The organism is Altererythrobacter sp. B11 (genome assembly GCF_003569745.1).
Taxonomy (GTDB): Bacteria; Pseudomonadota; Alphaproteobacteria; order Sphingomonadales; family Sphingomonadaceae; genus Croceibacterium_C.
Map to the genome: position 1 here is coordinate 1,383,110 of NZ_AP018498.1, position 110,987 is coordinate 1,494,096.

The 110,987-nt window shown below is 66.8% G+C and carries 108 protein-coding genes and 1 tRNA gene (1 of these 109 cut by a window edge); 51 read left to right on the forward strand and 58 right to left on the reverse strand.

Translation table 11 applies throughout. From position 1 onward, the window contains the following. The 11 genes from AEB_RS06600 to AEB_RS18520 all read right to left on the reverse strand — a co-directional run. Positions 1 to 154 carry the beginning of an efflux transporter outer membrane subunit gene (locus AEB_RS06600; RefSeq protein ID WP_119082471.1) on the reverse strand. It extends 1,244 nt beyond the left edge of the window, so only the first 154 of its 1,398 coding nucleotides appear in the window; the start codon lies at positions 152 to 154; its stop codon lies beyond the left edge, outside the window. A 3-nt stretch (positions 155 to 157) separates the two neighbouring features. After that, positions 158 to 1,252 carry an ABC transporter permease gene (locus AEB_RS06605; protein ID WP_119082472.1) on the reverse strand — a complete coding sequence of 365 codons (1,095 nt, stop codon included), beginning with the start codon at positions 1,250 to 1,252 and terminating at the stop codon, positions 158 to 160. Further along, entirely contained in the window at positions 1,252 to 2,382 is a 1,131-nt protein-coding gene (locus AEB_RS06610) for an ABC transporter permease (RefSeq protein ID WP_119082473.1), read from the reverse strand. The genes AEB_RS06605 and AEB_RS06610 overlap by 1 nt, the downstream gene beginning before the upstream one ends. Beyond that, positions 2,379 to 4,118 carry an ATP-binding cassette domain-containing protein gene (locus AEB_RS06615; RefSeq protein WP_119082474.1) on the reverse strand — a complete coding sequence of 580 codons (1,740 nt, stop codon included), beginning with the start codon at positions 4,116 to 4,118 and terminating at the stop codon, positions 2,379 to 2,381. The genes AEB_RS06610 and AEB_RS06615 overlap by 4 nt, the downstream gene beginning before the upstream one ends. A gap of 11 nt (positions 4,119 to 4,129) precedes the next feature. Next, complete coding sequence (locus tag AEB_RS06620; RefSeq protein WP_119082475.1) at positions 4,130 to 5,137, reverse strand: HlyD family efflux transporter periplasmic adaptor subunit; 1,008 nt, start codon at positions 5,135 to 5,137, stop codon at positions 4,130 to 4,132. Further along, on the reverse strand, positions 5,134 to 5,757 hold the full coding sequence (locus tag AEB_RS06625) for a CerR family C-terminal domain-containing protein (RefSeq protein ID WP_119082476.1): 624 nt from the start codon (positions 5,755 to 5,757) through the stop codon (positions 5,134 to 5,136). The genes AEB_RS06620 and AEB_RS06625 overlap by 4 nt, the downstream gene beginning before the upstream one ends. Positions 5,758 to 5,798: 41 nt before the next feature. Next, the gene (locus AEB_RS06630) at positions 5,799 to 7,001 is read right to left on the reverse strand and encodes an ABC transporter permease (protein ID WP_119084503.1); all 1,203 of its coding nucleotides are present in this window, start codon (positions 6,999 to 7,001) and stop codon (positions 5,799 to 5,801) included. Between the two features lie 8 nt (positions 7,002 to 7,009). Beyond that, on the reverse strand, positions 7,010 to 7,726 hold the full coding sequence (locus AEB_RS06635; RefSeq protein WP_119082477.1) for an ABC transporter ATP-binding protein: 717 nt from the start codon (positions 7,724 to 7,726) through the stop codon (positions 7,010 to 7,012). Continuing rightward, positions 7,723 to 9,033 (reverse strand): efflux RND transporter periplasmic adaptor subunit, encoded by a 1,311-nt coding sequence (locus AEB_RS06640; RefSeq protein ID WP_119082478.1) that lies wholly within the window; start codon positions 9,031 to 9,033, stop codon positions 7,723 to 7,725. The genes AEB_RS06635 and AEB_RS06640 overlap by 4 nt, the downstream gene beginning before the upstream one ends. Further along, entirely contained in the window at positions 9,030 to 10,460 is a 1,431-nt protein-coding gene (locus AEB_RS06645; protein WP_119082479.1) for an efflux transporter outer membrane subunit, read from the reverse strand. Before AEB_RS06645 ends, AEB_RS06640 begins: the two co-directional genes overlap by 4 nt. A gap of 139 nt (positions 10,461 to 10,599) precedes the next feature. Next, positions 10,600 to 11,097: a MarR family winged helix-turn-helix transcriptional regulator gene (locus AEB_RS18520; RefSeq protein ID WP_119082480.1), complete on the reverse strand. Its 498-nt coding sequence runs from the start codon at positions 11,095 to 11,097 to the stop codon at positions 10,600 to 10,602. Positions 11,098 to 11,307: 210 nt separating this feature from the next. On the opposite strand from AEB_RS18520, the gene AEB_RS06655 reads away from it, so the two are divergent. From AEB_RS06655 to AEB_RS06670, 4 genes are all read left to right on the forward strand, one after another. Beyond that, positions 11,308 to 11,781 carry a (2Fe-2S)-binding protein gene (locus tag AEB_RS06655; RefSeq protein ID WP_119084504.1) on the forward strand — a complete coding sequence of 158 codons (474 nt, stop codon included), beginning with the start codon at positions 11,308 to 11,310 and terminating at the stop codon, positions 11,779 to 11,781. Next, positions 11,774 to 14,005, forward strand: a complete 2,232-nt coding sequence (locus AEB_RS06660; RefSeq protein WP_231958944.1) for a xanthine dehydrogenase family protein molybdopterin-binding subunit — start codon at positions 11,774 to 11,776, stop codon at positions 14,003 to 14,005. The genes AEB_RS06655 and AEB_RS06660 overlap by 8 nt, the downstream gene beginning before the upstream one ends. Before the next feature lie 79 nt (positions 14,006 to 14,084). After that, a complete protein-coding gene (locus tag AEB_RS06665; RefSeq protein WP_119082481.1) occupies positions 14,085 to 14,960 on the forward strand; it encodes an XdhC family protein in 876 nt (291 codons plus the stop codon). Beyond that, positions 14,953 to 15,528 carry a nucleotidyltransferase family protein gene (locus tag AEB_RS06670; protein WP_172593019.1) on the forward strand — a complete coding sequence of 192 codons (576 nt, stop codon included), beginning with the start codon at positions 14,953 to 14,955 and terminating at the stop codon, positions 15,526 to 15,528. Before AEB_RS06665 ends, AEB_RS06670 begins: the two co-directional genes overlap by 8 nt. 16 nt (positions 15,529 to 15,544) lie before the next feature. Here the strand turns inward: AEB_RS06670 and AEB_RS06675 are convergent, their stop codons facing one another. From AEB_RS06675 to mce, 6 genes are all read right to left on the reverse strand, one after another. Then, on the reverse strand, positions 15,545 to 17,566 hold the full coding sequence (locus AEB_RS06675) for an acetyl-CoA carboxylase biotin carboxylase subunit (protein WP_119082483.1): 2,022 nt from the start codon (positions 17,564 to 17,566) through the stop codon (positions 15,545 to 15,547). After that, the gene (locus tag AEB_RS06680) at positions 17,566 to 17,964 is read right to left on the reverse strand and encodes a lysozyme inhibitor LprI family protein (protein WP_119082484.1); all 399 of its coding nucleotides are present in this window, start codon (positions 17,962 to 17,964) and stop codon (positions 17,566 to 17,568) included. The genes AEB_RS06675 and AEB_RS06680 overlap by 1 nt, the downstream gene beginning before the upstream one ends. A gap of 225 nt (positions 17,965 to 18,189) precedes the next feature. Continuing rightward, a complete protein-coding gene (gene bioB, locus AEB_RS06685; protein ID WP_119082485.1) occupies positions 18,190 to 19,200 on the reverse strand; it encodes a biotin synthase BioB in 1,011 nt (336 codons plus the stop codon). After that, positions 19,197 to 20,009, reverse strand: a complete 813-nt coding sequence (locus AEB_RS06690) for a heme-dependent oxidative N-demethylase family protein (protein WP_119082486.1) — start codon at positions 20,007 to 20,009, stop codon at positions 19,197 to 19,199. The genes bioB and AEB_RS06690 overlap by 4 nt, the downstream gene beginning before the upstream one ends. A 99-nt stretch (positions 20,010 to 20,108) precedes the next feature. After that, a complete protein-coding gene (scpA, locus tag AEB_RS06695) occupies positions 20,109 to 22,373 on the reverse strand; it encodes a methylmalonyl-CoA mutase (protein ID WP_119082487.1) in 2,265 nt (754 codons plus the stop codon). Next, positions 22,366 to 22,788, reverse strand: a complete 423-nt coding sequence (gene mce, locus AEB_RS06700; protein ID WP_119082488.1) for a methylmalonyl-CoA epimerase — start codon at positions 22,786 to 22,788, stop codon at positions 22,366 to 22,368. The genes scpA and mce overlap by 8 nt, the downstream gene beginning before the upstream one ends. Positions 22,789 to 22,976: 188 nt before the next feature. On the opposite strand from mce, the gene AEB_RS06705 reads away from it, so the two are divergent. Next, the gene (locus AEB_RS06705) at positions 22,977 to 25,283 is read left to right on the forward strand and encodes an FdhF/YdeP family oxidoreductase (protein WP_119082489.1); all 2,307 of its coding nucleotides are present in this window, start codon (positions 22,977 to 22,979) and stop codon (positions 25,281 to 25,283) included. 626 nt (positions 25,284 to 25,909) lie between these two features. Here AEB_RS06705 and AEB_RS06710 read toward each other — a convergent pair. The 7 genes from AEB_RS06710 to AEB_RS06740 form a co-directional block, all read right to left on the reverse strand. After that, positions 25,910 to 26,740: an HAD-IIA family hydrolase gene (locus tag AEB_RS06710; RefSeq protein ID WP_119082490.1), complete on the reverse strand. Its 831-nt coding sequence runs from the start codon at positions 26,738 to 26,740 to the stop codon at positions 25,910 to 25,912. Further along, positions 26,740 to 28,206, reverse strand: a complete 1,467-nt coding sequence (locus AEB_RS06715; protein ID WP_119082491.1) for a biotin carboxyl carrier protein — start codon at positions 28,204 to 28,206, stop codon at positions 26,740 to 26,742. Before AEB_RS06715 ends, AEB_RS06710 begins: the two co-directional genes overlap by 1 nt. After that, positions 28,206 to 29,558, reverse strand: a complete 1,353-nt coding sequence (locus tag AEB_RS06720) for an acetyl-CoA carboxylase biotin carboxylase subunit (RefSeq protein ID WP_119082492.1) — start codon at positions 29,556 to 29,558, stop codon at positions 28,206 to 28,208. The genes AEB_RS06715 and AEB_RS06720 overlap by 1 nt, the downstream gene beginning before the upstream one ends. Positions 29,559 to 29,560: 2 nt before the next feature. Then, entirely contained in the window at positions 29,561 to 30,049 is a 489-nt protein-coding gene (locus AEB_RS06725) for an acetyl-CoA carboxylase (RefSeq protein ID WP_119082493.1), read from the reverse strand. Beyond that, positions 30,046 to 31,083: a PEP/pyruvate-binding domain-containing protein gene (locus AEB_RS06730; protein WP_119082494.1), complete on the reverse strand. Its 1,038-nt coding sequence runs from the start codon at positions 31,081 to 31,083 to the stop codon at positions 30,046 to 30,048. Before AEB_RS06730 ends, AEB_RS06725 begins: the two co-directional genes overlap by 4 nt. A 118-nt stretch (positions 31,084 to 31,201) precedes the next feature. Next, the gene (locus tag AEB_RS06735; protein WP_119082495.1) at positions 31,202 to 33,040 is read right to left on the reverse strand and encodes a PEP-utilizing enzyme; all 1,839 of its coding nucleotides are present in this window, start codon (positions 33,038 to 33,040) and stop codon (positions 31,202 to 31,204) included. Between the two features lie 205 nt (positions 33,041 to 33,245). After that, positions 33,246 to 34,217 carry a helix-turn-helix domain-containing protein gene (locus AEB_RS06740; RefSeq protein WP_119082496.1) on the reverse strand — a complete coding sequence of 324 codons (972 nt, stop codon included), beginning with the start codon at positions 34,215 to 34,217 and terminating at the stop codon, positions 33,246 to 33,248. Between the two features lie 109 nt (positions 34,218 to 34,326). On the opposite strand from AEB_RS06740, the gene AEB_RS06745 reads away from it, so the two are divergent. Next, entirely contained in the window at positions 34,327 to 35,355 is a 1,029-nt protein-coding gene (locus AEB_RS06745; RefSeq protein WP_119082497.1) for an amidohydrolase family protein, read from the forward strand. Further along, positions 35,318 to 36,481 carry a CaiB/BaiF CoA transferase family protein gene (locus tag AEB_RS06750; RefSeq protein ID WP_119082498.1) on the forward strand — a complete coding sequence of 388 codons (1,164 nt, stop codon included), beginning with the start codon at positions 35,318 to 35,320 and terminating at the stop codon, positions 36,479 to 36,481. The genes AEB_RS06745 and AEB_RS06750 overlap by 38 nt, the downstream gene beginning before the upstream one ends. On the opposite strand, the gene AEB_RS06755 is transcribed toward AEB_RS06750, so the two are convergent. The 5 genes from AEB_RS06755 to AEB_RS06775 form a co-directional block, all read right to left on the reverse strand. Next, positions 36,478 to 37,356 carry a class III extradiol dioxygenase subunit beta gene (locus AEB_RS06755; protein ID WP_119082499.1) on the reverse strand — a complete coding sequence of 293 codons (879 nt, stop codon included), beginning with the start codon at positions 37,354 to 37,356 and terminating at the stop codon, positions 36,478 to 36,480. The genes AEB_RS06750 and AEB_RS06755 overlap by 4 nt on opposite strands. Position 37,357: 1 nt before the next feature. Continuing rightward, positions 37,358 to 37,759 carry a protocatechuate 4,5-dioxygenase subunit alpha gene (ligA, locus tag AEB_RS06760; protein WP_119082500.1) on the reverse strand — a complete coding sequence of 134 codons (402 nt, stop codon included), beginning with the start codon at positions 37,757 to 37,759 and terminating at the stop codon, positions 37,358 to 37,360. Positions 37,760 to 37,876: 117 nt separating this feature from the next. Then, positions 37,877 to 38,551 (reverse strand): hypothetical protein, encoded by a 675-nt coding sequence (locus AEB_RS06765; protein WP_119082501.1) that lies wholly within the window; start codon positions 38,549 to 38,551, stop codon positions 37,877 to 37,879. A 21-nt stretch (positions 38,552 to 38,572) separates the two neighbouring features. Then, positions 38,573 to 40,516, reverse strand: coding sequence for an acetate--CoA ligase (gene acs / locus AEB_RS06770; RefSeq protein ID WP_119082502.1), 1,944 nt, complete (start codon positions 40,514 to 40,516; stop codon positions 38,573 to 38,575). Positions 40,517 to 40,598: 82 nt separating this feature from the next. Continuing rightward, the gene (locus AEB_RS06775) at positions 40,599 to 41,009 is read right to left on the reverse strand and encodes a MarR family winged helix-turn-helix transcriptional regulator (RefSeq protein ID WP_119082503.1); all 411 of its coding nucleotides are present in this window, start codon (positions 41,007 to 41,009) and stop codon (positions 40,599 to 40,601) included. A gap of 102 nt (positions 41,010 to 41,111) precedes the next feature. Between AEB_RS06775 and AEB_RS06780 the strand changes: the two genes are divergently transcribed. Continuing rightward, positions 41,112 to 41,972, forward strand: a complete 861-nt coding sequence (locus AEB_RS06780; protein WP_119082504.1) for a p-hydroxycinnamoyl CoA hydratase/lyase — start codon at positions 41,112 to 41,114, stop codon at positions 41,970 to 41,972. A 105-nt stretch (positions 41,973 to 42,077) separates the two neighbouring features. Then, on the forward strand, positions 42,078 to 44,198 hold the full coding sequence (locus tag AEB_RS06785; protein WP_119082505.1) for an acetate--CoA ligase family protein: 2,121 nt from the start codon (positions 42,078 to 42,080) through the stop codon (positions 44,196 to 44,198). 4 nt (positions 44,199 to 44,202) lie between these two features. Here AEB_RS06785 and AEB_RS18150 read toward each other — a convergent pair whose 3' ends face one another. The 9 genes from AEB_RS18150 to tsaD form a co-directional block, all read right to left on the reverse strand. After that, positions 44,203 to 45,003, reverse strand: a complete 801-nt coding sequence (locus tag AEB_RS18150) for a hypothetical protein (RefSeq protein WP_172593020.1) — start codon at positions 45,001 to 45,003, stop codon at positions 44,203 to 44,205. A 137-nt stretch (positions 45,004 to 45,140) separates the two neighbouring features. Further along, positions 45,141 to 46,325, reverse strand: a complete 1,185-nt coding sequence (locus AEB_RS06795; RefSeq protein WP_231958945.1) for an acyl-CoA dehydrogenase — start codon at positions 46,323 to 46,325, stop codon at positions 45,141 to 45,143. 58 nt (positions 46,326 to 46,383) lie between these two features. Then, the gene (locus AEB_RS06800; protein WP_119082506.1) at positions 46,384 to 46,779 is read right to left on the reverse strand and encodes a response regulator; all 396 of its coding nucleotides are present in this window, start codon (positions 46,777 to 46,779) and stop codon (positions 46,384 to 46,386) included. Between the two features lie 83 nt (positions 46,780 to 46,862). Beyond that, positions 46,863 to 47,438 (reverse strand): hypothetical protein, encoded by a 576-nt coding sequence (locus AEB_RS06805; RefSeq protein WP_119082507.1) that lies wholly within the window; start codon positions 47,436 to 47,438, stop codon positions 46,863 to 46,865. Beyond that, on the reverse strand, positions 47,431 to 47,556 hold the full coding sequence (locus tag AEB_RS18525; RefSeq protein WP_269461556.1) for a hypothetical protein: 126 nt from the start codon (positions 47,554 to 47,556) through the stop codon (positions 47,431 to 47,433). The genes AEB_RS06805 and AEB_RS18525 overlap by 8 nt, the downstream gene beginning before the upstream one ends. A gap of 47 nt (positions 47,557 to 47,603) precedes the next feature. Then, on the reverse strand, positions 47,604 to 48,350 hold the full coding sequence (locus AEB_RS06810) for an OmpA family protein (protein ID WP_119082508.1): 747 nt from the start codon (positions 48,348 to 48,350) through the stop codon (positions 47,604 to 47,606). A 70-nt stretch (positions 48,351 to 48,420) separates the two neighbouring features. Beyond that, positions 48,421 to 49,968, reverse strand: a complete 1,548-nt coding sequence (locus AEB_RS06815) for a lipopolysaccharide biosynthesis protein (RefSeq protein ID WP_231958946.1) — start codon at positions 49,966 to 49,968, stop codon at positions 48,421 to 48,423. Between the two features lie 5 nt (positions 49,969 to 49,973). Beyond that, positions 49,974 to 50,960, reverse strand: a complete 987-nt coding sequence (locus AEB_RS06820) for an NAD(P)H-dependent glycerol-3-phosphate dehydrogenase (protein WP_119082509.1) — start codon at positions 50,958 to 50,960, stop codon at positions 49,974 to 49,976. Then, positions 50,957 to 51,994, reverse strand: a complete 1,038-nt coding sequence (tsaD, locus tag AEB_RS06825) for a tRNA (adenosine(37)-N6)-threonylcarbamoyltransferase complex transferase subunit TsaD (RefSeq protein WP_119082510.1) — start codon at positions 51,992 to 51,994, stop codon at positions 50,957 to 50,959. Before tsaD ends, AEB_RS06820 begins: the two co-directional genes overlap by 4 nt. A 46-nt stretch (positions 51,995 to 52,040) precedes the next feature. On the opposite strand from tsaD, the gene hemC reads away from it, so the two are divergent. From hemC to AEB_RS06840, 3 genes are read left to right on the forward strand one after another with little or no spacing between them, the layout of a single operon-like run. Next, complete coding sequence (gene hemC, locus AEB_RS06830) at positions 52,041 to 52,967, forward strand: hydroxymethylbilane synthase (RefSeq protein WP_119082511.1); 927 nt, start codon at positions 52,041 to 52,043, stop codon at positions 52,965 to 52,967. Further along, positions 52,964 to 53,656: a uroporphyrinogen-III synthase gene (locus AEB_RS06835; RefSeq protein ID WP_119082512.1), complete on the forward strand. Its 693-nt coding sequence runs from the start codon at positions 52,964 to 52,966 to the stop codon at positions 53,654 to 53,656. The genes hemC and AEB_RS06835 overlap by 4 nt, the downstream gene beginning before the upstream one ends. Before the next feature lie 58 nt (positions 53,657 to 53,714). Beyond that, positions 53,715 to 54,638: a hypothetical protein gene (locus AEB_RS06840; protein ID WP_119082513.1), complete on the forward strand. Its 924-nt coding sequence runs from the start codon at positions 53,715 to 53,717 to the stop codon at positions 54,636 to 54,638. A 15-nt stretch (positions 54,639 to 54,653) separates the two neighbouring features. Here the strand turns inward: AEB_RS06840 and AEB_RS06845 are convergent, their stop codons facing one another. Next, positions 54,654 to 55,868, reverse strand: coding sequence for an FAD-dependent monooxygenase (locus tag AEB_RS06845; RefSeq protein WP_119084508.1), 1,215 nt, complete (start codon positions 55,866 to 55,868; stop codon positions 54,654 to 54,656). A gap of 40 nt (positions 55,869 to 55,908) precedes the next feature. Here AEB_RS06845 and AEB_RS06850 point away from each other — a divergent pair, with 40 nt between their 5' ends. Beyond that, positions 55,909 to 57,957 (forward strand): protein-disulfide reductase DsbD family protein, encoded by a 2,049-nt coding sequence (locus AEB_RS06850; RefSeq protein ID WP_231958947.1) that lies wholly within the window; start codon positions 55,909 to 55,911, stop codon positions 57,955 to 57,957. 1 nt (position 57,958) lies between these two features. Here AEB_RS06850 and AEB_RS06855 read toward each other — a convergent pair whose 3' ends face one another. Together AEB_RS06855 and uvrB are read right to left on the reverse strand one after the other, a co-directional pair. Next, positions 57,959 to 58,531 carry a hypothetical protein gene (locus AEB_RS06855; RefSeq protein WP_119082515.1) on the reverse strand — a complete coding sequence of 191 codons (573 nt, stop codon included), beginning with the start codon at positions 58,529 to 58,531 and terminating at the stop codon, positions 57,959 to 57,961. 43 nt (positions 58,532 to 58,574) lie between these two features. Then, positions 58,575 to 60,761, reverse strand: coding sequence for an excinuclease ABC subunit UvrB (uvrB, locus tag AEB_RS06860; protein WP_119082516.1), 2,187 nt, complete (start codon positions 60,759 to 60,761; stop codon positions 58,575 to 58,577). A 132-nt stretch (positions 60,762 to 60,893) separates the two neighbouring features. Here uvrB and AEB_RS06865 point away from each other — a divergent pair, with 132 nt between their 5' ends. The 7 genes from AEB_RS06865 (at position 60,894) to AEB_RS06895 (ending at position 67,312) form a co-directional block, all read left to right on the forward strand. Then, positions 60,894 to 61,442, forward strand: coding sequence for a DUF3617 domain-containing protein (locus AEB_RS06865; protein WP_119082517.1), 549 nt, complete (start codon positions 60,894 to 60,896; stop codon positions 61,440 to 61,442). Positions 61,443 to 61,534: 92 nt separating this feature from the next. After that, positions 61,535 to 62,329 carry an esterase/lipase family protein gene (locus AEB_RS06870; protein WP_119082518.1) on the forward strand — a complete coding sequence of 265 codons (795 nt, stop codon included), beginning with the start codon at positions 61,535 to 61,537 and terminating at the stop codon, positions 62,327 to 62,329. A 68-nt stretch (positions 62,330 to 62,397) separates the two neighbouring features. Further along, complete coding sequence (locus AEB_RS06875; RefSeq protein WP_119082519.1) at positions 62,398 to 63,828, forward strand: circularly permuted type 2 ATP-grasp protein; 1,431 nt, start codon at positions 62,398 to 62,400, stop codon at positions 63,826 to 63,828. A gap of 16 nt (positions 63,829 to 63,844) precedes the next feature. Next, entirely contained in the window at positions 63,845 to 64,792 is a 948-nt protein-coding gene (locus AEB_RS06880; protein WP_119082520.1) for an alpha-E domain-containing protein, read from the forward strand. 17 nt (positions 64,793 to 64,809) lie between these two features. Next, positions 64,810 to 65,625, forward strand: a complete 816-nt coding sequence (locus AEB_RS06885; protein WP_119082521.1) for a transglutaminase family protein — start codon at positions 64,810 to 64,812, stop codon at positions 65,623 to 65,625. Between the two features lie 34 nt (positions 65,626 to 65,659). After that, positions 65,660 to 66,421: a proteasome-type protease gene (locus AEB_RS06890; protein WP_119082522.1), complete on the forward strand. Its 762-nt coding sequence runs from the start codon at positions 65,660 to 65,662 to the stop codon at positions 66,419 to 66,421. 174 nt (positions 66,422 to 66,595) lie between these two features. Further along, positions 66,596 to 67,312, forward strand: coding sequence for a response regulator transcription factor (locus AEB_RS06895; protein WP_119082523.1), 717 nt, complete (start codon positions 66,596 to 66,598; stop codon positions 67,310 to 67,312). On the opposite strand, the gene AEB_RS06900 is transcribed toward AEB_RS06895, so the two are convergent. Beyond that, positions 67,300 to 67,983 (reverse strand): extensin-like domain-containing protein, encoded by a 684-nt coding sequence (locus AEB_RS06900; protein ID WP_119082524.1) that lies wholly within the window; start codon positions 67,981 to 67,983, stop codon positions 67,300 to 67,302. The genes AEB_RS06895 and AEB_RS06900 overlap by 13 nt on opposite strands. A 167-nt stretch (positions 67,984 to 68,150) precedes the next feature. Here AEB_RS06900 and AEB_RS06905 point away from each other — a divergent pair, with 167 nt between their 5' ends. From AEB_RS06905 to AEB_RS06915, 3 genes are all read left to right on the forward strand, one after another. Continuing rightward, positions 68,151 to 69,284 carry a phosphoserine transaminase gene (locus tag AEB_RS06905; protein ID WP_119082525.1) on the forward strand — a complete coding sequence of 378 codons (1,134 nt, stop codon included), beginning with the start codon at positions 68,151 to 68,153 and terminating at the stop codon, positions 69,282 to 69,284. A gap of 114 nt (positions 69,285 to 69,398) precedes the next feature. Then, positions 69,399 to 70,982 carry a phosphoglycerate dehydrogenase gene (gene serA / locus AEB_RS06910; RefSeq protein WP_119082526.1) on the forward strand — a complete coding sequence of 528 codons (1,584 nt, stop codon included), beginning with the start codon at positions 69,399 to 69,401 and terminating at the stop codon, positions 70,980 to 70,982. 55 nt (positions 70,983 to 71,037) lie between these two features. Then, positions 71,038 to 72,150: an ATP phosphoribosyltransferase regulatory subunit gene (locus AEB_RS06915; protein ID WP_119082527.1), complete on the forward strand. Its 1,113-nt coding sequence runs from the start codon at positions 71,038 to 71,040 to the stop codon at positions 72,148 to 72,150. Here the strand turns inward: AEB_RS06915 and AEB_RS06920 are convergent. Both AEB_RS06920 and AEB_RS06925 read right to left on the reverse strand, forming a co-directional pair. Beyond that, positions 72,147 to 73,037: an alpha/beta hydrolase gene (locus tag AEB_RS06920; protein ID WP_119082528.1), complete on the reverse strand. Its 891-nt coding sequence runs from the start codon at positions 73,035 to 73,037 to the stop codon at positions 72,147 to 72,149. The two genes, AEB_RS06915 and AEB_RS06920, sit on opposite strands and share 4 nt — an antisense overlap. 39 nt (positions 73,038 to 73,076) lie before the next feature. After that, positions 73,077 to 73,568, reverse strand: a complete 492-nt coding sequence (locus AEB_RS06925; protein WP_119082529.1) for a PilZ domain-containing protein — start codon at positions 73,566 to 73,568, stop codon at positions 73,077 to 73,079. Between the two features lie 417 nt (positions 73,569 to 73,985). Between AEB_RS06925 and AEB_RS06930 the strand changes: the two genes are divergently transcribed. The 3 genes from AEB_RS06930 to AEB_RS06940 all read left to right on the forward strand — a co-directional run bounded on the left by AEB_RS06930 (position 73,986) and on the right by AEB_RS06940 (position 76,491). After that, a complete protein-coding gene (locus AEB_RS06930; protein ID WP_119082530.1) occupies positions 73,986 to 75,275 on the forward strand; it encodes an adenylosuccinate synthase in 1,290 nt (429 codons plus the stop codon). A gap of 86 nt (positions 75,276 to 75,361) precedes the next feature. Then, positions 75,362 to 76,372: a winged helix DNA-binding protein gene (locus AEB_RS06935; protein WP_119082531.1), complete on the forward strand. Its 1,011-nt coding sequence runs from the start codon at positions 75,362 to 75,364 to the stop codon at positions 76,370 to 76,372. 43 nt (positions 76,373 to 76,415) lie between these two features. After that, a tRNA-Val gene (locus tag AEB_RS06940) sits at positions 76,416 to 76,491 on the forward strand. A gap of 76 nt (positions 76,492 to 76,567) precedes the next feature. Here the strand turns inward: AEB_RS06940 and AEB_RS06945 are convergent. Continuing rightward, complete coding sequence (locus AEB_RS06945; RefSeq protein WP_119082532.1) at positions 76,568 to 77,140, reverse strand: TlpA family protein disulfide reductase; 573 nt, start codon at positions 77,138 to 77,140, stop codon at positions 76,568 to 76,570. A 16-nt stretch (positions 77,141 to 77,156) separates the two neighbouring features. Here AEB_RS06945 and argH point away from each other — a divergent pair, with 16 nt between their 5' ends. Genes argH through AEB_RS06965 form a run of 4 tightly spaced genes read left to right on the forward strand, consistent with a single transcriptional unit; the run spans position 77,157 to position 80,836 of the window. Further along, complete coding sequence (argH, locus tag AEB_RS06950; protein WP_119082533.1) at positions 77,157 to 78,533, forward strand: argininosuccinate lyase; 1,377 nt, start codon at positions 77,157 to 77,159, stop codon at positions 78,531 to 78,533. Next, positions 78,530 to 78,772, forward strand: coding sequence for a hypothetical protein (locus AEB_RS06955; RefSeq protein WP_119082534.1), 243 nt, complete (start codon positions 78,530 to 78,532; stop codon positions 78,770 to 78,772). The genes argH and AEB_RS06955 overlap by 4 nt, the downstream gene beginning before the upstream one ends. Before the next feature lie 3 nt (positions 78,773 to 78,775). After that, positions 78,776 to 80,038: a diaminopimelate decarboxylase gene (lysA, locus tag AEB_RS06960; RefSeq protein WP_119082535.1), complete on the forward strand. Its 1,263-nt coding sequence runs from the start codon at positions 78,776 to 78,778 to the stop codon at positions 80,036 to 80,038. 6 nt (positions 80,039 to 80,044) lie between these two features. After that, complete coding sequence (locus AEB_RS06965) at positions 80,045 to 80,836, forward strand: precorrin-2 dehydrogenase/sirohydrochlorin ferrochelatase family protein (RefSeq protein WP_119082536.1); 792 nt, start codon at positions 80,045 to 80,047, stop codon at positions 80,834 to 80,836. Here AEB_RS06965 and ruvX read toward each other — a convergent pair. From ruvX to pyrE, 7 genes are read right to left on the reverse strand one after another with little or no spacing between them, the layout of a single operon-like run. Then, complete coding sequence (gene ruvX, locus AEB_RS06970; protein ID WP_119082537.1) at positions 80,833 to 81,315, reverse strand: Holliday junction resolvase RuvX; 483 nt, start codon at positions 81,313 to 81,315, stop codon at positions 80,833 to 80,835. The genes AEB_RS06965 and ruvX overlap by 4 nt on opposite strands. After that, positions 81,297 to 82,487 (reverse strand): DUF3089 domain-containing protein, encoded by a 1,191-nt coding sequence (locus tag AEB_RS06975; RefSeq protein WP_119082538.1) that lies wholly within the window; start codon positions 82,485 to 82,487, stop codon positions 81,297 to 81,299. The genes ruvX and AEB_RS06975 overlap by 19 nt, the downstream gene beginning before the upstream one ends. Then, entirely contained in the window at positions 82,477 to 83,574 is a 1,098-nt protein-coding gene (locus AEB_RS06980) for an AI-2E family transporter (protein ID WP_119082539.1), read from the reverse strand. The genes AEB_RS06975 and AEB_RS06980 overlap by 11 nt, the downstream gene beginning before the upstream one ends. Further along, positions 83,561 to 84,469, reverse strand: a complete 909-nt coding sequence (gene lepB / locus AEB_RS06985; protein ID WP_119084510.1) for a signal peptidase I — start codon at positions 84,467 to 84,469, stop codon at positions 83,561 to 83,563. The genes AEB_RS06980 and lepB overlap by 14 nt, the downstream gene beginning before the upstream one ends. A 23-nt stretch (positions 84,470 to 84,492) precedes the next feature. Then, the gene (acpS, locus tag AEB_RS06990; RefSeq protein WP_119084509.1) at positions 84,493 to 84,894 is read right to left on the reverse strand and encodes a holo-ACP synthase; all 402 of its coding nucleotides are present in this window, start codon (positions 84,892 to 84,894) and stop codon (positions 84,493 to 84,495) included. Between the two features lie 7 nt (positions 84,895 to 84,901). After that, the gene (locus AEB_RS06995) at positions 84,902 to 85,642 is read right to left on the reverse strand and encodes a pyridoxine 5'-phosphate synthase (RefSeq protein ID WP_119082540.1); all 741 of its coding nucleotides are present in this window, start codon (positions 85,640 to 85,642) and stop codon (positions 84,902 to 84,904) included. Further along, on the reverse strand, positions 85,639 to 86,220 hold the full coding sequence (gene pyrE / locus AEB_RS07000) for an orotate phosphoribosyltransferase (protein WP_119082541.1): 582 nt from the start codon (positions 86,218 to 86,220) through the stop codon (positions 85,639 to 85,641). The genes AEB_RS06995 and pyrE overlap by 4 nt, the downstream gene beginning before the upstream one ends. Positions 86,221 to 86,417: 197 nt before the next feature. Between pyrE and coxB the strand changes: the two genes are divergently transcribed. The 14 genes from coxB (at position 86,418) to AEB_RS07065 (ending at position 98,065) form a co-directional block, all read left to right on the forward strand. After that, complete coding sequence (gene coxB / locus AEB_RS07005; RefSeq protein WP_119082542.1) at positions 86,418 to 87,497, forward strand: cytochrome c oxidase subunit II; 1,080 nt, start codon at positions 86,418 to 86,420, stop codon at positions 87,495 to 87,497. A gap of 38 nt (positions 87,498 to 87,535) precedes the next feature. Next, the gene (ctaD, locus tag AEB_RS07010; protein ID WP_119082543.1) at positions 87,536 to 89,257 is read left to right on the forward strand and encodes a cytochrome c oxidase subunit I; all 1,722 of its coding nucleotides are present in this window, start codon (positions 87,536 to 87,538) and stop codon (positions 89,255 to 89,257) included. A 128-nt stretch (positions 89,258 to 89,385) separates the two neighbouring features. Beyond that, complete coding sequence (locus tag AEB_RS07015; protein WP_231958948.1) at positions 89,386 to 90,312, forward strand: heme o synthase; 927 nt, start codon at positions 89,386 to 89,388, stop codon at positions 90,310 to 90,312. Continuing rightward, a complete protein-coding gene (locus tag AEB_RS18530) occupies positions 90,309 to 90,440 on the forward strand; it encodes a hypothetical protein (protein ID WP_269461559.1) in 132 nt (43 codons plus the stop codon). Before AEB_RS07015 ends, AEB_RS18530 begins: the two co-directional genes overlap by 4 nt. Beyond that, the gene (locus AEB_RS07020) at positions 90,440 to 91,012 is read left to right on the forward strand and encodes a cytochrome c oxidase assembly protein (protein ID WP_119082544.1); all 573 of its coding nucleotides are present in this window, start codon (positions 90,440 to 90,442) and stop codon (positions 91,010 to 91,012) included. The genes AEB_RS18530 and AEB_RS07020 overlap by 1 nt, the downstream gene beginning before the upstream one ends. Positions 91,013 to 91,076: 64 nt before the next feature. Next, the gene (locus AEB_RS07025; protein ID WP_119082545.1) at positions 91,077 to 91,898 is read left to right on the forward strand and encodes a cytochrome c oxidase subunit 3; all 822 of its coding nucleotides are present in this window, start codon (positions 91,077 to 91,079) and stop codon (positions 91,896 to 91,898) included. Positions 91,899 to 92,000: 102 nt separating this feature from the next. After that, entirely contained in the window at positions 92,001 to 92,579 is a 579-nt protein-coding gene (locus AEB_RS07030; protein ID WP_172593021.1) for an SURF1 family protein, read from the forward strand. Positions 92,580 to 92,674: 95 nt separating this feature from the next. Next, positions 92,675 to 94,075 carry a threonine synthase gene (gene thrC / locus AEB_RS07035; protein WP_119082546.1) on the forward strand — a complete coding sequence of 467 codons (1,401 nt, stop codon included), beginning with the start codon at positions 92,675 to 92,677 and terminating at the stop codon, positions 94,073 to 94,075. Between the two features lie 201 nt (positions 94,076 to 94,276). Next, a complete protein-coding gene (locus tag AEB_RS07040; RefSeq protein ID WP_119082547.1) occupies positions 94,277 to 95,182 on the forward strand; it encodes a class I SAM-dependent methyltransferase in 906 nt (301 codons plus the stop codon). Between the two features lie 468 nt (positions 95,183 to 95,650). Beyond that, positions 95,651 to 96,022, forward strand: coding sequence for a dihydroneopterin aldolase (locus AEB_RS07045; protein ID WP_119082548.1), 372 nt, complete (start codon positions 95,651 to 95,653; stop codon positions 96,020 to 96,022). A 2-nt stretch (positions 96,023 to 96,024) separates the two neighbouring features. Continuing rightward, complete coding sequence (locus tag AEB_RS07050) at positions 96,025 to 96,345, forward strand: Rossmann fold domain-containing protein (protein ID WP_119082549.1); 321 nt, start codon at positions 96,025 to 96,027, stop codon at positions 96,343 to 96,345. Positions 96,346 to 96,364: 19 nt separating this feature from the next. Beyond that, positions 96,365 to 97,369, forward strand: a complete 1,005-nt coding sequence (gene moaA / locus AEB_RS07055; RefSeq protein ID WP_119082550.1) for a GTP 3',8-cyclase MoaA — start codon at positions 96,365 to 96,367, stop codon at positions 97,367 to 97,369. A gap of 4 nt (positions 97,370 to 97,373) precedes the next feature. Next, complete coding sequence (locus tag AEB_RS07060) at positions 97,374 to 97,616, forward strand: MoaD/ThiS family protein (protein WP_119082551.1); 243 nt, start codon at positions 97,374 to 97,376, stop codon at positions 97,614 to 97,616. 2 nt (positions 97,617 to 97,618) lie between these two features. Then, positions 97,619 to 98,065 (forward strand): molybdenum cofactor biosynthesis protein MoaE, encoded by a 447-nt coding sequence (locus AEB_RS07065; RefSeq protein WP_119082552.1) that lies wholly within the window; start codon positions 97,619 to 97,621, stop codon positions 98,063 to 98,065. 312 nt (positions 98,066 to 98,377) lie between these two features. Here AEB_RS07065 and AEB_RS07070 read toward each other — a convergent pair whose 3' ends face one another. Continuing rightward, positions 98,378 to 98,887: a hypothetical protein gene (locus AEB_RS07070; RefSeq protein ID WP_119082553.1), complete on the reverse strand. Its 510-nt coding sequence runs from the start codon at positions 98,885 to 98,887 to the stop codon at positions 98,378 to 98,380. Between the two features lie 197 nt (positions 98,888 to 99,084). Between AEB_RS07070 and rplU the strand changes: the two genes are divergently transcribed. From rplU to AEB_RS07085, 3 genes are all read left to right on the forward strand, one after another. Beyond that, positions 99,085 to 99,522, forward strand: coding sequence for a 50S ribosomal protein L21 (gene rplU / locus AEB_RS07075; RefSeq protein ID WP_119084513.1), 438 nt, complete (start codon positions 99,085 to 99,087; stop codon positions 99,520 to 99,522). Positions 99,523 to 99,541: 19 nt separating this feature from the next. Continuing rightward, entirely contained in the window at positions 99,542 to 99,811 is a 270-nt protein-coding gene (gene rpmA, locus AEB_RS07080; RefSeq protein WP_119082554.1) for a 50S ribosomal protein L27, read from the forward strand. A gap of 178 nt (positions 99,812 to 99,989) precedes the next feature. After that, positions 99,990 to 100,541: a GNAT family N-acetyltransferase gene (locus AEB_RS07085; protein ID WP_172593022.1), complete on the forward strand. Its 552-nt coding sequence runs from the start codon at positions 99,990 to 99,992 to the stop codon at positions 100,539 to 100,541. A 48-nt stretch (positions 100,542 to 100,589) separates the two neighbouring features. Here the strand turns inward: AEB_RS07085 and ygfZ are convergent, their stop codons facing one another. After that, positions 100,590 to 101,336, reverse strand: coding sequence for a CAF17-like 4Fe-4S cluster assembly/insertion protein YgfZ (gene ygfZ, locus AEB_RS07090; RefSeq protein ID WP_119082555.1), 747 nt, complete (start codon positions 101,334 to 101,336; stop codon positions 100,590 to 100,592). A 44-nt stretch (positions 101,337 to 101,380) separates the two neighbouring features. Next, the gene (locus AEB_RS07095; RefSeq protein WP_172593023.1) at positions 101,381 to 103,447 is read right to left on the reverse strand and encodes a putative bifunctional diguanylate cyclase/phosphodiesterase; all 2,067 of its coding nucleotides are present in this window, start codon (positions 103,445 to 103,447) and stop codon (positions 101,381 to 101,383) included. Positions 103,448 to 103,641: 194 nt separating this feature from the next. Here AEB_RS07095 and AEB_RS07100 point away from each other — a divergent pair, with 194 nt between their 5' ends. Together AEB_RS07100 and pyrC are read left to right on the forward strand one after the other, a co-directional pair. Next, positions 103,642 to 104,529: a DMT family transporter gene (locus AEB_RS07100; RefSeq protein WP_119082556.1), complete on the forward strand. Its 888-nt coding sequence runs from the start codon at positions 103,642 to 103,644 to the stop codon at positions 104,527 to 104,529. A gap of 40 nt (positions 104,530 to 104,569) precedes the next feature. Next, the gene (pyrC, locus tag AEB_RS07105) at positions 104,570 to 105,610 is read left to right on the forward strand and encodes a dihydroorotase (RefSeq protein ID WP_119084516.1); all 1,041 of its coding nucleotides are present in this window, start codon (positions 104,570 to 104,572) and stop codon (positions 105,608 to 105,610) included. Here the strand turns inward: pyrC and rarD are convergent. Continuing rightward, positions 105,607 to 106,533: an EamA family transporter RarD gene (gene rarD / locus AEB_RS07110; protein WP_331851756.1), complete on the reverse strand. Its 927-nt coding sequence runs from the start codon at positions 106,531 to 106,533 to the stop codon at positions 105,607 to 105,609. The two genes, pyrC and rarD, sit on opposite strands and share 4 nt — an antisense overlap. Before the next feature lie 140 nt (positions 106,534 to 106,673). Here rarD and AEB_RS07115 point away from each other — a divergent pair, with 140 nt between their 5' ends. Both AEB_RS07115 and AEB_RS07120 read left to right on the forward strand, forming a co-directional pair. Next, complete coding sequence (locus AEB_RS07115; RefSeq protein WP_119082557.1) at positions 106,674 to 107,114, forward strand: glycine zipper 2TM domain-containing protein; 441 nt, start codon at positions 106,674 to 106,676, stop codon at positions 107,112 to 107,114. Between the two features lie 194 nt (positions 107,115 to 107,308). Beyond that, positions 107,309 to 108,055 (forward strand): hypothetical protein, encoded by a 747-nt coding sequence (locus tag AEB_RS07120; RefSeq protein ID WP_231958949.1) that lies wholly within the window; start codon positions 107,309 to 107,311, stop codon positions 108,053 to 108,055. 12 nt (positions 108,056 to 108,067) lie between these two features. Here the strand turns inward: AEB_RS07120 and astD are convergent, their stop codons facing one another. After that, complete coding sequence (astD, locus tag AEB_RS07125; protein WP_119082558.1) at positions 108,068 to 109,477, reverse strand: succinylglutamate-semialdehyde dehydrogenase; 1,410 nt, start codon at positions 109,475 to 109,477, stop codon at positions 108,068 to 108,070. Positions 109,478 to 109,569: 92 nt separating this feature from the next. Continuing rightward, entirely contained in the window at positions 109,570 to 110,967 is a 1,398-nt protein-coding gene (locus tag AEB_RS07130) for a protein adenylyltransferase SelO family protein (RefSeq protein WP_119082559.1), read from the reverse strand. Between the last annotated feature and the right edge of the window lie 20 nt (positions 110,968 to 110,987).

Genomic DNA, 110,987 nt, shown 5'->3' on the forward strand with positions numbered 1-110,987 from the left:
CAAACCGCTCCCACCATTGCGGATCGACGTCCCCCGGTGCCGCCGCTTCGAGCCAGTCCGCGGACATGGCGGCTTGGGGGCGCTGGTAGTCCGGCCCGACGGTGCAGCCGGTGAGCAGGACCAGAAGAAGGGGCGGGGCGAAGCGGATACGCATGTCTTACTCCATTCGCGCGCGAAACAGCCGGCCGGCAGCCGTGAGGGTGGCAACAGCGATCAGCGCCAATGGCCACAACTGCCGGAACACCGCGCCGGCGGGCAGATCCTTGAGGAACAGGCCCTGCACAACCGTGAGGAAGTAGCGCGCCGGATCGAGATAGGTGATCGGCTGAAGCCAGTGCGGCATGTTCTCGATCGGGCTGGCGTAGCCAGACAGCAGCATCAGCGGCACGGTGACGGCAAAGGCGCCGAGGAAGCTCTGCTGCTGCGTCATCGACAGGGACGAAACGAACAGGCCGATCCCCACCAGCGAGAACATGTACAGCACCAGCGAGGGGAAGAAGAGCAGCAGCGAACCGGTGTAGGGTACGCCGAACACCAGCTGCGCCAGGATGAGGAACAGCGTGCCGTTGAACATGCCCACCAGCACCGGCGGCACCACCTTCCCGGCCAGGATCTCATGCGCGCGCAGGGGCGACACCAGCAATTGATCGAAAGTGCCCAGCTCCCGCTCCCGCGAAACCGTCTGGCTGGTGATGGCGATGCCCGCGATCGAGGTGATGATCACGATCAGCCCCGGCAGGGTGAACCATTTGAAGTCGAGCGCCGGATTGAACCAGTTGGTCACTTCCACCCCGCCGCCGGATAGCTGCGCCACGGCTTCGCGGTTCATCTGCCCGGCGATCTGCGCGATATAGCCGTTGACGATCTGCGCGGCGTTGGACCGCCGCCCGTCCAGCACCAGCCCCACCTGCGCGGGTTCCCCCCGGTCGAGCCGGGCATCGAAATCGGGTTCGATCACCAGCGCCGCAATTACCGCCTGCCGGTCGATCGCGCGCTCCACCTCCGCCGTGGAATGGAGATAGGCCACCTGCCGGAAGTTCGGGCTGCCTTCGATTCGCTGCACCAGTTCCGCCGCATGCGCGCCCTGCGACTGATCGAACACCGCGACCTGCACATTGCTGACATCCAGCGTCGTCGCGAAGGTGAAGACGAACAATTGCATCAGCGGTGGAAACACCAGCACGATGCGCGCCTTGGGATCGCGCAGCAGCGACCAGATTTCCTTCACGATCATCGCCTGCAGCCGCCGCATCAGTCGAGGCTCCGGCGGGTTACGCGGAAGGAGAGCGCGAAGAACAGCGCGCCGAAGCCCAGCATGGCAGCCATGTTGGGCAGGAATTGCGACCAGATGTCCCCCGTCAGGAAGATCGTCTGCAGCGAGGGGATCAGGTAGCGTGCCGGCACGATATAGGTCAGCGCCTGGATCGGCGGCGGCATGGAGGAAATCTCGTACACGAAACCGGATAGGAGGAAGGTCGGCAGGAAGCTGGTGAGCAGCGCCACCTGGCTGGCGACGAACTGGTTCTTCGTGGCCGAGGAAATCAGCAGCCCCATGCCCAGTGCGGGCATCAGGAATGTGGCGGCCACGACATAGAGCGCCAGGATCGATCCGCGGAACGGCAGGCCGAAGATCGTGACGCCGATCACGGTGCAGAGCGTCATCGAGGCGAGCGCGAGGAGGAAGTAGGGCAGGATCTTGCTGGCGATGAACTCCGTCATGGAGACCGGCGTCGCCATGATCGCCTCCATCGTTCCCCGTTCCCATTCGCGCGCGACCACGAGCGCGGTCAGCAGCGTTCCGATCATCGTCATCACTGTGGCGATGGAGCCCGGCACGAGAAAATAGCGGCTCTTGAGCCCGGGGTTGAACCAGTAGCGCGAGCTTATCTCCACCTGCGGAGTGGGCGGCGCGCCGGCCAGCGGATCGTCGTCCAGCCAGGTCTGGAAGACGCCCTGCGCATGGGAGGAGACGAAGGTCGCCATATTGGGCTGCGATCCATCGGTGATCACCTGCATGGACGGCAGGCGGCCGCGGGCCAGATCGCGCCCGAACTCCTGCGGGATGACGATGATCCCGCGAATTGCGCCTTCGACCATGGCGCGGCGCGCCGGTTGCCGGCTGCGCATGATCTGCGGCGCGAAATAGGGGGAGGCGGCGAAACTGCCCGCCAGCGACTGGGCGGCAGGGCTGTCATCCTCCAGCACCAGCGCCACCTTGGTTTCCGACGTATCCAGCGAGACGGCATAGCCGAACAGGAACAGCAGCAGCAGCGGCATGGCGAGCGCGATCAGGAAGGTGGAGGGATCGCGCCTGATCTGGGCGAATTCCTTGCGCACCATCGCAGCAAGGCGGCGCTTGCTGAAGCGGTCCGGCCCGCTCATGCCGCTTCGCGTCCTTGCGGATCGCCCTCCTGCTCGCTCGCCTCGATCAGGGCGATGAAGGCGTCTTCCATGGTTGGGTCAGCCTTGCCGGAGATTTCGGCTGCATGTTCCTTAAGCTCGTCGGGGGTGCCGGTGGCGATCTGTTCGCCGCGGTAGATCAGCGAGACACCGTCGCAATATTCCGCCTCGTCCATGAAATGGGTGGTGACGAGAACGGTCACCCCCTTTTCGACCAGCCCGTTGATATGCGTCCAGAACTCGCGCCGCGTCACCGGGTCCACGCCTGAGGTCGGCTCGTCGAGGAATAGCACGGGCGGTTCGTGCATCACCGCGCAGGCGAGGGCGAGCCGCTGCTTGAAGCCCAGGGGCAGGGCGGCAGCGTTCTGGTCCAGCCTGTCACCCAGGGCGAAGATCTCGATCATGGCCTGCTTGGCGCGGCGCGCGTCGGCGCGCGAGAGGTTGTAGGCGCCGGCGAAGAAGTCGAGGTTCTGCGCAACGCTGAGTTCGCCATAGAGCGAGAACTTCTGCGCCATGTAACCCAGCGAACCGCGTGCTTCGGCGGCCGACTTGCGCAGGTCGTTGCCCGCCACGGAGCCGGTGCCGTCCGTGGGGCTGAGCAGGCCGCACAGCATCTTGAAGGTGGTCGATTTGCCCGCCCCATTCGGACCGAGCAGGCCGTAGATCTGCCCCTGCGGAATGGCGAAGCGCATATCGCGGGCGGCTGTAAAGCTGCCGAAGCGCTTGGTGAGGCCGTTGGCCTCGATCGCCGGCCGCCCTTCATCGGGGATGGTGCGATAATGTTCGGCCAGCGGGCTCGATCCGCCGGGGCCGCCGCCAAGGATTTCGATGAAGCCGTCCTCGAAACGCGCCGGAAGTCGTGAGGCCTGCGTATCCGGCCCGGCCTCGAAATCACCCGCCGCGGGGAGCGGGCGATCGTCGGCTGCCAGCAGGCGGACCGAGCGGCCGTGGATCGAGCCGTCGATAATGTCGTCGCGGTCGAGCACCCGGCGCAGGAAGTCGCGTCGGCGCCCTTCGAAGCCGGTCACCTGGATGATCCGGCCTTCCACCCGGCCGGTCAGTTCGCCCGGCGCGCCTTCGAACAGCAGCTTGCCTTCGTTGAGGAGATAGACCTTGTCGCATTTCTCCGCCTCGTCGAGATAGGCGGTGGACCACAGGATCGCGATGTCCTGCTGGGTCAGGTCCTGCACCATCGCCCAAAGCTCGCGCCGCGAGATCGGATCGACGCCAACCCCCGGCTCGTCCAGCAGCATCAGCCGCGGCGTGCGCACGAGCGTGCAGGCGAGGCCGAGCTTCTGCTTCATCCCGCCTGAGAGATTACCAGCCAGCCGGTCCTGAAAGCGCGCGAGATCGGTGAAATCCAGCAGCCTCTTGAAGGTCTCTTCGTGTTCCTCCTTCGGCAGCGCGCGCAGTTCGGCATAAAGATCGAGATTTTCGCGCACCGTCAGGTCTTCATAGAGGCCGAAGCGTTGCGGCATGTAGCCCAGCTGATCGAGCTGCTGCGCGGGCGGGCTCCCCAGAATGCTCACCTCGCCCGCATCCGGCGCCATCAGCCCGGCAAGCAGGCGGATCAGCGTGGTCTTGCCGGCGCCATCGGGGCCCACGAGGCCGGTGATCCGCCCCGGCTCAACGGCGAGGGAAACGCTGTCGAGCGCCGGCGCGGCGGCGCCGGGAAAGCGCTTCACCAGATCGCTGGCAGTGGCGACGGGATCGGCCATGGCCCCGGCTTTCAGCGTCGCGGAGCCGCGGCGTTCGGCTTGGGAACGAGGATGGTGACGGGCTGCCCCTGCCGCAGCGCATTGTCCGGATCGTCCACTACGATGCGCAGCCGATAGACGAGATCGGTGCGCAGATCCTCGGTCTGCACCGTCTTGGGCGTGAACTCCGCCTGAGGCGAGATATAGCCGATCCGCCCATGATAGACCTTGGGATTGCCATCGGCCGTCACATTGACCTTCATGCCCGGTGCGATGCGCGAAAGATCGTCTTCCGCCACATAGGCGCGGACGCGCAGCGGGCGGGTGATGGACAGGGTGAGCACGGTCTGTCCCGCGGCCACAATGGCGCCGGGCTCTTCCGCACGGGTCATGATCGTGCCGGGCAGCGGCGCCGTCAGCTTCGTATCGTCGAGATTGATTTCCACGCTGCGGCGGGCGGCCAGGGCCGATTGCAGCTGCGCCTCCGCCGCCTCGATCTCCTCCGGGCGGGCGCCGGTGGCGAGCTTGGAATAGGTCTCGCGCGCCTCCCGCAACTGCGCCTGGGCCTGATCGCGTGCGGCCAATGTCGCCTGCCACACCTCGCGGCTGATCGCGCCCGGCGCCACCAGCGGTTCACGCCGGTCGACATCCTGCTGCGTCTTGCGGAACGCGGCCTCCGCAGCCGTGACGGCCGCCCGGGCGCTCGCCACGTCCTGCGCGCGGCTGCCGTTGCGCAACTGGGCCAGCTGGGCGCGGGCACCGGCGACAGCGGCATCGGCTTCCGCCGCGCGGGCGCCGGTGGGGGCGGGATCGAGCGAGGCGAGCGGCTGGCCCTGTGCGACCTCGTCGCCTTCCTCCACCGCGATTGCGGCGATCCGCCCGCCCGTGCGGAACGCGAGATCGACCTTGCGAATGTCCACATTGCCATAGAGCTGCAGCGGCCCGTTGGGATCGGGCGCGAGCAGACCGAAGCCGCTGGTCGCATAGGCCGCGATGGCCAGCGCTGCCACGGCCACGCCGGCGATCACACGCTTTTTCATTCCGGTTTCTCCGCATCGAGAATGGCGATCGTGTTGGCACGCAGGCGCTGCCGCAGAAGCGCGGCTTCGGCCTCGCCGATGTCCCTCACTTCCAGCGCCTTGCACAGCGAGGCGCGGCCAGCGCGCATGATCATCGCCTGCCCGAAGATCAGCAGCGCCATCATGCGCAGTTCGCGGCCCGGTCGGGCGGTGCAGACGCGGGCGAGCAGCGCTTCGGCGCCGCGCACCAGCGGTTCCATCCCGCCGCGCCACAGGCGTTCAAAGGCTTCGGTCGGCTCAAGCTGCTCGCGCACGATGAAGCGCGCCCAATTGGCGGTGCTGGGGTGCAGCAGCATGGCTGCCAGACCGTCGATGATCAGCAGCAGCCGGTCGCGCGCGTCTTCGCGGGAGAGGGCGGCGGCATCGTGGAAGAGGACGAAGGCGTGCGATTGCCGCTCGCGGATCTGTTCCGCAATATATTCCGCGCAGGCGAGATACAGCCCCTCCTTGCCGCCGAAATGATAGGTGATGGAGGACATGGCCGTGCCCGCCGCCGCCGCGATGTCGCGCGTGCTGGCGCCGTCGAATCCCCGCCGGCCGAAGAGGTCTATCGCCATATCCAGCAGAGTCTCGCGAGCCATTCGGAAGAACTAGTTCGTTCGAACGAACAAGGCAAGCGCCTCTACTCGTGCCGCAAGGCCTCGATCGGATCCAGCCGCGAGGCGCGGCGGGCGGGATAATAGCCGAAGGCGACCCCCATCAGCGCGGAGAACAGGAAGCTGATCACATTCACCACCGGATCGAAGACATAGGGAATCTCGAACGCGGTGGAGAGCGAAAGCGACAACACGAAGGCGAGGCCGATGCCCACCAGTCCGCCGAAGCAGCAGAGCACCACCGCTTCGGTCAGGAACTGCAATTGTACTTCCCTTGCAAGGGCGCCAATGGCCAGTCGTATACCGATTTCACGGGTGCGTTCGGTCACCGAAACCAGCATGATGTTCATGATGCCGATGCCGCCCACCAGCAGGCTGATGGCCGCGATGGCGGCCACCATGGCGGTGAGCGTACCGGTGACCGAGGAAATCGCATCGTTGACCTGCGCGGTGTCGATGATGTTGAAATCGTTCTCCTGCCCCGGCTGCAGCAAACGCCGTTCACGCAGCAGATCGACCAGCGAGCTCTGGATCCCCGCGCTGGAATAGGCGCTGTCATACTTCACGATGAAATATTGCAGGTCCGAATTGCCGGTGAAGCGCCGCTGCACCGTCTTCAGCGGCATGATCACCACATCGTCGGAATCCTGATTGTTCATCGCAGCGCCCTGGCCCCGCTCCGCCAGCACACCGATCACGGTGCAGGAAACGTTGTCCAGCCGCAGATCCTCCCCGATCGGGTCCCATGCGGGCGGGAAGATCGCATCGCGCACCTTGATGCCGATCAGGCACACGCTCTTGCCGGCGGCCTCCTCCAGCTCCGAGAAGGAGCGGCCTTCCTCCACCTTGATCGATTGCCCGCGCAGGAAGGCGTTGTTCGCCCCCTGCACGGAAGTGGACCAGTTCTGCCCGTTGTGGATCGCGGTGGCGCTGGCATTCACGCTGCCGGCGGCCTCCTCCACCCCGGCGATCTGGGTCGCCACTGCCCGCACATCAGTGTCATCGAAGGGGCGGCCGGGGCCGCGATCTGTCCGCACGGGGAAGACGATGAACACGTTGGAGCCGAGCGAGGAGATGTCGTCCTGCACCGAGGCCGTCACCCCGTTGCCGAGCGTCACCATGGTGATGACCGCAGCGACGCCGATCACGATGCCCACGGTGGTGAGGAAGGAGCGCATCAGGTGGCGCCGTATCTCGCGCAGGGCGAGGAGGAAGGTGGCGCCCATCATGCCGAGCATCAGGCCGTCTCCCCTGCGCCGGCGCGCGATCCCTGCTCGATGCTTTCCACCAGCCCGTCGCGGAAATGCACGATGGTCTTCGCATATTCCGCCATTTCGTATTCATGGGTGACCATGAGCACGGTGATGCCGTCGCGATTGAGATCGGCCAGCAGCTTCATGATCTCGATCGACCGTTCGGTATCGAGATTGCCGGTGGGTTCGTCCGCCAGCAGCACGTCGGGCCCCGTCACCAGCGCGCGGGCGATCGCCACGCGCTGCTGCTGGCCGCCGGAAAGCTCCGCCGGGGTATGATCCGCCCAGGGGGCCAGGCCGACGAGATCGAGCGCCTTCATCGCCGCATCCCTGCGCACCGCTTTCCGCTCCCCGCGATAGAGCAGCGGCAGCTCCACATTCTCCAGCGCGCTGGTGCGGGCCAGCAGGTTGAAGCCCTGGAACACGAAGCCCAGATAGCGCCGCCGCAGCAGCGAGCGCTGGTCCCGATCGAGCGACTGCACCTCTATCCCGCGGAAGCGGAACACGCCGGAAGTGGGCGTGTCGAGGCAGCCGAGAATGTTCATCGTGGTCGATTTGCCGGAGCCGGACGGCCCCATCACGGCCACGAAATCCCCCCGCTGGATGGTGAGGTCCACGCCCTTCAGCGCCTGGAAGGCGGCGGCGCCGCGGCCGAACACCTTGGTGATCCCGGACAGCTCGATGAGGGGGGGCTCGCTCACTTCGCCTTCGCCCTGACCCCCGTGACCACCTTCATGCCGGGCTTCAGCCTGTCGGACGTCACCACCGTGTAGCGTCCGTCACTTTCGCCGGTGACCACCGGGATCGCCTCCAGCTTGCCCTGCGCCGTCAGCACATGCACCGATTGCCGGCTGCCGACGCCGATGGTGGCCTGCTGATCTTCCTTGCCGAGGCCGATCTCGGGATTGAGCATCCCGCCGCCCTCGCTTTCCTTCGCCTCGTCGGGGTTGAAGCGCAGCGCGCCGTTGGGGACGAGCAATTGCGGGCCGGTCTGCTCGGTGGCGATCGTCGCCGTGGCGGTCATGCCCGGGCGCAGCAGCCCGTCGGCATTGTTCACCGCCAGCCGTGCCTCGTAATTGACGACAGAATCGGTGGTGGCCGCAGTGCCCGTGCCCGAAGTGGCCGAAGTGGCCGTGTTGCTGGAGGCGAGATCGATGCGGGTGACTTCGGCCGGGAAGCGGCGGCTGGGATAGGCATCGACCACGAAGGTCGCCTCCTGCCCTTCCTTCACCTGGCCCACATCGGCCTCGTCGATCTTCACGCGCAGCTGCATCGTGGAAAGATCTTCCGCCAGCACGAACAGCGTCGGCGTGTTGAAACTGGCCACCACTGTCTGGCCCGGCTCGATCTGGCGGGCGAGCACCACGCCCGAAACCGGCGAGCGGATCGCCGCGCGGTCGCGATTGGTCTCGCTGGAAGAGAGCTGGGCCTGCGCCGATGCAACGCTGGCGCGCGCTGATGCCAGCGCCGCCTTGTCCCGCATCACCAGACCCTCCGCGGCCTGCAGCTCCGTCTTGGAAGGCACCTTGCCGCCCGAGAGCTTCAGCACATCCTGCAGGCGCGCGAGTTGCGCCCTATCCACTTCCAGCGTCGCTTTCGCCTGCTCCACCGATGCGCGGGCGGATTCCAGGCTGGCGCGCGCCTGGGTGATCTGGTCATTGATGACATCAGTGTTGATCCGCGCCAGCAGTTGCCCGCGCGTGACGCGATCGTTCACATCGACATACACATCGTCGATCCGCCCGGAGACTTCGGAGCCCACTTCCACCTGGTTCGTCGGGCGCAGATTGCCGGTGGCCGTCACCGTCAGGTCAAGCGAGCGGCGCGCCACGTCTTCAGTGATGTATTGCGTCTTGTCGCCGCCACCCAGGCCGCGGAGGACCAGCAGCAGGATGATCAGCACCACCACTGCCGGGACCCAGTATTTGGCCCAGCGTCGCCAGCGCGGCCTGGGCGTGGTGCCGAGGAATTCGTCCACGGTTCCCGGCTGTTGTTCCTCGTCTGTCATGGTGCGGCCCCGTCGATATTCGGCATCGGGAAGTCCTCTGGCGACCAGCCGCCCCCCAGCGCCTGGGTCAGGCGGATGAAGGCATTGGCGCGATCGGCCTCTGCGCTCACCAGCGAATTGCGCGCGGAGAGCAGTTGGCTCTCCGCGGTGAGCAGCGTCTGGAAATCGGTGAGCCCGGACTGATACTGGCTGCGCGCCAGGATGGCGGAATTGTTTGCGGCATCCAGAGCCTCGCTGAAAATCGCCACCCGCTCGCGCGCGGCCCTAAGATCCACGGCGGCACTCTCCACATCTTCCAGCGCGGCAAGTATCGAAAGGCGCCATGCGGCCAGCGCACCGCGGGCAACGGCGCGGGCGCTGTCCACCTGCGCAGCGGCGCGGCCGCCATCGAACAGCAACTGGCTGATTCCGCCGAACAGGCTGCCGGTCACCACATCGAACAAATTGCCGACATCTGTCGCGCGCGTATCCACCGTGCCGGTCAGGCGGACGAGCGGCAGCAATTGCGCCTGCGCCACGCCGATCCGCGCGGAAGCAGCGACCAGCGAGGCTTCACTACCCCGCACATCGGGGCGCCGCCGCAGCATCTCCGCCGGCGGGGCGAAGCCGGCCAGTTCCGGCGGCAGCGGGACGGGCGCAGTCTCCTGCAGCAGTTCCAGCACCCGGCCCGGCGGTTCTCCGATCAGGGTCGAAATGGCGTTCGCTGTGGCGGCAAGGCTGCTTTCCAGCAGCGGGATAGTGGCCGCCGTCTGGGCCCGCTGCGTGCGCGCCTGCTCCACATCCAGGCTGGAGACCAGCCCCGCCTGGTTGCGCCAGCGGGCGATCTGCAAGTTCTCGTCCTGATTGCCCAGCGTGTCGCGCGCGATCGCCAGTTGCTGTGCGGTGGCGCGGGCGCTGACGGTAGCTTGCGCGACCTGCCCCACGATGGCGCGCTGCAGGTCTGCCAGTGAATAGCCGGCGGCAAGATAATCGGCATTGGCCGCAGCGGCCGCGCCGCTGATCTGGCCGAACAGATCCAGTTCCCAGCTGGCGTCGCCGCCGATGCTGAACAGGGGATCGTCCTGCGCCAGATCGCCCACGTCCTTGCTGACGCCGCCGCTGGCGGTGATGGTCGGCAGCCAGCCTGCGCGCGCCTGCCGCACCGCGGCCCGTGCCTGGTCCAGCCTGGCGGCACCCTGCGCCAGATCGAGATTGTTGGCGATAGCTGCCTGCACGAAGCGCGTGAGCAGCGGATCGTCCAGCATGCGCCAGTAGCCGGTCAGGTCGAGGCTTGCGGGGGCCGCATCGGCTTCGGCCCAGCGGGCCGGCACTTCCACGCCCGCTTCCGGCGGCCGAACATAGGGCGCGGCGCAGGCGGTGAGAGCCAGCGCTCCCGACGCGACTGCGGCGACAGAAGCGGCCTTCCAGGCCGTTCGTCGTGCCGACATGTACCCCCCTGGCGACTGTCTTTGGATGCCTGACGTTATGCCCTTCGGCGTGGCACGCAAAGCGCCTTGTTGCACCTGATACAATTCGTTGCAGATGATGGCCTTCGCGCCACAGGGGGCGCTCAGGCCGGAACCGGTGTCAGCTGCCGGGTGGCGGCAGCCCCGCGTCCAGCCTGTGCGACAGGTCCTGCAGCGCATCGTTCAGCAATCCGATGGTTTCGGGCGGCAGACCGTGCAGCAGGCGGTGGCGCAGGGCATCGGCAATGTCGAAGATGTCGGCCAGCGCGGCCCGCCCGGCGTCGGTCAGGCGCAACTGCTTGCTGCGCCGGTCGGCGGGATCGGGCAGCCGCTCCACCAGCCCGTCCTTCTCCAGCGTGTCGAGCATCCGGGTCATCGTCGGCCCTTCGATCCGCAGCCGCTTGGCGATTTCCACCTGCGCGCTGAGATCGGGCGAGTTCATGATCGCCGCCATGGCTTCCATGCGCGCCGCGCTCTGGCCGATCGTGCGGAGCCGTTCGTCCAGCAGCGAACGCCACCGCCGCGCAACGATCACGATCTGGATGGTCAGCCTGATTTCTTCGGTCGTTCCGCCCTTTTCGTAAATCTCGAAGCTGGACGTCGTCCCTGTCTCGCTCACCCGCTGGGTCCCCGTATTCCACTGTGTGCGGCCCCCTGATCGGCCGTCGCACCTCAATCCCGCCCGAAGCGGTATAGCGTATTGCAGCGCGGCGCCAGTCGGGTAAACTCTCCCCCTGTGATGTCGGGCGGAATCCGCCCGGCATTGAAGTGGGGATCGGGCGCGCGGCGCCGCCGCCCGTTCGGCGGGAACATCAAAATGGAGGTGCAGATGGCCTATCGGCTTTCGATCAATGGCGTCGAGCGCGAAGTGGACGTGCCCGGCGATATGCCGCTGCTGTGGGTTCTGCGCAACGAACTGGGCATGGTCGGCACGAAGTTCGGCTGCGGCGTGGGCCTGTGCGGCGCCTGCACCGTGCATCTCGACGGCGTGGCGCAGCGGTCCTGCTCCGTGCCGGTGAGCGCGGTGGGCGAAAAGAAGGTCGCCACGATCGAGGCGCTGGCCGAAAGCGAAACGGGCCGCGCGCTGCAGCAGGCCTGGCTGGACGAGGACGTGATGCAGTGCGGCTATTGCCAGGCTGGTCAGCTGATGAATGCCACGGCGCTGCTGGCCCGCAACCCGCAGCCCAGCGCGCGCCAGATCGATGCGGCGATGAGCGGCAATATCTGCCGCTGCGCCTGCTACACCCGCATTCGCGAAGCGATCGCCCAGGTCGCCGGCAAGGAGGATACGGCCAATGTCTGACCTGATGGAACGGGCCGGCTCGGCCCAGCTCAGCCGGCGTACCCTGCTGAAGGCGGGCGCGCTCGCCGGCGGCGGGCTGGCGCTCACCGCCAGCATGCCGATGGTCGCGCGGGCCGCCACCACCGCTGCGTCCGATAACGCGATGCTGAATGCGTTCATCACGATCGCGCCGGACAACACGATCACCATCGTCGGCAAGAATCCGGAAATCGGGCAGGGCATCAAGACGATGCTGCCGATGCTGATCGCCGATGAACTCGATGCCGACTGGGCGCAGGTGCGCATCGTGCAGGGCGATACCGATGCGGCGAAATACGGACCGCAGCTCGCCGGGGGCAGCTTCGCCACGCCGATGAACTGGATGCCCATGCGCCAGGTCGGCGCGGCGGGCCGCCAGATGATGCTGGCGGCGGCTTCGCGCCGCTGGGGCATCGACAGCGCCAAGCTGCAGACCAAGCTCGGCACCGTGGTCGATCCGGCATCGGGCCGCACGCTGACCTATGGCGAACTGGCGAGCGATGCCGCAGGCGGCGCCGTGCCGGATCCGGCGAAAGTGCCGCTGAAGGATCCCAAGGATTTCCACATCATCGGCCGCGCGATCGGCGGGATCGACAGCCCCAGGATCGTCAAGGGTGAACCGATCTTCGGCGTGGATACGAAGCTGCCGGGGATGGTCTATGCCGCCTTCGAACGCTCGCCGGTGTTCGGTGCCAAGCTGAAATCGGCGCAGCTGGACGCGGCCAAAGCCGTGCCCGGCGTGATCGACGCTTTCGTGATCGAGGGCAATGGCAGCGCGGACGAGCTGGTTGACGGCGTGGCGATCATTGCCGGCAATTGGTGGATCGCCAACAAGGCGCGCGAAAAGCTGGCGATCGAATGGGACAATGGCGAATGGGGCAGCCACTCCACCGCCGGTTATGACAAGGCGGCGCGCGAGCTGATGGCAGCAGGCAAGCCGCAGGACGTGTTCTCCACCAATGGTGATGTCGATGCGGCCTTCGCCGGCGCGGCGAAGGTGCTGGATGCGGAATATTCCTATCCCTTCCTGGCGCATGTGCCCATGGAGCCGCAGAATTGCACCGCGCTGTGCCATGCCGACGGGGCGATGGAGATGTGGGCGCCCTCGCAGACGCCGCAGGGCGGCCAGCAGGGCGTGGCCAAGATGCTGGGCGTCCCGCCGGAGAAGGTGACGGTCCACATCACCCGCATGGGGGGTGGCTTCGGCCGGCGGCTCACTAACGACTACATGCACCAGGCGGCCGCCATCGCCAGCAAGATGCCGGGCAAGCCCGTGCAGCTGATCTGGAGCCGCGAGGATGATGTGCGCAGCGATTTCTACCGGCCGGCCGGCTGGCATCGCCTGCGTGCGGCACTGGATGCGGATGGCAAGCTGATCGGCTTCGACGATCACTTCGTCACCTTCGCGCCGCCGGTGGAAGGCGGCTACAACCCCGCTGCCATGTCGCCGGATGTCTTCCCGGCGAAGTTCGTGCCCAATCTGCGCTATGCGCAGAGCAAGCTGGATACCCGCGTGCCCATGGGCGCGCTGCGGGCGCCTTCGTCCAATGCGCTGAGCTTCGTGATGCAGTCCTTCCTCGACGAAGTGGCGCAGGAGCAGGGGAGCGATCTTCCCACGCTGATGCTGGCGCTGCTGGCTTCGGGCAGCAAGCTGCCGGACGGGAAGGCCTTCGGCTCCAGTCAGCCGGGCTTCGATCCCGCCCGGGCCACTGCGGTCATCAACAAGGCCCTCGCCATGTCCGCCTGGAAGGGTGGCGCGGCCGAGGGACGCGGGAAGGGCTTCGGCTTCTATTTCAGCCATCTGGGCTATTTCGCCGAAGTGGTTGAAGCGAGCCTGTCCGATCGCGGGCAGATCAATGTCCACAATGTCTGGGCGGCCGGCGACGTGGGCAGCCACATCATCAATCCGCTGGGGGCGATGAACCAGGCGGAGGGTGCGATCATCGACGGGCTGGGGCAGGCCATCGCGCTGGCAGTGCAGATCGAGAACGGCGCCGCCGTGCAGTCGAACTTCCACGATTACCCGGTGCCGCGCATGCCGATGACGCCGAAGATCGAGGTGGAGTTCGTGAAGTCGGACAACGCCCCCACTGGCCTTGGCGAGCCGGCCCTGCCGCCGGTGATCCCGGCGTTGACGAACGCGCTGTTTGCCCTCACCGGCAAGCGTATCCGCAGCCTGCCGATCGACACGAAGCAGCTTGTCTGAGCGAGGGGCGGATCATCTCCGCCCCTTTCTTTTCACGCTGCGCGCTAGCGTTCGGCGCATTCAGGGCTAGATAGGCGGCGTGGCCGCATTGCTTGAGCATCCCTCCGCAAGTCTGGCACAGGGGGATCGCTCCGCCCTGCTGGCCGCGTGCAGCCCCGATGTGGGGCTGTGCACGATCGTGGGCATCGAAGGCAGCTTCTCCCGCAGGCTCGGCGCGCAGCTCGCCGTCTTCCCGGATGGCCGGATAGCCGGCAGCCTCGCCGATGGCTGCCTGGAACGGCAGCTGGCGAGCGAGATTGCCGCCGCGCAAGGACGCGCGCCGGAGGTGAAGCGCTTCGGTGCCGGTTCGCCGCTGATCGACTTCCGCCTGCCCTGCGGCAGCGGGCTGGACATATTGATCGACCCCGCGCCGGACCGCGCAGCGTGTCGCCGCGCGGCGGACCAGCTCGAAGCGCGGCAGGAAGCCACACTGCCGCTGCCGGCTCCCAGCCCGTGGTTGCAGGAGCGGCGCTATATCCCGCCGCTGCGCCTCGCCCTGTTCGGGGAGGGGCCGGAACTGCAGGCGCTCGCCACTCTCGCGGGTGCCGCGGGAATCGCCGTGGACAGCTTCAGCAAGGACGATCCGGCCGCCCTCTCGCTGGGCCGCCGGCCGCAGGGGATCGAGGTGGATCGGTGGACCGCCATCGTCCTGCTGTTCCACGATCACGAATGGGAACAGGCGCTGCTCGAATGGGCGCTAGAAACGCCCGCGTTCCATATCGGCGCGCAGGGCGGCGCGGAGGCGCGGGGCCGCCGGCTGGAAAGCCTCGCGCGGGCGGGTGCAGGCGAGGCGGCGCGGGCGCGGATCAGCAGCCCGATCGGACTCATCCCCCGCAGCCGGGAGCCGGGCGTCCTGGGGCTTTCCGTCCTCGCCCAGATCGTCGGCGAATATGAGGCACTGCATCCGCATGGCTGAGCTGCCCTGCGTCGCGCTGCTGGCGGCGGGCACGGCGACGCGGTTCGGCGGCGGCAAGCTGGATGCCCCCTGCGCGGGCAAGCCGCTGGGGCAATGGGCGCTCGACCGCGTCGCAGAGGCGGGATTGCCGCCGGGCCTGATCGTGACTGGGCCGGAGGCGCCGCGCTTCGTAGCTTCTGCCGAGGGGTGGGAGCTGATCGTGAATCCGCAGCCGGCGCGCGGGCTGGGCACCTCCGTCGCACTGGCGGCACAGGCGGCGATCCGGCGCCGCGCCCCGGCGCTGCTCGTGCTGTTGGCGGACATGCCGCTGGTCCCGGCGGAGCTGCTGCGCCGCCTCGCTTCCACCGCGCCACCCGCTGCCGTTTCGCACGGCGGGCGGCCGGGCGTGCCGGCGCTGTTCGGGGCTGAGCTGCTGCCACGCCTTGCCGCGCTGTCATCCGACCGGGGCGCGGGGGAACTGCTCGCCGGCCTTGCCTCCACCACGCTGATCCCGCCGCCGGGGGCGCTGCTGGACGTCGATACTCAGGACGATCTGGCCGAGGCCGAAGCGGCCCTTCGCGCGGGGTAGCGCCGCCGCGCCGCGGTCAGTCCAGCTCCATGATCACGGCGTCGGCCGCCAGGCTGTCCCCCTCCGCCGCGAGGATCGCGGCGATCTGCCCGGCCTTGCCCGCGCGCAGGATGTTTTCCATTTTCATCGCCTCGATCGTGGCAAGCGGCTGGCCGAGCTCGACCTGATCGCCTTCCGCCACATGCAGGCGGACCAGCAGCCCCGGCATCGGGCAGATCACCAGCCGCGAAAGATCGGGCGGCTCCTTCTCGATCATATGCGTCGCCAGCGGCGCCAGCGATGCGGGAAGGACGCGTGCCCTGTGGCGCCGACCATGCGTGGTGATGTGCCAGTGCAGCCCTTCGCGCGTCACCTGCAGGCCCAGCCGCAGCCCCTCGCCAGTGGCCTGCGCGCGGCGCACGCCGGGCTGCCAGTCGCAATGGCCCTCCAACCGCGCGCCGTCGACCATCGCGTGGCCTTCGCCCAGCGTCACGGCAAAGTCGCGCCCGTCGATCCGCACTGACCAGTCGCTGGTGACGGGAGGGCTGCCGTTGATCTGTCCGGAGATGCGCTGTGCGCGGGCGCGGCGGGTGAATTCCATGCCGGCGGCGCAGGCGGCGATGGCGCGCAGAGTGCTCTCATCCGCCGGGGCGCCGGTGAACCCCTCGGGATATTCCTCGGCGATGAAACCCGTCGTCAGCCGCCCTTCGCGAAAGCGCGGATGCTGCATGATCGCGGAGAGGAAATCGAGATTGTGCCCCGGCCCTTCGATCACGAAATCGTCCAGCGCGCGGATCTGCAGATCGGCCGCCTCGTCGCGCGTGCGCCCCCAGGTGACCAGCTTGGCGATCATCGGATCGTAGAAGATCGACACCTCGCCGCCTTCCGCCACACCGTCGTCCAGCCGCACATAGGGCTGCTCTCCCGTCCCGTCGCTGGCGGGGGACTGGTGCAGCGCCGCCTCGGGCGGATCGTAGCGGACCAGCCGCCCGATGCTCGGCAGGAAACCGCGATAGGGATCTTCGGCATAGACGCGGCTTTCGATGGCCCAGCCGTGCATGGCGATGTCCAGCTGCGCGAAGGGCAGGGGCTCCCCCGCCGCCACGCGGATCATCTCCTCCACCAGATCGACGCCGGTGATCGCCTCCGTCACCGGATGTTCCACCTGCAGCCGGGTGTTCATTTCGAGGAAGTAGAAGCTCTCCCCCGTGGGGTCGGCGCCGCTGACGATCAGTTCCACCGTCCCCGCCGAATGATAGCCCACCGCCCGCGCCAGCGCGACGGCCTGCTCGCCCATGCGCCGGCGCATATCGGGCGAGACGAAGGGGGAGGGGGCTTCCTCCACCACCTTCTGATGGCGCCGCTGGATCGAACATTCCCGCTCGTGCAGGTAGAGGATGTTGCCCTGCCGGTCGCCCAGGATCTGGATTTCGATATGACGCGGGCTCTCGATGAACTTCTCGATGAACACGCGGTCGTCGCCGAAGCTGTTCAGCCCTTCGCGCTGCGTGGCTTCGAAGCCTTCGCGCACGTCGCGGTCGTTCCAGGCAAGGCGCATCCCCTTGCCGCCGCCGCCCGCACTCGCCTTCATCATCACGGGATAACCGATCCGGTTCGCTTCGATCAGCGCCTGATCCGTATCGGCGATGGCGCCTTCGGAGCCGGGGACGATGTTCACTCCGGCGGCGGCCGCCAGCTTCTTGCTTTCGATCTTATCGCCCATGGCGGCGATGGCATTGGCTGGCGGACCGATGAAGGCGATGCCTTCCGCTTCCAGTGCCTCCACGAAGCTCGCCCGTTCGGACAGGAAGCCATAGCCGGGATGCACCGCATCCGCCCCGGTTTCCTTGCAGGCGGCGATGATGCGTTCGGGCAGCAGATAGCTTTCCGCCGCCGGTGCCGGGCCGATCCGCACAGCCTCATCCGCCAGCGCCACATGCGGGCTGCGCGCATCCGCATCGGAATAGACCGCCACGGTGGCGATCCCCATGCGGCCCGCGGTGCGGATCACGCGGCAGGCGATTTCCCCGCGATTGGCGATCAGGATCTTGCGAAACATTACTCCGGCCACACTTCGATGTCGTGCAGCTGGATCGTGCGCTCCTGCGTCAGCGCCGTCTTGCAATTGGCCACCAGCAGCGGCTCCAGCGATCCCCCGCGCGCCAGAAAGCCTGCCGAAACGCAATGCTCGTCGCGATATTTCAGCCAGGCCCGCTGGGCGGCCAGCAATTGGGCGAAATAGCCGGGCCGGCCGTCATGGCTGGTGTCCACCACCATGTCCCGCTGCTTCATCCGCGCGGCGGTCGCCTTCCATTGCGCATTCAGCGCCTCGTCCGCCGCGCGATATTCCTGCCCGGCACACCAGTTCATCTCCTGCTGCTGCACGGGATCGTCGCAATTCCATGCGGGGTTGGGCGGCGCGGACGCGGCGGCGGCGGCCAGCAGGAGCAGGATCATAGCGTAGCTTCCTTCTTCTCGGTGGCGGGGATTTTCGCAAACACCCTGCGGCCCGCCGACTCGTCACCCTGAACTCGTTTCAGGGTCCATCGTGCCCCCCGCGCGGACGGTGCAGGCGGAGGAATGGATGCTGAAACAAGTTCAGCATGACGAAGGGGGCGGGCGAGCGTGGTTCCGGGGATCATTGCCCAGGCCAGCGCCCGAACGAGGCGAAAGGACGCAGCTTCACTCTGCCGCCTCCGCCCGTGCACAGGCCAGCATCGGCTCATCGCCCTCCATCGCGCGCATACCGAGACGAGCGAGCAGGGCGGCATCTTCGTCGTCGCCGGCATTGGGCGCGGTGAGCAGCTTGTCACCGGTGAAGATGCTGTTCGCCCCGGCGAGGAAGCACAGCGCCTGTGTCGCCTCGCTCATGCTCTCCCGCCCGGCGGACAGGCGCACCATGCTCATCGGCATGGTGATCCGCGCGGTGGCCACGGTGCGCACGAATTCGATGTCGTCGATCTTTGCCAGCGGCGTGTCGGCCAGCATGTCGCCCAGCACGGTGCCCTTCACCGGCACCAGCGCGTTCACCGGCACGCTTTCCGGATGGCGGGGCAGCGTGGCCAGCGTGTGGATGAAGCCCACGCGATCCTCCCGCGTTTCGCCCATGCCCACGATCCCGCCGGAACAGACATTGATCCCGGCGGCACGGACATGGCCCAGCGTATCCAGCCGGTCACCCATGCTGCGGGTGGAGATCACGCGCTCGTAATATTCCGGGCTGCTGTCGATATTGTGGTTGTAGTAATCCAGCCCCGCCTCGGCGAGCATATCGGCCTGGGCGGGCGTGAGCATGCCCAGCGTCATGCAGGTTTCCAGCCCCATGGCGCGCACGCCCTTCACGATCTCCACGATCGCCGGCATGTCCCGATCCTTGGGATTGCGCCAGGCGGCACCCATGCAGAAGCGCTGGCTGCCGGCGTCCTTCGCCTGCGCCGCGCGCTGCAGCACTTCCTGCACGCCCATCAGCTTCGTCGCCTTCACGCCACTGTCGGCGCTGGCGCTTTGCGAGCAATAGCCGCAATCTTCCGGGCAGCCGCCGGTCTTGATGCTCAGCAGCGTGCACAGCTGCACCTCGTCCGCCCGGTGGTGCGCGCGGTGGACCGTGGCGGCACGGAACAGCAGATCGGTGAAGGGGAGGGCGAAGATCTCCGCGATCTCGTCGCGGGTCCAGTCGTTGCGTATTTCGGTCATGCTGCTTCCTCGATAGCGCCACCCCGGCGCGCGGCATAGGCCTCCAGCGCCGGGGCGAAATGCGGCGCACCGCGGCGCTCGGCTTCTTCCGCCGGAATGCTCGCCAGCGACTGTGCAAGGCGTGCGGCATTGGCGGGCGAGAGGCTGGCGAGCGGGGCGACATAAACGCCGATGGTGAACACCACCGCGCCGCTGCGCGGCAATTTGCGCAGGGTCTGGCGTTCGCTGCGGATGAACAGCGTTTCGCCGGCATTCTCTGCGGTGACATGGGCGAAGGCCTCCGCCGGCGGCGCATCGGCGATCCAGCGCAGGGCGGGCGTCGGGCTGACGAACCAGTTGCAGCGACCGAAGATGCGGCCGGGTCGGAGGCCGGCCATGAAGCGATCGACCCCGCTGGCGAGCTGCTGCTGATAGCCGTGGATCGGCGCATGCAGCGCGGCCAGCGGCAGGCCCAGCTTGTCGGCCGGGCGCCAGTCGGTGGGGAAGGCCACGGCGGCGCCGATCAGGTGGAACGGCGCATCGGGGGCGGGCTGGGTGAGCAGGCACATATCCTCCCACGCGCTGCGGGCGGCGCCTTCCAGCCCGCCGGTGGTGCCGAGCAGGGCCGCCAGTTCCGCCCCCGGAGCCTCCGCATCGGGCGTAAGCTGCACGCTGTCGGGATGCGCGTCGAAGGCCGCTGCGCGGGCCGCAAGATCGGGCTCGGGCTGCAGCCAGTCGGCCTTGTCGAGCGCGCTCAGACCCATGCGCAGCGCCCCGCCGCCGCGGGCGCGGGGGAGCAGTTCCTCCACCGAGAAGCCGAGCGCCGCCATCTTATTTCGTCATTCCCGCGCAGGCGGGAATCCAGTGCGGCAGGCGCACCGCTCGAACGGATTCCCGCCTGCGCGGGAATGACGAGGGTGGATGAGGGGTCATTCGGCGGGCTCGTCGTCCTCGTCGCGGGGCGGCATGTTGTGGCCCAGCAGGCGCAGCATGTCGGCAGCGCATTCGACCACGTTGGAGCCGGGGCCGTAGATGCCCTGCACGCCCGCCTGCCGCAGGAACTCGTAATCCTGCGGCGGGATCACGCCGCCGGCCACCACCTTGATGTCCGCCCGCCCGGCGGCGCGCAAATGGCGGATCAGTTCGGGGATCAGCGTCTTGTGCCCGGCGGCCAGCGAGCTTGCGCCGATCGCGTCCACCCCCTCTGCCAGCGCCATGCGTGCGGTTTCCTCCGGCGTCTGGAACAGCGGGCCGGAAATCACCTGAAAGCCCATATCGGCAAAGGCGCTGGCGATCACATTGGCGCCGCGGTCGTGCCCGTCCTGCCCCATCTTGGCGACCATGATGCGCGGCTTGCGGCCGAGGCGGTGGGCGACCGCCTCCACCCCTTCGACCACCTGCGCATAGCGCGCATCGCCCGCATAGGCGGGGCCGTAGATGCCCCTCACCGGCCGGGGCGCGGTGTCGTGGCGGCCGAAGGCGGCTTCCATCGCGGCGGAGATTTCGCCCAGCGTGGCGTTCTGCCGCGCGCATTCCACGGCGAGGGCGAGTAGGTTCGGCTGGGGCGGCGCGCATCCTTCGACAGGCTCAGGATGAGCGGGGGTGGGCCCAGGATGAGCGGGGGTGGGGTCGGGGTGGGCGGAGGACGAGCCTACACCCAAGTCCGCTCGTGCTGAGCCTGTCGAAGCACGCGCTCCTGCTTCCAGCGCCTCCAGCGCCGCGCGGCAGGCCGCTTCGTCGCGCGTGGCGCGGGCCTTAGCGATGCGCGCGATCTGCCCTTCGCGCACGCGGGCGGTGTCCACCGCCAGCGTCTCGATCGGCGAATGCTCGCCGGCGACATATTTGTTCACGCCGATCACCACGTCCTCGGCGCGATCGACGCGGGCCTGGCGGGCGGCGGCGGCTTCCTCAATCCGGCGCTTGGGCATGCCGCTGGCCACCGCCTGCGTCATGCCGCCCAGCGCATCCACTTCGGCGATCAGCGCCTCCGCCTCCTCCACCAGCTTCGCGGTCAGCGCCTCCACATAATAGCTGCCGCCCAGCGGATCGATCACCCGGGTGATGCCGGTTTCCTCCGCCAGCACCAGCTGCGTGTTGCGGGCGATGCGGGCGGAAAAGTCGGTCGGCAGGGCCAGCGCCTCGTCCAGCGCGTTGGTGTGCAGGCTCTGCGTGCCGCCCAGCACCGCCGCCAGCGCTTCCACCGTGGTGCGGATCACATTGTTGTAGGGGTCCTGCTCCTGCAGGCTGACGCCCGAGGTCTGGCAATGGGTGCGCAGGGTCTTGGACTTCTCGCTCTGCGCGCCCAGCCCGTCCATCACGCGGAACCACAGCGTGCGCGCGGCGCGCAGCTTGGCCACTTCCATGAAGAAGTTCATGCCGATGCCGAAGAAGAACGACAGCCGCGGCGCGAAGGCATCGAGATCGAGCCCGGCGGCCATCGCCTGCCGCGCATATTCCTTGCCGTCGGCGATGGTGAAGGCCAGCTCCTGCACCGCCGTCGCCCCGGCCTCGTGCATGTGATAGCCGCTGATGGAGATCGAATTGAAGCGCGGCATGTGCTCGCTCGTATAGGCGATGATGTCGCTGACGATCCGCATGCTCGGGCCGGGCGGGTAGATATAGGTGTTGCGGACCATGAACTCCTTGAGGATGTCGTTCTGGATGGTGCCGCTCAGCTGGCTCTGCGCCACGCCCTGCCGTTCCGCCGCCACGATGTAGAAGGCCATCACCGGGACCACCGCCCCGTTCATGGTCATGGAGACGCTCATTTTATCCAGCGGGATGCCGGCGAACAGGATCTCCATGTCCTCCACCGTGTCGATGGCGACGCCGGCCATGCCGACATCGCCCGTCACCCGCGGATGATCGGAATCATAGCCGCGATGGGTGGCAAGATCGAAGGCAACGGACAGGCCCTTCTGCCCGGCGGCCAGATTGCGGCGGTAGAAGGCGTTGGATTCCTCCGCCGTGGAGAAGCCGGCATATTGGCGGATGGTCCAGGGCCGCCCGGTGTACATGCTGGCATAGGGGCCGCGGGTGAAGGGCGCGAAGCCGGGGAGGCCCGGCCCTTCCGCCGGCGCATCCTCCGCCGTGTAGAGCGGCTGGATCGGGAAGCCCTCGGGCGTGTGCCAGGTGGCGTCGCGGCCCTTCAGTTCCTTTGCCGCCTTTGCCTGCCAGTCCGATATGTCAGCCATGCGCGTCCTTCGGGGTTTCCATGATCTCGGTCAGCACACCGCCCATGTCCTTGGGGTGGAGGAAGAAGATCGGCGTGCCGTGCGCCCCGATGCGGGTGGGGCCGAGGATGCGCTTGCCCTCCGCCTCGAAGGCCGCGCGGGCGGCGGCGATGTCGGGCACTTCGAAGCACAGATGATGCTGCCCGCCCGCCGGGTTCTTCGCCAGGAAGGCGGCGATGGGGGAGGCTTCGCCCAGCGGCTCCAGCAGTTCGATCTGCGAATTGGGCGTATCGACGAAGCACACGCGCACGCCCTGTTCGGGCAGGTCGAAGGGTTCGCGGATCACCTGCGCCCCCATCACATCGCGCCAGAAGGCGATGCTGGCGGAGATCGAGGGCGTGGCGACGCCCACATGGTTCAGCCTGCCGAGTTGCATGCGGTTCGGCTCCTTTCCCTGCGCCGGGGATAGGACGATCCGGGGCAGGGCGCAAAGCCTGCCACGCAATCCGCACGCATGTTGCGCGGGGCGGGCGGGCGGCGCCGGGCGGAGGCGATTTCCTCGCGCCTTTTCAGAAACAATCCTCCCCCCATGCGTTGGTCGATCAGACGCGCAGGAGATTCCCCATGGCCGAACAGCAGCACGCCCGCCCCGCCGAGTCCGATCAGCCCAAGCCCCGCGGCTATGATCATGCGGCAGGCGGCTGGGGCTCCCTGAAAGGCATCAGCCGGATCGAGCTGAAGGAGAAGGCCGGGCCCGGCGTGGCCGAAACGCTGAAGCGGCAGAACAAGCCCGGCGGGCACATGTGCACCTCCTGCGCCTATGCCAAGCCGGCCAATCCGCACCCGTTTGAATTCTGCGAGAACGGCGCGAAGGCCACCATCTGGGATCTCACCAGCGCCCGCTGCACGCCCGATTTCTTTGCCGAACACACCGTCAGCGAGTTGCGCGGGCGCGACGATTACGACCTGGAGATGGAGGGCCGCCTCACCCACCCGCTGCGCTATGATCCGGCGACGGACAAATATGTGGAGACGAGCTGGGACGAAGCCTTCCGCGCCATCGCGGCGAAGCTCAACGCGCTCGATCCCAAGTCCACCACCTTTTACGCCTCGGGCAAGGCGGGGCTGGAGGCGGCCTATCTCTATGCGCTGTTCGCCCGCATGTATGGCCACAACAACCTGCCCGACAGTTCCAACATGTGCCACGAAACGACCTCGGTCGGGCTCAAGAAGGTCATCGGCTCCCCCGTGGGCACCTGCACGCTGGACGATCTGGGGAAGTGCGATGCGATCTTCTATTTCGGCCAGAACGTCGGCACCAATTCCCCGCGCCTGCTCCACCCGCTGAAGGACGCGGTGGAGCGCGGCTGCAAGATCGTGGTGTTCAACCCGCTGAAGGAGCGCGGGCTGGTGGAATTCGTCGATCCGCAGGATCCCCTGCAGATGACGATCGGCAAGGCCACGAGGATGAACCACATGTATTTCCAGGTGAAGCCGGGCGGCGACATCGCCGCCCTGATGGGCCTGTGCAAGCGGGTGGTACAGCTTGATGCGCAATCGCGCGCCGAAGGCGGGCCAGAGGTGCTGGACAGCCAGTTCATCGCCCAGCACACGACCGGGCTGGATCAGTTCATCCGCAAGCTGGAGGAGACCAGCTGGGACGAGATAGAGGCCGGTTCGGGCCTCCGCCGCGCCGATCTGGAAGCGGCGGGGGACGTCTATGTGGAAGCCGACAAGGTGATGGGCATCTATGGCATGGGGCTGACCCAGCATGTCCATGGATCGCAATCCATCGGCATGCTGGTGAACCTGCTGCTGCTGTCGGGCAATATCGGGCGGGAAGGGGCCGGGGTCACCCCGATTCGCGGCCATTCCAACGTGCAGGGCCAGCGCACCGTGGGCATCACGGAAAAGACCAAGCTCGCCCCGATGGAGAAATATCGCGCGTTGTTCGATTTCGATCCGCCGGAGGAGGACGGCCACACCACGGTGGATTTCCTGCAGGCGCTGCTGGATGGCACGAACAAGGGCTATATCGGCCTGGGCGGCAATCTGGCCAAGGCGGTGCCGGATCACGAGCGGATCCATGCCGCCTGGGGCGAGATGGAACTGACCGTCCACATCGCCACCAAGCTCAACAAGACCCATTGCATGCCGGGCAAGAGCGCGTGGCTGCTGCCCTGCCTTGTCCGCGCCGAAGAGCATATGGAAGCCGGCGGCGCGCAGGCCGTGTCCATGGAAGACAGCTTCAGCCACATCTACGGCTCGATGGGCAAGCGCACGCCTGCAAGCGAGCATCTGAAGTCCGAGCTGGCGATCATCACGGGCCTCGCCAAGGCCACCCTGCCGGCGCATCCCAAATGGCAGTGGGACGAATGGACGGCGGATTACACCCGCGTGCGCGATCTGATCGCCCGCACCTATCCCGACCAGTTCCACGACATGGATACCCGCATGTGGCAGCCGGGCGGCTTCTATCGCGGCAATGCGGCGCATGACCGCGTGTGGAAGACGGACAGCGGCCTTGCCGAATTCACCACGCCCGATGTGCTGAACGCCTGCGGCGTGGGAGATGCGCCGGGCCGCTATCACCTCGTGACCCTACGCTCCAACGATCAGTTCAACACCACGATCTACGGCCATTCGGATCGCCTGCGCGGCCTGGAAGGATCGCGCATGATCCTGCTCATCAGCCCGCAGGAGATGGAGCGGGCAGGGCTGAAGGAAGGCCAGGTGGTGACGCTGGTGGGCGACGCCGGCGACGACATCCGCCGCGCCGTGCCGGGCCTCACCGTCACGCCCTATGATCTGCCAGATGGCACGCTGGCTGGCTACTTCCCCGAACTCAACCCGCTGGTGCCGCTGTGGTACCACGACAAGCTGTCCAAGACCCCCGCGTCCAAGGGCGTGCCGGTGCGGATCGAGACATAGGGGGGCGGGGGCTTCCGGGGCTGGTTTGCCGAGAGCATGGCGCGCGTCCTTCGACAGGCTCAGGACGAGCGGAGGTGTTTATCGGCCCGCGCCCTTGCGCCTCCAACCCACCCCCGCTCGTCCTGAGCCTGTCGAAGGACAGCCACCACCCGTCGGAGCCCGCCATCCCCCCGTCCGCTCGTCCTGAGCCTGTCGAAGGACAGCCGCCACCTCGCCACCCGCCCACTGGATTCCCGCCTGCGCGGGAATGACGAAAGTGGGGAGAGTGGGCGCGATCTCCCTACTCGTCACCCCGGACTTGATCCGGGGTCCCGCTGTCTTCGGATGAGGCGCGCGTCCTTCGACAGGCTCAGGACGAGCGGAGGTGGTTGAGTGCGGCCTTCCCACATCCACCGCTTCTCCTGAACCCGTCGAAGGACAGCCACCACCCTATCGGACCCGCCATCCCCCCGCCCGCTCGTCCTGAGCTTGTCGAAGGACAGCCACCACCTCGCCAACCCGCCGCTGGATTCCCGCCTGCGCGGGAATGACGAAAGTGGGAGAGCGGGCGCGATCTCCCTACTCGTCACCCCGGACTTGATCCGGGGTCAAGCTTGCGACGCCTGGGGACGGGACCACCCGAAGCCCTACCCCAGCAGGCCTTCCCGCAGCAGTTCGCTCACGCTGTCGATCACCAGATGCGGCCGGCGTTCGGCGGGCTGGGCGTCCCATTCCTCGCGGCTGGTGGAGCCGCTGGTGACGGCGATGCCCATGGCGCCGCTGGCGCGGGCCATCTGCATTTCGGCCACGGCATCGTCGCCCACCACGGCCACGTCCTCCACCGGCAGGCCGAGTTCGGCGGCGACGAAATGCATCGCATCGGCCGAAGGCTTGCCCGTCGGTTCGGGTTCGCGGCCGGTCACGCGGGCGATGGCGCCGTTGATCGCGCAGCTATAGCCGAAGCTGCGGCCTTCGCGTGTGGCGAAATAGGGCACGTCCGAAGCGGTGAGAAAGGCGGCGCCTTCCAGCACGCGGCCGCAGGCGGCATGGATATGGTCCATGGTGCAATCGGGATGCCAGGCGACATAGACGGCATCCGCCTCCGCCGCCGCGTCGTCCCCCGGCAGGCAGCAGGGCACGCCCTGTTCCGCCAGCGCTTCCACCACGCCTTCGGTGCCGAGCACCAGCACCTGCGCATAGCCGCGCTCGTTCATGACCCGGGCGGCCACCGAATTGGGGGTGAACAGCCGTTCGTCACGGATGGGCAGGCCGACTTCGCGCAGGCGCGGGCCTTGCCGGCGGGCGGGGTAGGCGCTGCCATTGGTCATGGCGAGATAGGGGATGCCGCGCTCTTCCAACGCCTGCAGCAGCTCCACCGCGCCGGGGATCACCTCATAGCTGCCGAGCTTGCGGTTGGAGAGGATCAGCGTGCCGTCGAGATCGAACATGAAGCCTTTCGGCCGGCGGGGCAGGGTCATCAGGCGTTGCTTTCCAGTTCCAGCTTGAAGCCCGCCTTCTCCACGCTGACGCGCGTAAGATCGGTGCGGGCGAGCACTTGCCGCAGCAGTTCGACCACCGGCGCGTTGCGCGGCTGGTAATGCCGTTCCGCCGGGCCGGCGGCCTGCATGGCGTCCACCAGATTGGCGGGCATGGTGGCGCGCAGCAGGAATTCCTCGTCCGAAAGCCCGGTGCCGATGCGTTTGCGCAGCGTATCGAGATCGGCCATGCCCTGCTCCGCCTCCAGCTCCCTGGTGCGCGGATTGGCCATGATCTTGTCCATCACATTGGGCTCGATGGGCATGTTGGGCCGGCCGAACTTGCCGATCGCATAACGGATGATCTCGTCGGGGATCACGGCGTAGCGTTCCTCCCCCGTCACATTCATCACTGCCTGCGTCTGCAGCATCTGGGCGAAGGGCGTCATCACGATGGGCCAGCCCAGTTCCTCGCGCACGCGGCCCAGTTCCTCGATCACGGCGCCTTCCAGATGCGGCACACGGTGATCGGCCAAATGGCGGCGCATGGTGCCGACCATGCCGCCAGGCAGCTGGTGGTGGAGATAGGCCGCGTCGAAGGCCATCGGGCGGCCGGTGGGCAGGCCTTCGGCTTCGGCCAGCTCGCGGAAATATTGCGCCACCTCGGCCACCGCCTCGTCATCCACCTCCACCGTGTGGCCCAGTTCGCGCAGATTGGCGATCATCCGCTCGATCGGCGGGTTGCTGGTGCCGTCGGCCGCGCCGCCGCTGGCGCATTGCACTGCGCTGGCGCCCAGCTCCACGCCTTCCAGATAGGCCTGCTCTGCCAGCCCGATGGTGCAATGGGCGTGCAGTTCCAGCTTCTTGTCGCCGATCTGCGCCATGATCGCGGGGATCAGCGTCTGCGCCCGCTTGGACGACAGCAGGCCGCCGGGATCCTTGATATACAGCGCGTCCACATCCGGGCTTTCGGCCATGATCCGCGCCGCCTCGGCATAATGCGCGTCGTCATGGATCGGGCTGATCGTATAGACCAGCGCACCGATCACCTGCTCGCCCCCGGCCCGCTTCACCATGCGCGCCACTTCCACATTGCTGCGTGCATCGTTCATCGGATCGGCCAGGGCGAAGCGGCGGATACCGTTGCGCGCCAGCGTACGGAAGGCCAGCTCCATGAATTCCGGCGTCGCCGTTTCCCAGGCGATGAAGCGGAAGCCGGTGGACAGGAACTGCAGCGGCGTGGTGCGGCAGGCCTCGGCCATCAGGCGGATGCGCTCCCACGGATCCTCCTGCTTGTAACGCACCGCCACGCCCATATGGGTGCTGGTGGTGAAGTCAATGGCCTTGAAGCCGCAGCGCTCCATGGCGGGGGCGATCGCCAGCGTGTTGGCAGTGGTGACACCCAGCGCCCCCCACAGGCACTGGTTGCCATCGCGCAGCGAAGTTTCGACGAGTTCGACCTTGGCCATCAGGCGGGTTCCTTTTCCAACAGGCGGGCGAGGAAGCCGGTATCGATTCCGCCTTCCGCGAAATCGGGATCGGCCAGGATACGGCGCTGGAAATCGAGGTTGGTGGCGATGCCTTCGATCCGGGTCATGCCCAATGAATTGCACAAGCGTTGCAGGGCGCTTGCACGGTCGGGTCCGTGGGCGATGATCTTGGCGATCATGCTGTCGTAGAACGGGGGCACCATCGCGCCGTCCACGATATGCGTATCTACCCGAATTCCCTCGCCTTTCGGCCATTCGGCATGGGTGACGGTGCCGGGGGAGGGCATGAAGTCGCGCGCCGGATCTTCGGCATTGATGCGGCATTCGATGGCCGCGCCGGAGAGGGTGATCTCCTCCTGCCTCAGCCGCAGGCCCTCGCCACCGGCGATGGCGATCTGCTCGGCGATCAGGTCCACCCCGCTGACCATTTCGGTGACGGGGTGCTCCACCTGGATTCGGGCATTCATTTCAAGGAAATAGAACTCGTCCCGGCCCACGTCATAGAGGAACTCCACCGTGCCCGCGCCGCGATAATGCAGCCGCTTGGCAAAGCGGACCGCGGCGGCCAGCAGCTTGTCGCGCGTGGCGGGTGGCAGACGCGGGGCGGGGGTTTCCTCCACCAGCTTCTGGTAGCGCCGCTGCACCGAGCAATCGCGCTCCCCCAGATGGACCACGCGGCCGGCACCGTCGCCCAGCAGCTGCACCTCGATATGCCGTCCCTCGCGCACATAGCGCTCGAGATAGACGCGGGCATCGCCGAAGGCGGCGCCGGCTTCGGCGCTCGCCATGTCCATGGTGGCGTGTAGATCGGCCAGATCTTCCACCAGCTTCATCCCGCGCCCGCCGCCGCCGCCCACGGCCTTGATCAGCAGCGGGGCACCGATTTCCTCCGCCAGTCGGCGGGCTTCCTCGGGCGTGCCCACAGGCCCGCCCGGCACCACCGGCACCTCAGCCGCGATCGCTTCGCTGCGGGCACGCAGCTTGTCGCCCACGGCCTCGATCTGTGCTGCCGTGGGGCCGATGAAGATCACCCCTTCGGTTTCGCACAGGCTGGCGAGTTCCGCCCGTTCGGACAGGAAGCCGTAGCCCGGGTGGATCGCATCGCAGCCATAGCCCATCGCGGCCTGCACCACTGTTTCGACGGAAAGATAGCTCTTCGCCGGGCTCGCGGGGCCGATGCACACGGCTTTCGTCGCCATGCGCGCGCCGAGCGAGTGGCGATCGGCTTCGGAAACGCACAGCACCGTCTCGATGCCCAGCCGCTCGCAGCTGCGGATGATCCGCACTGCGATCTCGCCGCGATTGGCGATGAGGATGCGCCGGATCCCCATGGTCAGTCCGGCCGCACGAGCATCAGCGCCTCGCCATGCTCCACCATCTCGCCGTTTTCGCCCAGGATCTGAACCACTTCGCCGGCCACGCCGGCGCGGGCGGAGTTCATCAGCTTCATCACTTCGATGATGCCGATGACCGTGTCGGCCTCCACCCGGCTGCCCACTTCCACGAAGGGCGGCTCACCCGGCTTGGGCGCGCGGTAGAACACGCCGAGCAGGGGCGACTTGATTTCGACCAGCCCTTCCGCCTGCGCCCGCCCTTCGACTGGCTCGCGGCGAGAGGGGGCGGTTGGTGCGGGCGTGGGAGCGGGCATCGCCGCCGGCACGGCTTCCGCTCGTGTCGGGCTTGTCGAAGCACCACGGCCACGCGCTCCGCCCTCCCGCACCAGTTCCAGCTTGAGCCCGTCCATCTCGAGGCTGAGCCGGTCGAAGCGGCTCGCCTCCAGCAGGTGCATGATCTCGTCGATATCCTTGCGGGAGAGGCTCATTTGCGGCCTCCGAAGATCGTCATCACGTGGTTCAAGGCGTTTCCTTCGGGCTTCTTCACGGGCGCCGCGGCATCGCGGGCGGACCACACCGTTTCCGGGCGGCTCTGGAGCAGGAGGATGGAGCCATCCCCGTCCACCGCCCATTCAATGTCCTGCGGCTTGCCGTAATGCCGCTCCACCCGGCGGCCGACTTCGCGCAGCGCCATCAGTTCCTCGTCGCTGAGGCAGGGGGCTTTGCGCCTGTCAGCCTCGTTCTCCACCTCGCGGATGCCGCCGCCCTCGGCCGGCACTTGGCGGGCGTGCTTGTCGGAAATCTCGCGGCTGGAAATCTCGCCGGTGATCTTGCCGATCACCCATTTGTCGGGCGTGACTTCACCCGAAACCACCGCGCTGCCGAGACCCCAGGCCCCTTCCACGGTGATGACGGATTTGTCCCCCGTGGTGGGGCTGCGGGTGAACATCACCCCGGCGCAACGGGCATCCACCATCTGCTGCACCACCACGCCCATGGCCACGCCCTCTTCGGGGAAGGCGTGCTTGAGGCGGTAGGTCATGCTCTCGGTGGAATAGAGGCTGCCCCAGCATTCGCGTACGCGGTGGACCATGTCCTCGGCGCTCAGCACCCACAGGAAGGTGTCCTGCAAGCCGGCGAAGCTGGCATCCTCCGCGTCCTCGGTCGTGGCGCTGGACCGCACGGCCACCGGCTCGCCGTTGGGGGAGAGTGTGCGGTAGGCCTCGGTGATCGCCTGCTCCACCTCCGCGGGCATCTTCTCCTCGAGCACGCGGGCGCGCAGCTGCTCCGACAGGGTCGTGACCGCGCCGAGATCGGCCGGGTCCAGTTCTTTCACCTTCGCCCGCACCGGCTCTCGGGCTTCGAGCGCTTTCAGGAACTGTTCGAAGGCGGCGGTGGTGACCACGAAGCCCGGCGGCACCGCAATACCTGCCTGCGTCAATTCACCCAGCGATCCGCCCTTGCCGCCCACCGTGGGGCGATCGGCGATGCCGACATCCTTGAACCAGCTGACGAAGCTCATGCTGCCCTCCCGGCGCGGGGTGCGCGTCCTTCGACAGGCTCAGGACGAGCGGTGTTGAAGTGCTTGCGAATGTCCGCTCGTGCTGAGCCTGTCGAAGCACACGCACAGTGGCTTCCCATCATGCATCCTCCAGCACGACTTCGTCCTGCAGCAGGGTCACCACCCCCCTCCCGCCATCGACGCGGATGCGCTGCCCGTCGCGGATCTTCTGTGTGGCAGAGCCGGTGCCGACCACGGCGGGGAGCCCATATTCGCGCGCCACGATGGCCATGTGGCTCATGGAGCCGCCGATATCGGATACCGCTGCGCTGATCTTCTGGAAGATCGGCGCCCAGGTGGGATTGGTCACCTGACAGACGAGGATGTCGCCCTGCTGAAGCCGGCTGATTTCCTTGACGGATTTGACCACCCGCGCGGTGCCTTCCACCACGCCCGAACAGGCGGCGAAACCTTTGAGCTCGTGCTCGTTCTCCTCCCCATCGGAGAGCCAGGCGTCGAGATTCTCGCGCGTGATACCCCACAGCATCACGATGGCCGGATCGTCGATCACGTCGGGGACCGCGCCCAGCGCCGGGGGCACGGTTTCCTGCGCCCAGGTTTCGATCGCCTTCTTCCGCTCTGCCACGATCGCGGGCCAGCGCTTCGGACCGATGGGATCGGAGCCGCTGGACCAGGCGAGCATCAGGTCCACGATCGCGCTTTCCAGCTCGTAATGGGTGAGGTGGAACACGTCCTCCTCCGCATCCCAGAAGCCGTGATCGCGCAGCAGTGCGCCGAACTCCCTGATCTTGTTGAAGAACAGATTGGTGTACCAGTGCTCGCAGTAGAACTTGTGTCCCTCCACATAGGGGAACACGCGGTGGGCGAGGCCGATCAGCTGGTCGTAGGTGGCGCGGTCCTCGTCACTGTCGAGCAGCTCGCGATAATCGGAGACCAGCTGTTCACGCTCCTGCACCAGCTGGTCCATCGGGCGTTCGATATTCTCGCCCTTGCGCACCTTGTCGATATAGCCGGGCAGGGCGGCGAAGGGCATGGAGAGGTCGTCGTTCCAGCTGCGGTGATAGTGGTAGAAGCCATCCCCGACATTCACGTTGAACCACGGGTTGCGGCTGGTATCGAGTTCCTTCAGCCATTCGCGGCCGTTTTCGCCCAGCTGGTCCAGCGCGCCCAGCACCTGCTCGATCTCCATATCGTCATGGAAATGGCTGTCCACGCCCAGCTCCACCGCGCGGCGGGCGAGGCGCTTGACCTCTTCGTCGGGCTTGAAGATTTCGGCTTCCATGCCGGCGACCATGCGGCTGATCGCCTGGTCTGAAATCTCCGGGAAGGCGCGTTTGCAGAAATCGAAGAAGGTCAGATAGGCGCCATAGCCCAGCAGCAGGAATTCGAAGTGGTGGTGCCACATCCGGAAGTAGCCCTCCAGCTGCTGGCGATAGGTGTCGATCAGCGCGTGATTGGCAGCCACGCCCTTGCCGGTGTGCGTGGTCTCGATCGGCTCCAGATCGGGCAGGGAGGGGGTGGGCAGCGCCTGCGCATCGGCGATCAGCGCCTTCATCTTCTCCTTCCACTGATCGTAGAGCTGTTCCCAGTTCTCGTAATAGTAGAAGGCCCGCTGCTGGAACTCGGCCGTGCGAGCCTCGATCTCCGCCGGGTCCGTCACCGGCACGCCGCCGATGAACACGCGGCCGTTGATGATGCGGTGGTCGATCCCCTTGGTGGTGGGCAGCACATGCACGCGGGTGTTGAAGCTGCCCAGCGCGCAATAGGCAGCTTCGGCCGTGATCATGTCGAAATGATGCATCGGCTCCGGGAAGTGCATGGAATTGTAGAACCAGAAGCGGGTGTCATCCTCCGGCGTGAACTGCGTGTAGTAGGGGAAGGCGGCCTGCGCGGCTTCCGTGCCGGGCATCACCTTTACGGAACTGGGCAGGGGGAATGACTTCTGTTCGTCGGCCATGATCGCATCCTCTCTCCCGGGACCCGCGCGCCCTGTGGGCGTCTGCCGGTATCCCGATCTGATGCGATCCTATCCCTTGCCGGGGAAAGTTTGAAGGATTCCCGCGCAGAGGCAATGGGACAAAAGCGCAGGAGCTTTTGTCCGAATAGACCCGCTCATCCTGAGCCTGTCAAAGGATGCGCGCCCGGCGCCCGCCCGCTGCCCGTCAACTTTGCGGCGCATGGCCCGCCCGCCATTCGCGGGGGGTGATGCCGAAGCGCTTGCGGAACAGGCGGGTGAAATAGCCCGGATCGAGGAAGCCGCTGCGCCAGGCGACATCGGCGACCGACAGGGTGCGCGCGCGGGGATCGCTCAGCAGGTCGCTCGCCCGGTCGAGCCGCATCGCGTTGAGTTCCTGCACAAAGCTGGTTCCGCTGCCGGACAGCAGCGTCTGCAGGTACCGTTTCGAAATGCCGCAATCCTCCGCCACTCTTTCAGGGCTCAGGTCCGGATCGGCATAGTCGCTCTCGATACGGCGCAGGATCTGGCGCGCCAGCTGGCCGCGATGGCGAGTGCGCTCGGCCGGTTCGTGGAACCCGGTGGCGAGGCCCAGCAGGCTGCCGATCTGCTCGGCAATCAGCGGCCGGGGCAGCGGCGCTTCGTCCAGCCCTTCCAGCACCGCTTCCAGCAGGGCACCCAGCGGCGCCCCCCAGCCTTCGCTGGCGGAAGTGGGGCGGGCGAGCAGCGCTCCGGGATCGGGGAGGTGCTTTTCCAGCCAGCCTTGCGGCATCATCAGATCCACCGCCTCGTGCGGGGTTTCCATTTCCATCTGGTAGAACTGCCGGTTGTCCAGCAGCACGAACTGCCCCGGCTCGATGGTAAAGCGCCGGCCCCCCATCAGCGTCTTCATCGCTCCGGCGCGGGCGTAGACCAGCTGGATGGACGGCGCGGCGCGCCCGCTGCTGCCTTCCGCGCCAGTATGCGTCACCCGCTGGGCGGGGGCGTGGAGATGGAGCACGCGCAGCTGACCGAGGCCATAGCTGATCCAGCGCGCGGCGAAGCTGTCCGCATCGAACACTGTCACCTCGATCGGAGCGATAGTGCTGGCCGCCCAGTCCCGCCACTGGTTCAGCGCCTCCGGCCGGGTGAGGCCGGCAGAGCTCCAGCTGGTATCCTCGGCCGCGCGTGGCTGCTGCATGCCGGCAGGCTACGCCGCGGGCCGCGTGGCGGCAAGGCGCCATTGGCGCTGGCCCGCGGCGGCCCCAATGCGCTACGTTTCGGCGAACAGAACCGGAGAGGAGCGAATTATGCGTCTGATTGCCTGCGAGGAAGCCTGGACCATCCCCGAAGTCGCCGCCGAGCTGAAGAAGGTGGCGAACAGCCCCAGCCAGAGCCTCGACAAGCTGCTGGTAAAAGGCATCTACGATGCGGAGCAGGATACCTCCGGCTACGGCAAGATGGACTTTCTGGGCGGGCTGCTGGACGTGGAGGAGCAGCGCCTGCCGAAGATGGACCAATATGGCGTGGACATGCACCTGCTGACGCTCACCGCGCCGGGCGTGCAGATGTTCGATGCCGACACGGCGACGGACCTAGCGGCGCTTTCCAATGACCGGCTGGCGGAAATCTGCCGCAAATATCCGAAGCGCTTCGCCGGGCTCGGCAGCTTCGCCCCCCACAGCCCCAAGCGCGCGGCGAAGGAAGTGGAGCGGGTGATGGGCGAGCTGGGGCTGAACGGCCTCATCGTCAACGGCCACACCAATGGCGACTATTTCGACGATTACCGCTTCTGGCCGATCTTCGAAGCGGCCGAGGCGACCAATGCGACGATTTATATCCATCCGCGCTCGCCCAGCGACACGCTGAAAGGGCCGCTCCAGGATTATGCGATGGATTCGGCCATGTGGGGCTATGGCGTGGAAGTCGCGACCAACATGCTGCGGATGATGGCGGGCGGGGTATTCGACCACTTCCCCAAGCTGAAGATCTGCGTCGGCCACATGGGCGAAATGGTGCCCTTCTTCATCTGGCGCATCAACTTCATGAACAGCCGTGCACAGAAGGTGGGCCGCGCACCGAAGACGGAGCGGAGCATGGAGGAATATTTCCGCGACAATTTCGTCTTCACCACCAGCGGCGTGGAGGATCACCTGGCGCTGCGCTATTCGATCGACCGAATGGGCATCGACAATGTGATCTGGGCGATCGACTATCCCTATCAGCCGATGAAGCCCGCCGTGGATTTCATCGAGAGCTTCGAATGCACCGATGCGGAACGCCACGCCCTGTGCCACGGCAATGCCGAGCGCGTGTTCCACATCGCGCCCGAGGATTGAGGAAGGGGGCCGCTTGGCACCGCTCGAGGGCATAAGGGTCGTCGAACTCGCACGCATTCTGGCCGGCCCCTGGGCCGGCCAGGTGCTGGCCGATCTCGGGGCTGAGGTGATCAAGGTCGAAAGCCCCGAGGGCGACGACACGCGCCGCTGGGGCCCGCCCTTCGTCGACAATGCCGATGGCAGCCGCGATGCGGCCTATTTCCACGCCGCCAATCGCGGCAAGCGGTCGGTGATGGCGGATTTCGGCACGGAGGAGGGACGCGAGACGGTGCTCGCCCTGATTCGGGAGGCCGATGTGGTGATCGAGAACTTCCGGCGCGGCGGACTGGAAAAGTTCGGGCTCGATTACGAAAGCCTGCGCGAGATCAATCCGCGGCTGGTCTATTGCTCGATCACCGGTTTCGGGCAGGATGGGCCCTATGCCGACCTGCCCGGCTATGACTTCATCGTGCAGGGGATGAGCGGGATCATGGACCTGACCGGCGATCCCGCCGGGGCGCCGCAGAAGATCGGCGTCGCCTATGCCGATATCTTCACCGGGCTCTATGCCGTGATCGGCATCCAGGCCGCGCTCCATATGCGCGAGCGGACCGGGCGGGGGCAGCTGGTGGACATGGCATTGCTGGATGTGATGGTGGGCACGCTGGCCAACCAGGCGATGAACTATCTCGCCTCCGGCCAGGTCCCGCACCGGCTGGGCAATGCCCATCCCAATATCGTGCCCTATCAGGCGTTTGCCGTGGCCGACGGCTGGATGATCCTGGCCGTGGGCAATGACCGGCAGTTCGAGCGGTTCGCGCAGGTGATCGGGCTGGAAGTCCAGGAGGGCTGGCGCACGAATCCGGGCCGCGTGGCCGACCGCGCAGCGCTATGCGCGCAGATCGCGGAGCGGCTGGCGGAATGGCCGCGCGATGTGCTGCTCTCCGCGTTGGCGGAGGTGGGCGTGCCCGCCGGCCCCATCAACGACGTCGCGCAGGCGCTGGTCGATCCGCAGGTGGCGGCGCGCGGCATGGTGCTGGAGATGGAGCGGGAAGGCGCGCCGGCCGTTCGCGGTCTGCGCACCCCGATCCGCTTTTCGGAAGGGGAGCTGGCACTCGGCCGCCCCTCTCCCGAACTCGGCAGCTAGGCGGCGGCCGCCGCCTTTTCCTTGGCTTTCATCGCCTCGCGCGTCTGGTAAACCACATGGCCCACCGCCGTATTGGAGGCGGGGACATGATAGAAGCGGTGCAGCTCCTCCACGCCATAGCCCAGCGCGGCGCGCATGATCAGCCACATGATCAGCTCGATCCCCTCGCTGCCGCTTTCGCGCAGGAATTCCAGCCGGGTGATGCTGCGCAGATCGTCCGGATCATTCGCCAGCTTCTCAAGGAAGTTCTGGTCGAAATCCGGGTTGATAAGGCCGGCGCGCGGGCCCTGCAGCTGGTGGCTCATACCGCCCGTGCCCCACACCTGCACGTCGAGATCCTCGGGATAGGACTTAATGGCATCACGGATCGCTTCGCCCAACTGCCAGCAGCGATTGGCAGAGGGGGTGGGGAACTGGGTGACGTTGACGGCCAGCGGGATCACCTTACACGGCCATTCCTCCACCTGCCCGAAGACGAGCGAGAGCGGCACGGTGAGGCCATGATCCACGTCCATGTGGTTCATGATCGTCATGTCGAACTCGTCGATCACCAGCTGTTCGGCGATATGGCCGGCCAGATCCGGGTGGCCCATCACCGTGGGGACGGGGCGAGCCCCCCAGCCTTCGTCAGCAGGCGCGAATTCCTCGGCAAAGCCGATGGCAAAGGTCGGCACAATGTCCAGCATCATTGCCGACGCGTGGTCGTTGTAGCACAGGATCACCACATCGGGCGTGTTGTCCTTGACCCATTCCTTCACCCATTCGTAGCCGGCGAACACGGGCTGCCAATATTCGTCGGCCGTCTTGCCCATGTCGATCGCCGCGCCGATGGCGGGCACGTGGCTGGTGGCGATGCCTGCAGTTATGCGGGCCATGTCAGTTCCCCTCCCGGATCGAGCGATTGCCCTTCGCCGGGCGGCCGCCCGCGCGCATCATCGCCGCATATTCATCGGCGGTCATGCCGGTCATCGAACCGACCGCACGCTGTGTGCTCCAGCCATCGGTGTTGCTAAGCTTGACGAGGAAGTAGATGTTCCCGCCCAATTCGATCAGCTTGTTGAAATCGCGGGCGAGCACCGCCTCTATCTGTTCCTCGGTCATGCCGAAGCCTTCCAGATAGGCGCGCTCATCCGCCTTGAACTTCTCGCGATTGCCTGCCTGCATCAGCGACATGCAGAACTTGTGCAGGTGATAGGCCTGGCGCGAACGCTTCGCGTTGAACACCTTGGTGCCCGGAATATCGTCCAGGTCTTCCAGCGGATAAAGCCTAGTGCGCATGGTTGCGGCCTCGAAATGACTGAGATGGGCGCCCGCCTAACAGCGACGCGCCAACTGCGCCAGCGTTCCCACTTGCAAAGGTTGCAACACCGTGCTTGCGGTTGCGCTTACTGCAATTCAAGTCCCGGTCAGCGCTGCGGGGACCGCCTTGGCGAGGTCCCGGAACATCAGCGCCAGCAAGATGGCGCTGACCGGGAAGCTAATCCCCCACGCGGCGGCGGGCCAGATCATCCATGGGAAGAACATCTGCAGGGCCAGGAAGGGGAGCAGCGCACCCGTGGCCAGGAGCGCCACCTTGGCCCCGTTGCTGCGAGGCGAGGGCGGCAGAGCGAAGGCGGCACAGAAGGCAGCCGCGGACATGAAGCTGTAGCCCAGCAGATCGACCGCAAAGAGGAAGGAGCGGTAAGGCACGAACAGCAGCAGCGCGATCGCTTCTGTCTCGCCCGCGGCCAGCCGCGGAGCGACAAAGGTGAGCTGGACGAAATAGACCATCCCCGTCAGCGTGGCGTAGATTGTGGCGAAGGCGAGTGCCGCCAGACTGAAGGCCTTGCGCCCTGTCGGCGCGGCGGCATGCAGTGCCGCGGCCAGCAGCACGAAGCTGGGGCCCAGCAGCAGCGAGGGGGTTAGCAGCAGCGCAAGGCCGAGCGGAGTGCTGGCGCTCGCCGGCCCGCCTGCGGAGCCGAGCAAGCCTGTCCATTCCAGCACCTGCGCCGCGACATAGGCGGCGCTGAACAGCAGCGTAGCCAGCGCCGACCATAGGCCGAGCAGGCAGGTTGCGCGGGAGGGTGTCACGCGCGCTCCCCCGAAGCCCGCCTAGCGAGGCCGGTTGGCGAGCAGATCGTCCACCACAGCCGGATCGGCCAGGGTGGAGGTGTCGCCCAGATTTCCGGTGTCGTTTTCCGCGATCTTGCGCAGGATGCGGCGCATGATCTTGCCCGATCGCGTCTTGGGCAGGGCCGGGGCGAACTGGATCACGTCGGGCGTGGCGATCGGGCCGATCTCGTGGCGGACCCACTTCGTCAGTTCCTTGCGCAGGTCCTCCGTATCTTCCGTGCCGGCGGTGGTGGTGACATAGGCATAGATGCCCTGGCCCTTGATGTCGTGCGGCATTCCCACGACCGCGGCTTCGGCTACCTTCTCGTGCAGCACCAGCGCGCTTTCGATCTCCGCCGTGCCCATGCGATGGCCGGACACGTTGATGACATCGTCGATCCGCCCGGTGATCCAGTAATAGCCGTCCGCATCGCGGCGGCACCCGTCGCCGGTGAAGTAGGTGCCCTTGAAGGTGCTGAAATAGGTCTGGAAGAAGCGCTCCTCGTCACCATAGACGGTGCGCATCTGCCCCGGCCAGCTGTCGGTGATGACGAGCGGGCCTTCCGCCGCACCGTGCTGCACCTGGCCATCGCCGTCCACGATGGCGGGCTGCACGCCGAACATCGGCCATGCCGCGCTGCCGGGCTTGAGCGGCGTGGCGCCGGGCAGGGGGGTGATCATGTGGCCACCGGTCTCGGTCTGCCACCAGGTGTCCACGACGGGGCAGCGCGCTTCGCCGACGACGTGATAATACCATTCCCACGCCTCGGGATTGATCGGCTCGCCCACGGAGCCGAGCACCTTCAGGCTCTTGCGGCTGGTCGCCTTCACCCAATCGTCGCCTTCGCGCATCAGCGCACGCAGGGCAGTGGGGGCGGCGTAGAACTGCGCCACCTGATACTTGTCCACCACCTGCCAGAAGCGGGAGTGGTCCGGATAATTGGGCACGCCGCCGAACATCAGGCTGGTGCCGCCATTCGCCAGCGGCCCATAGACGACATAGGAATGGCCGGTGACCCAGCCGATATCCGCTGCGCACCAATAGATATCGCCTGGCCGGTAATCGAATACATATTCATGCGTCATGCTCACCCACACGGCATAGCCGCCGGTGGTGTGCAGCACGCCCTTGGGCTTTCCGGTGGAACCGCTGGTGTAGAGGATGAACAGCGGATCTTCCGCGCTCACCTCCTCCGGCTCGCACTCGGCGGGCTGATCGGCCACCGCATCGTGCCACCAGATGTCGCGTCCCACTGCCATCGCCACCTCGGCGCCGGTGGCGCGCACGACGATCACGGTCGAGACGTCCTTGGCGTGATGCTGCAGCGCTTCATCGACCTGCGCCTTAAGCGCGGTGTGCCGCCCGCCGCGCATCCCCCCGTCGGAGGTAATGACGAAATCGCTGCCGCAATCGTCGATCCGGCTCCCCAGCGCCTCGGGGGAAAAGCCGCCGAACACCACCGAATGGATGGCGCCGATCCGCGCGCAGGCGAGCATGGCGATGGCTGCCTCCGGGATCATCGGCAGATAGAGCGTGATGCGATCGCCCTTCTTTGCCCCGCGCGCCTTCATCGCATTGGCGAAGCGGCAGACCTCCTCATACAGCTGGCGATAGGTATAGCTGCGGCCAGGCTCAGCGGGATCGTCCGGCTCGAACAGGATGGCGATCTGGTCGCCGCGCTCGGCAAGGTGCCGATCGAGGCAATTGGCCGAGAGGTTGAGCGTGCCATCCTCGAACCATTTGATGCGGAAGTCTTCCTTGTGGAAGCTGGTGTCCTTCACCCGCGTGAAGGGCCGGATCCAGTCGATCCGCGCTGCCTCCTCGCGCCAGAAGCCGTCGGGGTCCTCCACGGAGCGGCGATATTTCTCGCGATAGGTTTGCTCATCGATCAGGGCGCCTTCCGCCCATGCCTGCGGCACCGGATAGACTGCGCCTTCGCTCATCGCCTGCTCCAAAACTTCTGGCGGCCCCCGGCCGCCTTGCAGCCCTGCTAGGACGAGGCGCAGCGCGCCACAAGTGGGCTGATCAACTCCACAGCGCGCGCAGGGCGGGCAGCAGGTGCGGGCGATGTTCAGCCGGCACGCGCTCGAGCAATTCGGCCTCGTAGCGGTCGATGACTTGCCGTGCTTCGGCAAGTCGCCGCTGGCCATCCCCCGTCAGCTCCAGCCCCTGCGACTTGCCGTCGATGGGTGTGCGGGCAACCAGCCCCGCATCCTCGATCCGCTTCAGCAGCGGCACCATATTGGCGCGCTGAATGGCCAGCTGTCGCCCCACTGCGCTGGCGGTGATTCCGGGGTTTTCGCCGATCAGGATCAGGCACGATGCGTCGGACTGGCGCAGGCCCAGCTTGGCTAGCCGGTCCGCCAGTTCGGCCGCGGTCGCGATGGCCGCGCGCCGCAGCGCATAACCAGGAAGCTGGGGAAGAGGATCGCGCATGGACGGAGCCTAGTGATTGTTGTTGCTCATAACAATCCCGGAAGATAGACGCGGGGCCGCCGACCGGGCCCCGCCCGGCGATTCGAACCCAGGAGAGAACCTATGGCTATGCCATCGCAGCCGGATCCCCGTCCGCAGGAAGAAACCGTCAAATACGAAATCATTGATGGCGTTGCGTGGGTTTCCTTTAACCGCCCGGACAAGAAGAACTGCCAGAGCCCGAAGCTCAACCGGCAGATGCTCGTGGTGCTGGACGAACTGGAATTCCGCGACGACGTGCAGGTGCTGGTGCTGACGGGCGAGGGCGACAGCTGGTCGGCCGGCATGGATCTGCTCGAGTATTTCCGCGCTGCGGAGGCCGAAGGCATCCACAAGACGCGCCAGCATCAGCGTGAAGCCTATAGCTGGTGGGAACGCCTGCGCTGGTACGAAAAGGCCACCGTCGGCATGATCAATGGCTGGTGCTTCGGTGGGGCCTATGGCCCGCTGTTCGCCTGCGACATCGCGATTGCATCGGACAAGGCGCAGTTCGGCCTGTCCGAAATTAACTGGGCGATCCTGCCCGGCGGCGGCGCGTCGAAGGTTGCGGCCGATCTCATGCCCTATCGCAAGGCGATGTATCACGCGATGATGGGCGAGAACCTGACCGGCCAGCAGGCCGCGGACCAGGGCCTCGTCACCGAATGCGTGCCGCACGATCAGCTGAAGGCCCGCGTGCAGGAAATCGCCGACAAGCTGAAGAAGAAGGACACGCAGGCCCTGCGCGCCACCAAGTGGGCGATGCGCCGGGTCATGGAGATGACCTACGACAATGCCGAGGATTATCTGATCCGCGCGCAGGAAGCGCTGAACGATTTCGGCGGCTGGGAAACCCGCAAGGAAGCGACCAAGCAGTTCCTTGACGAGAAGACCTTCAAGCCCGGCCTTGGCGCTTTCGACAAGACGAAGATCAAGGGCGAATAACGGCCGCGCGGGCAGGCTTGTGTGGCCTGCCCGCGCCCCCTAGTGACTGCGAACATTCGGGCGCCCGGCACGCCGCCGGAGCGTGACCGCGGGAGGATAGCGAGAATGAGCGAGCGGCGTTTCACCAACGAGCAGATCGACCGGCTGCTGCGCCCCCGATCGGTGGCGGTGATCGGCGCCTCCGATCGCAAGGGCGCGCTGGGCGCCACGCTGCTCAACAATCTCGTGCAGTATGAATTCGATGGCGACATCTATCCGGTAAACCCGAAGCGTGACGAACTGCTGGGCCTCAAGGTCTATCATTCGGTGGACGAGCTGCCCGAAGGCGTGGATTGCGCCGTGCTCGCCATTCCCCGCCCCTTCGTGCTCGACACCGTGCGCAGCCTTGCGGCGCGCAAATGCGGCGCGGTGGTGATCTATTCCGCCGGCTTCTCCGAAGCGGGTGAGGAAGGGATGAAGGAACAGCTCGAACTCGGCCGGATCAGCCGCGAGACGGGCATGGTGATCGAAGGCCCCAATTGCCTGGGCTGCACCAACTACATCCAGCGCGTGCCGCTGACCTTTGTCGAAACCAACATGCAGACCCCGCCCAAGGGCACGCGGGCGGTGGGCATCGCCAGCCAGTCCGGGGCTCTGGCGGCCGTGCTGGCCACGGCGCTGCATCCCCGTGGCTGCTATGTCTCCACCTCCGTTTCCACCGGCAACGAGGCGGCGAGCGGTGTGGAGGACTATGTCGAATGGCTGGTGGATGACGAGGATACCCACGTCATCGCCATGTATGTGGAAAGCCTGCGCCGGCCGAAGGCCTTCATCGCCGCCGCGCGCCGCGCGCGCGCGGCCGGCAAGCCGATCATCATGCTGCACCCCGGCAAGTCCAACAAGGCGCAGGAATCGGCCGCCACCCACACGGGGGCGATGGCCGGCGACTATGCGCTGATGAAGGCGAAGCTCGGCCGCGAAGGCATTATCTTTGCCGACACGCTGGAAGAGCTGGAAGACATCACCGAGATCGCACTGCGTTGCCCGGCACTGCCCGGGGCGAATATGGCGGTGCTGGGCGAAAGCGGCGCGCTGCGCGGCCTGGCCTTCGACATTGCCGAGGATATCGGGCTCGACCTGATCGACCTCAATGACGAGAACAGCCCGGAATTGCGCGCAGTGCTGCCGGATTTTGTGCCCGTCTCCAACCCCACGGACATTACCGCGATCGGCCTCAGTGAGCCGGAGATCTACACCAAGGTGCTCACCGCTCTGCTGGACGACAATCGCGTGGGCTCGGTGGTCGCCTCGATCATCCAGTCGGACCCGATCACCTCGGAAATCAAGTTCCCCGCGATCATCAAGGTGCTGGAAAGCGGCAGCTTCTCCAAGCCGCTGGTGTTCGCCGGCGTGGACGAGGGTGCCACGGTGCCGCAGGACTATATCGACGGCCTGCGCAAGGTTGGCATCCCCTGGTTTCCCAGCACGGAGCGCGCCTATCGCGCGATCGCGCGGCTGGCCGATCTTGCCAAGCGTGACCTCACCGATCGCACAGCGGAGCCGATCTCCCTGCCGGGCATGGCTACGGCCTCCGGCGTGGTGCCCGAATACAAGGCGAAGGATCTGTTGCGGCCGGCGGGCATCGCCTTTCCCGAAAGCCAGTTCGCCGCCAATGCGGAGGATGCCGTGGCCGCCGCACAGGCGATCGGCTATCCCGTGGTGATGAAGGCCCAGGCCGCCGCGCTCGGGCACAAAAGCGATGCGGGCGGGGTGATCCTGAACCTCAAGACTGCGGACGATGTGCGCGAAGCCTTTGCCCGCATGTATGACAATGTGGCCGCTTATGACGCCACCATCATGCTCGATGGCGTGCTGGTGGAAAAGATGGGCCGCATGGGCGTGGAAATGATCGTCGGCGCCAAGTCCGATCCCCAATGGGGCCCGGTGGTGCTGGCGGGCTTCGGCGGCGTGACGGCCGAAATCCTCAAGGACGTGAAGCTGTTCACGCCGGATATGGATGCGGCCACGGTGCATCGCGGGCTGCTCGATCTCAAGCAGGCGGCGCTGCTGCGCGGCTGGCGCGGTTCGCCCGCGCTCGACGTCGCCGCGCTGGCGGAGCTGATCGTGCAGGTCGGCCGGGTGATGACAGGCAACCCCAGTATCCGCGAGATCGACCTCAACCCGGTGATCATTCACCCAGAAGGCGAAGGCGTGGTGGCGCTGGACGCGCTGATGCTGGTGGACTGATCGCCTAGCTGCCGGCGCGAAACTGCGTGCGGCTGTAGGTGATGCGGATCCGCACCCATTCGCCGATCATGTCCTTCCCGCCCAGGCGGGGAGGGCGCACCTTGAACTGCCAGGCTGCGGCCAGGATCGCGCGGGCGAGTTGCGAACCCTGCGGTTCCTCGCCCAGCGCCACGCAATCCTCAACCCGGTAATCCGGCGCCGTCTTGCAGGCGATCAGCCCCCAGCCCGGCCGGGCGGTCGAGAGGTAGCCGGCCAGTTCGTCGTCGCTCGGCTCGCGATACCAGCGTGCGGCATACAGCGGCTCTCCATTGGGCGCGGTGCCCACGCGCGGCGTGTCGGGCGACCCACCGCCGGTATCGGCCGGGCCGTAGGCCGGCTGTGCGGGCGCGGGTGGACCGGCGGGTTCGTTGCGCATGCGGGAAATATCGAGCGAGACCATCGAATCCCGCGGCACGGAAAGAATGGGCGCGGCCGCCGGCGCCGGCTGCGGCGGCAGGGCGGAAGGCTCCACGGGAGGCGGCGGTGTGTCGCGCGGCTGGCTCTGTGGCTGGGTGGGGCGCGGCTGTTGCTGCTGCTGCTCTTCGGCGGGCGTCTCGGCCGGGTCTTCGCTCTCGCTGGCGTCGAAGGTCGTAAGCGCCGGGCCGGCGGGGTGCTGGGGCGGGCTGGAAAGGCCCAGCGTCAGCAGCACCAGCAGCAGCAGCGCTTCCAGGGCCAAGGCGATGACGATCGCCGTCGCCCGCTCGCCGAAGCTGGCGCGCATCCGCTCTGCGAGGGCACCGATCCGGTCGTTGCTCGGCTGGGACAAGGAACCTCGGCTGCGGTTGCCGCGGCGCGGGGATGTTCGTCCCAAGGCCGGCGGCGGCTGGAAAGGTCTTTAGTGCGGCAGGGGCCCGCGCGTAAAGCCCGCCAGATGAACCTTCGCTGGCGAACAGGGTGGACCGTTCAGAAGGCGGGGATCCCGGTAATCGCGCGGCCGAGGATCAGCGCATGGATATCATGCGTGCCCTCATAGGTGTTCACAGTCTCCAGGTTCAGCATGTGGCGGATCACCTGGTACTCGCCGGAGATGCCATTGCCGCCGTGCATGTCGCGCGCGGCGCGGGCGATATCCAGCGCCTTGCCCACATTGTTGCGCTTGACCAGGCTGATCATCTCCGGTGCGAAGCGCCCTTCGTCCATCAGCCGGCCGACCTGTAGCGAGGCTTGCAGGCCCAGCGCGATCTCGGTCGCCATATCGGCCAGCTTCTTCTGGAACAGCTGGTTCGCCGCGATGGGCTTGCCGAACTGGCGGCGTTCCAAGCCATAGGTGCGCGCCGCCGCGTAGCAGAATTCCGCTGCGCCCATGCTCCCCCAAGAAATGCCATAGCGTGCGCGATTGAGGCAGCCGAACGGGCCCTTGATGCCTTCAACGCCGGGCAGGATAGCGTCCGCCGGCAGCTTCACATCGTCCATCACGATTTCGCCGGTGGTACTCGCGCGCAGCGAAAGCTTGCCTTCGATCTTGGGCGCGGAGAGGCCTTTCATCCCCTTTTCAAGCAGGAATCCGCGGATCTTGCCGCCATGCGCCTCGCTCTTCGCCCACACCACGAACAGATCGGCGAAGGGGGAATTGCTGATCCAGGTCTTGGTGCCGGAAAGGCGGAATCCGTCCCCATCCTCCCGCGCCACGCTGCGCATCGAGCCCGGGTCGGAACCGGCATCGGGCTCGGTCAGGCCGAAGCAGCCGATCAGCGATCCATCTGCCAGTCCGGGCAGATAGCGCGCCTTCTGCTCATCCGAACCGTAAGCATGGATCGGGTGCATCACGAGGCTGGACTGGACGGATGCCATGGAGCGGTAGCCGGAGTCGACCCGTTCGATCTCCCGCGCCACCAGACCATAGGCGACATAGCCGGCGCCCGCGCCGCCATATTCATCCGGGATCGTCACGCCCAGCAGGCCTGCCTGGCCCATCAAGGGAAACAGCTCGGGCGCATCCAGCTCTTCGTCGAAGGCCGTGATTGCGCGCGGCTGCAGCACATCCTGCGCAAAACCACGCGCCGCATCGCGAATCATCCGCTCCTCGTCGCTCAACAGCGCGTCGATGGACAGCGGGTCAGCCCAGTCAAAAGGGACCATGTCGGTCATTACAATCTCCTCTAGCCCACTCTAGCGAGCGTAGAAGGGATCGCCAATGTCGGTCCTGTCAGTGGTGCGAGCGGCCTTGCTCCAGCGCCAGCTGCAGCATGTCGATCATGTGATCGGGCGGGCACGGCTTGGTGCAGGCAATCGCGGATGGATAGCGCTGGCGCATCTCTTCCGGGCTGACATGTCCGGAATGGAAGATGATCGGCACCCCGGCCTGGGCCAATGCGTCGGCCAGCGGAAACACTTCGCCATCGCTGGTGTAGACGTCCAGGATCGCGCAGTCGGGCATACCCTTGCCCAAGGCAAGAAATGCGTTCTTCTTGTCAGCGAAGGGCCCTTCCAGCTCATAGCCGAGATCCTTCACGGTCTCGGACAGATCGAGGGCGATGATAAACTCATCCTCGACGACAAGCACGGTGGGCCTCTGGTCGCTCAAAACAGCGGCGGTGGCCATATGTAACACTCCTGAGGCGCAGGGCCTCTAACAACATTCTTGCCGGGGAAACGGGGCGTGTCGGCCATGGGTTCCCCAAAGTGTCACAGTTTCCCGAACTTAGCCTCGTATGCGGCGGTATCGCCCTCAGTCAGGAGGCGCGCCTGCTCGGGCCAGTTGTCCCGCCGGATACGCCCCTGAAAGCGGCCGAGTTGCGCATCCACGCGGTCAATCTCCGCATCGTCCCACAGGGCGATCTGGGAAAAATGCGTGATGCCCAGCGAATGAAGCTGCTGCGCGAGCTTCGGCCCCACGCCCTTTATCCGCGTGAGATCGTCCTGGCCCGCGTCGCTTTCCACATGCACAGGGCGTGCGGCGGCACCCACGGCTGCACCGACCCCGCCGAGCCCTTCGGGGGTGACCGGCGGCAGTTCGTCACCCGGATCGAGCGCAGGGGCGGGCGGCGCGGAGCTGGGAGCGGCCGGGAGCGGAGCGGGAGGCGTGCGCGGCGCGTCGATCAGCGCCTGATTGCGCCGAGCCGGGCCGGTGGGCTCATCCGCCGATCGCTCCAGCGTCACACGCGTCCGGCGATTGCGGGCAAAGACCCACCAAGCCACGATCAGGCCCAGGATCAGCGCCAGCACCAGGAAAATCCAGTTCTGCTGGACCAGCTCAGCCATTTCCGTCTCTCCCCATATCCTCGCCCGATTCAGCGCGGCCCCACAGTCCCCAGCCGATTGCCAGGCCCGCCACATAGGCGACCAGCATCAGCACGATCAATTCCACCGTGATAGGCATGCCTGCTCCTTAGGGGTCCGGCCTGCAATTTGGCAATGCGCTGGCGATCAGCCCGGTCCGGGAGTGTCGACAGGGGTGGGGACGACCGGCTCCGTAGCGATTACGGAGAATTCGATCCTGCGATTTGCGGGGTCGGTCGGTTCAAGCCCCGGCACCGGATTGCGCGATCCCACGCCGCGCACCCGCAAGCCATCCGCGGGGATGCCGCGTGCGATCAGCGCCTCGCGCACGGCTTCGGCACGATCGGCCGAGAGGGCGAGATTGCCGGGTTCGGGCCCGGAGGAATCGGTGTGGCCAGTGATGGCGATGATGCTGCCGAGGCAGGGGCGGAGCGCGGCGGCCACCTCGTCCACCAGTTCGCGGCTGGCAGCGTCGATGCGGGCAGAGCTTTCCTCGAATCGGATCGTCCGCGCGCGCAGCAGCGCCTCCACGTCGTTTTGGCAATGCAGCGGATGGATCTGCGCGGTGGCGGCATCGGCCGCCAAGGTATTGCCATCGGCCCAGCGGATACCGCCGACGCCGGAGATGGCGGCGATCGCGCGTGCGAGTTTCGCACGCCGCCCGCGGTCCATATCCTCGCCGCCGCTCAGCAGCGGGTGGCGGCTGGGCAGCCCGCCGCTGGTAAAGTCGGCACGCACCGGCGCTGCGCCGAGGCTGGCGATCACCTGCTGCGCATGGGCGGAAAGGCGTGCGGCCATTGCGGGGCCGTTGGTTTGCCCGGCGACCACCGCCAGCAGGATCGTCGCAAGCGCGCCAAGAGCGATTGCAAAGGCGGGGGATCGCAGGATTGCCATGCGCCGTTCCTAGAGCGATTTGGACGAGGAAGGGAACAGCCGATGCGCGAAAGATACGGCGCGCCCCGGTTCAGGGGCGGTTGAAATGCTCCTCGATCTCCTCTGCTTCCGCCTCAACATCGTCCTCCGTGATCTTGCGGCGGAACAGCACGCGGTCTTCCGGTCCGAAACCGCGAGTCCAGATGATCCAGCTGTAGATCCCGAGGATCGCCGGGACGCCCAGCGAGAGTTCGGCCCATTCGGGTAGCAGCAGCATGAGATGGCCGACCACCACCGCCGCAGCGGCTGCCCAGATCAGCGCCCAGCGCCAGTTGTTCACCCGCTCCTGCAGGATCCGGCCCAGCATCACCGCCTTCACCACGGAAGCGACGCCCAGGGCGACCATCAGCGCGGCGGCGGCCGCTGCAGCCCGGTAGTATTCGTTGAGGTCCAGCCGATCGACCAGCAGCATGGCGCCCACGGTCAACAGCCCCTGCAGCACGATAGTCCCCACCGACACCCACAGGTTGCGCAGCCGGGCGACATAGATCAGCGCGGCTTCGGAAACCACGGCGGTGGCCGCCACCACCTCCGCCGCGAGAAGGAAGGCAAGTGCGCCAGTGCCGCCCACGAAGTTCGGCCCCACAAGCCCCATCACGGCTTCGCCGGGAATACCCAGCGCCAGCGCCACGCCCGCTTGCGCCGCAGTGATCCAGAAGCCCACCTGGCATACCTGCCGGGCGATGGAGGTATAGTCCTTCTCCTTCAGCTTGCGGGTGATCACCGGGCCGAGGATCGGCTCGAAGCTGGTCTTCAGCTTCTGCGGCAGGCTGGCGACCTGCTGCGCTACGTAATACACGCCCACCGCGCTGGGGGCGGCGAACAGGCCGAGGATGAAGATGTCCAGCCGCCGCGTGCCCCATTCGATGGCGTCGGCCCCCGCCAGCGGCAGGCCGCGCATGGTGATCTCGCGCATCCGCCTCGCCGAAGGGCGCCATCCGCTTGGGATGCCATAGCTGCGCAGATAGGGGATCGCCGCCGTGAGCAGGGCGGCATAAATCGAGACGATATAGGCAAGCGAAAGCCCGCTTTCCCGATCCACCAGATACATCGCCCCGGCCATGATCGAGATCGTCCATGGCTCCACCACGGCGCGTGCCCGGACGGTGGCGGCGATATCGAAGCGATAGGCCTGCGCGGCCAGCAGGATTTCGGTGATGGCGAGCGCGGGGATGGAAAGCACGATGAGCCGGTCGATCTCGTCGTGAATGCCGCTGGGGAACATGGGATAGGGGAACAGCCACAGCGCCAGTGCGCAGAGCGATCCTGCGATGAGCGCAAGCACCAGCCCGTCGCTCACCAGATGCGCATGGTTTTCCCGGTCTTCCCGATCGGACAGGCGCTGCGCCAGCCCGCGCTTTTCGCCCATGGTGCACAGCATGGCGACCAATTCGACGATTACGAGGGCTGAGGCGAAGCGGCCCAGCGTCGCCGCGCCGTACAGCCGGCCGGCGATGAACAGGAACGGCATGCGCGCAGCAAGGCGCAGCAGGAAGCCCACCAGATTGGTGCGCCCGCCCTTCGCCAGCGCGGCCAGATCGCCGCCCTGTGGTTCGCCCGTTGCGGTGGGTTCGGCCAAGTGGCCTAGCCTTCCGCCTTGAGCGGGCGGGCGAGCAGGGCCAGTGCCACTTCGGCCGCCGGCGCTCCGCGCAGCAGCCGGTCCACGGCATCGACGATCGGCATGGAAATGCCGTGCTTCCCCGCCAGCTCGGCCAGCACCGGCGCGGTGAAGGCGCCTTCGGCCACGGTGCGCCGATCCTGCATCAGCGTCGCCGGATCCTCTCCCTGGCCAAGCGCCTTGCCGAGCGAGAAATTGCGGCTGGAGGTGGAGGAGCAGGTGAGCACCAGATCTCCCAGGCCGCACAGGCCCGCGAGCGTCTCGCGCTGCGCACCCATCGCATCGCCGAAGCGCATCATCTCGGCATAGCCGCGCGCAATCAGCGCCGCCCGCGCATTCTGGCCGAGGTTGAGCCCGTCGACCACGCCGCAGGCGATGGCGAGCACGTTCTTCACGGCGCCGCCGATTTCGGCGCCGGCCAGATCCTCGCTGAAATAGGGGCGGAAGTTCTGCCGCGCGATAGCGGCGGACAGCCGCTCCCACTGCGATCTACCGCCGCCGCAGGCGAGGGTGACGGCGGTGGGGAGGCCGGCCGCCACTTCATGCGCGAAGGTCGGGCCGGACAGCACGGCGACTTGGCTTGCGGGTGCGATGTCGGCGGCGACCTCGTGCATCATGCGGCCGCTGCCAGCCTCGATCCCTTTGGCGCAGAGCACCAGATCGCGCGGATAGGCGGGCATCGTGCGCAGGACCGTGCCCAGATGCTGCGCCGGGGTGACGAGCAGCAGAACGTCGCAGGTGGCGGCCTCGGCGAGATCGGCGGTGGCGCGAACGCCCGGCTCCAGCTGGGCAGAGGGTAGGTAGGTGGTATTGCGGTGGGTGGCGTTAATCTCCGCCGCCAGTTCCGCTTCGCGCGCCCACAGCAGCACCTCGCGCCCGTCGCTGGCGAGCATCTGCGCCAGCGCAGTGCCCCAGGCGCCCGCGCCCACCACGCCTATCGTCGGGACCCTCATCCCTTCACTCCCGCGCCGCGCACCGGCTCGGCCGCGGGATCGAGCGGCCAGCGGGGGCGGGCGGAAATGTCGAGCGGGTCGCCCGCCATGCCCGCCTGCAGCCGTTCTATGCCGGCCCAGGCGATCATCGCCGCATTGTCGGTGCAGAGCGGCAGGGGCGGGGCGGTGAAGCGCAGGCCGTGGCGCTCGGCAAGGCCTTCCAGTGCGCCGCGCACGCTGCGATTGGCGGCGACGCCGCCGGCCACCACCAGCGCGCTGACCGGGCCCATGTGCTCCAGCGCGCGGCCGGTGCGATCGAGAATGCAATCCACCGCCGCCTGCTGGAAGCTGGCGGCAATGTCCTCGCGCCGATAGCGCCCGCTGTCCTGCGCGCGCAGCACGGCGCTCTTGAGGCCGGCGAAGGAGAAATGCGGTTCTGCGCTGCCCAGCAACGGGCGCGGCAGCGGCACGGCCGCGGCGTCGCCTTCCGCTGCCAGCCGCTCCACCGCCGGTCCGCCGGGATAGGGCAGGCCGAGGATCTTGGCCGTCTTGTCGAAGGCTTCGCCCAGCGCATCGTCGATCGTGGTGGCGAGCCGGCGATAGCGGCCTACGCCTTCCACCCGCAGCACTTGGCAGTGGCCGCCGGACACAAGCAGCAGGGCATAGGGATAGTCCAGCGCCGCATCGGCCAGACGGGGGCTGAGCGCGTGGCCTTCCAGATGGTTGATTGCCAGCAGCGGCTTGTCCCCCGCCATCGCCAGCGCCTTGGCGGTAACGAGGCCGACCATCACCCCGCCGATCAGTCCAGGGCCGGCCGTGGCAGCCACCGCATCGCAATCTTCCAGCGTCATGCCCGCTTCCGCCAGCACCTTGCCGATCAGCGGCGCCAGCCGTTCGGCATGGGCGCGGGCGGCGATCTCCGGAACCACGCCGCCATAGGGGGCGTGCGCCTCTTCCTGCGACGCGATCGCCTGCGCGACGATGCGCCGGTCATCGGTAACCAGCGCCGCCGCGGTTTCGTCGCAGCTGCTTTCGATACCTAGCACCGTCCTCATCCCGGGTTCCACTGGACGCAAATGGTGATTAGGGCAAGCAAACGCGATGACCGACACGATCCTGAAACTCGGAACCCGCCGCTCTCCGCTGGCGATGGCGCAGGCGGAAGAAGCCCGCGCGCGGCTGTGCCACGCCCATGGATGGGACGCCAATGCGGTTGAACTCGTGCCTGTGGTGGCGAGCGGCGACAAGGTGCAGGACCGCCCCCTGGCCGAGATCGGCGGCAAGGCGCTGTGGACGCGCGAGTTGGACCAGTGGCTGGAGGAGGGGCGAATCGACGCCGCCGTCCATTCGCTGAAGGATGTGGAGACGATCCGCCCGCCGCAATTCACCCTCGCTGCAATCCTCCCGCGCGAGGACAAGGCGGACCGGTTGCTGGGCGCCGCCAGCCTGGCTGCCTTGCCGCGGGGCGCCGTGGTGGGCACCAGCGCGCCGCGCCGCGCGGCGCAGGCGCTGCACGCCCGGCCCGATTGCACCGTCGTGACCTTTCGCGGCAATGTCGCCACAAGGATGGCGAAGCTCGCCGCGGGCGAAGCGGACGCTACCTTCCTCGCCGCCGCCGGCCTCGCCCGGCTCGGGCAGGAGGATGTCGGCCACCGGCTCGACCCTGCCGAATGGCTCCCCGCCTGCGCGCAGGCAGCCATCGCGCTGGAATGCCGCACGGACGATGCGCGCACACGCGAATGGCTGGCCCCGCTGGACCACGGGCCGAGCCGGGCAGAAGTCATGGCCGAACGGGCGCTGCTGGCCGGGCTGGGGGGCAGCTGCCACAGCCCGATCGCCGTACTCTGTGACTTTTCCGAAGGGATGCTGGCGATGCACGCCGCGCTGTTCAGCCCTGACGGGGCGGAGCGGGTGACGGGCGAGGCGCGCTTTGCCGCGGGCGACACGGAGGCGCCGGCGCGGCTGGCCGCCGATCTTCTCGCCCGCGCCAGCCCCGGTATCGCCGCCCATTTCAGCGGAGCGGCATGAGCCGGCCGATTATTGCCATCCGGCCCGAACCCGGCTGCACGGCCACGGTGGAGGCGGGGGAGGCTGCGGGGCTGGCGATCACCGGCTGCCCGCTGTTCGAAATCCGCCCGCTGCCCTGGTCTGGTCCGCCTGCCGAACAGGTAGACGCGCTGCTGCTGGGCAGCGCCAACGCCATCCGCCACGGCAGCGCTGCGCTGGCGGCCTATCGCGCCAAACCCGTCTACGCCGTGGGGGAAACGACGGCGGCGGCCGCGCAGTCGGCCGGCTTCCCGATCGCTGCGCTGGGCCATGGCGGGCTGCAGACGGTGCTCGCCGGGATCGCGCCGCCGCTGCGGCTGCTGCGCGTGGCGGGGGCGGAGCATGTTACGCTGCAGCCACCCGCCGGCGTCGGCATGGAAACGCGCATCGCCTATGAAAGCGTTGCCCTGCCGCTGCCGCTCGCTCTGGCGGAGCGTCTGCGGCGCGGGGCGCTGGTGCTGCTGCATTCGGCCGCGGCCGCACGCCACTTCGCCACGGAGTGCGACCGCGCCGCGGTTTCGCGTAGCTCTGTGGCGCTGGCAGCCCTCGGCCCGCGCATCCTGCAGGCAGCCGGTTCAGGATGGGGCAAGGCGCAAACTGCTCCTGAGCCGAAGGAATCGGCATTGTTGGCTTTGGCACATCAGATGTGCCATGAACCGGGGCAGTTCTGAGACGAAGCGCGCTGCGGCTGAACCGCGGGCACTTTTGCCAGGGTCGCAAAGGAAACGGATGGACTGGACCACTTCCACCCCTGAGGCGGAAACGCGCCGCCACACGCAACTGCGCACGATCCTGGGGGTCGGGCTGGTGGCGTTTATCCTTGGCGGGGCGCTGGCCGTGTATTTCCTCGGTACGGGGGCCATGCGCCCCACCGGTATCTTCGACTTGAAGGAAGACGCGGCGCCCGCGCCCACCGCTTCCCAAAGCCAGGCGATGCCGGGCGCGGAACAGACGCCGCAGTCCGCCGCCACTGAAGCCATGGCTTCGGCCGCGCGCGTGCAGCGCGTGGCGGAGCAGCAGGGCGGCATCGAACAGCGCGTGGCCGCGATGGAGCAGCGGCTTACCCGGCTCGATCTGCAAGCGCAGGCCGCCGCCGGAAATGCCGCGCGGGCGGAAGGCCTGTTGATCGCCTTCGCTACCCGCCGTGCGATCGAACGCGGTGCGCCGCTGGGCTATCTGGCGGATCAGCTGCGGCTGCGCTTCGGCGACGCGCGGCCCAATTCGGTGCGCACGGTGATCGAAGCCGCGCAAAACCCGGTGACGCTGGACCAGCTGCTTGCCCGGCTGGACGGGCTTGCCCCCGTGCTGGGGCAGGTGCCCGCCAAGGAAGGCGCGCTGGACTGGATCTCCCGCGAATTTGCCGAACTGTTCGTGATCCGCAGCGAGGATACGCCGTCCCCCGCCGCGGAGAACCGGCTGGAGCGGGCGCGCATGTTCCTGCAGAGCGGGCGGACCGAAGCCGCCGTGGCCGAAGTGCAGCATTTGCCCAACGCCGCCCGCGCGGCAGGCTGGATTGCCGATGCGAAACGCTATGCGGCGGCCCAGCGCGCGCTGGAACTGCTGGAAACCACCGCCATTCTCGAACCGCGCGAGCTCCGCGATGGATCGGGCAACGCGGTGGAGCAGCCGAGCCCCGCCGTAAGCGGCAATTGAGGCTGGCGGCGCGGTTCAGCCGCGCAGCAACTCCGGCAGCTCGCCCGATACGCCCCGTGCCTCGTCCATGAACCAGCGCTTCAGGGCGGGGGTGCGCTGCACCGCCCCCATGCCCAGCCGGCGGATCGCGCTGGGCAGGCGGCCGGGAATGCCGAACAGCCGTGTCAGCGCATCGGTGGCGGACATCACGGCGAGCGAATCCAGCCCGCGCCAGCGTTCGTAGCGCTTCAGCACTTGCGCATCGCCGATGTCCAACCCCAGGCGCATACCGTCGGTCAGCACCTGTACCAGCGCTCCCACATCGCGCAGGCCAAGGTTGAGGCCCTGTCCGGCGATCGGATGCATGCCATGGGCGGCATCGCCCACCAGCGCCAGCCGCTCCGCCACGATGCGGGCGGTATGCTGGAAGCTGAGCGGATAGGACGAGCGCGGGCTGTTCAGCTGCACCGCGCCCAGCACGCCGTGCATCCGGCTTTCGACCTCATGCAGGAAGGCCCGCTCGCTCAGCGCCAGCACGCCGGCGGCATCCTTTTCCGCCACCGTCCACACCAATGCGCTGCGATGCTGCCCTTCCGGCCCGTCCAGCATCGGCAGCAGGGCGAAGGGACCGGCAGGATAGAAGATTTCCCAAGCGACATTGCCATGCGGTTTTTCGTGGTCCAGCCCGACGATCATGGCCCGGTGGTGATAGTCCCACCGCGCCAGCGCCAGACCGGCTTCGTCGCGCGTGGGGGAGCGGCGGCCCTCGGCAGCGATCATCAGTCGCGCTTCCAGCCGGCTCCCGTCCGCCAGCGTCGCCGCCACGCCGTGGGCGCCGCGCTCCCGCGTCTGCACCTGTGCGGGGGCGTGCCAGGCGATCCGCTCTTCCTCTGCCGCGGCGGCGAACAGCGCCTTGCGTAGGCTGAGGTTGGAGAACATGAATCCCAGGGAGCCTTCATGCGGCTCGGGCCGGAAATCCAGCCGGCCGGGCTTCATCCCGTCGGTCACCGCGATCGAGTCGATCGGGCAGCCGAAGGGCGCCAGTTGTTCGCCCAGGCCGATATTGGTGAACAGGTTCCAGCTGGCGGTGGAGATGGCGCTGGCGCGTCCGTCGAACCCTTCCGCCGTAAGGGCGGCCGGATCGGCCATGTCCACCACGTGGCTGGTCAGGCCCTTGCGCGCCGCGGCCAGTGCCATGGTCATGCCCACGAGGCCGCCACCGAGGATGAGGAGATCGCGCTTGTTCGCCATGGCCGCCAGCCCTAGATCGTGCGGCACGATGCGCGCAAGCATGATCCACCTTCCCCCCTGGCTGATCGCCCTGCTGGCAGCCATGCTGGCCTCTTTGACGGCGGTTCCGGCGGCGGCGCAGCTTGCCGCACCCGTCCCCGCGAAAGGCAATCACATTGCGGCCGAACTGGTGGCCGATGGGGCGGCCCGGCGCGGGGAGACGCTGTGGCTGGCGATCCATTTCACGCCGCAGCAAGGCTGGCACGGATACTGGTCGAACCCGGGCGATGCCGGATACGGGATGGAACTGGCGTGGAACCTGCCCGGAGGCTGGAGCGCCGGCGAACCCGATTATCCCGTGCCGCAGACGCTGGTGGTCAACGATCTGATGAACCACGTCTATGAAGGCGATTATGCCGTGCTGGTGCCGGTCTCGGTGCCGCAGGATGCGCGCCTCTCCGGGCCGCAGCCGATCGAATTGAAGGCGGATTGGCTGGCCTGCACGGAAGAAATCTGCGTGCCCGAAAGCGCGGTGCTGACGCTGCGCGTGCCGGTGGCGGCGGATGCGCCCCGCGATCCGCGGTTCGAACAGTGGCGGATCGACCTGCCGCCGCTGCTGGACAGCGAAGCCAGCTTCACCATCGGCAAGGACACGGTGGGCATCGCCATTCCGCTTCCCGCCAGCCTCGACCTTGTCGATCCGCATGTGTTCATCGGCGAAACGCAGCTGGTGGACTATGCCGCGCCGCAGGTCTTCTATCGCGATGGCGATCTGCTGGTCGTGCAGCTGAAGCGCAAGGGGCTGGCAGAGGGGGCGGAGAAGATCACCGGCATCCTCAAGCTGGATGCGGAGCGTGATGGGCTGCGTTTCGTCGCCGTGCCGGGCGATGTGCCGGCGGGCGGCACGCTGGTTGCCACCAGCAATTCCGCCCCGTCGCTCGCACCGCTGTGGGTGCTGCTGGGCGGTGCGCTGCTGGGCGGGCTGGTGCTCAACCTCATGCCCTGCGTGTTTCCGATCCTCAGCCTCAAGGCGATGACGCTGGCCCGTGCCGGCGAGAGCGCGGCCGGGGCGCGGCGCGAAGGGGCCGCCTATTCGGCCGGGGTGATCCTTGCCTGTCTCGCCCTCGGCGGGCTGCTGCTGGCACTGCGGGCGGCGGGCAGCGAGATCGGCTGGGCCTTCCAGCTGCAACAGCCCGGCGTGGTGCTGGCCCTGCTGGTGTTGGCGGTGGCGATCGCCGCCAACTTTGCCGGGCTCTATGAACTGCCCTCGCTATCCTTCACCCGGGCGGGCGGGCGATCCAGCGCCTTTGCCACCGGCTTGCTGGCGGCTTTCGTGGCCACGCCGTGCACCGGACCGTTCATGGCGGCGGCACTCGGCGCGGCGTTGCTGCTGCCGTGGTGGCAGGCGCTGCTGCTGTTTGCCGCCATGGGGCTGGGGCTGGCGCTGCCCTTCCTGCTGCTCGGCTTTATCCCCGCCTTCCGCCGCATCCTGCCCCGGCCCGGCCGGTGGATGGAAACCTTCCGCCGCATCATGGCGATTCCCATGGGGCTGACGGCGCTGGCGCTGCTGTGGCTGCTCTGGCGGCTGGCGGGGCCGCTCTATGCGGCGCTGGGCCTCGGCATGGCGGCGGCGCTGCTGGTATTGCTCGTGGGGCTGCGCCGCGGTGCGCGGGGTCCGGTGTTCGCCGCGCTGGCCGTCGCGGCCGTCGGGCTGCTGCTGCTGCCGCAGGCTTATGCCCCGCCGGCGGCAAACGGGGATGAGGGCGTCCTCGCCGCGCGGCCCTACAGCGACGCCGCGCTGGCCGAGGCGCGCGCTTCCGGAAAGCCCGTGTTCCTGTGGTTCACCGCTGACTGGTGCCTGACCTGCAAGGTCAACGAAAATGTCGCCATAGAACGCGAGGCGACCCGCACCGCCTTCGAGAAGGCGGGCGTGGTGGCGATGCGGGGCGACTGGACCCGTCGCGATCCGGAGATCACCCGCTTCCTCACCGCGCATGGCGCGGCGGGCGTTCCGCTCTATCTTTGGTATCCCGCGGGGAAGGAAGGGGAGGTGCTGCCCCAGGTGCTCACGCCCGACAGCCTCACCGCTCTCGCCACCACCGGCGGCTGAGCTAGCCTTCGGGCTTCTGCTCCGCTGCTTCGGCCTGCTGTACCCGCCCGCCGGCCCGGCACCACCGGACGAATTCGCCCGGGATGCGGCTGCCGGCAATCGCCAGCGTACCGCCGCCGGGCAGCGTCGCTTCCAGCTCCCGCGCGCCGGTGAACACGTCGAGTTGCGGATCGGCGGCGGGCTCTGCCCCTTCCCAGCGCCATTCGCCATCCGCCAGCGTGGCGTCCAGCTTGAAGCGGGAGATCATGCCATTGCCGATCACCGGGAATAGCGCCTTCTCCCCCGGCCGCGCGGTGACGTGGCGTATGACATGCAATTGCGGTGGCGTTGCACGCAGGTTGCATTCCAGCGTGAGGAAGGGTGCCTCGCCCGTTTTCGCATAGTGGATCGCCTGCCCGTTCGGGCTGACGGACCATGTCGCCCCATCCACATTGGGCGAGGCCAGCGGATTTTCTGCGATGTGCCGGGCATCCTCCAGCGAGATCCGCTCCGGCTGCAGCGGTGCCGCGGCCTCCTCCCGGCAGGCGGAGAGGGCGAGGAAAGTAACCGGAATCGCGAGGAAAATCGGACGCATATGCAGCGGCCATAATCAACCACGAGCGCGCCGACCAGAGGGTCTACTTCCCCCACTTCCGCTGGGTCTTGCCATAGCGCGTCTTGCGGGTGCCCGGCTTCCCTTCGTTGCTGCGGCCCACCATCGGGGCTTTCTTCTCGCCATCGGGCAGGCCCAGTTCCTCGTTCTCCAGCCGGCGGATTTCGTCGCGCAGCCGGCCTGCTTCCTCGAACTCGAGATCGGCGGCGGCGGCACGCATCCGCTTCTCCAGATCCTCGATATAGCTGCGCAGATTGTGGCCGACGAGATTGTTCACCTCCTCGTCGCCCGTATCCACCGTAACCCCGTCCTTCGCCGCGGTATGCGCCACGATGTCGGCGATCTGGCGGCGGATGGTCTGCGGCGTGATGCCGTGTTCGGCATTATAGGCGCGCTGCTTTTCGCGGCGGCGCTCCGTCTCCGCCATGGCGCGTTCCATGCTGCCGGTGATACGGTCGGCATAAAGGATCACCCGGCCGTCCACATTGCGGGCGGCGCGGCCGATCGTCTGGATCAGGCTGGTCTCGCTGCGCAGGAAGCCTTCCTTGTCGGCATCGAGAATGCAGACGAGCCCGCATTCGGGAATATCCAGCCCCTCGCGCAGCAGGTTGATGCCGATCAGCACGTCATAGACGCCCAGGCGCAGGTCGCGGATCAGCTCGATGCGCTCCAGCGTTTCCACATCGGAATGCATGTAGCGAACGCGCACGCCTTGTTCGTGCATGAACTCCGTCAGGTCTTCGGCCATCCGCTTGGTAAGCGTGGTCACCAGTGTGCGATAGCCCTTGGCGGCCGCCGCCTTGCACTCAGCGATGCAGTCCTGCACCTGGTCTTCCACCGGGCGGATATCCACCGGCGGATCGATGAGGCCGGTGGGACGGATCACCTGTTCGGCGAACACACCGCCGGTCTGCTCCATCTCCCACGAGCCCGGCGTGGCAGAAACGGCAAATGTTTGCGGGCGCATCGCGTCCCATTCGTTGAAGCGCAGCGGCCGGTTGTCGATGCAGCTGGGCAGGCGAAAGCCGTATTCCGCCAGCGTCAGCTTGCGACGGTGGTCCCCGCGCGCCATCGCGCCGATCTGCGGCACCGTCTGGTGGCTTTCATCCACGAAAAGCAGGGCGTTGTCCGGCAGATATTCGAACAGCGTCGGCGGCGGCTCCCCCGGCAGCCGCCCCGTGAGGAAGCGGCTGTAGTTCTCGATGCCCGCGCAGCTACCCGTGGCTGCGATCATCTCCAGGTCGAAATTGGTGCGCTGTTCCAGCCGCTGCGCCTCCAGCAGCCGCCCTTCGGCATGCAGCTCCTTCAGCCGTTCCTGCAATTCGAAGCGGATAGCTTCTGCGGCCTGCTTCATGGTCGGGCCGGGCGTCACATAGTGCGAATTGGCATAGACGCGCACCTTGTCCAGGCTGGCACCCTTGGTGCCCGTCAGCGGATCGAACTCGCTGATTTCTTCGATCTCGTCCCCGAAGAAGCTGATCCGCCAGGCCATGTCCTCGTAATGGCTGGGGAATATCTCCAGATTATCGCCGCGCACGCGGAACGCGCCGCGGGCGAAGGCTGCATCGTTGCGCTTGTATTGCAGTGCTACCAGCTTGCGGATCAGCTCGCGCTGATCAGCCGTCTCGCCCTTCTTGATGTCGAAAATCATGGCCGAATAGGTTTCGACCGAGCCGATACCGTAAAGGCAGGAAACGGACGCAACGATGATCACGTCATCCCGCTCCAGCAAGGCGCGGGTGGCCGAATGGCGCATCCGGTCGATCGCCTCGTTTACCGAGCTTTCCTTCTCGATATAGGTGTCGGAACGGGGGACATAGGCCTCCGGCTGGTAGTAGTCGTAGTAGCTGACGAAATACTCGACGGCGTTCTCGGGGAAGAAGCTGCTGAATTCGCCATAGAGCTGCGCGGCCAGGATCTTGTTGGGCGCCAGTACCAATGCCGGACGCTGCAGGCTTTCGATCACCTTCGCCATGGTGAAGGTCTTGCCGCTGCCCGTCACCCCCAGCAGCACCTGCGTTTTCTCGCCCTCCTTCGCAGCGTCCACCAATTCGCGGATTGCGGTGGGCTGGTCGCCGCTCGGCTCATATTCCGAAACGAGCTTGAAGGGCTTGCCTCCATCGCTCTTTTCGGGGCGGGCGGGCTTGTGCGGGGTGAAATTGCCGGAGGTATCGGGTTCTTCCAGTCCTCGGCGGATTACGAGTTCGGCCATGGGCGGAATATGGGCGCGGGCGCGGCGGGGTGCAATCGCCGCCGTTGCCGGATTGGCAGCATCACCGCCCGTTGGTAACATCGGCAGTCCGGCGTCGGCGACCTGCAGCCACGCCGCAACGGGGGATGATCCATGCGCCTTGCCCAGTTTTCGCCGCTCGTCATCGCGATTGCACTTTCCGCCTGCGGTGGCAGTGCGGAAGAAGAAGCAACCGAGGGGGACGGCAGCGTTTCCGTGGAGCAGGCGCAGGCCGCCGCCTCGGGCGCGATCAAGCCGACGCCGGGCCAGTATCAGACGAATCTGGAGCTGCTGGAGTTTGATTCGGCGGGCCTGCCAGAGAATATGAAGAAGGTGGCGCGCGATGCGGTGGAAAGCGGTTTCGCGCAGGGCAACAGCTTCTGCCTTACACCGGAAGAGGCTGAGAACGGGCCGGAGCAGATGGTGAAGAACCTGGCCGAAAATGACTGCACGATCCGCAAGTTCGACGTTGCCGGCGGAACGGTGGATACAGACATGAGCTGTACGGCGCCCGACGGCTCGAAGGGGGACGTGAAAATGGCCGGCACCATGACAGCGACCACTTCAGAAATGATCATGGACATGGACCAGGCCGTGCCCCGGCTCGGTTCTGTGCACATGAAGGTCAAGGTGAACTCCCGCAGGGTGGGCGAATGCACCTGATCGCGACGGGTACAGTGACCGAATAAGTCCTAAACCTTTCCGCCGCTCATCCGTTCATGCGAATACAAGGCAGTTCTGTTACAGTGTGACGAATGAGCGTAACGAATCTCTCGGCCAATGCAGGATCTTTCCGGCGGAACGAGGCTGACACTACGATCCGCGGCGCGGTGGCACGCCGGCTTGAACTGCTGCGCGATCGCGCACCGCAGGGCGCGCAAGGTCCGGACCGCCGCCTGCTTTGGAGCGAACTGGCCTGGCTGGCCGAGCCGCTGATGCGCCAGTTTCGCGAGCCGATGGAGGTGGCGCGGGCGGAGCATCCCCGCGTGGTCATGCTGCTGCCCGGCTTCGGTACGCATCCCATGCGCATGCGCTACATGGCCTGCCAGCTCGAACGGGCAGGGCACAAGGTGAAGCGCTGGGGGCTGGGCTTCAATCTCGGGCCGACGGAAGAGAACTTTGCCGCGCTGTCTCAGCGGGTGGAGCAGATCACTGCGCGTTATGGCCAGCAGGTGGTGTTAATTGGCTGGAGCCTTGGGGGTGTTTTCGCGCGCGAGATCGCCAAGCGCCATCCTGAACATGTGGCCAAGGTGGTGACCATGGGATCCCCCTTTTCGGGCACGCCCTATGCCAACAATGCCTGGCGGATATACCAGCTCGTGACTGGGCATTCGGTGGAGCAGCCGCCGATTGAGGCGCAACTGGCGCTGAAGCCGCCCGTGGAAACCGTGGCCCTGTGGAGCCCGCGGGACGGCGTGGTCTCTGCCCGCAGCGCCTGCGGCCGGCCGGGGGAACGGGATCGCGCCATTCCCCTGCGCTGCACCCACTTGGGCTTTTCCAACTCGACCGAAGCGATCACCGTTCTCCTCGAGGAGCTCGAGCGCTTCTGACCGGACAGTGAACAACCTCTTGGCGGCGGCCATTAACCGTGCCATGTTGCGCTGCGACAAAGGGGATCATGAGCGGTTCTAACGACACCCGGTTTGACGAAATGCATGAGCTGGATGGCACGGTCCGCCCGGCTTATCGCCAATATCAGGAATGGCTGACCGCTCAGGATTCGGCCGGCATGCGCCGCAAGGGCTTTGAGGCGGAGAGCTTCTTTCGCCGCACCGGCATCACTTTCAACGTCTATGGGGAAGAGGATGCCGAGGAGCGGCTGATCCCCTTCGACATGGTGCCGCGGATCATCACCGGCAGCGAATGGCGGCGCCTGTCCCGCGGCATCGAACAGCGCGTGCGCGCGCTCAATGCCTTCATGCACGATCTGTATCATCGGCAGGAGATCATCCGCTCCGGCCGCCTGCCCGAGCGGTTGTTCCGCAATAACGAGGCGTGGCTGCCGCAGATGGTGGGGTTCACCCCGCCCGGCGGCGTATATACCCATATCGTCGGCATCGATCTGGTGCGCACCGGGCCCGATGATTTCCTGGTGCTGGAAGATAATGCCCGCACGCCATCCGGTGTCAGCTACATGCTGGAAAACCGGGAAACCATGATGGCCATGTTCCCGGAGCTGTTCAGCCGCATCAAGGTGCAGCCGGTGTCGAACTATCCCCGGCGGCTGGGCAAGAGCCTGGCGGCCTGCGCGCCCGACAGGGCGGGGGGCAATCCGCGCGTGGCTGTGCTGACGCCGGGCATCTACAATTCAGCCTATTTCGAACATGCCTTCCTGGCAGACCAGATGGGCGCCGAACTGGTAGAGGGCAGCGATCTTCGGGTGATCGACGGGCGCGTGCAGATGCGCACCACCAGCGGGTTCAAGCCGATCGACGTGCTCTATCGCCGGGTGGACGATGATTTCCTCGATCCGCTCACCTTCAATCCGCGCAGCGTCCTGGGCGTGCCCGGTATCATGGACGTCTATCGCAACGGCGGTATCACCATCGCCAATGCCCCCGGCACCGGCGTGGCGGATGACAAGGCGATCTATTCCTTCATGCCCGAGATCGTGGAGTTCTACACGGGCGAGCGGCCGCTGCTGGCCAATGTGCAGACCTGGCGCTGCGCCGATCCGGACAGCCTGAAATACGTGCTCGACAATCTGGCGGAGCTGGTGGTGAAGGAAGTCCACGGTTCCGGCGGATATGGCATGCTGATCGGGCCGACCTCTTCCCGCAAGGAGATCGAGGCGTTTCGCCAGAAGCTGATCGCCCGGCCGGGCAATTACATCGCCCAGCCCACACTCGCCCTTTCGACCTGCCCGATCTTCACCCGCAAGGGGCTGGCGCCGCGGCATGTGGACCTGCGGCCGTTCGTGCTCGTCTCGCCCGATGGAGTGGATATCACCCCCGGCGGCCTCACGCGCGTGGCGCTCAAGAAGGGCTCGCTAGTGGTGAATAGCAGCCAGGGCGGCGGGACCAAGGACAGCTGGGTTCTGGACGACTGATGAAGGGGCGCATTCCTTGCTAGGCCGGACAGCGAACGGCATCTTCTGGATGTACCGCTATCTGGAGCGGGCCGAGAACACCGCTCGTCTCCTGGCCGCCGGCCACAGGATGACGCTGACCAGGGGCCCGGACGACGCGAGCGAGGAGTGGCGTTCCGTCCTCACTACATTGGGCCTGCATGAGGCCTACAAGCAGTCGCATGAGGACTACACCGGCGCGCATGTATGCGATTTCGTGCTGCGTTCGCGCGCCAATTCGCAAAGCGTCCTGTCGATGGTGGAACGGGCCCGCTCCAACGCGCGCACCTGTCGCTCTGCCATCACTGCAGAGGTGTGGGAGGCCGTCAACGAAGGCTGGATGACGCTCAGCGAGATGCTCGCCCGCCCGGTGCGGGAGAGCAATCTCGGCGCCGTGCTGGCAACGATCCGGCGCGAATCCACGCTGGCGCGGGGCGCCACCTATGGTTCCATGCTACGCAACGAGACCTATGCCTTCGCCCGCGCCGGCACGTTTCTGGAGCGGGCAGACAATACGGCGCGCATTCTCGATGTGAAATACTACCTATTGCTGCCCTCGCTTTCCTACGTCGGCACGGCGCTCGACTCGAGCCAGTGGGACAATGTGCTGCGCTCCCTCTCTGGCGAGAGGGCCTATAGCTGGCTCAATGCCGGGCGGATGGATGCGCGATCGATCGCGGAGTTCCTGATCCTCGACGATCGCTTTCCCCGCAGCCTGGCCTTCTGCCTCATCGAGATGCGCGACAATCTGTCGCAGCTGGCGCGGATGCATGGCGGCCAGGTCGGCGTGGCGGACGAGGCTATGCGGCGGGCCGATGCCCGGCTCGACGGCAAGACGGTAGAGGATATTTTCGACCAGGGGCTGCACCAGTTCCTGACCGATTTCATCCTCGCCAGCCGGGGTGTGGCGAATGCGATTGCCGAGCAATACCGTTTCGTGAGCTGATAGAGGGAAACACAGCCATGCGCCTCGCCATCAGCCACACCACCACCTATCGCTTCGCCGAACCGGTGGGCCACGGGCTGCAGCGGCTGCGTCTGATGCCCAAGAACACGCAGGGCCAGCATGTGCTGGACTGGCGGATGGAATATTCGGGCGCGCGGGAGCAGTTCTCCTACGAAGATCAGAACGTCAATCACGTCTCGCTGATCTCGGTGGAGGAGGGCGCCGTCGAAGTGGTCGTGACCTGCCGCGGCACGGTCGATACGCAGGACCACGCCGGGGTAATTGGCCGCCACTCGGGCCATCTGCCGCTGTGGGCCTTCCTCGGCAGCACCCCGCTTACACGGCCGGGGCCGCGCCTGCGGCAGTTGATCGCCAGCGTGGAGCGCAGCGAGGAGGGCATGGTCCCCACGCTCCACAACCTGTCCGCCGCGATCCGCCAGCGGGTGAAATATGAGACCGGACGCACGGATGTGGATACGGGGGTGGAGGAAGCTCTCATGGCGGGCCACGGCGTCTGCCAGGACCATGCCCATATCTTCATCGCGGCCGCGCGCGCGCTGGACATCCCGGCCCGCTATGTAAGCGGCTATCTCATGATGGACGACCGCGTGGAGCAAGAGGCGACCCACGCCTGGGCGGAAGCCTTTGTGCAGGGGCTCGGCTGGGTGGGCTTCGACGTCTCCAATGGCATCAGCCCCGATCCGCGCTATGTCCGCGTGGCGACGGGGCGAGATTATCGCGATGCGGCGCCGATCACCGGCATCAGCTTCGGCGCGGTGGCCGAAGCGCTGCACGTCCACCTTGCAGTGCAGCAGCAAACAGTGGAACAATAGCCCGCTTGGAGTCACACAGGGGGCGCGTTCACGAATGACCTACTGCGTTGGCATGGTTCTGGAAAAGGGCCTGGTGCTGATGAGCGACACGCGGACGAATTCCGGCGTCGACAACATTTCGGTATTCCGCAAGATGTTCCACTGGTGCGTGCCGGGCGAGCGAATCCTGGCGGTGATGACCGCAGGCAATCTGGCCACCACGCAGTCCGTCATCAGCAAGCTGGAAGAACGCAGCAAGGCGCCGGCCGACCGGCACATGTCGCTGCTCGAGCTGCCCACCATGTTCCAAGTGGCGGTGGAAACCGGCAAGCTGCTGCGCGAAACAGTGCGTGAAACGCAGGTGGAGAACGGCCAGACCGGCCAGGGCCGCTTCACCGCCTCGCTGATCCTGGCCGGCCAGATCAAGGGCATGGAGCCGCGCCTGTTCCTGATCTACCCGGAAGGCAATTTCATCGAAGCAAGTTTCGACACCCCCTTCTTCCAGATCGGTGAAACAAAATACGGCCGCCCGATCCTGATCCGCGCCTACGACCGCAGCATGTCATTCGAGGATGCGGTGAAGTTGCTGATGGTCAGCTTCGATTCCACCTTAAAGGCCAATCTGTCAGTAGGGCTGCCGCTCGATCTGCTGGTGATTGAGCGGGACAGTTATAAGCCGGGCCACGAGCGCCGTATTGAACAGGGCGATACTTATTTCGAATCGATCTCTTCAAGCTGGAGCGATGCTTTGAAGAGCGCCTTCAATTCCCTGCCTGATTACATGATAAACGAGAGTCAGGATAAGGGTTTAATCTAAGTTAAAACCCCTATAAGCCACGGCGCTTAGGACTACTACGCAGATTTTCATCCATTGCGAATGTGAGTTTCCTTACGCAATCCGCCGTAATCCCAACTAGGGAAGGCGGGAATACATCCAAATTCGCCTAGCCTGCAGATGCAAATACCCGTTGGGGGCGGCAATTTGGCGCAGATGGAACGAACAACCTTGCATATCGTCGGCGGCAATAGCCGCTCCAGGGCTGAGCAGGCGCGGGTCGCGTTTGCTCTCGGCCATCATGCGGAAGTCTACACCGATGTCGCCGAGCTGTTGGAGCGCCCCCTGCTCGACGGGGTAGTCCTGGCGGCCGAGGACACGGTTCCAGGTGGCGCGGAGGCGCTGATCCAATGCCTGCGCGATGGCGGGGTAGGGCTTCCCATCGCAGTCGCGGCCGTCGAGCCGGAGACGTCCCGCGTGGTGGACGCGGTGAAGGCCGGAGCGTTGGATTATCTCTGCTTGCCGCTGGAAATGAACGATTTCGCTCGCCGGCTGACGCGTATGCAGGGCGAGGCGCGCAAGCTGGAGGCAAACTGGCGCTTCGAGATCGAAGCACGACAGCGGCTTAGTCAGCTCAGCGCGCGTCAGCGCGAAGTGCTGGAGTTGCTGAGCGCCGGCTGCTCAAACAAGGAAATCGGTCGCCTGCTCGGTATCAGTCCGCGAACGGTGGAGATCCATCGCGCCAATATGATGACGAAGCTGGGCGCCAGCCATCCCGCTGATGCGGTGCGCTTGTGGCTGGCCGCGGGCAGCGATCTGCCCGAGCCGGAGCCTGAACCGGAACCGCGCCGTGGGCAGGACCGGGTCATCGGCCGCATCGGGCGTCCGCAGGCGCCCGCGACTGGCGAAACATTGCGCCGTCATCGGCAATAGCTTGTCCCGCTGATCACGCCTTCCACATGGAAGTGATCGCGGTGGGCGGCATTGTATTCTGGCCCCAGCACGGTGTCGAAACGCTTGCACGCGCTTTCATGCGCTACGCGCAGGAAGCGGCGTTCCGCGCTGGTGCCGTCGCTCCAATCTCCCTTCACGGAAATGCGCCGCCCATCCTGCAGGACGAAGGCGGAAACATCGATTGCGTCCGCGGTGGAATGGGCGCTCCGGCGGTTGGTACCGGCGACATTGCGGCAGGAGTAGCTGCCGAAGGTTTCCACGCTGCGCAGGGGGGAGCCGAGGATCTGCCGCGCTGCCCGATCCGCGCCATAGCGCACCCAGCCGGCAAATGCCTGGCTCACGCCGCAGGTCGCCGGGCCGATATTTCCGATCGCGATGCTGGACCGATCGCTTTGCAGCGCGCTCAGCTGCACGGTGTTCAGATTGGTGCAGCCCGTCGAAATGTAGCGGTCGGGCAGCGGGGTAAAGTGCGCGCCCGCCGATCCAAGCTGCGCCAGGCATTGGCGCGCGGCGGGGTTGGCGGCCAGGTTGCCTTGGCTGCGCCGGGGCTGTTGTGGCTGCCCACCGGAGCCGCCTGGCATCAGCGAACAGGCGGAAAGGCCGGTGGCGGCGATGAGTGCGACGGTGAGGGCGAGGGGGCGGCGCGTCATTGCGACATTCTCCGCGAGGGCTGGTGAACGAGAGGCTAATTGACGGGTGGGGGAGGTGGTTTCCAAAGTAACTTCAATCCCGCTTGACTAAGCCCCGGCCAAGACTAGTGCGGCCGACGGGCCACGCGGTCCCAACGCCGCGCGTGCTCTCTGTAAGGAGAGTCTACATGACTGAACATACCATGCCAGCGCGCAAACCCGCGCGCCCGTTCTTCTCTTCCGGTCCCTGCGCAAAGCCGCCGGGCTGGTCCCCCGAAAAGCTCGCAACCGATTCACTCGGCCGTTCGCACCGCTCCAAGCTGGGCAAGGCGCGCCTCGCGCTATGCATCGATCTGATCCGCGAAGTGCTGCAGGTGCCCGATACGCACCGGATCGGCATCGTTCCGGGCTCGGATACCGGCGCAGTCGAGATGGTGATGTGGACCATGCTGGGCGCCCGCCCGGTGACCACGCTGGCGTGGGAAAGCTTCGGTGAAGGTTGGGTCACCGATGCGGTCAAGCAGCTCAAGATCGATCCCACCGTCCTGCGGGCCGATTATGGCCATCTGCCTGATCTGGCGCAGGTCGACTGGTCGAACGATGTGATCTTCACCTGGAACGGCACCACCTCCGGCGTGCGCGTTCCGAATGCTGACTGGATCGCCGCCGATCGCGAAGGTCTGGCCATTGCCGATGCCACCAGCGCGGTGTTCGCGCAGGATATCGACTGGGCGAAGGTCGATGTGCTCACCTTCTCCTGGCAGAAGGTGCTGGGCGGCGAAGGCGCGCATGGCGTGCTGATCCTTGGCCCCCGCGCGGTCGAGCGGCTGGAAAGCCACACGCCCGCATGGCCGCTGCCCAAGGTGTTCCGCATGACCAAGGGCGGCAAGCTGATCGAAGGCATCTTCAAGGGTGAAACGATCAACACGCCGTCGATGCTGGCCGTGGAAGATGCGATCTTCGCGCTGGAATGGGCGAAGTCGATCGGCGGACTTTCCGCGATGAAGGCGCGCGCCGACGCCAATGCGGCGGCGCTCGACCGGATCGTGCAGGAACGGGACTGGCTCGGCCATCTGGCGCAGGATCCGGCTATCCGGTCCAACACCAGCGTCTGCTTGACGGTGAAGGATGCGGATACGGACTTCATCAAGGCCTTTGCCAAGATGCTGGAAGAACAGCATGCCGCCTATGACATTGCGGGCTATCGCGATGCTCCGGCGGGGCTGCGCATCTGGTGCGGCGCCACGGTGGACACCGCCGACATCGAAGCGCTCGGCCCGTGGTTCGACTGGGCCTATGCCCAGATGACCGCCGCAGCCTGATCACGACCGCTCCGTCGCCCCGGCCCTGAGCCGGGGTTCCCCTCCGCGCCTGCGCCTGTTCGCCGCACGCCCGGAATCCCGCAGCGCCGGGAAGACGAATTCAAGGAATCCAGCATGACCAAGCCCAAAGTCCTCATTTCCGACAAGATGGACCCCAACGCCGCGCTCATCTTCGAAGAGCGCGGCTGCGACGTGGATGTGAAGCCCGGCATGACGCCGGAAGAGCTCAAGGCCGTGATCGGCCAGTATGATGGCCTCGCCATCCGCTCCGCCACAAAGGTGACAGCGGAAATCCTCGACGCCGCGACCAATCTGAAGGTCATCGGCCGCGCGGGCATCGGCGTCGACAATGTCGATATCCCCTACGCCTCTTCCAAGGGTGTGGTGGTGATGAACACGCCGTTCGGTAATTCGATCACCACGGCAGAACATGCCATCGCCATGATGTTCGCGCTGGCCCGGCAGATCCCCGAAGCCAATGCGCAGACCCAGCAAGGTCTGTGGCCGAAGAACGGCTTCATGGGCGTGGAAGTCACCGGTAAGACGCTGGGCCTGATCGGCGCGGGCAATATCGGCTCGATCGTCGCCAGCCGCGCGCTGGGGCTGAAGATGAAGGTCGTCGCCTACGATCCCTTCCTCACGGCCGAGCGTGCGGTGGAAATGGGCGTGGAGAAGGTCGATCTCGAAACGCTGCTCACCCGGGCCGATTTCATCACCCTGCATACGCCGCTGACCGAAGAGACGCGCAATATTCTCAGCCGCGAGCGGCTGGAAAAGACCAAGAAGGGCGTGCGGATCATCAACTGCGCCCGCGGTGGTCTGGTGGATGAAGCTGCGCTCAAGGACATGCTCGACAGCGGCCATGTGGCCGGCGCCGCGCTGGACGTGTTCGCGGTGGAGCCGGCGAAGGATAGCCCGCTGTTCGGCACGCCGAACTTCATCTGCACCCCGCATCTGGGCGCCTCCACCACGGAAGCGCAGGTCAATGTGGCTTTGCAGGTGGCGGAGCAGATCAGCGATTTCCTCGTCAGCGGCGGTGTTACCAATGCGCTCAACATGCCCAGCCTCTCGGCCGAGGAAGCGCCGAAGCTTAAGCCCTATATGGCGCTGGCCGAAAAGCTCGGCTCGCTGGTGGGCCAGCTGGCCCATGGCGATCTGCCCAAGATCAGCATCGAGGTAGAAGGCGCGGCCGCGCGGCTCAACCAGAAGCCGATCACCGGCGCGGTGATGGCCGGCCTGATGAAGCGCTTCTCCTCCAGCGTGAACATGGTCAACGCGCCGTTCCTCGCCAAGGAGCGGGGCATGGAAGTGCGCGAAGTTCGCAATGAGAACGAAGGCGTCTATCACACGCTGGTGCGGGTGACGGTGGCGACCAGCCAGGGCGATCGCTCCGTGGCGGGCACGCTGTTCGGCAACACCGCTCCGCGGCTGGTGGAGATCTTCGGCATCGGCATCGAAGCCGATCTCGACGGCCACATGCTCTATATCGTGAACGAGGACGCGCCGGGCTTCATCGGCCGCATCGGCGGCCTGCTGGGCGAAGCGGGCATCAACATCGGCACCTTCCATCTCGGCCGCCGCTCGGCGGGGGGCGAGGCGGTGCTGCTGCTGAGCGTGGACCAGGCGATCCCCGCGGACGTGATCGCCCGCGCCGAACAGCTGCAGGGCGTGAAAGTGGTGAAGGCGCTGGCCTTCTGATCCTGATGGCCGTTCGCTCTTCGCAAGCGGGGAGCGAACGGCTAGGGGCACCCGCATGATCGATCCGACCGCAGACCTGCTGCCCGAAGGGCTGGAAGACCGCCTGCCCCAGAGCGCGGCCGCGGCCACGCGGATCGAGCGGGCGATGCTCGCGGCGATGGACGCGCATGGCTATGACCGTGTGCGGCCGCCGCTGATAGAGTTCGAGAAATCCATGGCCGCGCGCACCGATGGGCTGCGCACGCGCAACATGTTCCGCTTCGTCGATCCCAAGAGCCTGCGGATGCTGGCGCTGCGGTCCGACATGACGGCGCAGGTGGGGCGCATTTCCGCCACCGGGCTCGGCAGTGCGCCGCGCCCGCTGCGGCTGTGCTATGCCGGGCAGGTGGCGCGGATGACGGGCGACATGCTCGATCCCCGGCGCGAGGATCTGCAGATCGGCGCGGAACTGATCGGCAGCGATACGATCGATGCCGCGGCCGAGATCGTCGCGCTGGCGATCGAGGCGCTGGAAGCTGCGGGCGCGACCGGAGTCTCCGTCGATTTCACGCTGCCGGACCTCGTCGACACGCTGGCCGCAGCCGAATTTCCGCTCGACCCCGATCAGGTGCAGGCTGTGCGGCGGGAGTTGGACGCGAAGGATGCCGGTGGGCTCAAGGCGGCGGGCGGGGCGGCCTATCTGCCGTTGCTTTCCGCCATTGGGCCGTTCGAGCAGGCGATTGCCCGGCTGGAAGAGTTGGACGCCAGCGGCACGCTCGCCTCGCGCATCGAGGGTCTGCGACAGATCGCTGCCCGTGTGGAAGGCCGCGCCCGCCTTACGCTCGACCCCTCCGAACGGCACGATCTCGAATACCAGAGCTGGTTCGGCTTCACCATCTATGCGGAGGGCGTGCGCGGCGCGCTGGGCCGCGGCGGAACCTATCGCATCGGCGGCAGGGAAGAGCCGGCCACCGGCTTCTCGCTTTATCCCGAGGAACTGATCGAGGTCCTGAAGACCGATGAGCCGCGCCGCCCGGCGGTGTTCCTGCCCCTGGGGCATGATCGCGAAGCGGCGGCCGAACTGCGCCGGTCCGGCTGGCGCACTCTGGCGGCACTGAGCGAGACGGATGATGCCGCCGCGATCGGCTGCTCGCACATCCTCGACGGGCAAGCCGCCCGCCCGCTTTAGCCGCGCGGCACCGCGCCGAAGTGCTCCACCAGCCAGCGGCGGGTGATTTCCGTGGCGGGGTGGCCCGGCACCCCGAAGCGGCGGCTCATCCTCACATGCGCCATTGTGCCGCGCCCGGCGAAGCCGTGGCGCTCAACCGGCGTGCCGCCACGGCGCAGCGCCTCCTCCAGTGCGTGCGCCTGGCGCGATCCGTGCCCATGGGCGGTGTGGAGGATCAGGAACCGGGGCGCGTTGGGCGGCCGCGAGGCGTGGCACACGGGCGATAGAGCGGCCCGCTCACTCGGTTCCCCCGGGAAGGCCGGCGCGATGAGCCGGCGGTGCAACCACCGCGGCCCCACGCTCGGCTGGCCGGCATCATAGGCGGAACCGTCGTTGGCGATGATGCCGGCCAGCATGTCCACCGCCAGCCCCTGCTCCTCCATGTAAGCGGGGTCGCACCCCAGCAGGGCCGCCAGATGCGCACCCGAACTATGCCCCATCAGCACAATGCGCGCGGGATCGATCCCGAGCGTCGCCGCTTCCTCCACCAGCAGGCGGATACCCCGGGCGCAGTCCCGCGCCATTTCGGCAACGCCCACTTCGGGCACCATGCGAAAGCCGATGGATGCGAAATGCCAGCCTTGCTCATGCGCGAAGGGCGCCTTGCAGTCCTTCAGTCGTCGGGCCTTGTCGCCGAACTGCCAGGCGCCGCCGTGCAGGAAAACCAGCAGCGGCCGGCTGCCATCCCCTGCGCGATAGAAATCCAGTTGCTGCAGGGGGTTCGGGCCATAGGGGAGCACCCGATCCGGCCATTGATGCCTTGCGCCGTGCACGACGGGGCGTCCGGGGCCGGCAAGGTCGTGGGGGTGCGCCAGCGCGAAACGAAGGAGAGTCTCGAGGCGCGGCATGGTGGCGAGATGCGCCTTCGCGCAGCTGCCGGCAAGCGATCAGAACACGGTTGAGGCGATGAGCAGGATTGCACCCCAGGAGAGGGCGGCGAGGCCCACGATCACGATTGCCCGCATCCAGCTGGGGAAGGGCTCCAAATGGGGATCGGGGAACACGGGCTCTTCCGCATACCACGGCTTCGCTTCGCTTTGCGGGCCCTCGTAGGGAGGAGAGATCAGCATGGCGGCGCTCACGGCCGCGCTGGAAATCGGTTCCTCGAACTCGCAGCCGAACAGATCGCCGCTTGACCAGCGGATACGGGCGGACACCTGCTCTTTTGTGGGCAGGTCCACCTGTACCACCTCGTCCACCATCAGGTCGGCGGTGCTTTCGAACAGGATGCCGGATTGCGAGATGTCGTGGACCAGCACGCGGGCGCGGCCTGCATGGGTGGTGCTGCTGACCGCCTCAAGCCGCAGCCTTTTGCGATCCTCTCCGCGCTTGTCGCGGGCCGGTTCCAGAACCGCCGCCTGCGCTCTTGCCCACATCATGCACTCTCCTCGCGGGATCCTGTTGGCACCGATTGACTAAGGTTCCGTTATGCGAACCCGTCTTCGCAGGCTGTGGCGCATATCCGGATAGTTCTATCGGTTGTCCGCAGTTAAGGGAGGCAACACAATACTGTGGTCATACAGGACTATCTGGTCGAACTTTATTTACCATCGTATCCCGCAGTTATCCGTGGTTTTGCCCGTTTCACGTTGCTTTTGGAACAGGTCAGCGATTCATCATCGGGCGTGATGTGGCCGGAACTGCGGCTGCCTCCGATCAAGCCTTGACGCGGCACCGGCCGCATCGGTAGGGGCGCGGCGCGTTCCGGGTCGGGTGGCCCGGGGCGATCCATCCGTTCGCCGAGCCCCTGTCGAAGGGCGAACCGGATCCCCCTGGCAGGGTGGAAAGGTAGATTCATGGCCAATGTTACCGTGATCGGCGCCCAGTGGGGTGACGAGGGCAAGGGCAAGATCGTCGACTGGCTGGCGAGCCGGGCGGATGTCGTGGTGCGCTTCCAGGGCGGGCACAACGCCGGCCACACGCTGGTGGTGGGCGACACCACGTACAAGCTCAGCCTGCTGCCCAGCGGCATCGTCACCGGCACGCTGTCGCTGATCGGCAATGGCGTGGTGCTGGACCCGTGGGCGCTGAAGGCGGAGCTCGAACGGCTGGAGGGGCAGGGCGTCTCCATTACCCCTGCAAATTTCGGCATCGCGGACAATTGTCCGCTGATCCTGCCGCTGCATCGCGATCTCGATGGCCTGCGCGAAGCGGCGGCCGGCAAGGGCAAGATCGGCACCACCGGCCGCGGCATCGGCCCGGCCTATGAAGACAAGGTCGGCCGCCGTGCGATCCGTGTCTGTGATCTGGCGCATCTGGACGAACTCGACCCGCAGCTTGACCGGCTGTGCGCGCATCACGATGCGCTGCGCGCCGGATTCGGCGAGCCGCCGGTCGATCGAGCGGCGTTGCTTGAAGATCTGCGTGGGATCGCGCCCTTCGTGCAGCAATTCGCTCAGCCCGTGTGGAAGCGCCTGCGCGATGTGCGCAAGGAAGGGGCGAAAATTCTGTTCGAGGGCGCGCAAGGAGTGCTGCTCGACGTCGACCACGGCACCTATCCCTTCGTCACCAGCTCAAACACTGTCAGCGGCACGGTCGCCAGTGGCAGCGGGCTCGGCCCCAATTCGGCCGGCTTCGTGCTCGGGATCGTGAAGGCTTACACCACCCGCGTGGGCTCTGGCCCGTTCCCGACCGAGCTGGAAGACGAGACTGGCGAGGAATTGGGGCGAAAGGGGCATGAATTCGGCACGGTCACTGCGCGCAAGCGCCGCTGTGGCTGGTTCGATGCCGTGCTCGTACGCCAGAGCTGCGCGATCAGCGGCGTGACCGGTATCGCGCTTACGAAGCTGGATGTGCTCGACGGTTTCGAAACGATCAAGATTTGCACCGGATACCGGTTAGATGGGGACGTGATCGATTATCTCCCCAGCCACGCGGCCGAGCAGGCGCGTGTCGAACCGGTCTATGAAGAGATCGAAGGTTGGAGCGAAACCACCGCCGGGGCGCGCAGCTGGGCCGAGCTTCCGGCGCAGGCGATCAAGTACATCCGCCGGATCGAAGAGCTGATCGAATGCCCTGTGGCTTCCGTATCCACCAGCCCGGAGCGGGACGATACGATCCTGGTGCGCGACCCCTTCGCAGACTGAAGTGGCGCTGACAATCTTGACCTGATCCCATTTTGTTCTCACTGTGTTCCGGCTCCTGATTCGGGAGCCGGTTCAGGGGACGGCGCATGGCGCAGGCAGGTACGGTCGAAGATTTCACCTATGGGGCGGCCAATGATGCGGCGGGGCTGCCGCTGGCTGTCTCCGTGTATGCGGATCGGGCTTATCTGCGGGCCGAAATCGCGGAAGACGCGGCGGCGGCTGGCATGGTGCTGCGCGAATGCGGCCCGGTGTCCGATCTGCTCACGGGATCGGCCAAGCCTCTCGGCGAAGTGGTTCTGCTCGATTGCCCGGTGCTCGATTCCGCCTGCTGCGCAGCACTGGCGCGGCTGGATATGCGGGTGGCGCATGCGGGGGCTCAGCTGGTGGTTTCGACTTCGGTCGCGGCGCTGGACGATGTGTTCGCCTGTTGCGACCAGTCCAACCCGCAGATTCTGGTCGATCCCTCGCGTGCGGAGCGGGTGATCGCGCTGGGCCGCGTGCTGGCGCGCGTGCCCAATCTCCGGCTGCGCGAACTGTCGGAGGACGATCGCCTGACGCTTCTGCGGCTGACGGAGCAAGTCGGGCAGATCGCGGAACGGCTGGAACGGCTGAGCGCCGCCGGCGGGCAGGCTGATCGCATTGAGAATGCGGACGGCGCAAGCGCCTTCCGGTTCGAGAGCCCGGCCCCCGCTTATGTCGGCCCGGTGGAGGGCGGGGCAGACCGGCTCGGCCGTTCCGCACGCGTGCCGCTGCCCGATCCGCGCCTCGTGCGCCGCATCCTGCGCCAGCGGCAATTGCGTGCCCGTTTCTTCGACGGCGATCTTTTCGCCGATCCGGCGTGGGACATGCTGCTCGATCTCACCGCCGCCCGGGCGGAGCACGTGCGTGTCTCCGTCACCTCGCTGTGCATCGCCAGCGGCGTCCCGCCCACCACGGCCCTGCGCTGGATCGGCCAGATGACGGCGGGCGGCCTGCTTCAGCGGGTGGAGGACGAGACCGATCGCCGCCGCGCCTTCATTGCGCTCACCGATCGGGCAGCGGACGGCATGGCGCGCTATTTCGCGGAACTGGGCCGCACGGCCGCACAGCTGGTTTAGGCACTGGTGTGGCGGCGAGCGATGGGCTAAGGGCGCCCGCCTGGGGCGGTTAGCTCAGTTGGTAGAGCATCTCGTTTACACCGAGAGGGTCGGCGGTTCGAGCCCGTCACCGCCCACCAGTTTTTCTGTGAGTTTCCGGGGAGCCGCGCCTTCGCACCCGTGTACAAATGTACATGGCTATCGGTCGGGCTGTCCTTAGCTCGCCAGCGCTTCCTTCACGGCGGTGCGCGCTTCCTCGCTGCCCCAGTCATAGGCGCCGATCACGCGCCACACTTCCTTGCCCTCGGCATCATACAGCACCGTCAGCGGCAGCACCGTGCCACCGCCGAAGGCGATGGCCAGGTCGTTCTTCTGGTCCATCCACATGGGCAGGTGGGCAAAGCCGTTCTCGGTGAAGAAGGGCTTCACCGCTTCGGCGCCCTTCAGATCCTCGCTGATCGTCAGCACGCGCACGTCGCCTTCCACGTCACCGGCGAGATCGTCCAGCAGCGGCATCTCCTTCACGCAGGGCGCGCACCAGGTGGCCCACAGGTTCATCAGCACCGGTTTGCCCTTGGTTTCGGCCAGCGCCATCGTTGTGCCCGAGGGATCGCTGACGGTGGCCGGAGGCATCGGCTGTCCGGCGAAGCTGCGGTCGATCGTGCCGGCTAATTCGCCGGGATCGGGTGCTGCGCTTTCCTGTGGTTGCGCGGGTTGGGCGCTTTCCCTATCGCAAGCCCCCACGAGGAAGGCGAGTGCGCAAGTGAGCAGCAAGGGCGAACGGGACATTACAGGCTCCAACCAGATGTGGGGTGGGCGCTTCGCCGAAGGGCCGAGCGCCATCATGCGCGAGATTAACGCTTCCATTCCGTTCGACAAGGCGCTGTGGCGGCAGGATATCGCGGCCAGCAAGGCGCATGTCGCCATGCTGGGCGCCTGCGGCATCGTGTCCGCGGAGGATGCGCGCGCGATCGAGGCCGGGCTGGACCGTGTGGCAGCAGAATATGAAGCCGATGGGGTGCCGGAGGACTGGGATCTCGAAGACATTCACATGACGACCGAAAGCCGCCTGGCGGAGCTGATTGGCCCCGCGGCCGGGCGGCTCCACACGGCGCGCAGCCGCAACGATCAGGTTGCCACCGACTTCCGCCTGTGGGTGCGGGAAGCGATGGAACAGGCCGATGCCGGGCTGGAGGCGCTGCAGAAGGCGCTCGTCACCCGCGCGGGGGAGGCGGCGGATGCGATCATGCCCGGCTTCACCCACCTGCAGACGGCGCAGCCGGTGACGCTGGGCCATCACCTGATGGCCTATTACGAGATGATCCGGCGCGATCGCTCCCGCTTCCGCGATGCGCGCCACCGGATGAACGAAAGCCCGCTGGGCAGCGCGGCGCTGGCGGGCACCGGTTTCCCAATCGACCGCGACATGACGGCGCAAGCGCTGGGCTTCGATCGACCCACCGCCAACAGCCTCGATGCCGTGTCCGACCGGGATTTTGCATTGGATTACCTGCAGGCGGCGGCGCAATGCGCGCTGCATCTGTCGCGGCTGGCGGAGGAGTTCGTGATCTGGGCCAGCCAGCCCTTCGGCTTCGTGCGCATGCCCGATGCGCTCAGCACCGGCAGCTCGATCATGCCGCAGAAGAAGAACCCCGACGCGGCGGAGCTGGTGCGCGGCCATGCGGGCCGTATCGTCGGCTGCGCCACCGCGCTGATGGTGACGATGAAGGGCCTGCCGCTCGCCTATTCGAAGGACATGCAGGACGACAAGCCGCCGGTGTTCGAAGCGGCGAACCTCCTCGGCCTCTCCATCGCGGCGATGACCGGGATGGTGGCCGATGCCGTGTTCCGCACCGATCGCATGCGCCAGGCGGCGGAACTGGGATATGCCACGGCCACCGACCTGGCGGACTGGCTGGTGCGCGAGGCGAACATTCCCTTCCGCGAGGCGCATCACATCACGGGCGCCGCGGTCAAGCTGGCGGAAGGCAAGGGCGTTGCGCTCGATGCGCTGTCGCTGCAGGAACTGCAGGCGATCGATTCGCGCGTGGGTGAAGGCGTATTCGCGGCGCTGTCCGTGGAAGCCTCCGTGGCCGCGCGCTGCAGCCACGGCGGCACTGCGCCGGTGGAAGTGCGCAGGCAGGTGGCCGCCGCGCGCAAGGTTCTGGAGATGGACGGATGAAACGCATAGCCGGCTCTCTGGCCTTGCTGCTTGCTCTGGGCGCCTGCGGCCAGCAGCGCGATCTGCGGCTGGCCGAAGGGATGACCCCGCCGCCCGTGCCCTATGGGCAGGAACAACCCGACACGCCGGAGCAATTGCTCGATCCGGGGCCCGAAGCGGTCCCGCTTCGCAGCGTGGAGCTGCGGCGCCAATCGGAAGAACGCGAGGACGATCCTTTCGATCTCCCGCCCGAAGGCTGACAGATGGACCATTTTCAACTCCGTAACGGCGAGCTTTACGCCGAAGACGTGCCGCTCGCCCGCATTGCCGAGGAAGCCGGCACGCCGGTCTATGTCTATTCGCGCGCCACGCTGGAACGACACGCGCGCGTATTCCGTGAAGGGCTGTCGGTGCTGCCCAGGGTGCATTGCGCCTTCGCGGTGAAGGCCAATCCCAACCTCGCCGTGCTGCGGGTGATGCAGCGCGAAGGCTTCGGCGCGGATGTGGTCTCCGGCGGCGAACTGGCGCGCGCGCTGGCGGCCGGGATGCCGGCGGCCCACATCGTCTTTTCGGGCGTCGGCAAGCAGGCGCGCGAACTGGTGCAGGGCCTTGATGCCGGGATCGGCCAGTTCAACATCGAATCCGAGGAAGAAGGGCTGGAGCTGGCGGAGATTGCCGCCGCCCGGGGGCAACGCGCCGCCTGCGCGCTCCGCGTCAATCCCGATGTGGATGCCGGCACGCATGAGAAGATCTCCACCGGCAAGGCGGAAAACAAGTTCGGCGTGCCGATCGACCGCGCGCCGGGGATCTTCGCCCGCCTGTCCGCTCTGCCTGGGCTCGATATGCGGGGCGTCGCTGTGCATATCGGCAGCCAGCTGTCCGACCTTGCGCCGATGGAAACCGCCTTCGGCAAGGTGGGCGATCTGGTCGCCACCATCCGCGCGCAGGGCTGCACGGTCACCCATGTCGATCTCGGCGGCGGGCTGGGCGTGCCCTACAAGGCGGGCGAGGTGATGCCGTCCCCGGCCGAATATGGCGCGATGATCGCCCGCGTCACCCGGGGCTGGGATGTCACGCTGATGTTCGAGCCGGGCCGCGTGATCGCGGGCAATGCCGGCATCCTGCTGACGCGCGTGATCCGGGTGAAGCGCAGTTCCAACCGCGCGCCCTTCGTGATCGTGGACGCGGCGATGAACGATCTCGCCCGTCCCGCGCTCTACGGATCGTGGCATGATTTCGACGCGGTGAAGCCGCGCGGAGAGAAGATGACGGCGAATATCGTCGGCCCGATCTGCGAGACCGGCGACACCTTCGCCATGGGTCGGGAGATCGACGCGATGGAGGCGGGAGACCTGGCCGTGTTCCGCACGGCGGGTGCCTATGGCGCCACCATGGCCTCCAGCTACAATTCGCGCGGCTTCGTGGCCGAGGTGATGGTGGATGGAGACCGCTTCGCCACCGTGGCCGATCGCATCCCGCCCGAGGAAATCTACGCCGCGGAACGGGTGCCCGACTGGCTGGCATGAGCTGACATGCGCTCGCTCCCGCTGTTCCATCGCATAGCCGGACAGGCGGTGATCGTGCTGGGCGACGAGGCCGGCGCCGAACCGAAATGGCGGCTGGTCGAACGTGCGGGCGGGAAGCCCGTGGGCGATCTGGAAGAAGGGCTAGCGCGCGGCGCACGACTGGCCTTCGTCGCCTATGCCAGTGCGGAAGCCTGCGAAGCGGCTGCCGCGCGGCTGCGGGCGGCGGGCGCTCTCGTCAATGTCGTGGATCGGCCAGATCTATGCGACTTTACCGTTCCCAGCATCCTCGAACGCGATCCGGTGCTGCTGGCAGTGGGCACCTCCGGCGCCTCGGCCGGGCTCGCCAAGCAGCTGCGGCTGCGGCTGGAGGCACTGCTGCCGTCGCGGCTGGGCGCGCTGGCGCTGGGCCTGCAGGAGGCGCGCGGCGCCTTGCGGGCGCGCTGGCCCGGCGCGGGTGAGCGGCGGCGAGTCCTCGACGCCGCCCTGGGGGCGGGCGGCCCGCTCGATCCGCTGGACGACGCCAGCGCCGATCGTCTGCCCGCGTGGCTTGCCGCAGGGGCCCAGGACGCGATGCGGCGGGAGATCGAGTTCGAAATCTCCGGCGACGACCCCGACGACCTCACGCTACGGCAGGCGCGCTGGCTCGGCACTGCCGATCATGTGCTGTTCGATGCCGCCATCGCCCCGGCGATCCTCGACCGCGCGCGGGCGGACGCGCAGCGGCATGTCCTGCCCTGCGACAGCGGTGCCCTGCGCGGAAGTGTGGTGATACTGCGCCGCCCCAACGGTGCGGGCTAAAACAGGCCGCCTGCCAGTCGGTCTATCGCGGCCTGCAGGATCACGGCGGCGGCGTGGGCGTCGATCCGTTCCGCGCGCTTCGCCCGGCTCATGTCCATGGCGATCATGTCGCGCTCGGCCGATTGGGTGGACCAGCGCTCGTCCCACAGCAGCACGGGCAGGCCGATCACGGAAAGATTGCGGGCAAAGGCGCGGCTCGCCTGGGCGCGCGGGCCACCGGTGCCATCCATGTTGAGCGGCAGGCCGATGACGATGCCCTTCACGCGGCGTTCCGCAATCAGTCCTTCGATTACGGCCTTGTCACGGGAAAACTTGCCCTTGGGCAGGGTCTTGGCGGCGGTGGCGAAGTTCCACCCGGCGTCGCAAAAGGCGGTGCCGATCGTCTTGCTGCCCAGGTCGAGCCCGATCAGCGCCCCGCCGTCCGGCAGGGCATCGCGGAATTCCGCCGCCTGTTCGGTGATCAGTGCGCTGCCGTCCATGTGCCCAGCCTCCGTGCCACGTCCTGCCGCAGATTGGCCCAGAACAGCGGGATGTCATAGACGTGGTAATTGTTGCCGGGGAGGACATAGGGGCCGAGTTCGGGGGGATCGCCGATCAGCAGCAGGCCGCGCGAATCGCAGCGGGCGGGGACAGCGCCGGGCACCAGTTCGCCGGCGGTGAGATCGGCATTGGGGACCAGCGTGCCGAGATTTGCCGAAGCCGGCGCCTCGCCACCCTCCGTGCCGGTCAGCGGATTGACGCATAGCACCGGCCCGTCGCCGCGCGGCTGCCCGTCGAAGCCGATGGAGGCGCCATAGCGCCGCAGCAGCGATTCGGGTTCGGCCGGTTCCGCGAAGCTCACCCAGCTGGCCACGCAGCCGGCTTCGTCCGCCATCTTGCACGCCGGCAGCCCCAGTGCGGGAAGGTCATGCTCCAGCGAGATCGGCCAGCCCACCGGATAGGCCATTGCGACGCGCGCCTGCAGCGGGGTTCCGGCGATCCGCTCCTTCAGCAGGCGCAGGATATGCAACGACCCCTGGCTGTGGCCAACCAGAACGATCGGCTCGTTCGGATCCACGCTTTCGAGGAAATAGTCGAACGCCTGCTCCACGTCGCGATAGGCGGCGTCGATCGCGCGCTGCGCCTCCGGCGCGTCGGTCAGGAAAGCACCGAAGGTTGCCTGGCGATAACGCGGTGCCCAGATCTCGGTGGCGGCAGCGAAGGGGCTCGCCATGCCGCGCAGGAAGATGCGCGCACGCGCCTGCGATTCGGGATCGTCCAGCGGCGCGTTCCATTGGGCGCGCTGCAGATAGCTGGTCGGGTGGACGAAGAAGACGGCGAAATGCGGCGCCGGTGCGGGCGGGGTGGCCGGTGCCTGCGGCTCGGCAGGCGCGGGAGCTGGCGCCCCGCCCGCTTGCGTGGCGCCGGAGGCGGAGGGGGCGGTCGAAGGCTGCCAGCGCGCGGGGTTCTTCTCCGGCAGGATACCGGGGCGGGAGAACCACATGACCGGATCCTCATAGGCGTTCTGCGCCAGCGCCTGCTGCTCCACGAACGCGCTCGTGGGGACCAGCGCGATCTCCGCCAGCCTGTCCGACCAGATGCGCAGCGCGAACAGCGCCGCGACCACGATCAGAATCAGGAATGCGAAGCCATAGAGGAACTTACGTGCCATCGGCCTCCGCCGCGGCAGTGGAATCCTCGCCGTTGAAGGCGGAGCGCCGCTCCAGCGCCACCTTGATCATCGCCATCAGCGGATCGGCCAGGAACAAGCCCAGGATGCCGAACAGGATGCCCATGATGAGCTGTGCGCCGAGCACCAGCGCCGGGGCCAGGTCCACCGTTTTCTTCGCGATCAGCGGCACGACCACATAACCATCGAAGGTCTGCACGAGGAAATAGACGAACACGGTGTAGAGGCCCATGTCCACGCCGCCCGAAAAGCCCACCAGCACCATCAGGATGCCGGAAACGACCGCCCCGACATTGGGGATGAAGGCCAGCATCCCGGTCAAGATGCCCAGCAGCGCGGCCATGGGCACGCCATAGGCCCACAGCATCAGCCAGGTGAAAATGCCTTCGAACACCATGCCGACGATGCGCCCGGCCATCAGCCGGCGCATGGTGGCGGCCATTTCCGATACCGTATCGTAGAAGCGGTGGCGGCGCTGGCGCGGCAGCATCCAGGCGAGCCCGCGTTCGTACAGGCGCGGTTCCAGCGCCACGTAGATGCCGATGATCGCGATCAGGAACAGCGTGGTCATCCCGCCGAAAATGCCGCCGATCGCGCGCGTCACTGTGCCTACGCCGGTCATCAGCTGGCCAGCGATCTGCTGCAGGTTCTCCGGCCGAATGGCAAAGCCCTGCCGGTCCAGCCAATTGATGAAGGCGGAGGCCTGATTGTCGATGATATGCGGGAATTGCGCGGCTTCCTGCGAAATCTGCGATCCGGCGAAGAAGCCCAGCCAGATCAGGAAGCCGGTGCCCAACAGCAGCACCAGCGCGATGCGCAGCGTGCGCCGGATCGGCAAAAACCGCCCGATCAGCCGCGCGCCGCCATCCACCATGGCCGCGAACACCAGCCCGCCGAAGATCACCAGCAGCGATTGCGAGATGTAGACGATCAGCGCGAAGAGGCCGACCACGCTGGTCCAGATGAAGGCGCGCTTGGCCTCCAGCCGCAATTCGGGATTGCTTATGTTGGCGGGGCTCGCCCGGTTGTCCTCCAGCTCGTCGTAGCCGGGTTGGTCACTTGCTGCCATCTTCGTCCCCGGCTTCGGCCCGGGCGGGGCGCAGGCTCATCCATGCGCGGCCGCCGCGCAGAGCTTCGAACCAGCTGATCGGATTCCAGGTGGAGCTGCCGTCGAGCGAGAAGGTGACGATTTCCGCCCGTCCGCCGATATTCGCCATCGGCACCGGCCCGCCAAGGCCCCGCTCATACACCGGCGCGCGGCTGTCGGCCGAATGGTCGCGATTGTCGCCCATCAGGAACACGCTGTCTTCCGGGATGGTGATCTCGGCGAAATTGTCCAGCGGCTGGCGCAGGTGATCGATGATCAGATAGCTGGCGCCGTTGGGCAGGGTTTCGCGATAGGTCGGCGGCTCATACACCGTTCGCCCGTCCGGCAGGCGCGTGCGATAGGGCAGGAAGCTGTCGTAGCACGGATGCCCGTCACACACCTGGCTGTCTTCGTCCAGCTGCACGGGCGGGGCGGCTTCCTGCGGCACGGGCCGGCCGTTCAGGATGATCTGGCCGTTCACCATGGCGATCCGGTCGCCGGGCAGGCCCACCACGCGCTTGATGTAATCCTCCGCGCGATCGGGCGGTACGGCGATGACGATGTCGCCATACTCGGGGGTGGCGGGTGCCAGCCGCGCCTTGCTGCGCGGCAGAATATGGAAGGAGGCGGAGACCCAGCTCCAGCCATAGGGATATTTGCTCACGATCAGCCGGTCGCCCACCAGCAGGTTTGGCAGCATGCTGCCGCTGGGGATGTAGAACGGCTTGGCGATGAAGGTGTGGAAGGCGAGCACCGCCAGCAGCATCAGCGCCAGCCCGCGCACCTCGGCCATCCAGTTGACCTTCTTCGGCTCCTCCTGCCCCGCGGGCTTCGCGGCAGAGGGCGGGGCGGCACGATCTGGAGGGGAATCGGACATGGAGGGACTGCCGGTGTTCAGGGTCATAGGGGCCGGGCCTCGATCACGACGAAGGCCTGCGCCCATGGGTGATCGTCTGTGAGGGTAAGATGAATGACGGCCTCATGGGCCTGCGGCACCAGTTCCGCAAGGCGCAAGGCGGCCCCGCCGGTGAGATGCAGCGTCGGCGCGCCGGAGGGCGCGTTGACCACGCCGATGTCCTTGTGGAACACGCCGCGCTTGAAACCGGTGCCCACCGCCTTCGAGAACGCTTCCTTGGCCGCGAATCTCTTGGCGTAGGTGCCGGCGCGGGTGAGCACCCGCCGGCGCGCCTTGGCGATCTCCACCTCGGTGAAGCAGCGCTGCTCGAACTTCTCGCCCCAGCGGTCGAGCGAGGCCTGGATGCGCTCGATATTGCACAAGTCCGAACCGAGGCCGATGATCATGCCGCGCTCACCGCGCTGCATCCATCAGCTCGCGCATGCGGCGCACCGCTGCCTCCAGCCCCACGAACACCGCTTCGCCGATCAGGTAATGCCCGATGTTCAGCTCGGCCAGCTGCGGAATCGCGGCGACCGGCTGGACATTCTCATAGGTGAGGCCGTGCCCCGCATGCGGCTCGATCCCGCTCTTGGCGGCGAGCGCGGCCATATCCGCCACGCGCTTCAGCTCCACGGCCACCTGCTCGCCTGTGGCATGGGCATATTCACCCGTGTGCAACTCCACCACCGGGGCGCCGAGCCGCAGCGCGGCCTCGATCTGGCGTTCCTCCGGGGCGATGAACAGGCTCACGCGGATCCCCGCATCGGTAAGGCGCGAGACCACCGGCTGCAGCTGGTTGTGCAGCCCGGCCGCGTCCAGGCCGCCTTCGGTGGTGCGTTCTTCGCGCTTTTCGGGAACGATGCAGGCGGCATGCGGCCGGTGCGCAAGCGCGATCTGCACCATCTCCTCCGTCGCCGCCATTTCCAGGTTCAGCGGCAGCGCCGTCGCTTCGCTGATGCGCTTCAGATCGGCGTCGCGGATGTGGCGGCGATCCTCGCGCAGGTGCGCAGTGATGCCGTCACCCCCAACGCTGGCGACGATCTCTGCCGCGCGCACGGGATCGGGATGATCGCCGCCACGCGCATTGCGGATGGTGGCGACGTGATCGATGTTCACGCCCAGCCGCAGCCGGGCGGGCGCGGGCAGGTTCACTGCTTGCGGCTCCCCGGCTGCTCCAGCGGACGCGCCGCCAGCTCGGGCGGCAGGGCGTCTTCGGGATAGGTCGGAAAGTTGAGCGAGATGAGCGGATAGAAGGGCACGCCCAGATCCACCGTCCCGCCGGAACGGTCCACCAGCGCGGCCTCGGCGATCACCTGCGCGCCGGCATCGCGCACGGCGGCAATAGCTTCGCGGCTGGAAAGGCCCGTGGTCACCACGTCTTCCACCATCAGCACCTTCTCCCCCTTGGCGAGAGTGAAGCCGCGGCGCAGCTCGAACGTTCCCGAAGGCCGTTCGAGGAACATCGCATCCTTGTCGAGCGCGCGGCCGACTTCGTGGCCGATGATGAGCCCGCCCATCGCGGGTGACACGACCTTGTCGATGGAGGCGCGCAGGTCGCGCGGGAGTGTCTGCACCAGCGCGCGGGCCAGCGTACCCGCCCGTTCCGCATTCATCAGCACGCGGGCGCATTGCAGGTAATAGGCGCTGTGCAGGCCGGAGGAGAGGCGAAAATGCCCTTCCAGCAGGGCGCCGCTCGCGCGGAACTCGGTGAGAACCTCGTCTTCGGTCATCGGGGGAAAGAACCTTTCGATCCAGTTGCGCCGGCATCATCGGCGGCATGGCGCCGCTGCGCGGCCAGTCGAAAAAACCTCCTAGAACCGCTTGAGGCATGCGGCAAGCGGGCGTATAGGCGCGCCGAATACGGCCCTTTCGGGGGCCTGTCGGGCCCGTGGGGCAGCCCTATGAAGAACGGAAAGCGTCAGAAACGATGAGAATCGGCGATCTCGCCCGCAAGCGGTTGCATGTCATGTCTTTTCTCGCGGCGATGCTCGCGGTTCTGGCGGTTCCTCAGGTCGCTTCGGCGCAGGACGCTGCTGCGCCTGCCGCGGCCACTGCCGCCGCGCCTGCGGATGCCGCTCCGGCAGCGGATGCGGCCGCACCCGCTGCTGCTGTGCCGGCAGATGGTGAAGTCTACCGCCCGCTCGGGCCGGACATGATCAAGGGTCAGCCGCATTCCGGCGCGATCACCTTCCAGGATCAGTATTCGCCCAACGGCGAATATGCGCTGTGGATGCACGACTGGGTGCTGATGCCGATCATCGCGGCGATCACCCTGCTGGTGCTGGGGCTGCTGCTGGTGGTGATGACCCTGTACAACCGCCGCAAGAACCCGGTGCCTTCGAAGACCAGCCACAACACGCTGATCGAAGTGATCTGGACGGGCGTTCCCGTGCTGATCCTGGTGATCATTGCCGTGCCTTCGATCACGCTGCTTTCGCGCCAGTACAAGAGCGCGCCGGAAAATGCGCTGACCATCAAGGTCACCGGCTACCAGTGGTATTGGGGCTATTCCTATCCGGACAATGGCGGCTTCGAAGTCATCTCCAACATGATGCCGGACGAAGAAGCGGTGGCGAAGGGCCTGCCGCCGCAGCTGGCCGTGGATCACCGCATGGTGGTGCCGGTGGGCGAGCCGATCCGTATCCAGACCTTCGGGGCGGACGTGATCCACTCCTTCGCGGTGCCGAGCCTGTGGTTCAAGCTGGACGCCGTGCCGGGCCGCATCAACGAGCGTGAGCTCTTCATCGAAGAGCCGGGCATCTACTACGGCCAGTGTTCGGAACTGTGCGGCGCCCGCCACGGCTACATGCCGATCGCGGTGGAAGCCGTTCCGCGGGCCCAGTTCGACGCCTGGGTTCGCTTGCAGGGCGGCACCGTTGGCGGTGCGGAACAGCCCACCACCGCTCCGGCGCTGATCGCTCCCGACTCCGCGATCGAGGGCGCCCCGGCTGCGGGTGAGGCACCTGAGGCCAATACTCCGAATGTGACGCCGGGCGCAGAAGCCTGAATTCGCCCCGAATAAGATAGAGCTAGGGTAAGCAGAACATGGCCACCACCGCCGATACCTTCCAGGCCCATACGGAAGATCACCACCACCACGATGCCGATCACAAGCCGAGCTTCTTCGCTCGGTGGTTCATGTCGACGAACCACAAGGACATCGGCACGCTCTATCTGATCTTCGCCATCACGGCGGGCGTGATCGGCGGGGCGATTTCCGGCATCATGCGCGAGGAACTGCGTGAGCCGGGCATCCAGATCCTGGGCACCGTGGCCATGTGGCTGAACGGCGGCAATGCCGTGGAATTCGACCAGCAGCTTCACCTGTGGAACGTGCTGATCACCGCCCACGGCATGATCATGGTGTTCTTCCTCGTGATGCCGGCGATGATCGGGGGCTTCGGTAACTGGTTTGTGCCGATCATGATCGGCGCGCCCGACATGGCCTTCCCGCGTATGAACAACGTGTCGTTCTGGCTCACCGTGGCCGGCTTCACCAGCCTGATGATCTCGCCTTTCATGCCGGGCGGTACGGGCAATGGCGCGGGCACCGGCTGGACGGTCTATGCTCCGCTGTCGACTTCGGGTTCGCCCGGGCCGGCGGTCGATTTCGCGATCTTCTCGCTGCACCTCGCCGGTGCGGCCTCGATCATGGGCGCGATCAACTTCATCACCACCATCTTCAACATGCGCGCGCCGGGCATGACCCTGCACAAGATGCCGCTGTTCGTGTGGTCGATCCTGGTCACCGCCTTCCTGCTGCTGCTGGCTCTGCCGGTGCTGGCCGCCGCGATCACCATGCTGATCACGGACCGCAACTTCGGCACAACCTTCTTCGATCCGGCCGGCGGCGGTGATCCGATCCTGTACCAGCATCTGTTCTGGTTCTTCGGCCACCCAGAAGTGTACATCATGATTCTGCCGGGCTTCGGCATGATCAGCCAGATCGTCTCCACCTTCTCGCGCAAGCCCGTGTTCGGCTATCTCGGCATGGCCTATGCCATGGTCGCGATCGGCGTGGTCGGCTTCATCGTGTGGGCGCACCACATGTATACGGTCGGCCTGGACGTGAACACGAAGATGTACTTCACCGCGGCCACCATGGTCATCGCGGTGCCGACCGGGATCAAGATCTTCAGCTGGATCGCCACCATGTGGGGCGGCTCGCTGGAGTTCAAATCGCCGATGGTCTGGGCCCTGGGCTTCATCTTCCTGTTCACCGTGGGCGGCGTGACCGGCGTGGTGCTCGCCAATGGCGGCATCGACGACAATCTGCACGACACCTATTATGTGGTCGCCCACTTCCATTACGTGCTGTCGCTGGGCGCGGTGACCTCGCTCTTCGCGGGCTTCTATTACTGGTTCCCGAAGATGAGCGGGCGCATGCACAGCGAACTGCTGGCGCATATCCAGTTCTGGGTGTTCTTCGTGGGCGTGAACCTGATTTTCTTCCCGATGCACTTCCTCGGGATGAACGGCATGCCGCGTCGCTATCCGGACTACACGCCGGCCTATACGTACTGGAACGAGCTCGCCACCAATGGCTATCACATCATGGCGGCTTCGGTGGTGATCTTCTTCATCAACATCATCTACGCCTTCACGGCGGGTAAGAAGGCTCCGGCCAATTACTGGGGTGCGGGTGCGACGACGCTGGAATGGTCGCTGTCCAGCCCTCCGCCGTTCCACCAGTTCGAAACCCTGCCGGTGATCGAGGACCATCACTCCGCCGACAATCACATCGGCCCGGCTCCGGCGCACGCCTGAGCCGATCCGGCCGGCGCATAGTGCTTGCGCTGCGCCGGGCATGAGAGGAAACGGAGGGGGTGCGCCGGCGACGGTGCGCCCCCTTTCGCAAGGTCTGCCCGGCAGGCCATGACGAGGACCGCAGCAGCTTGACTTCGACGATCGCCTCCCAGGCCCAGGCCCTTCCCGCCGACTGGCGCGATTTCTTCGCGCTCACCAAGCCGCGCGTGATGAGCCTGGTGGTCTTCACCGGCCTGTGCGGACTGCTGGCCGCGCCGGGGCATATCCATCCGGTGCTGGGCTTCACAGCCGTGCTGTGCATCGCCATGGGCGCGGGCGGGGCGGCGGCGCTCAACCAGTGGTGGGAAGCGGATATCGACGCGGGGATGAAGCGCACCGCGCAGCGCCCGCTGCCGCAGGGCCGGCTGCGCCGTACCGATGCGCGCGATTTCGGCGTTGCACTCGCGGCCGCTTCGGTCGGGATCATGGGCGTGGCGGTGAACTGGCTCGCCGCGGTGATCCTGGCGCTGTCGGTGGTCTATTACGCGGTGGTCTACACGATCTGGCTGAAGCCGCGCACGCCGCAGAACATCGTGATCGGGGGCGGGGCGGGCGCCTTTCCGCCGCTGATCGGCTGGGTGGCGGTGACGGGCGAGATCACCTTGATGCCGGTGGTGCTGTTCGCGATCATCTTCGTGTGGACCCCGCCGCATTTCTGGGCGCTCGCGCTGTTCGTGAAGACGGATTACGCCAAGGTCGGCATTCCGATGCTGCCGGTGGTGGCGGGCGAAGCGGCCACGCGGCGGCAGATCCTGCTCTATTCCATCGTGCTGCTGGCGGTCAGCCTGGTGCCCTGGGCGATCGGCGGGACCGGCGCGATCTACGGCCTTGCCGCGCTGCTGCTCTCGGGCGTGTTCCTGGCGCTGGCCGTGCCGGTGGCCTTTCGCCGCAGCGCGGTGGAGGATCGCATGCGCCCGGAGAAGCGCCTGTTCGCCTTTTCGGTGCTCTATCTCTTCGCGCTGTTTGCCGCGCTGGTTGCGGATCGGCTTATCCTGGGGCAGGGACTGGCGGCATGACGATGACTCCCGAAGAAGAGGAACGGTTCAAGCGCGCGCGGCGCGGGCGGAACGTGGTTCTGGGCCTGCTGCTGCTCGGCTTTGCCGTGCTGTTCTATGCCATCACTATCGTGAGGATGGGTGACTGATGACAGGCGCTTCGCTTTCCAACCGGAACAGCCGCACGGGTATGTTCGCGCTGCTGATTGCGGTGGCGATGCTGGGGATGGGCTATGCGGCGGTGCCGCTCTATCGCCTGTTCTGCCAGGTGACGGGCTTTGCCGGCACCACCCAGCGGGCCAGCGATGCCGATGCCGCGGTGGCGGAACGGCTGGCTAAGAGCGCCGGCGCGAAGACGATCTCGATCCGCTTCGATGCCAATGTCGATCGCGGCATGCCGTGGACCTTCCGGCCCAAGCAGGTGACGGACCGCGTGCAGATCGGACAGCGGGACATGGCGGTGTTCGAAGCGCGCAATGATTCGTCGCACCCGATCACCGGCAGCGCCACCTTCAATGTGGAGCCGGAGCAGGCGGGAGCCTATTTCAACAAGATCCAGTGTTTCTGCTTTACGGAGCAGACGCTGCAGCCGGGGCAGGAAGTGGATATGCCCGTGCTGTATTACGTGGATCCCAAGGCGCTCGACGATCCGAACATGAAGGATGTCGAGCAGATCACGCTCAGCTATACGTTCCACGAGGCGAAGGGACCGACCTCCTAACCTCTGGACCAACCCGTTCGCCCACATTAAGGGCAGCGCCAAACAAGGATCAGGACGAGAGCACATGGCCGGCGCCAAGAACCACGATTACCATATCCTGCAGCCCGACATCTGGCCGTTCGTGGCCTCGGTTTCGGCCGTGACCTTCACCAGCGGCATGGTGCTGTTCATGCACGACATGGCGGGCGCCCATCTGGTGCTCGGCCTCGGCATCGCCGGCCTGATCGCCACCTTCTACAGCTGGTTCTCCAAGATCATCGCGGAAGGCCGCCGGGGCGATCACACGCCGGTGGTGCAGCTGCACATGCGCTACGGCATGATCCTGTTCATTGCTTCGGAAGTGATGTTCTTCGTCGGCTGGTTCTGGGCATGGTTCGATTTCGCGCTGTTCCCCTCCACCATCGCGGAAGTAATCGGCGGCGTGTGGCCGCCCAAGGAAATCCATGCGGTGATGGATCCCTTCGCCCTGCCGCTGCTGAACACGCTGATCCTGCTCTGCTCGGGCACCACGGTCACCTGGGCGCATCACTCGCTGATCCATGGCGACCGCGACGGGCTGAAGCTGGGCCTGTGGCTCACCGTGGCGCTGGGCCTGCTGTTCACGACCATCCAGGCCTATGAATACTGGCACGCCCCGTTCGCCTTCGGCGGCAACACCTACAGCTCCGCCTTCTTCATGGCGACGGGCTTCCACGGCTTCCACGTGATCGTCGGCACGATCTTCCTGATCGTCTGCCTGCGCCGCGCCTATATCGGCGATTTCACCCCGCGCGAGCATTTCGGTTTCGAAGCGGCTGCCTGGTACTGGCACTTCGTGGACGTGGTGTGGCTGTTCCTGTTCGTCACCGTCTATGTCTGGGGCGGCTGGGGCGCCGAATATCATTGATCCGGTGAGCGGCGACGCTCCCGTGCAGATAGAGCCGTGGCGGGGGGATGCCCTCGCCACGGCCTGTTTTTATTCGCTGACCGGAAAGGCCCTTTCCTGCCCATGATCCGGCGCCTGCCTGTTTTCCCGACGCTACTCGTCTCGATGGCCGTGGCCGCCATGATCGCGCTGGGCGTATGGCAGTTGCACCGCAAGGAATGGAAGGAGGCGCTGCTCGCCCGTTACAGCGCCGCGCTGACAGAGCCCGCGCCGGTGGCCTGGCCGCGCGACCCCGCCCGGTACGAGGACGTGCTCTACCGCCGCTCCACCTTCACTTGCGAGCGGGTGCTGGCGCGCGATGCCATCGCCGGCCGTTCCGAGCAGGGGCAGCCGGGCTGGGCGCAGACTGCGCGCTGCGCGCTTGCGGGCGGCGGCGAAGGCACGGTGGCGCTGGGCTGGGGGCAGGACATTGAAACGCGCGAATGGCCCGGCGGGCCGGTGAGCGGCTTCATCGCGCCGGCCGGCGAAGACATCCGCCTCGTGGCCGCGCCCGCGCAGGCGGGCCTCGCCCAGCTGGCCCGGCCCGATCCCAACGATCTGCCCAACAACCACCTGTCCTACGCGGTGCAGTGGTTCTTCTTCGCCGCCACCGCGATCGCCATCTATGTGCTCGCGCTGCGGCGCCGGCAGCAGGGCGGCTGACCGCGGCCAATCCGCCACGGTGAAGCAAAAGCACTGCGCCGGGTAGCGGCCCTTGCTTGCCCCGCGACGCTGCCCCCGCTAACCGCTCGCCCACTATGGACTATGTTTCCACACGGGGGAGCGCTCCGGCGCTGGATTTCGAAGGCGTCACCCTGACCGGGCTGGCGTCCGACGGCGGGCTCTATCTGCCGCGCGAATGGCCGCGCTTCAGCGAGCAGGAGATCGCGGCCATGGCCGGGCTTTCCTATGTCGAACTGGCGGTGCGCGTCATGCTGCCCTTCGTGGGGACCAGCCTGACGGAAGACGAGCTGCGCGACCTGTGCACGCGCGCCTATGGCCGCTTCGCCCATGCCGCCGTCACGCCGCTGCGCCAGCTGGACGAGCAGCACTGGCTGCTGGAACTGTTCCACGGCCCGACGCTGGCGTTCAAGGACGTGGCGCTGCAATTGCTCGGCCGCCTGTTCGAAACCTTCCTCGCACGCGATGGCGGCCGGCTGACCATCGTCGGCGCCACCAGCGGGGACACCGGCTCCGCCGCGATCGACGCGGTGGCCGGGCGCGAGAATGTCGATATCTTCATGCTGCATCCGAAGGGCCGGGTCAGCGATGTGCAGCGCCGGCAGATGACCACGGTGCTGGCGCCCAATGTCCACAACATCGCCATCGAGGGCAGCTTCGACGATGCGCAGGCGATGGTGAAGCGGATGTTCGGCGATCCCGCGCTCACCGCGCGGTTCCACATCGGCGCGGTCAATTCGATCAACTGGGCGCGGCTGGTGGCGCAGGTGGTCTATTATTTCGCCGCCGCGCTGCAACTGGGCGCCCCGGCGCGCAAGGTGGCCTTCGCCGTGCCCACGGGCAATTTCGGCGATGTCTTCGCCGGCTATGTCGCCGCGCGCATGGGCCTGCCGATCGAGCGGCTGATCGTGGCCACGAATGTGAACGACATTCTCCACCGCGCGCTCAGCAGCGGCGATTATTCCGCCGGCGAGGTGACGCCGACTGCCGCCCCTTCCATGGACATCCAGGTCAGCTCCAATTTCGAACGGCTGCTGTTCGACGTCGGCGGGCGCGATGGCGCCGCGCTGGCGGAGCAGATGCGCGGGTTCGAAGCGAGCCGGGCGATGCAGCTCACCAATTCGCAGCGGCAGGGCGCAGCGGCGCTGCTCTCCAGCGCGCGGGTCGATCAGCATGAAATGGCGCGGGCGATGAGCTGGGCGTGGGACAGCTGCGGCGAATTGCTCGATCCGCACACCGCCATCGGCCTCCACGCCGCGCGTCAGGCCGATATTGCGGCCGAGACGCCGGTGGTGACGCTGGCGACGGCGCATCCCGCCAAGTTCCGCGATGCGGTGGAACGCGCCACCGGCATGCGGCCTTCGCTCCCCACCCGCATGGGCGACCTGTTCGAGCGTGAGGAACGCTATGTGGAGCTGCCGGGCGAATATGAGGCCGTCGCCGCCTATGTCGCGGAGCACGCGACGCCGTCGGCTTGATGGCTGGCGGCTTGCCTGTTGATTCGCTCGCAGGGGCGCAGAGGCGCAGGGGAGCGGTCGCGTTTGCGGCGAAGCCGCTCTCAAAGTCTCAGCCGTGCAGCCTGTCGAGCGCATTGGATGTGATCGGGGCCTGCGGCCGGCCGGCCTCCCTCTGCGCCTCCGCGCCTCTGCGCGCGCAAACCAACCCGAGCTTCGCCGCTCATGGCTGACCTCACCCTGCAACCCTTGGTGATGGAAGGTGCCGGCTGGGCCGACTACGGGTTGGTGGACAGCGGCCATGGCCGCAAGCTCGAACGCTATGGCCCCTATCGCTTCATCCGGCCCGAACCGCAGGCCATGTGGAGCCCGCGCCTGCCCGCCGACGGCGCGGAGTGGGACGCGCATGGTGAATTCGTGCCCGGTTCGGACGAGGATGGCGGCGGGCGCTGGCATTTCGCGCGGGCCGTGCCGGAAGAGGGCTGGCCGCTGGGCTGGAACGATGTGCGCTTCACAGCCCAATGCACGCCTTTCCGCCACCTCGGCTTCTTCCCCGACATGGCCCCGGTGTGGGACTGGATGCGCGGGCGCCTCGCGCCGGAGGGCGCGGCGGAGCGCGGCACGCTGAACCTGTTCGGCTATACCGGCGTGGGCACGCTGGCGCTGAGCGACTGCGGGCCGGTGACCCATGTGGACGCCAGCAAGAAATCCGTCGCCCAGGCGCGCGAGAATGCCGCACTGTCCGGCATGGAGGATCGCCCGGTCCGCTGGCTGGTGGACGATGCGGCCAAATTCACCGCGCGCGAGGTGCGGCGCGGCAATCATTATGACGGCATCATCCTCGATCCGCCCAAGTTCGGGCGCGGGCCGAAGAACGAGACCTGGCGGCTGGAAGAGGGCCTGCCCGGCCTCATCGCCGATTGCCGGCAGCTGCTGGATGAGCGCAGCCGCTTCCTGTTCCTCACCGTCTATGCGGTGCGCATGAGCAGCCTCGCACTGGCGGGCTTGCTGGCTGAACATTTCGCCGGCCTGCCCGGCACGATCGAGCATGGCGACCTCGCCGTGCGCGAGGAAGGCGAGGGCGGGCGCCTGCTTCCCACCGCGATCTTCGCCCGCTGGCGGGCGGATTAAGAGAGGGGGCGTAAGGCACCTCCCTGCCTTCGTCATTCCCGCGGCCTACCTTTCGCCCGTCCCGCAATCTACCTTTCGTCATTCCCGCGAAGGCGGGAATCCAGTCCCCGGGCCTCGGCCAAGTACCCGCCCGCTGCGGCACGCCCGCTGGATTCCCGCCTGCGCGGGAATGACGAGGAGGGGGATGTGGCGCGGGGGGCGGGAAACAGCCGCGTCCTGCGCGGTCCTCACGCCGCTGCAACCCCATGGCTCTGTCCTACACCGCCTGCACCGCGCATATCCCGCCAATGCTATCACCCGCCAAGCCTATGAAATCCGCCGGAAACTGCCCTTCGCGCGGACAAGGATTTTTTCCGCATGAACCCTGTTCCAACGTGTTCCAGCGTGTTCAAGCGCGGCCCGTCGCGCGTGGCTGGACAAGCGGCGGCATCGCTGCCATCCGCGCGGCAAGCTGATGGGAAGGGCGGCATGGCCGACACACTGATCCTCGAAATCGCCGATTTCGTGCACATGGTGCACACCGGCATCTATTCGGAAGAGACCGGCAAGCCGCAGCCGCTGCGCTTCACCATTCAGGTGGAGATGAAGCCGGCGCCGCATTACGATGCGGATACGCCGCTGGAAGCCAGCAAGAACTATATGGATCTGAAATTCGCCGCTTCGGAGGCCCTGCCCGAAGGCGTGCATTTCAAGCTGATCGAGGCGGTGGCCGATCATGTGTGCGAAACGCTGTTCCTGCAGGATGATCGCGTGCTGGCGGTGACGGTGAAGATCGTCAAGCTGGCGCTGAGCGTGGAGCAGGAACAGATCGGCATCACCCTGCGGCGGGAACGGCGCTGACCATGCAGGCGGTGCTGCGCGTGGATGGCCTGCCGCCCGCGCCGCTGGATGCCGCGGCGGCCTTCCATGCGGCTTTCCTGCCGCAGGCGCGCACCGCGCTGGCGGGGGCGGATGCGCTGGTGCTGGTGTTCCCCGCCGGCGACAAGGCGGATTGCGGCTGGCGCCTCGCCGCTGTGCAGGCCTTGGCACGCGAAGCGGCGCCGAAGCGGGCCAATGGTGTGGCCGGCGATTCGGCCGATGCGGTGGCGGAGGCGGTGGAGTGGCTCGCCGATGCGCCGGGGATTACGGGCCAATTGCTGGCGGTGGATGGAAATCCCGCATGATTTCCTACATGGTGGGGCAATGAGCTGTTCCACCGGCCCCCTCGTCGATGCGTTCAACCGGCGGATTTCCTATCTGCGCCTGTCGGTGACCGACCGCTGCGACCTGCGCTGCACCTATTGCATGCCGGAGCGCATGCAGTTCTTGCCGCGCAAGGAAGTGCTGAGCCTGGAAGAGCTGCACAAGCTGGGACTGGCCTTCATCGAACGCGGCATTTCCAAGATCCGCCTTACCGGCGGGGAACCGCTGGTGCGGCGCGATGTGATGGAGCTGGTCCGCGCGCTGGGCCGCAAGCTGGGAGACGGGCTGGAAGAGCTGACCCTCACCACCAACGGCACGCAGCTGGCGGAATTCGCCGATGGCCTTGCCGCCGCCGGGGTGAAGCGGGTGAATGTCTCGCTCGACACGATGGATGCCGGGCTGTTCGAACAGCTGTCCCGCCGCAACCGGCTGGGCGACGTGCTGCAGGGCATCGCCGCCGCGCGCGAGGCCGGGCTGAAGGTGAAGCTCAACACCGTGGCGCTGAAGGGGCTGAACGAGGAGGAAATTCCCTATCTCGTCGAATGGGCCCATCGCCACGGCCATGAGATGACGCTGATCGAAGTGATGCCGCTGGGCGAGGTCGATGGGGAGCGGGTGGATCACTATCTGCCGCTGACCGCGATTCGCGATCGGCTTGAGGCGCGCTGGACGCTGAACGACAATGATCATCGCAGCGGCGGGCCGGCGCGCTATGTCGATATTGCCGAGACCGGCGGGCGGCTGGGCTTCATCACGCCGCTCACCAACAATTTCTGCGCCAGCTGCAACCGCATCCGCGTGACGGCGACGGGGCAGCTCTATGCCTGCCTCGGCGGGGCGGAGAAGGTCGATCTGCGCGCCGCGCTGCGCTCCGAGGAGCCCGACGCCCATCTGGCTGATGCGCTGGACGAGGCGATGCGGATCAAGCCGGAACGGCACCATTTCCGCATCGAACGCGGCGCCGCCCCGGCGCAGCCGCGCCATATGTCGATGACGGGCGGCTGAGCCCATGGCGGTGAAGCTGGTGTTTCTCGGCAAGCTGGCCGATCTCGCGGGCGCGCCGGAGAAGGACGTGCCGGCTCCGCTCGACTGGGCGGGGCTGCAGGCGGCACTGCCGGCCGCGCTGGGCGAGGCGGCGGCGGGCGAGAAGGTACGGTTGGCGGTGAACGGGCTGCTGCTGGCTGACAAGTCCGCGCTCGCGGCGGGGGAGGGGGACGAGGTCGCCCTGCTGCCCCCCGTCAGCGGGGGCTAGCCATGCGAATCGTCCGGCTGATCGAGCACGGTTTCGATCCCAATGCCGAGGTGGAGCCCTTCGCCCGGGCGCTGCCGCAGGCCGGCGGGATTGCCAGCTTCGTCGGCAAGGTGCGTCCGGGCGGCGGAGTGGAGGCGCTGGAGCTGTCGCATTACGGTCCGCTGACCCTGCCGGGGATGGAAGCGCTGGCGGACAGCACGCTGGCGCGCTTCGAATTGGACGGTTTGCTGATTCTCCATCGCGTGGGGCAAATGCTGCCCACCGAGCCGATCGTGATGGTTTCCGCCGCCGCGCGCCACCGCCGCGATGCGATCCAGGCGGTGGACTTCGCCATGGATCACCTCAAATCCGATGCGTGGTTCTGGAAGCGCGAGAAGCGCGCCGACGGCTGGCACTGGATTGAACCCCGCGAGCAGGATCACGCCGATCTTTCACGCTGGCGCGGCTGAGCCGCCGAATTGATCGCGATCAATGAACCCTCGGATGCCGGGGCCCAGTCTTCTCTTCCTAGGAGGACAGACGATGGCCAGCCGGTATCCGCTTCGACCCGCTCCGTTCGCGGCGCCGCGTGGCACCCGGTTGCGGGGTCTGGCGATGCCGGCCCTCATCCTTGCCTGGGGACTCGCGGCCGTGACGATCGCCGCGCTGTTGCGCTGAGGTGCCTGGAAGGTATCCGAGGGGGGACTTCCGGGCGATTCACCCTTAGCCATGCGCCCCAGGTGGCGCGGGGCCGAGGGATCGGCTCCGCGCCTTCCTGCCTGTCAGCGCAGATCGGTGGCGAGGTCGTGGATCACGCGGTCTTCTTCGTCCACCAGGCCGGTCAACTCCTCGCGCATTGCGGCAAGCCGCTCCAGCGCTTCACCGTCCACTGCGGTATCGACATAGAGCTGGTTGAAATCGGCGAGGGCGATCACCGCGCGGCTGCGCACCCGTTCCAGATCGGCCAGCGCGACATGCGCGCGCGACCACGCCTCCGTCCCCGGTGCTGCACCCTTGCCGGCACGCACAGTGGAGGCGACTCGCGCCTGCTCCGCCTCGAACGCCTGATGTGCGGCCTGCACGGTGGCCAGATAGCTGTCTGCCGTTCCCAGCGTGCCGGGGGCAACGGGCGGAGGCAGGAAGGGCTCTTCGGGCGCGGAAACCATGGTGCCTTCCACCCGCTCCCCCGGGCGAATGGCCAAGCTGGGATAGGAATCGGGGGTGGCGGCGCAGCCCGCGAGGGCCGCGGCGAGTACGCATGGCAGCATGATGCGCTTGAAATCCATGGCCATGCCCTTAGCTTCCCTGCCAGCGGCGCACCAGCGCAGGAATTTGCCCTTGGCACCCGCTGCGGCCGGCCGCAGGGCGTTGACAGAAGGCGCGCCTTGGCCTAACGGCTCCGCACTTTCCGGCGCCCGCTGGGCGCCTTTTTGTCGTTTCGCGCAGCGATCTGTGCGGGCGACGACCAAGAAGAACGGATTTGGAAACCATGTTCGCAGTAGTGCGCACGGGCGGCAAGCAGTATCGCGTCGCCGAAGGAGACAAGATCGCGGTCGAGAAGCTGGCGGGTGAAGCCGGCGACACGATCGAGCTGGGCGATGTCCTGCTCGCCGGTGAAGGCGATTCGCTCGCCGATGCCGCGAAGGTGAAGGTTTCGGCCGAGATCATCGCCCAGGCGAAGAGCGAGAAGGTGTTCGTCTTCAAGAAGCGCCGCCGGCACAATTATCGTCGCCGCGCCGGGCACCGCCAGCAGATGACCCTGCTGCGCATCGTGTCCGTGGGTGACAGCAAGAAGGCCGCGCCGAAGTCCGCCGCTGCCGTGAAGGATGAACCCGCCAAGGGCGCCGATGTCGATACCGGCACCAAGGCGAAGAAGGCTGCGCCCGTGAAGGACGCTGCGCCCGCCGCCAAGGCGGACAAAGAGTAAGACCGAGGAGTAGAGCGCAATGGCACATAAAAAAGCAGGCGGTTCGTCCCGCAACGGTCGCGATTCTGCCGGCCGTCGCCTCGGCGTGAAGAAGTTCGGCGGTCAGGAAGTGATCGGTGGCAACATTATCGTGCGCCAGCGTGGCACCCGCGTCTATCCCGGCAGCAATGTCGGCATGGGCAAGGACCACACGCTGTTTGCGCTCGAAGCCGGTCGCGTACGCTTCCATGAAGGCAAGCTTGGCCGCAAATACGTGTCCGTGGACATGATGGCTGAAGCCGCCGAATAAGCGGATGATCCGAAAAAGGGGTCATCCACCGGGATGGCCCCGCCGGGCGGCATACAGCCCGGCCATGAGGGAGAGGGGGCCAACCCGTCTCCCTTTTTTCGTCTCCCTCGCAAACACGGCGTCATATCTCTCCGCTACATAGGCAGCGCGGGGGGACGGATGCCGAGGGAGAATGGAAATGTTCATCCGGACCGAGCGGCTGTTCCTGCGGCCGGTGTTCGCTGAAGACTGGCGCGAGATTCTCGCAGGGGTCGGGCATGAGCAGATCGTGCGCATGCTCGCCCGTGCGCCTTGGCCCTATAGCGAGGAAGACGCGCGCAGTTTCTGCGAATCGCAGGATGATCCTGCCGCCTGCCGCTTCGCCATCACGCTGCCGGGGCCGCAGGGCGCGCCGGTAATCGGGACGATCGGGCTGGACGAGGGCGAGGGCGGCCTCGAACTCGGCTACTGGATCGCGCGGGAGCATTGGGGCCAGGGCTACGCCGTGGAAGCGGGACGCCATGTCCTCGCACTTGCTCGTGCGCTGGGCCATCGCCGGGTCCATGCCGGCCACTATATCGACAACTCGGCTTCGGGGCGGGTGCTCGCGCGGCTGGGTTTTGCCGAAACCGGCGAGTTGCGGCCCACCTTCTGCCGTGGACGTGGCGGAGAGATGGTGCTGGCGCGGCGCTATGCGCTCGATCTCGCCGATTGCGACGCCTGCCCGCAAGGGCTGGAGGCTTCTGCCTGAACGCCTGCTCCCCGTCGCAGCCTCAGTGCTGCGGCGGGAGCAGTTGGCTTAGGCTGCGGTGCCGTCTTCCTCGGTCAGCACCAGCCATCTCGGCAACAGTTCGCGGTCGATCGCTTCGAGGCGCAGATGGTCGATGGCGAGACCGATCGTCCCATGCTCCGCCTTGCGCCGCGCGGCATCCGACCGTTCCAGCGGCACCACCACCAGCCGGCGGTTGACCTTGCTGCGCCAGTTCATCCGGGCCGTGTTCTCCTGCCCGACGTAGCAGCCCTTGGAAAAGCTGACGCCGTTAAGCTCCACCGCATTGGTTTCCAGCCAGAGGATGTCGGCCATCTCCTCCCGGCCCTCGGGCACGCCCAGCCGCAGGCGGTGGCGCAGCCAGGCGTCATCCACCGGAACATCGTCGGGGCCGACGACAGCGATCCACCGCTGGCCCAGTTCATGCAGCCGCGGATCGGGGGCGCCGCCATCGCCCAGTTCGGCCTGCCAGAACACGCCCAGCGTTTCGTCGACCGCGATCACGATCTTGCGGCGCAGGCGATAGAGCGACAGGCGCTTCACCAGATCGTCCGCCGCGTCCTTCTCACAATCGATCAACAGCGATCCATGGGCGCCCGGCCAGACCAGAAAATCGAACAAGGTCTTGCCCTGCGGGCTGAGCAGCCCGGCATAGGCAGGCAGTTCGCCGCTCACATCATTGGTGACGAGGCCCTGCAGGAAGGCAGTGACATCTTCCGCCGGGTCCTCGGGCGCCAGACGGATCACGGAGCGGGAAAACAGTCTTTCATCGGCCATAGCGCGAACTTGGCGCCTGCCGGCGGCAAATCAAGCGGCTATCGTCAGGCGGCGATCCTTTGGCGTGAGGCGAAATAGGGCGCCACCGCCGTCGCTTCGATCGGGCGGCTGATGTGGAAGCCCTGCAAATGGGTGCAGCCGGCGTCCAGCGCGGGATCGATCAGCGCCTGCTCGCTGATGCCTTCGGCCACCACTTGGGCGCCGATCTTAAGCGCCATGGTCACCGCCGCTTCGAACACCGCCTTGCTGGTCGAATCGCGGCCCAGGTCCATGATGAGGCTGCGATCGAGCTTCAGCCGGTCGAAATGGAAATCCTTCATCATCGAAAGCGACGAATAGCCGGTACCGAAATCATCCAGGGCGATGCGGAAGCCGGCATTGCGCAGCAGGTCCAGCGTCAACAGGGCGCGGCTGTTACGTTCGATGCTGAGCGATTCGGTGACCTCCAGAATCAGCCGGCGGGGGCTGATCTCGTGCCGGCGGCAGGTCTCCAGCACGAAATGGACGAAGCCGTCCTGCTGCAATTGCAGCGGCGAGAGATTGAGGCTCATCACCAGATCGGGCCATTGCCGCAGATCGGTGAGCGCCCGGTCGATAATCCACTGGCCCAGCTGGGTCATCAGCCCGCTGCGCTCTGCGGCGGGGATGAAACGCGAAGGCGGAATGTCGCCCAGCTTGGGATGCGTCCAGCGCACCAGCGCCTCGATCTCGTCCTGATCGTCGCCGATCGGATGGATGGGCTGGTACACCACGCGCAACTGGCCCCGCATGATGGCGCTGGCGAGATCGCTCTGCAGTGCGCGGTCGAGTTCGCGCTCGGCCTCCAGTTCGGCGGTGAAGGGCACCGCGCGGTTGCGGCCTTCGTTCTTCGCTGCATAGAGGGCCAGATCGGCCCGGGCGAGCAGCAGGTCGATCTCATCCGCTTCGCCCGCTGCCAGCTCCACCACGCCCATGGAGGCGGTGATGGCAATGGTGAAATCGCCGAGATCGAAGGGATCGCGCAGCGCCACCACCAGGCGGGAGGCAGCCATCATCGCGTCTTCATTGTCGGTCAATTCGGTGAAGATGGCGAATTCGTCGCCGCCGAGCCGGGCGATAATCGCCCGATCTCCCAGCGCATCGGTCATGCGATCGCCGATCAGCCGCACCAGCTGATCGCCCGCGGGATGGCCGAAATCGTCATTCACATGCTTGAAGCGGTCGATGTCGGCGGCCATCATCGCATGGCGCCGATCGCTACCCCGGCAGTCGGCCAGACGTTTCCCGGCAAGATCGACGAAGGCCCGCCGGTTGTGCATGCCGGTGGAAGGATCTGTGAAGGCGAGGTTCTTCACCGCCAGCGCATTCTGGCGGAAGATTTCCAGCGGGCCGGAGAGCTTCTGCAATTCCTGCAAGCGGAAGGTCTCCACCTCCAGGTTCAGCTCTCCATTTGCAAGCCGGCGCAGCGCCCGATGCATGCGTCGCAGCGCAGGCAGGATGTTGCGCAGCAAATCCAGCAGGATGAGCAGCACGAGGAGGCCATTGGAGGCACCGGAGGCGCTCACCAGCAGGTGCCAGCGGTCCACTGCGCGATCGAGCCGCTGCTGAACCGCTGCGCGTTGCAGCGCGGCCATATCAGCAATGGAGGACGCGAGCGCGGCCATCTCCTGATTGCGGCCCAGAATGGCCGCCGCTGCGGAATCATCCCGCCCCAGTTGCGAGATGCGGGCAACATGGCGATCCAGATCCTGGAACACATTGGCGCGATCGCCAAATTCATAGAGCGGCATCCCCGCGAGGCGCAGTGCGTTCACCTGCTCCCCGATGCGGATGGCGATGTCCGTCAGTTTCTCGCCGTCGGCTTCCGCCGCCTCGTGCGACAATTCTAGATTGGTGGCGATGCGGAATTCGCCGACCAGCTCCACCAGTTGCTGCGCCTGTTCGGTCTCGCCCGCCGCGCGGGCCAGGGCGGCGCTTGCATCCCGCACCTGCAGCGCGGAATCCTGCGAAAGGAATTGCAGCGTCCCAATGCTCAGCAGGATCAGGATCAGCGCGCCGACCAGGCGCTTTTCGAGCGAACCGACTGTGCGTTGCACCAGGGCCACCGGCCCGAAGCGGAATTGCCGCGACATTTTGCCCTCATTGCTATCGGGGCGCGTTCCCAACCCCCTGTTTCGCGATTCCCCTAGGGGCTCAATAGTTGATATTTTACGGCTACTTGTGTCCATAAGTGGCCGAAAATTCGTCATAAAATCGTCACGGTTTCGGCGGGGCGGGCATAAGGCAGCTTGCTGCAGGAGCCGCGCGAACGTGCTACTCGGGTGCCATGCCGCTCCGCAGCTTCCTGCTCCTGGTGCTGATCTGCGCCGTCTGGGCGCTGAATGTGGTGGTCAGCCGGGTCGTCGTAGGCGAACTCGGCGTGCCGCCGCTGTTCTACGCTGCTGCCCGCGCGTCGGTGGTACTGCTGGCGCTGTTCCGCTGGCTGCGACCGCTGCCGGATCGCCTGCCGGTGGTGGCGCTGGTGACCTTCGCGGTCAGCGGCGGGTCCTTTGCCCTTCTGTTCATCGGCTTGCAGGTGGCGACCCCCTCTGCCTCGGCCATCGTCAGCCTCTCCAGCGCGCCGCTCACCGTCTTGTTCGCTATCGCCTTCCTTGGGGAGCGCATCGGCTGGCGTCGCGGGATCGGCATTGCGCTGACCTTCGTCGGCGTGGGCATTGCGATCGCCTCGCCCAGCGGCTGGTCGAGCAGCTTCGGGCTGCTGTTCGTCTTCGCCTCGGCGGTGGTCGGGTCGCTGGGCTCGGTCTTTCTCAAGCGGCTCGATCTCGGTCCGCTGCGCCTTCAGGCCTGGGCCTCTGCAGGCTCGCTCGCCGTGCTGCTGCCGCTCAGCCTCGTGCTGGAGCAGGGGCAGGGGGCAGCGGTGCTGGCGGGCGGCTGGCGCTTTGCGGCGGCACTGGGCTTTTCGGCGGTTATCGTCTCGCTCGGCGCGCATACGCTCTACTTCCGGCTTTTGCAGCGATTCGACGCCAATCTGGTCGCGCCGCTGACGCTGATGACGCCGATCATGACGATTGCCGCCGGCGCCGCGCTGACCGGCGATCCGGTGGGCTGGGCGCTGATCGCGGGGGCCGGCGTGGCGGCGGGTGGCGTGCTGGTGATTCTGGTGCGGCCCAGCGGCATGCTGTTCAAGCCCTTGCTGGTGCGCCCGCGCCTGTAGGCTCTGTTTTCGCCGGCGCTGCTATGCCATGGCGCAGCCCATGACGACCAGCCTGACGATCCGCCGCCCCGACGATTGGCATGTCCACCTGCGCGATGGCGCCATGCTGCGCGCAGTGGCGCCTTACACCGCCCGCCAGTTCGCTCGTGCGATCGTGATGCCCAACCTGGCACCGCCGGTCACGAGGACGGCGGATGCGCGAGCCTATCGCGATCGGATCATGGCCGCGCTGCCGGCCGGAGCGGCCTTCACTCCGCTGATGACCTGCTATCTCACCGACCATACCGATGGGGAGGATCTGGCCGCCGGCTTCGCGGAGGGCGCGTTCACCGCGGCCAAGCTCTATCCGGCCGGCGCAACCACCAATTCGGCCAATGGCGTGACCGATCTCGCCAATATCTACCCGGTGCTGGAGCGGATGCAGGCCATCGGCATGACATTGTGCGTCCATGGCGAGGTGACCGATGCGGAGATCGACATTTTCGATCGCGAAGCCGTGTTCATCGAACGGAAGCTGTCGCCGCTGCTAAAGGACATGCCGGGCCTGCGCGTGGTGTTCGAACACGCTACCACGGCGGAGGCGGTGGATTTCGTGGCGGCGGCGGGCGAGAATGTCGCGGCCACTATCACCCCCCAGCATCTCCACATCAATCGCAACGCCATGCTGGTGGGGGGCATCCGCCCTCATGCCTATTGCCTGCCGGTCGCCAAGCGGGAGCATCACCGCCTTGCCCTGCGGCGTGCGGCGACCTCCGGCTCGCCCAAGTTCTTCCTCGGCACCGACAGCGCGCCCCATGCGAAGGAGGCGAAGGAATCCGCCTGCGGCTGTGCCGGCATCTTCAATGCGCCCTACGCGCTGGAAAGCTATGCCGCCGTGTTCGAGGAGGAAGGCGCGCTTGATCGTCTGGAGGGCTTTGCCAGCCTCCACGGCCCGACCTTCTACCGCCTGCCGGTGAACGAAGGCACGGTGACCTTGGAAAAGCAGCCGGTGGAGGTGCCCGCGCGGATCGACACGGAAGCGGCGAGCCTCGTCCCCTTCCACGCGGGCGAGACGCTCGGCTGGCGTCTCGCTGCTAACTAGGGCGCAGGGTTGCGCCCGGCTTGCAGGGCCGCGCGAGCAGCCTTGCGTTCGCGGAGCAGGGCCCATGTAAACACGCCGACGGCCGCCCAGATGGCGATGAAACAGGCCAGTTGCGCCGGGCGCAGATCCTCGCCGAATACGAACAGGCCGATCAGGAACACCACCGTGGGGGAGAGGAACTGGAGGAAGCCCATCACCGTGTAGGGCATCCGCCGCGCCGCCAAGGCGAACATCAGCAGCGGCACCGCCGTCATCGGCCCGCTGCCGGCGATTGCCAGCGAGAGGCCCAGGCTGCGGCCCATCGCCGACCCGGCGGGACTGGCCGCGTACCAGGCGGTGACCGCCAGAGCGATGGGGAACAGGATCAGCGATTCGATGGTCAAGCCCACCAGCGATCCGGCAGCCACGGTCTTGCGCAGCAGGCCGTAAATGCCGAAGCTCGCCGCCATGCCCAGGCTTACCCACAGCGTAGTCAGCGCCCCGGCGGCCAGCGCGGCAACCCCCGCGCCCGCCAGTGCCACGGCGACCCATTGCAGCGGGCTGATCCGCTCCCCCAGCACCAGAAGGCCGAGCAGCATCATGGCCAGCGGCAGAATGTAATAACCCAGGCTGGCGGCATAGACATGCCCGCTCTGGATCGCCCAGACATAGAGCAGCCAGTTGCCCGCAACCATGGTGGCGCTGCCGAACAGCGTGAGGAAGGCGCGCCGGTCCGCCAGCACGCTGCGCAGTTCACCACCCATCCGCTTCCAGCCGATCACGGCCAGGCACAGCGGCAGGGTAAGCACGATGCGCCAGGCGACGAACTCCACGGGCGGCACACTCTTCACCAGCAACAGATAAAGCGGCATGGATCCCCAGATCGCATGCGCGCCCAGCGCATAGGGCAGGCCGCTGGCGGATTGAGGCGGGGGGCCGTTCACTTTCACGCGGTTAGACCGCGTGGAGCCGCCCCGCAAGCGCGACGAATTGATGCAAATCTGCGGTTTCTGTTGCCCGGCGTTCAGTATTGGGGGCGTAAACCTGAACCATCGAAGGCACAAACCGAATGGGAGCACGAGAAATGCGCAACATGATCAAGAACGCCGCTCTGGCCCTCGCTGCTGGTGGGCTGACAATCGCCGTCCCCGCAACCGCCGCGGACTTCGGTGGACCCGCCCAGCGCAGCGCCGCTCCGTTGCAGCAGGAATGGGCGCATGATCGGGGTCGTCATAATGGCTGGTCGCGTGACCGTCACGACCGTTATAATCGCTATGATTCGCGTTATGATCGGCGCTATGGCGAGCCGCTGCGCCGGGATACTCGGGTGTGGCGCGAACGGGACGGGCGTGTCTATTGCCGCAAGAGCGACGGCACGACCGGTCTGATCGTTGGCGGCGCAGTGGGTGCACTGCTGGGTCGCGAGATCGATGGTGGCCGTGATCGGACGCTCGGCACTATCCTGGGTGCCGCCGGCGGCGCGCTGCTCGGCAAGTCGGTGGACAGCGGTTCGCGCTGCCGCTGACGTCATGACTGAAATTGCGGCCGGGCCGGCCTCCTGAAACCGCCCGGCCGCTGCGCGGCACTGGCCTGTCCGGAATGCTGCGTGGGAGGGCGCCCGCTATGGATCATGCGGGCGCCCTTTCCCGTTTCGGGACGCGCGCGAGATTGTGGCGCGCGGTAAACCTTTTCGCGCGCGCCATGCGCTAATCCCGCCGCATGAGCACCACGCGCCGATTCATCGCCCTCCGCCCCGCAATCTTCCTGCCGCTGGCGGCAGCGCTCGCCCTCGCGGCGTGCAACGACAAGAAGGAGGAGGCGCAGGAAAGCGCGCAGGGCGATCCCGCGCTCGACGGCGCGCTGGGCGATCAGATCATGGTCGATCCGGATCTCGTCGGGCAGAACCGCGCCAATCAAGCGGCCGGGGTGCCGAATGGAGACGGGTCGGTGCCGCAGATCGATCTCGGACCCGACGCCGTGGCGCAGGCGCGCGCCGCAGCGCTTACCGATGTCGGCGGGCCCGGCAAGATGCGCAAGGCGCCGGAGGCAAAGCAGGTTGCCGGCGCATTGCCCCCGGATGCTACGCTAAGTGCAGCAGCCCGCGCTGCCGCCGCGCCCGGTGGCAACGGCGACTGTGCCGCCAAGGCGGAATATACCACGGCCTGGGCGGCCAAGCTGCCGGCGGCCTTCCCCGTCTATCCCAAGGGGGCCGTGCAGGAAGCTGCCGGGACGGATACAGGCACCTGCGCCCTGCGGGTGGTCAATTTCGTCACGCCCGTGCCGGTGGGCGAAGTCATGGATTATTACTACACGCGCGCCAGTGCCGCCGGCTTTTCCGCGCAGCGGGTGCTGCAGGATGGGGATAATGTGATCGGCGGCATCAAGGGCAAGGCGTCCTATGTCGTCTATGCCCGCAGCCTGCCGTCCGGGGCGACCGAGGTGGACCTGATCACCAGCGGCAAATAACCGCCGCTGCCTTCAGGAAAAGCCCACGCCCACGCTGGCGCGCGGCTGTTCCATCTCCGTGCTGGCCACGGGATAGGCGCAGTAATCCGCCGCATAGAAGGCCGCCGGGCGGTGGTTGCCGGAAAGGCCCACGCCGCCGAACGGCGCGGCGGAGGATGCGCCGTTGGTCGGCCGGTTCCAGTTGACGATGCCGGCGCGGATATTGGCCCATAAACGGTTGTATTCCTGCGGTGTGCCGCCCACCAGCGAGGCGGAAAGGCCAAAGCGCGTGTTGTTCGCTTCCGCAATGGCCTGATCGAAATCGTCCACCCGGACGACCTGCAGCAACGGCCCGAACAGTTCCACGTCTGGCCGGTCCAAAGCGCCCGTGGTGTCGATGATACCCGGCGTCAGGAAGGGCAGATCGCCCTGCGGCCGCCGCATGTGGCGGATCGCCTTGCCGCCATGGGAGATCAGGTAGAGGAAGCTCTCGGTCAGCTGGTCGGCCGTGTCACTGTCGATCACCGGCCCCATGAACGGCTGCGGTTCGTCGAAGGGGGCACCGATGATCATTCGATCGGTAAGGCGCTTCACTTCTTCCAGCACCGGTTCGTACATGGCGGAATTGATGATCAGCCGCCGCGCGGCAGTGCAGCGCTGGCCCGCCGTGGTGAACGCGGATTGCACTATCAGCGTTGCGGCGTCCTGCACCAGCGGCGTGTTCCACACCACGATGGGGTTGTTGCCGCCCATCTCCAGCGCCACGATCTTGCCGGGGTTGCTCGCCAGCTTGCGGTTGATGGCGATGCCCACCTGCGCCGATCCGGTGAACAGCACGCCGTCCACCCCGTCATGCGCCACCAGCGCCTTGCCCTCTTCGGGGCCGCCGAGGAGAAACTGCACCACATCCTGCGGAACGCCGGCGCGGTGGAAGCAGGCAACCAGCATCTCGCCCGTGGCCGGCGTCTTCTCGCTGGGCTTCAGCACCACCGCATTGCCGGCGATCAGCGCCGGGATGATATGACCATTCGGCAAATGGGCGGGGAAATTGTAGGGGCCGAGCACGGCCATAACGCCATGCGGCTTGTGCCGCAGCGCCGCCGTGCCCTGCAGGGCGCTGTCCAGCTTGCGCTGCCCCGTCCGCTCCGCATAGGCGCGCACGGAAATCTCCACCTTGGCGATCACCGCTTCCACTTCGGTGCGGCTTTCCCATAGCGGCTTCCCGGTCTCGCGCGCGATCAGCGCGGCGAAGTCATCCTGCACCTTGCGCACTTCGTTGGCGAAGCGGCGGAGCAGTTCGATCCGGTTGGCGAGCGGCTGGGCCGCCCATTGCGGCCAGGCCGCACGCGCGCGGGCCACAGCGTCATCCACATCGCCCACGGCGCCGCGCCACAATTCGGCGCCGGTGGCCGGTTCATACGATATGATCTGGGTTTCACTCACAGCTTGGTTGCAGGCTCACTTAAACAAGGATGGGGGGTGATAGCGGGAAGGTTGCGGGCTCGCCAATATAGGTAGGGCCTCGTGCGGTTTAATCAAACATGACCGGCCGGGTCGGGCACGGGGCCGAGCGCGCGGCCCATGTCCCGCAAGGCCGTGACCTTGCGTGACAGCGGCTCCCAATCGTCCTCATCCGCGATCGCGGACCAGATCGCCTCAACCTCCTCGATCAGCATGGCTTCGGGCGCTTCACCCGACCAATAGGGATGGGAGGCATCAACCGGTTCATAGCCCTGCAGGCGCTCGGCGAGTTGACCTTCCGCCGCCCGTCCGCCGCGATGAGCGAAGAAGAAGGCGTCGGGGCCGATCCGGCGTTCGCGCATGGTGCGCTCCGCCGCTTCGATGAGGGCGAAGTCGGCCTCGATCCCGCGGCTGGCGACACCTAGCCGCCAGGTGAACCGCCGGCTCATGGCGCGGTGGTAGAGATCGCCGAAGCGCTCGATCGCGCCCACCAGTGGCGGCGCGTCGGCAATGCGGCGCAGCGCGATGGCCAGTTGGGCCAGGTTCCAATTGATCGCTTCCGGCTGGCGGCCGAAGGCATAGAGACCTGCGTGGTCGAAGTAGGCGGCGGTGAAGCCCGGCTCCCACAACGGCAGCCAGCGCCACGGGCCATAGTCGAAGCTTTCCCCGGTGATGTTCATATTGTCGGAATTGAGCACGCCGTGGACGAAGCCCGCCACCATGTAGGAGGCGGCGAGATCGGCCATGCGTTCCACCGCCTGATGCATCAGCATGACCGCTGGCTCATCCCGCCCCGGCGCATCCTCGGGCGGGGGCGGGCCGGGGAATTGGCGCAGGCAATAGTCCACCAGCGCGCGCAGGTGCTCATCCTCCTCCAGCACGGCGAGGCGTTGGAAGGTGCCGATGCGGATATGCGAATGGCTGAGGCGCACCAGCACGGCGGAACGGGTGGGGGAGGGTTCGTCCCCCCGTTCGAGCGCCTCTCCCGTTTCGACGACGGAAAAGGTCTTCGAGGTATTCACGCCCAGTGCTTCGAGCATCTCCGTGGCGAGGATTTCGCGCACCGCGCCTTTCAGCGTCAGCCGCCCGTCGGCGGTGCGGCTGTAGGGCGTGCGCCCGCTGCCCTTGGTACCGCAATCGAGCAGCCGGCCGCTGCCATCGCGCATCTGCGCGAACAGAAAGCCGCGCCCGTCGCCGATCTCGGGATTGTACACCCGGAACTGGTGCCCGTGATAGCGCAGCGCCAGCGGCTGCGGCAGGTTGTCGGGCAGGGGGGAGAAGCGGGCAAAATGGTCCACCCATTGATCGTCGGAGAGGTCGCCCAGCCCCACGGTCTTGTCCCACCGCCGGTTGCGAAAGCGCAGCTGATGGCGGGGGAAGTCCGCCGGCTTGACCGGATCGCCCAGCCATTCGGCGAGCGAGGGGATTTGCGGATCCGCCTGATAGGCGGCGGCTTGCGGTTCGGCGCGCATGCTAGCATTAGTGGGGCCGC

What these genes read in the sequence shown, in the direction of transcription:
- AEB_RS06605 (WP_119082472.1), bottom strand. Translation starts at nt 1,252, where the DNA reads ATGCGGCGGCTGCAGGCGATGATCGTGAAGGAAATCTGGTCGCTGCTG.
- AEB_RS06610 (WP_119082473.1), bottom strand. Translation starts at nt 2,382, where the DNA reads ATGAGCGGGCCGGACCGCTTCAGCAAGCGCCGCCTTGCTGCGATGGTG.
- AEB_RS06615 (WP_119082474.1), bottom strand. Translation starts at nt 4,118, where the DNA reads ATGGCCGATCCCGTCGCCACTGCCAGCGATCTGGTGAAGCGCTTTCCC.
- AEB_RS06620 (WP_119082475.1), bottom strand. Translation starts at nt 5,137, where the DNA reads ATGAAAAAGCGTGTGATCGCCGGCGTGGCCGTGGCAGCGCTGGCCATC.
- AEB_RS06625 (WP_119082476.1), bottom strand. Translation starts at nt 5,757, where the DNA reads ATGGCTCGCGAGACTCTGCTGGATATGGCGATAGACCTCTTCGGCCGG.
- AEB_RS06630 (WP_119084503.1), bottom strand. Translation starts at nt 7,001, where the DNA reads ATGATGGGCGCCACCTTCCTCCTCGCCCTGCGCGAGATACGGCGCCAC.
- AEB_RS06640 (WP_119082478.1), bottom strand. Translation starts at nt 9,033, where the DNA reads ATGACAGACGAGGAACAACAGCCGGGAACCGTGGACGAATTCCTCGGC.
- AEB_RS06645 (WP_119082479.1), bottom strand. Translation starts at nt 10,460, where the DNA reads ATGTCGGCACGACGAACGGCCTGGAAGGCCGCTTCTGTCGCCGCAGTC.
- AEB_RS06655 (WP_119084504.1), top strand. Translation starts at nt 11,308, where the DNA reads ATGGCCTATCGGCTTTCGATCAATGGCGTCGAGCGCGAAGTGGACGTG.
- AEB_RS06660 (WP_231958944.1), top strand. Translation starts at nt 11,774, where the DNA reads ATGTCTGACCTGATGGAACGGGCCGGCTCGGCCCAGCTCAGCCGGCGT.
- AEB_RS06670 (WP_172593019.1), top strand. Translation starts at nt 14,953, where the DNA reads ATGGCTGAGCTGCCCTGCGTCGCGCTGCTGGCGGCGGGCACGGCGACG.
- AEB_RS06675 (WP_119082483.1), bottom strand. Translation starts at nt 17,566, where the DNA reads ATGTTTCGCAAGATCCTGATCGCCAATCGCGGGGAAATCGCCTGCCGC.
- AEB_RS06680 (WP_119082484.1), bottom strand. Translation starts at nt 17,964, where the DNA reads ATGATCCTGCTCCTGCTGGCCGCCGCCGCCGCGTCCGCGCCGCCCAAC.
- bioB (WP_119082485.1), bottom strand. Translation starts at nt 19,200, where the DNA reads ATGACCGAAATACGCAACGACTGGACCCGCGACGAGATCGCGGAGATC.
- AEB_RS06690 (WP_119082486.1), bottom strand. Translation starts at nt 20,009, where the DNA reads ATGGCGGCGCTCGGCTTCTCGGTGGAGGAACTGCTCCCCCGCGCCCGC.
- scpA (WP_119082487.1), bottom strand. Translation starts at nt 22,373, where the DNA reads ATGGCTGACATATCGGACTGGCAGGCAAAGGCGGCAAAGGAACTGAAG.
- mce (WP_119082488.1), bottom strand. Translation starts at nt 22,788, where the DNA reads ATGCAACTCGGCAGGCTGAACCATGTGGGCGTCGCCACGCCCTCGATC.
- AEB_RS06705 (WP_119082489.1), top strand. Translation starts at nt 22,977, where the DNA reads ATGGCCGAACAGCAGCACGCCCGCCCCGCCGAGTCCGATCAGCCCAAG.
- AEB_RS06710 (WP_119082490.1), bottom strand. Translation starts at nt 26,740, where the DNA reads ATGACCCTGCCCCGCCGGCCGAAAGGCTTCATGTTCGATCTCGACGGC.
- AEB_RS06715 (WP_119082491.1), bottom strand. Translation starts at nt 28,206, where the DNA reads ATGGCCAAGGTCGAACTCGTCGAAACTTCGCTGCGCGATGGCAACCAG.
- AEB_RS06720 (WP_119082492.1), bottom strand. Translation starts at nt 29,558, where the DNA reads ATGGGGATCCGGCGCATCCTCATCGCCAATCGCGGCGAGATCGCAGTG.
- AEB_RS06725 (WP_119082493.1), bottom strand. Translation starts at nt 30,049, where the DNA reads ATGAGCCTCTCCCGCAAGGATATCGACGAGATCATGCACCTGCTGGAG.
- AEB_RS06730 (WP_119082494.1), bottom strand. Translation starts at nt 31,083, where the DNA reads ATGAGCTTCGTCAGCTGGTTCAAGGATGTCGGCATCGCCGATCGCCCC.
- AEB_RS06735 (WP_119082495.1), bottom strand. Translation starts at nt 33,040, where the DNA reads ATGGCCGACGAACAGAAGTCATTCCCCCTGCCCAGTTCCGTAAAGGTG.
- AEB_RS06740 (WP_119082496.1), bottom strand. Translation starts at nt 34,217, where the DNA reads ATGCAGCAGCCACGCGCGGCCGAGGATACCAGCTGGAGCTCTGCCGGC.
- AEB_RS06745 (WP_119082497.1), top strand. Translation starts at nt 34,327, where the DNA reads ATGCGTCTGATTGCCTGCGAGGAAGCCTGGACCATCCCCGAAGTCGCC.
- AEB_RS06750 (WP_119082498.1), top strand. Translation starts at nt 35,318, where the DNA reads ATGCCGAGCGCGTGTTCCACATCGCGCCCGAGGATTGAGGAAGGGGGC.
- AEB_RS06755 (WP_119082499.1), bottom strand. Translation starts at nt 37,356, where the DNA reads ATGGCCCGCATAACTGCAGGCATCGCCACCAGCCACGTGCCCGCCATC.
- ligA (WP_119082500.1), bottom strand. Translation starts at nt 37,759, where the DNA reads ATGCGCACTAGGCTTTATCCGCTGGAAGACCTGGACGATATTCCGGGC.
- acs (WP_119082502.1), bottom strand. Translation starts at nt 40,516, where the DNA reads ATGAGCGAAGGCGCAGTCTATCCGGTGCCGCAGGCATGGGCGGAAGGC.
- AEB_RS06775 (WP_119082503.1), bottom strand. Translation starts at nt 41,009, where the DNA reads ATGCGCGATCCTCTTCCCCAGCTTCCTGGTTATGCGCTGCGGCGCGCG.
- AEB_RS06780 (WP_119082504.1), top strand. Translation starts at nt 41,112, where the DNA reads ATGGCTATGCCATCGCAGCCGGATCCCCGTCCGCAGGAAGAAACCGTC.
- AEB_RS06785 (WP_119082505.1), top strand. Translation starts at nt 42,078, where the DNA reads ATGAGCGAGCGGCGTTTCACCAACGAGCAGATCGACCGGCTGCTGCGC.
- AEB_RS06795 (WP_231958945.1), bottom strand. Translation starts at nt 46,325, where the DNA reads ATGACCGACATGGTCCCTTTTGACTGGGCTGACCCGCTGTCCATCGAC.
- AEB_RS06800 (WP_119082506.1), bottom strand. Translation starts at nt 46,779, where the DNA reads ATGGCCACCGCCGCTGTTTTGAGCGACCAGAGGCCCACCGTGCTTGTC.
- AEB_RS06805 (WP_119082507.1), bottom strand. Translation starts at nt 47,438, where the DNA reads ATGGCTGAGCTGGTCCAGCAGAACTGGATTTTCCTGGTGCTGGCGCTG.
- AEB_RS18525 (WP_269461556.1), bottom strand. Translation starts at nt 47,556, where the DNA reads ATGCCTATCACGGTGGAATTGATCGTGCTGATGCTGGTCGCCTATGTG.
- AEB_RS06810 (WP_119082508.1), bottom strand. Translation starts at nt 48,350, where the DNA reads ATGGCAATCCTGCGATCCCCCGCCTTTGCAATCGCTCTTGGCGCGCTT.
- AEB_RS06820 (WP_119082509.1), bottom strand. Translation starts at nt 50,960, where the DNA reads ATGAGGGTCCCGACGATAGGCGTGGTGGGCGCGGGCGCCTGGGGCACT.
- tsaD (WP_119082510.1), bottom strand. Translation starts at nt 51,994, where the DNA reads ATGAGGACGGTGCTAGGTATCGAAAGCAGCTGCGACGAAACCGCGGCG.
- hemC (WP_119082511.1), top strand. Translation starts at nt 52,041, where the DNA reads ATGACCGACACGATCCTGAAACTCGGAACCCGCCGCTCTCCGCTGGCG.
- AEB_RS06835 (WP_119082512.1), top strand. Translation starts at nt 52,964, where the DNA reads ATGAGCCGGCCGATTATTGCCATCCGGCCCGAACCCGGCTGCACGGCC.
- AEB_RS06840 (WP_119082513.1), top strand. Translation starts at nt 53,715, where the DNA reads ATGGACTGGACCACTTCCACCCCTGAGGCGGAAACGCGCCGCCACACG.
- AEB_RS06845 (WP_119084508.1), bottom strand. Translation starts at nt 55,868, where the DNA reads ATGGCGAACAAGCGCGATCTCCTCATCCTCGGTGGCGGCCTCGTGGGC.
- AEB_RS06850 (WP_231958947.1), top strand. Translation starts at nt 55,909, where the DNA reads ATGATCCACCTTCCCCCCTGGCTGATCGCCCTGCTGGCAGCCATGCTG.
- AEB_RS06855 (WP_119082515.1), bottom strand. Translation starts at nt 58,531, where the DNA reads ATGCGTCCGATTTTCCTCGCGATTCCGGTTACTTTCCTCGCCCTCTCC.
- uvrB (WP_119082516.1), bottom strand. Translation starts at nt 60,761, where the DNA reads ATGGCCGAACTCGTAATCCGCCGAGGACTGGAAGAACCCGATACCTCC.
- AEB_RS06865 (WP_119082517.1), top strand. Translation starts at nt 60,894, where the DNA reads ATGCGCCTTGCCCAGTTTTCGCCGCTCGTCATCGCGATTGCACTTTCC.
- AEB_RS06870 (WP_119082518.1), top strand. Translation starts at nt 61,535, where the DNA reads ATGAGCGTAACGAATCTCTCGGCCAATGCAGGATCTTTCCGGCGGAAC.
- AEB_RS06875 (WP_119082519.1), top strand. Translation starts at nt 62,398, where the DNA reads ATGAGCGGTTCTAACGACACCCGGTTTGACGAAATGCATGAGCTGGAT.
- AEB_RS06885 (WP_119082521.1), top strand. Translation starts at nt 64,810, where the DNA reads ATGCGCCTCGCCATCAGCCACACCACCACCTATCGCTTCGCCGAACCG.
- AEB_RS06890 (WP_119082522.1), top strand. Translation starts at nt 65,660, where the DNA reads ATGACCTACTGCGTTGGCATGGTTCTGGAAAAGGGCCTGGTGCTGATG.
- AEB_RS06895 (WP_119082523.1), top strand. Translation starts at nt 66,596, where the DNA reads ATGGAACGAACAACCTTGCATATCGTCGGCGGCAATAGCCGCTCCAGG.
- AEB_RS06900 (WP_119082524.1), bottom strand. Translation starts at nt 67,983, where the DNA reads ATGACGCGCCGCCCCCTCGCCCTCACCGTCGCACTCATCGCCGCCACC.
- AEB_RS06905 (WP_119082525.1), top strand. Translation starts at nt 68,151, where the DNA reads ATGACTGAACATACCATGCCAGCGCGCAAACCCGCGCGCCCGTTCTTC.
- serA (WP_119082526.1), top strand. Translation starts at nt 69,399, where the DNA reads ATGACCAAGCCCAAAGTCCTCATTTCCGACAAGATGGACCCCAACGCC.
- AEB_RS06915 (WP_119082527.1), top strand. Translation starts at nt 71,038, where the DNA reads ATGATCGATCCGACCGCAGACCTGCTGCCCGAAGGGCTGGAAGACCGC.
- AEB_RS06920 (WP_119082528.1), bottom strand. Translation starts at nt 73,037, where the DNA reads ATGCCGCGCCTCGAGACTCTCCTTCGTTTCGCGCTGGCGCACCCCCAC.
- AEB_RS06925 (WP_119082529.1), bottom strand. Translation starts at nt 73,568, where the DNA reads ATGATGTGGGCAAGAGCGCAGGCGGCGGTTCTGGAACCGGCCCGCGAC.
- AEB_RS06930 (WP_119082530.1), top strand. Translation starts at nt 73,986, where the DNA reads ATGGCCAATGTTACCGTGATCGGCGCCCAGTGGGGTGACGAGGGCAAG.
- AEB_RS06935 (WP_119082531.1), top strand. Translation starts at nt 75,362, where the DNA reads ATGGCGCAGGCAGGTACGGTCGAAGATTTCACCTATGGGGCGGCCAAT.
- AEB_RS06945 (WP_119082532.1), bottom strand. Translation starts at nt 77,140, where the DNA reads ATGTCCCGTTCGCCCTTGCTGCTCACTTGCGCACTCGCCTTCCTCGTG.
- argH (WP_119082533.1), top strand. Translation starts at nt 77,157, where the DNA reads ATGTGGGGTGGGCGCTTCGCCGAAGGGCCGAGCGCCATCATGCGCGAG.
- AEB_RS06955 (WP_119082534.1), top strand. Translation starts at nt 78,530, where the DNA reads ATGAAACGCATAGCCGGCTCTCTGGCCTTGCTGCTTGCTCTGGGCGCC.
- lysA (WP_119082535.1), top strand. Translation starts at nt 78,776, where the DNA reads ATGGACCATTTTCAACTCCGTAACGGCGAGCTTTACGCCGAAGACGTG.
- AEB_RS06965 (WP_119082536.1), top strand. Translation starts at nt 80,045, where the DNA reads ATGCGCTCGCTCCCGCTGTTCCATCGCATAGCCGGACAGGCGGTGATC.
- ruvX (WP_119082537.1), bottom strand. Translation starts at nt 81,315, where the DNA reads ATGGACGGCAGCGCACTGATCACCGAACAGGCGGCGGAATTCCGCGAT.
- AEB_RS06975 (WP_119082538.1), bottom strand. Translation starts at nt 82,487, where the DNA reads ATGGCACGTAAGTTCCTCTATGGCTTCGCATTCCTGATTCTGATCGTG.
- AEB_RS06980 (WP_119082539.1), bottom strand. Translation starts at nt 83,574, where the DNA reads ATGGCAGCAAGTGACCAACCCGGCTACGACGAGCTGGAGGACAACCGG.
- lepB (WP_119084510.1), bottom strand. Translation starts at nt 84,469, where the DNA reads ATGTCCGATTCCCCTCCAGATCGTGCCGCCCCGCCCTCTGCCGCGAAG.
- acpS (WP_119084509.1), bottom strand. Translation starts at nt 84,894, where the DNA reads ATGATCATCGGCCTCGGTTCGGACTTGTGCAATATCGAGCGCATCCAG.
- pyrE (WP_119082541.1), bottom strand. Translation starts at nt 86,220, where the DNA reads ATGACCGAAGACGAGGTTCTCACCGAGTTCCGCGCGAGCGGCGCCCTG.
- coxB (WP_119082542.1), top strand. Translation starts at nt 86,418, where the DNA reads ATGAGAATCGGCGATCTCGCCCGCAAGCGGTTGCATGTCATGTCTTTT.
- ctaD (WP_119082543.1), top strand. Translation starts at nt 87,536, where the DNA reads ATGGCCACCACCGCCGATACCTTCCAGGCCCATACGGAAGATCACCAC.
- AEB_RS18530 (WP_269461559.1), top strand. Translation starts at nt 90,309, where the DNA reads ATGACGATGACTCCCGAAGAAGAGGAACGGTTCAAGCGCGCGCGGCGC.
- AEB_RS07020 (WP_119082544.1), top strand. Translation starts at nt 90,440, where the DNA reads ATGACAGGCGCTTCGCTTTCCAACCGGAACAGCCGCACGGGTATGTTC.
- AEB_RS07025 (WP_119082545.1), top strand. Translation starts at nt 91,077, where the DNA reads ATGGCCGGCGCCAAGAACCACGATTACCATATCCTGCAGCCCGACATC.
- AEB_RS07030 (WP_172593021.1), top strand. Translation starts at nt 92,001, where the DNA reads ATGATCCGGCGCCTGCCTGTTTTCCCGACGCTACTCGTCTCGATGGCC.
- thrC (WP_119082546.1), top strand. Translation starts at nt 92,675, where the DNA reads ATGGACTATGTTTCCACACGGGGGAGCGCTCCGGCGCTGGATTTCGAA.
- AEB_RS07040 (WP_119082547.1), top strand. Translation starts at nt 94,277, where the DNA reads ATGGCTGACCTCACCCTGCAACCCTTGGTGATGGAAGGTGCCGGCTGG.
- AEB_RS07045 (WP_119082548.1), top strand. Translation starts at nt 95,651, where the DNA reads ATGGCCGACACACTGATCCTCGAAATCGCCGATTTCGTGCACATGGTG.
- AEB_RS07050 (WP_119082549.1), top strand. Translation starts at nt 96,025, where the DNA reads ATGCAGGCGGTGCTGCGCGTGGATGGCCTGCCGCCCGCGCCGCTGGAT.
- moaA (WP_119082550.1), top strand. Translation starts at nt 96,365, where the DNA reads ATGAGCTGTTCCACCGGCCCCCTCGTCGATGCGTTCAACCGGCGGATT.
- AEB_RS07060 (WP_119082551.1), top strand. Translation starts at nt 97,374, where the DNA reads ATGGCGGTGAAGCTGGTGTTTCTCGGCAAGCTGGCCGATCTCGCGGGC.
- AEB_RS07065 (WP_119082552.1), top strand. Translation starts at nt 97,619, where the DNA reads ATGCGAATCGTCCGGCTGATCGAGCACGGTTTCGATCCCAATGCCGAG.
- AEB_RS07070 (WP_119082553.1), bottom strand. Translation starts at nt 98,887, where the DNA reads ATGGCCATGGATTTCAAGCGCATCATGCTGCCATGCGTACTCGCCGCG.
- rplU (WP_119084513.1), top strand. Translation starts at nt 99,085, where the DNA reads ATGTTCGCAGTAGTGCGCACGGGCGGCAAGCAGTATCGCGTCGCCGAA.
- rpmA (WP_119082554.1), top strand. Translation starts at nt 99,542, where the DNA reads ATGGCACATAAAAAAGCAGGCGGTTCGTCCCGCAACGGTCGCGATTCT.
- AEB_RS07085 (WP_172593022.1), top strand. Translation starts at nt 99,990, where the DNA reads ATGTTCATCCGGACCGAGCGGCTGTTCCTGCGGCCGGTGTTCGCTGAA.
- ygfZ (WP_119082555.1), bottom strand. Translation starts at nt 101,336, where the DNA reads ATGGCCGATGAAAGACTGTTTTCCCGCTCCGTGATCCGTCTGGCGCCC.
- AEB_RS07095 (WP_172593023.1), bottom strand. Translation starts at nt 103,447, where the DNA reads ATGTCGCGGCAATTCCGCTTCGGGCCGGTGGCCCTGGTGCAACGCACA.
- AEB_RS07100 (WP_119082556.1), top strand. Translation starts at nt 103,642, where the DNA reads ATGCCGCTCCGCAGCTTCCTGCTCCTGGTGCTGATCTGCGCCGTCTGG.
- pyrC (WP_119084516.1), top strand. Translation starts at nt 104,570, where the DNA reads ATGACGACCAGCCTGACGATCCGCCGCCCCGACGATTGGCATGTCCAC.
- AEB_RS07115 (WP_119082557.1), top strand. Translation starts at nt 106,674, where the DNA reads ATGCGCAACATGATCAAGAACGCCGCTCTGGCCCTCGCTGCTGGTGGG.
- AEB_RS07120 (WP_231958949.1), top strand. Translation starts at nt 107,309, where the DNA reads ATGAGCACCACGCGCCGATTCATCGCCCTCCGCCCCGCAATCTTCCTG.
- AEB_RS07130 (WP_119082559.1), bottom strand. Translation starts at nt 110,967, where the DNA reads ATGCGCGCCGAACCGCAAGCCGCCGCCTATCAGGCGGATCCGCAAATC.